The organism is Pseudomonas sp. NY5710 (genome assembly GCF_013305665.1).
Classification (GTDB): domain Bacteria; phylum Pseudomonadota; class Gammaproteobacteria; order Pseudomonadales; family Pseudomonadaceae; genus Aquipseudomonas; species Aquipseudomonas juntendi.
This window is the reverse complement of the sequence record NZ_CP045554.1, coordinates 1-112,596: the sequence shown is the minus strand read 5'-3', so window position 1 is coordinate 112,596 and position 112,596 is coordinate 1. Positions and strand designations below refer to the sequence as shown.

Genomic DNA, 112,596 nt, shown 5'->3' with positions numbered 1-112,596 from the left:
GCAACTGCGACGGGTTTTTTATTTGTGGCATACAGCGCTTAGCGCCGAGCGCTGGACAGGTACAGTTTTTAAATACAAAAAATTAACCAACACAGTTCCGCAGGGCCTTCTTCAGTTAACATCTGGAAACACCCGCGCGTGATACGCTTGGCTTGGCAGTCTGGTAGAAACCACTGTCATACGTACCGCGACCAGCAATGCGAGCGTCCGATAAGCAGAACCACCCGACCCGAGTTCAGGAGTCCACGAAATGTCCCGTAAATATCTGATTGGCGCCGCTCTTATGCTGAGCCTGGCTGGCACCGCAAACGCCACCAGTTTCGTCGTCACCACCGACGCTGTAGTAGGGGCGGTAGCTGCGTCCACCGACGCCACCTCGGATGTTTCTTCGTCGTTCCGTGACGATAAAATCGTCCAGGCCGCCCGTGACGACGCTGCCAGCTTCGTAGGCAGCCAAGGCGATATCCGCGGTGCCAAGCTGGAAAGCGCGTTCCTGCACATCCGCGCACAAATGCCGAGCCTGCAGGCCAGCGACGCCGAACTGGCCCAGGCCATCCTGGCAATCTAAGCGCCGACAAGCGCCCAGGCTGTGCCGGGTGCCCCCGTACAGCCGGGCCAGCCCTCGCCACCGTTCATTCCAGTTGTCGTAGAACCCATGCGTTATCTGTTGCCGCTGCTGTTTTCCCTTGCCGGCATGGCCAGCGCCCATGCCATGGACACCACCACCCAAGGCCTGGTGATCTCGGCCTACGCCACCAGCCAGGTCACCACTGCACCCTTTGACCGCAAATTGGTGCGTGAGGCGCGTGACGATGCCGCGGCATTCGTCGCCACCCATGGCCAGATCCGCGGTGCACGGCTGGAAGCTGCCCTGGAATCATTACGCCATAATTGCGTGCGGCAGGGCGTTGGCGATCTGGAACTGGCGCAAGCAATTCTCGTCCAATGACTACATCTGACTCCCTGTAATTTTTCGGAGATGCTCCATGCGTAAACCGCTGATTGCCGCTACCCTCGGCATGCTCCTGCTGGCTGACCTGGCCCAGGCACAGACCCTGGTGGCCACCAGCAACATCATCGTGCGTGCCTTTGGCCGTTCGATCGACTTCACCTCGGACACCACCACCTCGATCCGCGACTCGAAAGTGGTACGCGAAGCCCACGACGACGCGGCCAGCTTCGTGGCCAGCAACGGAGACATCCGTGGCGCGCAGCTCGAAGCTGCCCTCACCACCCTGCGCGAGCGCGTTCCGGAAGCACGCGGCGCCAGCGACCAGGTATTGGCCGAAGCAATCCTCGCACTGTGAAGCGCGTGCGTGCCTGGCTGCTCGGCTGCGCCCTGACGCTGCTCGGCACGCCCGCCTTGGCCAGCCTGCAGCTCGAGCTGCAGTCGTCCGGCCTCGACCCACAGCAAACCCAAGCCAGCCAGGCCCTGCTTGACGAGGCCATGGCCAAGCTGCCCCCGCGCTTCAAACAGCAACTCGACCGCCGCGTGCAGGTCAGCTGGAGCGACAACATGCCAGCCGACGCCTATGGGCAGGCCACACTGGTGTCTACCCTTCAGCTCAACCGTCGCCTGCTGCCCGGGCTCACCGATGGCAGTGCCGCCACTGAGCGCACCAACCGCCCTCATGGCACCGTGCGACAAGAGCTGCTGGCCACTGTGCTACACGAACTCAGCCATATCTACGACCGTGCGCGCCTATGGCCCAGCCGCGAAAAATCGCTGATTGCCCGCTGTAAACGCCAACAGGGCACCGTTGGCAAAATCGGCCTGCCTGAAGAATGCCGCGGCCAGGCTGAGCGCCGCTTCACCCTCAGCGATGACCCGCGCCTGCTTGACCTGGCCGGCTGGCCACAATACGTGGGCCGCCGGGGTGAGCGTGAGCAGCACAACGGCCAGTTCGTACGCAGCCCCGACAGCTATGAACTCAGCAGCCCCAAGGAATACCTCGCGGTGAACATGGAGTACTTCCTCCTGGACCCGAGCTACGGTTGCCGCCGCCCTGCGCTCAACCAGTACCTGCACGAGCATTTCGGCTGGGCACCGCCACAGCACACTTGTGCCAAGGGCTTGCCATTCATCAATGCTGGCAGCGACTTCGCCCGCCAGCCACTGGGCGAAATCGACCCCGAGCGGGTTTATGAAGTGGACTACCTGTTGGCCGAAGCCAACCAGAACCTGGTCAGCCGCTGGGGCCACAGCATGCTGCGCCTGGTCATCTGCAAACCCGGCCGCCCCCGCGGGCCAGACTGCCGCCTCGACCTGGACCAGAGCCTGGTGCTGTCGTACCGCGCGTTCGTCAACGATGTGCAGCTATCGAGCTGGGACGGCCTGGTCGGCGTCTACCCATCGCGTCTGTTCGTGCTGCCGCTGGGCCAAGTCATCGACGAATACACCAAGACAGAGCTGCGCAGCCTAGCCTCGGTGCCCTTGAAGCTGAACCGCGCAGAAGTTGAAAACCTGGTGCGCCAGGCTGCTGAAATGCACTGGAGCTACGACGGCAACTACTGGTTCCTGTCCAACAACTGTGCCGTAGAGTCATTGAAGTTGCTGCGCAGCGGCACCGCAAACCCGCAATTGAATGACCTGGACAGCATCATGCCCAACGGTTTGCTGGCCGTGCTCAAGGGCAGGGGGCTAGCCGACACGAGCGTGCTCGACAACCCCCGCGAGGCACTGCGCCTGGGCTACCGCTTCGACTCTTATCGCGAGCGGTACCAGGCCATGTTCGAGGTGCTGCGCAAGCAATTGCCGATCAAGCAGCAACTGGTGGAGGACTGGCTGGCGTTGAGCGCCGAACAACGTCGCCCCTGGTTCGCCCAGGCCGACCTGCGCACCAGCGCTGCGCTGTTGCTGCTGGAGCAGGCCAGCCTGCGCCGGCAATTGTTGCTGGCCCAGGACGAGGTCAAGCAGCGCTACCTGAATGCCGCAGCGCTGAAAGATGGCAGCGTCAACAAGGCCGATGCCACGCTCAAGCAAATGCTTGCCAACAGCGGCTTCCTCAGCCGCCCGGCAGAATTGCTCGACAGCAAAGGCTATGGACTGCCGCAGCCCGAAGAACGCGAACACCTGGAGCGGGAGAGCAAGGAACGGCAGGCCCGGTTGCTGCGCCTGAGTACCAACCTGGACAAGCAGGTGAGGGCGCTGCTGGACCCTTCGCGGGCCAGGGAAATTTCTGCGGTAGAGGCCAATGTGAAGCAGATAGGCGAGCATTTGCGGGCACTGCACAAGGCTGCAGGTGGCCTGCAGTTGTAATTGCGCCTATCCGCGGCGAGCCGGCTTCCACCTAGTGGAGTTGGCTTGCCAGCGGCAGGACCCGCAGCACGAGCACAGCATCTTAAAGGCGTTCCCCGTGCTCCCCCGGCAAATCCTCATCAAGGTGCAGCCAAGGCAACCGGCTGCCTACCCAGATATGGCGGTTGGCGCGCACGCCCTCCGGGTGGTCGAGGGTGGCTACGGTCACATCGATGGTCTCGGGACTGTGCGTGGTCACCAGCGCCACATGGGCCCCACACCGCCCACAAAAGTAACGGCTGCAACTGGGCGGGGCCACGTAGCAGTTCGGCTTACCCGTTAACCAATGGAAATCCGAGCGGGGTAGGGTGAGCCAGGTCACGACCAGCCCACCACTTACCCGCCGACAGATCGTGCAGTGGCAGTGGGCGATGTCCGTCAGGTCACCCGCCAGCCGATACCGCAACGCGCCGCAATGGCAGCCACCCTCGGTCACATGCTGCATCATCTACCTCTCGTCGCCTTTGCATCAGCGAAAGCTGGCTGAAAGCTTGTGCTCATAGGATAGCCCCCACCACCGGCACAAGACCGGTCAGCCAGGGCACCCGGTAACAACCGCGCCCGGCCCAATCAACAACAACAATGGTGATCCTGATGTATTCCTGTGCCCGCCTTCGCGCAATCTCCCTCCCCATGTTCCCCGTGCAGCGCCAAACGCGCTGACCCGCCCGAATCGACGTTCCTTTCGTAGCGCCACGCCTGGAGTATTGCCATGCTGACCTTCCTCGGCTTTGCCATGGTCATCACCTTCATGTACCTGATCATGACCAAGCGCCTGTCGGCCTTGATCGCGCTGATCCTGGTACCGATCCTGTTCGCCGTGTTCGGCGGTTTTTCCGCCAAGATCGGCCCGATGATGCTCGAGGGCATCAGCAAGCTCGCGCCTACCGGCGTGATGCTGATGTTCGCAATCCTGTATTTCGCCCTGATGATCGACTCCGGCCTGTTCGACCCGGCCGTGCGCAAGATCCTCAAGCTGGTCAAGGGCGACCCGCTGAAAGTCTCGGTGGGTACCGCCGTACTGGCCCTGGTGGTTTCGCTCGATGGTGATGGCGCCACCACTTACATGATTTGCTGCGCCGCCATGCTGCCGATGTACAGCCGCCTGGGGATGAGCCCGCGAATCATGGCCGGCCTGACCATTCTGGCCGGCGGCGTGATGAACATGACCCCTTGGGGCGGCCCGACCGCACGTGCCGCCAGCGCCCTGCACGTGGACCCGTCGGACATTTTCGTGCCGATGATCCCGGCCATGTTGTTCGGCGTACTGGCCATCCTGGCCATTGCCTACCTGTACGGCAAGCGTGAGCGTGCCCGCCTGGGTGAACTGCACCTGCCAACCGATGACACCGACCATAGCGATATCACCGTTTCGCAATTCCCTGAGGCCCGCCGCCCCAAGCTGCTGTACTTCAATGGCGCGCTGACTGCCGCCCTGATGGTCGCGCTGATCGCCGGTATCCTGCCGCTGCCGGTGCTGTTCATGATCGCCTTCAGCATTGCCATGATCGTCAACTACCCCTGCCTGCAACAGCAGAAAGACCGCATCGCCGCCCACGCCGGCAGCGTGCTGGCAGTCACCGGGCTGATCTTCGCCGCGGGCATCTTCACGGGCATTCTGTCGGGCACCGGCATGGTCGACGCCATGTCCAAGAGCCTGCTGGCAGTCATCCCTGAAGCGATGGGCCCGTACATGGCAGTGATCACCGCAATCGTGAGCATGCCGTTCACCTTCTTCATGTCCAACGACGCGTTCTACTACGGGGTTTTGCCAGTGTTGGCCGAGGCCGCCAGCCACTACGGCATCAGCCCGGTTGAAATGGCCCGCGCATCGATCGTCGGCCAGCCGGTACACCTGCTCAGCCCACTGGTACCCTCGACCTACCTGCTGGTAGCCCTGGCCGGTATCGAGTTTGGCGATCACCAGCGCTTCACGCTCAAGTGGGCAGTGCTGGTGTGCCTGTGCATAATGTTCGCCGCGCTGCTGATGGGCATTTTCCCGCTGTTCAGTAGTCTTTAATAAACGCGTATTACCCCACCGCGACGCGCCCTGCAGGGCGCGTCGCCTTTACCGCTCGAAGGAAACAACATGGAATGGCTGACCAGCCCGGAAATCTGGGTTGCCTTTTTTACCCTCACCGCGCTTGAGATCGTCCTCGGGATCGACAACATCATCATGATCTCGATCCTGGTCAGCCGCATGCCCAAGCACATGCAGCCGCGCACCCGGATCTTCGGCCTGGCCCTGGCCATGGTCACCCGCATCATGCTGCTGTTGTCGATCACCTGGGTCATGCGCCTTACCGCCGACCTGTTCGTGGTGCTCGGCCAGGGCATCTCCGGGCGTGACCTGATCCTGTTCTTCGGCGGCCTGTTCCTGCTGTGGAAAAGCTCGCAAGAGATCTACCACGGCCTGGAAGGTGAGGACGAAAACGATGAAGCGCCCAAAGGCGCAGGTGGCAAGTTCTTCTACACCATCATTCAGATTGCCATCATCGACATCGTGTTCTCGCTGGACTCGGTGATCACCGCAGTAGGCATGGTGTCCCACGTGCCAGTGATGATCGCTGCCATCGTCGTGGCCGTACTGGTGATGATGCTGTGCGCCGGCGCCATCAGCAACTTCATCGACAAGCACCCATCGCTGAAGATGCTCGCACTGTCGTTCCTGATCGTGGTCGGTACCGTACTGATCGCCGAAGCGTTCGACGTGCACGTGCCCAAAGGCTACGTCTACTTCGCCATGGCCTTCTCGCTGGCGGTAGAGGCCATCAACATTCGCATGCGCACTGCCCTGGCCCGCAAGGACGGCAAAGAGCATGACCCAGTGAAACTGCGCAAGGACATTCCGGGTCAGTAAGAGCGGAACGTGCAGGACAGCGGGGGCCCTACGGGGCCCCTTTTTCATTTTTGAATGGCTGCTACGTTGCGCCTGCAAGACCGGCAATGATTCATTCACGGTATGTTTCAAATTGATGACTACCGTGCGAAGCTGGCAAGCACTGCGTAAAACAGCTAAAGCTTTGAGTGAGCAATGAAAACCTATTCGAACGCTCACGTTTCTTCCCTTGGCCCCATGGGCCTGTGCTTCAGGGGGCCTTCGCCATGCTGACCCTGCTCAACCTGCTCTCGGCCGTAACGCTACTGGTCTGGGGCACCCATATCGTGCGCACCGGCATCCTTCGGGTATTCGGCTCGAATCTGCGGCGCATCATTGGCCAGAACATGAACAAGCGCCCGCTGGCATTCATTGCCGGCATTCTGGTCACTGCCATGGTGCAAAGCAGCAACGCCACGGCCATGCTGGTCACCTCGTTCGTCGGTCAGGGCCTGATGGCCATGACCCCGGCCTTGGCAATCATGCTTGGCGCCGATGTCGGCACCGCGCTGATGGCCCGGGTACTCACGTTGGACCTTTCATGGCTGTCGCCGCTGTTGATCTTCCTTGGCGTCATCTTTTTCCTTTCGCGCAAACAGACGCGGGCTGGCCAACTGGGCAGGGTGGGTATCGGGCTGGGCCTGATCATCCTGGCGCTGGAGCTGATCGTACAGGCCGCCGCACCCATCACCCATGCCCAAGGCGTAAAGGTGGTGTTCGCCTCGCTGACGGGCGACATCATGCTCGATGCCCTGGTCGGGGCGATGTTCGCCATGGTCTCTTATTCCAGCCTGGCGGCCGTTCTGCTCACGGCAACCCTGGCCGGTGCCGAGGTCATCAGCCTGCCGGTAGCCATTGGCCTGGTAGTCGGCGCCAACATCGGCAGTGGCCTGCTGGCGTTCATCAGCACCAGCATGCAGAACGCCGCCGGCCGCCGGGTGGCCTTGGGCAGCCTGCTGTACAAGCTGATCGGCCTGGTGCTGATCATTCCCGTCCTGCACCCGCTGGTAGGCTGGATGGACTCGCTGAGCTTCAGCCCGCAAGAGCTGGTCATCGGCTTCCACCTGCTCTACAACACCTCCCGTTGCTTGCTGATGCTACCCACGGTCAACCCCATGGGTCGGCTGTGCAATGTGCTGCTGCCCGAGCGGGAACACAGCAACGGCCAGATCCGTGCGCGCCACCTCGACGCGTCCGCACTGGAGACCCCCAGCCTGGCCCTGGCCAATGCCGCACGGGAAACCCTGCGCCTGGGCGACATCGTCGACAGCCTGCTCGAAGCCATGCTGGGGGCCCTGCGGGGCACCCAGACGGCGCTACCCCAGCAGGTTCGCGCCCTGGGCGAAGATGCCGACGCCCTTTACAGCGCGATCAAGCTGTACCTGGCGCAGATGACACGCGAGGACCTCAGCGAGCAAGACAACCGTCGCTGGGCTGAAATCATCGAAGTGGCTATCAACCTCAAGCTGGCCTGTGACCTCATAGAACGTATGCTGCGCAAGGTCCAGCAGCAGAAGACCACCCAGCGCCGTGAGTTTTCCCAGGTCGGCCTGGAAGAACTGACCGGCCTGCAGGAACAATTGCTGGCCAACCTGCGCCTGGGCTTGTCGGTGTTCCTCAGCGCCGACCCGGAAAGCGCCCGCTTGCTACTGCGCGAAAAACGTCGGTTCCGGGCCCAGGAGCGGCGCCTGGCCCACGCCCACGTCAGCCGCCTGCAACGCAAAGTCATGCAAAGCCTGGAGACCAGTTCGCTACACTTGGAGCTGATCGCCGACATGAAGCGTTTGAACTCTTTGTTCTGTAGCAGTGCCTATGTGGTACTGGGCGGCTCGGACACCGGCGGGTTGATGCTCGACAGTGTGCCGGATGAAGCCAGCCAGCCTTGATTCTGCCTAGCTGAGGACCCTAGCTCGCCCATGCGTTGCCTGATGTTCGTTTGCCTCCTGATCTGCAGCCTGCCCACTTTCGCCCTCGACCGGTCGCGGGTGGAAGGCTACCTGTTGCCCAACGGCCTGCAGGTGATTCTGAAAAATGGCTACGAGCGTGACCATGTGGCGATACGCCTGGTGGTCGGGGTTGGGCTGGATGATTTCGATTGCGAGCAGAAAGAGCTGCCGCACCTGCTTGAACACCTGTTGTTCAGCGGCATCGATGAAACCGGCGAAGGCGGCCTGGAAGAGCGCCTGCAGGCGCTTGGCGGGGAATGGAACGCCTTTACCAGCAGTGCCGATACCACTTTCGTCATCGAAGCCCCGGCGCGCAACCAGCGCAAGGTACTCGACCTGTTGCTGGCGGTCATCCGCGATACCCACATCGATGCCAAGGCCCTGGCCACCGCCAAACGTATCATCGAACGCGAGGATGGCGGCCACTACGGTCACCTGCAGCGCTGGCTCGACCGCCAGGACATCGGCCACCCCGCCAGCGACCAACTGGCCACCGAGCTGGGCCTGAAGTGCCCAGAGCGCTCCAACGTCGACGACATGACCCTGGAACAGGTCCAGGCCCTGCGCGACCGCTGGTACGCCGCCAACAACATGACCCTGATCATGGTCGGTGGCCTGGACCGCCTGTTGCCGGCCTATCTGGAACGCTCGTTTGGCGAGCTGCCGGCCACCGAGCCGGAAGAGCGCCGCAACCTGGAGAGCATCACCCAGCAGGCCGAACAGCGTCGCGATCTGACCCGTGGCTGGCTCGGTGACGGCGTGAAACTGCACTGGCTCTTCATCGAGCCGGTACTGGACAACGACCACCAGGCCACCCTTGACCTGCTGGCACGCTACCTGGACTGGGCCATCTACGACCAGCTGCGCCTGCGCAATGGCTTGTCGTACGGGCCCTCGGTGCAGCGCGAAAGTTTTGGTGACACCGGCCTGCTGAGCGTCAATGCCGACCTGGAGCGCGATGACATCGACAAAGCCGTAGCGGTCATGCAGCGGTTGTTCAAGCACCTGCGCAAAGAGGGGCTGGACCCGGATACGTTCGCCCGCATCAAGGATGCCAGTGTCGCCAAGGAAAGCTGGAGCACCCAAGGCAACAGTGCCTTGGCCGATTACTACTGGGGAGCGCTGAACGACTACATCGACGGCCGCTTCACCAACCCGGTGCGCAAACTGCGCCAGGTCACCCTGGAGCAAGCCAACCAGGCGTTGCGGGAATTGCTCAAGGAAGACGGCTACGTACGCATTGAAAAGCCGCTGCTGGGTTATGACGAATTCTACGGGCTGGGTGCCCTGCTGGTAGGGCTGCTCCTGGCCGCGGGGCTGATGCGCTGGCGGCGGCATGGCCTGCAGCGGCCGAGCGGTGCTACACGCCGGCGGTGAATCGGCGGTATTCTTTTGCCAGTACCGGCCTCTTCGCGGGTAGCCCGCTCCCACAGGGCCCCCACTGTTGCAGAAGCTGTGGTAATCCTGTGGGAGCGGGTTTACCCGCGAAGCGGCCGGCACAGCCACCCGACTTTCTCCTGTTGTAGAGCCAATGCCCCAGATCCCCCGCATCGTCCAGCGCATCATCGAACTGCTAAAACGCTATCCCGGCATCATCGCGCTTGGGGGTTTTCTTTCCGGCATCGGCAGCTTCATCCTGGTCGACCGCCAGGCCGGCCTGGCCAGTTGGGTTGCCGTGCTGATGCTGGTCAGCTGGGTGTGGCTGATGCTGGAAAACACACTCACCGGCCTGTTCGCGCGCACGTTCAACCGCGAAATCCCGCAGCCACTGCTGCGCTACGCCACGCAGATGATCCACCAGGAAACACTGTTCTTCGTATTGCCCTTCTTCTTCATCACCACGACCTGGAACAGCGGCCAGCTGGTGTTCACCGGCTTGCTCGGCGCTGCCGGCCTGGTTTCGATCATCGACCCGCTGTACTACAAATGGCTCGCTCCGCGGCGCTGGCTGTTCCTGGCGCTGCATACCCTGACCCTGTTCGCTGCGTTGCTCACGGCACTGCCGATCATCGTCCACCTGACCACCGCACAAAGCTTCAAGCTGGCGCTGATCATTGCCATGGCGCTGTCGTTTCCCAGCCTGGCCAGCAGTTTTCCCATCAATAACTGGCGCCGGGCTGTGGCCTTGGTGCTGGTCACGTTGTCGGTGGGTGCTGGCGGCTGGTTGTTGCGCTCCTGGGTACCACCGGCAACCCTGTGGATGACCGAGGTGGCGGTGAGCACCGAAGTGCTGAACCGCCAGCCAGGCGAGTCGCTGCACGAAATTGCCGCCAGCAGCATTCGCAGCAGCGGCTTGTACGCCTACACCGCCATCAACGCACCACGCGGCCTGAATGAGCGGATCTACCACGTGTGGCAGAAGGACGGCCAGGAGGTGGACCGCATTGCCCTGGACATCCACGGTGGGCGCAAGGAAGGCTACCGGGCCTGGACCCACAAGCAGAACTTCCCACCCAACCCGGTGGGCAGGTGGCAGGTGCGGGTTCTGACCGAAGATGGCCAAGTGATTGGCGTACTGCGCTTCAAGGTGGTCGACGATGCGCCAGCCGGGTAATCAACACTTGCTGGCACACAGCACATAATCACCAAACAGCCCCGGCCTGCTGCGCTATGATCAGCCCCTGAGCCTTAGCGCCGAGTCAGTTGCATGGAGCCTATGACCACCCCCAGCCTCACTCTGGATACCAGCAGTCAACCGGCCTGCCTGCGCATTGCCGGTGACTGGACCTTGGCGCACTACGCCAGCCTGAAACGCGACAGCGAGCGGCTGCGTGCGCAATACACCCCCGACACCGTCGCCGACCTCAGCCAGCTGGGGCGCTTGGATACGGCCGGTGCGTCGCTGCTGGCTGAACTGCTCGGCACCGAGCGTCTGTCGCGCTGCACCCACGAGCTGCCGGAAGCCAACCGGGCGCTGCTGAAGAATGTCTACCAATCGGTCCAGGACTATTGCATCCCGGCCAAGGAGCCCGAACGCAACGTGCTGCTGTTGCTGCTGGAGCGTATAGGCTGCGCCGTCGGCACCCTGTGGCAAGACAGCATGCAACTGCTCGGCTTCATCGGCGTCATCCTCGAAACGCTGCTACGCCGTGCCCTTCAGCCACACCGCTGGCGCATCACCCCGGTCGTCGCACACATCGAACAGACGGGGCTGGATGCGGCGCCAATCGTGGCCTTGCTGACCTTTCTGGTGGGTGCCGTGGTGGCCTTCCTCGGCGCCACGGTGCTGGCCGACTTCGGCGCAACGGTGTTCACCGTCGACCTGGTGGCGTTCTCGTTCCTGCGCGAGTTCGCCGTGTTGCTCACCGCCATCCTCATGGCCGGCCGCACCGCCAGCGCATTCACCGCGCAGATCGGCTCGATGAAAGCCAATGAGGAAATAGACGCGATCCGCACCCTGGGTCTCAACCCCATGGAACTGCTGGTGGTACCCCGGGTGCTGGCCCTGCTGATTACCCTGCCGCTGCTCACGTTTGTCGCCATGCTTTGCGGTATCGTCGGCGGGGCCGTGGTGTGCGCCCTGTCGCTGGGCATTTCGCCGGCCATGTTCCTGTCATTGCTGCAAAGCGATATTGGCGTGCAGCACTTTCTGGTCGGCCTGGCCAAGGCGCCGTTCTTTGCCTTTCTGATTGCCGCCATTGGCTGCCTGGAAGGCTTCAAGGTCAGCGGCAGTGCCGAGTCGGTCGGGGCACACACGACTTCGGCCGTGGTGCAGTCGATCTTCGTGGTTATCGTGCTCGACGCGGTGGCCGCGCTGTTCTTCATGGAGATGGGCTGGTGAACCGACGTGAGAGCGTGATCGAAGCCCGCGGCATCTGTAACCGCTTTGGCCGGCAAGTGGTGCACGAAAACCTCGACCTGGACCTGTACCGCGGCGAGATCCTTGCCGTGGTGGGCGGGTCTGGTAGCGGCAAGTCGGTGCTGCTGCGCAGTATCATCGGCCTGCGCCGGCCCAACGAAGGGCAGATCAAGGTGTTCGGCCAGGACCTGGCCGGCCTGCGCGAAACGCAGCGCTCATTGGTCGAACGGCGTTTTGGCGTACTGTTCCAGAAGGGCGCGCTGTTCTCTTCCCTGACAGTGACCGAGAACGTTGCCCTGCCACTGATCGAGCATGCCGGGTTATCCCGCGCCGATGCCGAGCACCTGGCCGGGGTAAAGCTGGCATTGGCCGGGCTGCCGATCTCGGCGGCCGACAAGTACCCTGCTTCTTTGTCGGGGGGCATGATCAAGCGCGCAGCGCTGGCCCGGGCCCTGGCCCTGGACCCGGACATACTGTTCCTCGACGAGCCGACCGCAGGCCTGGACCCGATCGGCGCTGCGGCCTTCGACCAGTTGATCCTCACCCTGCGCGATGCGCTCGGCCTGTCGGTGTTCCTGATCACCCACGACCTTGACACCCTCTACACCATCACCGACCGCATCGCCGTACTGTCGCAGAAAAAGGTGCTGGTGGCCGGCCCATTGGCCGAGGTCGAACAGACCAACGACGCCTGGATCCAAGAATACTTTCACGGCCCACGCGGGCGCGCAGCCGAACAGGCCGCCACCCGCACTGGCCAGGAGCGCTGAGCAATGGAAACCCGAGCCCATCACGTTCTTATCGGCCTGATCACCGTCCTGGTGGTAGCCGGTGCCATGCTGTTCGGCCTGTGGCTGACCAAGTCCAGCGTCGACGATGCGTTCAAGGACTACGAAGTCGTGTTCAACGAGGCAGTCTCAGGCCTGTCTCGTGGCAGCCCGGTGCAGTACAACGGGATCAAGGTGGGTGACGTTTCCACCCTGCGCCTGGACCCTAAAGACCCGCGTCGGGTATTGGCACGGGTGCGCCTTAGCGGCGACACCCCAGTCAAAGAAGACACTCAGGCCAAGCTGACCCTGGCCGGGGTGACCGGCAACTCGTTCATCCAGCTCAGCGGCGGTACCCCACAGAGCCCCGAGCTGAAAGGCAAAGACGGCAAGCTGCCGGTGATCATCGCCTCGCCATCGCCCATCTCGCGCCTGCTCAATGACAGCAGCGACCTGGTGACCAACATCAACTTGCTGCTGCACAACGCCAACCAGATGTTCTCCGAGGGCAACATCGACCACCTCAGCAATACCTTGGCCAACCTCGACAAGACCACCGGCGCCTTCGCCGGGGAGCATGGCAGCATCAGCCAGGCTATCGAGCAACTGGTCCAGGTAGGCAAGCAGGCCAGCGCGACCCTGGCCGAAACCCAGGTGCTGATGCGCAATGCCAATGGCTTGCTGGGCACCGAGGGCAAGCAGGCCATCGGCAGCGCCGAGCAAGCCATGCAGTCGTTGGCGCAGAGCACTGCCACAATCAATAGCCTGCTGAAGGACAACAGCGAAGCCATCGGCGACGGCGCCCAGGGCCTGAACCAGCTGACCCCAGCCATTCGCGAATTGCGCGAAACCCTCAACGCACTCAAAGGCATTTCCCGGCAACTGGAAGCCGACCCCAGCGGCTACCTGCTCGGCCGCGACAACAACAAGGAGTTCCAGCCATGAAATCGTCGCTGCGCTTACTGGCCTTGGCGGTCACGATTGGGCTGGCCAGCGCCTGCTCGATCCTGCCCACGAGCGAGCCTGTGGACCTGTATCGCTTGCCCGTCAACCAGGTCAGCCGCAGCGCGCCGCCGCTGGACTGGTCATTGCGCCTGAATAAACCGCTGGCCAGCGAGGTATTGGCCGGGCCACGGATTGCGGTCATCCCGCAGGGCAATGTAGTCAGCAGCTACAAGGGCGCGCGCTGGAGCGATCCGGCCCCGGTGCTGCTGCGCAACCGTCTGCTCGACGGCTTTCAGCGCGACGGCCAGGTGCAGCGCCTGAGCGCCGACGACAGCAATTTGCAGGCTGACTACGAGCTGGCTGGCGAGTTGCAGGCGTTCCAGAGCGAATACCGCGCGGACGGCACCGTGGAGGTGGTGATCCGCTATGACGCACGGCTGGTGCAAGGCCGCACTCAGCGTATTCTCGCCAGCCAGCGCTTCGAGGTCCGCCAGCCGCTGGCAGACAAGCAAGTAGCCGGGGTAGTGGCCGGGTTTGGCCAAGCGTGCGATCTACTCACCGGGCAGGTGGTCGAGTGGGCGATTGCCAGGCTGGCAGCAGCACAATCCGCTAGGGTTAACCCGCTGTTGCCTCCACGCCACAGGGCTGCCGACAGAGCCGCCAATATGTGGCCAGGCACCGTGTAGGAGCGGGTTTACCCGCGAATGCGGTGGCAGATGCGGCGGTAAATGGCCAGGAGACAGCTGCCAGCAGGCCCGGCCTCTTCGCGGGTGAACCCGCTCCTACAACGGGCGGGCCAAGGCGCCGATACGCGTTTACCGCCGGCGCTACTTGCAGCCTGGTGCGGTGTTGGCCCGCAGATCGTTCAGGCAAAGAACCAGTAGCACACGCAGATGGCTGCCACTACACCAGAGAACTCGGCCAGCAGCGCACACCCCACCGCATGCCTCGCCCGCTGGATGCCCACCGCGCCAAAATACACCGCCAGCACATAGAAAGTGGTCTCGGTACTGCCCTGAATGGTTGCCGCCACCAGTGCGGGGAAGCTGTCCACCCCTTGGTTCTGCATGGTCTCGATCAGCATTGCCCGCGCTGCGCTCCCAGAGAACGGCTTGACCAACGCTGTCGGCAGGCCTTCGACAAAACGCGTGTCCAGGCCCAGCCAGTTGACCGCATGGCGAATACCATCCAACGCCAATTCCAGCGCGCCCGAGGCCCTCAGCACGCCCACAGCCACCAGCATGGCCACCAAGTAGGGGAGCAGGCTCTTGGCGACGTCAAAGCCTTCTTTGGCGCCCTCGACAAAGGCTTCGTACACCTTCACCTGCCGCAAGGCACCGATCACCACGAACAGCATGATCACGCCGAACAGCGTCAAGTTGCCCAGGATCGACGACAAGCTGGCCAGTGCCGCCGCCGACAATGTGCCCAGGAAGGCCATGAAGCCACCCAGCAGCAGCGCACCGGGTATGAAGTAGGCAAGTACGACCGGGTCCCACAAACGCAGGCGTTGCATGACGGCCACCGACAACAGCCCTACCAGGGTCGAGACGCTGGTGGCCAGCAGGATCGGCAGGAACACCATGGTCGGGTCGGGCGCGCCTTGCTGGGCGCGGTACATGAAGATGGTCACAGGCAGCAGGGTCAACGAAGAGGCGTTGAGCACAAGGAACAGGATCTGCGCGTTGCTCGCCGTGGTGCTGCTGGGGTTCAGCTCCTGCAACGCGCGCATGGCTTTGAGGCCAATCGGTGTGGCGGCGTTGTCCAGCCCCAGGCCGTTGGCCGCGAAGTTCATGGTGATCAGGCCCAGTGCAGGGTGGCCGGGTGGTACTTCCGGCATCAAGCGCGCAAACAGCGGGCCCAGTACCTTGGCCAGCCACTCTACGATGCCGGCCTTTTCGGCAATTTTAAGAAAGCCCAGCCACAAAGTCAGGGTGCCAAACAGCAGCACCATCACCTCGACCGAGAGCTTGGCCATGGCAAAGATGCTCTCGACCATGGCCGCAAAAATGCCCGCGTTGCCGCCTATCAGCCATTGGGCCAGGGCGGAGACCGCCGCCACTAGGAAAAAGCCGAGCCAAAGGCCGTTGAGCATCCGTGTGTTCCCCCAGAAAAGTGCCCGAATGATAGCGTATCGGGGCGCAAGGCTGCAGACCGCGGCCGCGCAACATCACAGACAACAAAAAGCCCCGACGGGTCGGGGCTTTTTGTACAGCGGGGTATGAACTCAGCGCTTGGCCGCCTCGCCAACCACCGCAGTTTGCTGTTTGTCAGCCATGAGCGAGGCGTAGTACTGCTCGCCCTTGGCCGCATCGTACATGCCTTCCCAGCGCGAGATGACCAGTGCCGCCAGGGCGTTGCCGATCACGTTCAGCGCGGTGCGGGCCATGTCCATGATGCGGTCGACGCCGGCGATGAAGGCCAGGCCTTCCAGCGGAATGCCCACGCTGCCGAGGGTGGCCAGCAGTACCACGAACGAAACGCCCGGCACACCAGCAATACCTTTGGACGTTACCATCAGGGTCAGCACCAGCAGCAGCTGCTGGCTCCACGACAGGTCGATACCGTACAGCTGGGCAATGAAGATCGCCGCAATGCTCTGGTACAGAGTCGAACCGTCGAGGTTGAAGGAGTAGCCGGTCGGTACCACGAACGAGCAGATCGACTTCGGTGCACCGTACTTCTCCATCTTCTCGATCACCCGTGGCAGCACGGTTTCCGAACTGGAAGTGGAGTAGGCCAGGATCAGCTCATCTTTCATGATGCGCATGATCTTGATCACCGAGAAGCCAAACAGGCGAGCCACCAGGCCCAGTACCATGAAGGCGAAGAAGGCAATGGCGAAGTACACCAGCAGCACCAACTTGGCCAGCGGCAGCAGCGAGCTGAAGCCGAAGTTGGCGACAGTCACGGCGATCAGGGCGAACACACCGATCGGCGCGTAGTTCATGATCATGTGGGTGACCTTGAACATGGTTTCCGATACGGCCTGGAAGGTACGTACCAGCGGGTCGCGCAGCTCTGCCTGCAGGCTCGACAGCCCCAGGCCGAACATGACCGAGAAGAAGATGATCGGCAGCATTTCGCCACGCATCAGCGCTGCGAAGATGTTCGACGGGATCAGGTTGAGCAGGGTCTCGATGAAGGCGTGCTCATGCTGCACTTCGGCCGCGGTCGCCTGATACTTGGAAATATCCACGGTACCCAGCGTGCTCATGTCGATACCGGCACCTGGGTGGAACAGGTTCGCCAGCACCAGGCCGACGACGATGGCGATCGTGGTCACCACCTCGAAGTAGATGATGGTCTTCAGGCCAATGCTGCCCAGTTTCTTCGCATCGCCAACCCCGGCGATACCCACGATCAGCGACGAAATCACGATCGGGACGACGATCATCTTGATCAGGCGAATGAAGATGTCACCGGCGGGCTGGAGGACGTTACTGATCCACCAGGCCTTTTCTGCACTGAAGTGGTTCAGCAGCGCGCCGATTGCAACACCCAGCACCAGACCGATGACGATCTGCCAGGCGAGGCTCAGTTTTGCCTTCTTCATGTCTTTACCCTTTGTTCTAGTGGTCATGACACCGGGTGGAAACAGGCGTGGCAGAGCCCTTGGCCAAGTCACACGCAGTAACGGTTTCCGTCCGGCGACGTTATGTAAGGACACCGCAGGCGAGCGACAGGGCGCCCTGGCCAGCGAAAAAGGCGGCAACTATTGCGATGGCAGGGGGGGAAATCTAATGCCGGAAACGCATACCCCATGCAGGCTATGCATACCGTTTTCGACCGACGAGGTAGGTTTGCAAGTCGTTGATTTATAACGTTCGGGATCCCGAACAAGACGAGACAGCCATATTCAGGCGGATCTGGCACTCTCAAAAGAAGTGACAAATATGTCGTGTTCGACAATCCGAATGGCCGAAATGCCACAGGTGGGGGAGTCGATGCGGAGGGAAAAAATTTGATGTACGGTCGAGACAAAATGTGTCTCGGGGAAGAAAAGGCGCAAGGAAAGAGGCGTTTCCTACGTGGCTCCTCGGAAGTCAGGTCGGCTTGGGTATCCCAGCGATACCGCCGACCTGAAGCTTCCGATTCCGCCGTTCCTGACCCGGCCCAACGCTGGAGGCACTCCCTGTACCCCTAGGCCACTCCGATCATGCATCAACCAGAACAGCCCGGCCCCTTGGTCATGTGCAACCCCTCCTCGGGGCGGCGCATCATAGAAGGCTGAACGCTACAAAGGTTCAGCTTCTATTTCATGTCAGTGGGTGACCGTCCACCAGCACTGGCGACAAAGGCTCAGTACCAATTCGGGTCACGCTTGAGCTGCTCCTGCAGCATCGCCTTCATGCCGTCATCCGGCTTGCCCAGCCAACGGTACTGCGCATGCCGGGTTGGCGACTTGTCCTTGGGCAAGCCTTCAGGCACCTCCACGAGCATGCCGTAGGCATCATCCTTATCCCAGCTGAACGCCACGATCAGGCGCTTGTAGGTGCACTTGTCCTGAGCCTCGCAAAGGGGCCCGACCAAGTACTTGTCGCCATCTTCCGTAACAGCAGACATTTGCTGTTCCGAGCTGCCTGTCAGGTTGACCACCCAATCGGGCAGTCGCTCCTCGCCTTCGATCGTGTCCTGCCAGGTTTCCCGGTATTCCGGGTCCGAGCCCAGCAGCTGGTTGGCTCGGACCTGGCCATCATTGGCAGCCAGTGCCGCTGCACTGCTACCCATCAGCAGGGCAGCAGCCAGGGCAGTGTGTAGCATCCTGCTCATTGTCAACCTCGACCACGTCCGAAGAAGAAGGAGGCTACAAACAGGACCAGGAAGACAATGAACAGGATCTTCGCAATACCTGTAGCAGCGCCGGCGATACCACCGAAGCCCAGAACGGCAGCGACAATGGCGATGATGAGGAAAGTGATAGCCCAGCTCAGCATGGTGTTTCTCCTTTCTTTTTCAGAACTTCAAACGGTCCGCCTTAGAACACCCAGCGGTCTTGAGGGACGACGTGTTCCAGCGTGGCTGGCGACGCCGCTTTGCCTTGGGATGGCAACGGGTCCGCCGCCTTGACGAAACTGTTGGCCCGGGTGGACTGGATCTGGCTAAGCAGGGCTGTCTGCGCAGCCACTTGGTCGGCCAGACGCGCTGTTTGCCAGCTGTAGTAGAAGAGGCCAGCAGCCAAGGTCAAAACCAGTGCGATCCCCACCGACACCAGGTGGCGCAGTGACAGTGTGGCGACTTGCGAGTGGTTGACGGACTGGCGGTTCATGCCGGCTCCTCCTGCTGTAATTTTTGTTCAAACCTGAACAGGTAATTGCAGCCTGCATGCCAGCCCGACAAATAAATAAAAACCTTTAAAAAACAACAACTTAAGCATTAGGTCTAGCGCGCTTCAGGACGTATCCTGCACGATGGCCACTCTGGGGTCGTGCGAATTGCACGATCAGCCTTCGACCTTGGTCGCGACCTTCAGCAGATCGGCATCCACCCCCCGCACGCCAGTGATCTGCCGGGCTATGTCCACGGCGATGGTTTTTTGTTCCGCACTCACCACTTCGCCGGACAACCGCACCATGCCCTCCTCACTGGCCACTTTCAGGTTCAGCCCATCAAGGTTGCGGCTGTAGCGGTAGCTGCTCTGGATCTTGTCGATGATCCAGGGGTCACTTGGCTGCGGCCCGCTTGGCGTCCCTACAGGGGTTTCCCGTGCTTTGGCCATGGCGGCGCTGTCGAGGCTGACAAGGTTATTGACCAGGTACACGCCATCGGTAGTGCGCGCTACCACGCCCGCCAGCTCCTTGGCCTCGGCACTGTCGACTTTGCCGCGCAAGGTCACCACGCCCTCACTGCTTTGCACTTCTATGGCAGCCTTCTCGGTGGTACGGCTCCACAACAGCCGTGCACGGATCACGGCTGCCAGGGTGGCGTCCTCCAAGCGCTGGGCATAGGCGCGCAGCTCGAGCGGGCGCTCGACCAGTTCAGCGTTGACCCGCAGCTGGTTATCGACCTGTTCGACGCCGCGGGTGGCCAAGGCAACGTCTTCGGCCAGCCGGCGCTCCACCTCGTTTTCCACCTCGCCGGAAAGCCGCGCCTGTTTGCCGTCTACCTCGACCTTGATACGGAACGGGTTGAGCATGCGGTTCAGTGACAACGCCGTTTGCAACGCTCCTTCAAGCCGGGCGTCGTGCACGGGGTCCGCCAGAGCGGGGGTGAACACGGGGAGCAGAGCGGCTGCTAATACAGCGCTGCGTAGGGCAAAGGTCATGGCGTTACCTCCTTTTGTAGGCAAAAGCTGAAAATCATCGCAACCAATGTGCCACCCTATGCCTCTAAGCAAGGCACCGGGAAATGGGGCCTGAAGGCGTCCTTTAGCCATTGGCTAGCATGCAAAGGACAGAATCCCTCAGAATTGACCATGCAACTTGCCCGATTTTTCCCACACTAAATAAAGATCTACCCTTAAGGAGCGCAGGAAATGGAATCAGCCCAGGACAACCAAGGCCGCATTCTGCTGGTGGATGACGAGTCCGCGATCCTGCGCACTTTCCGCTATTGCCTGGAGGATGAGGGCTACAGCGTGGCCACCGCCAATAGCGCCGCCCAGGCAGAAAGCCTGCTGCAGCGCCAGGTGTTCGACCTGTGCTTCCTGGATTTGCGCCTGGGTGAGGACAACGGGCTTGATGTACTGGCGCAGATGCGCATTCAGGCGCCCTGGATGCGCGTGGTGATCGTTACCGCGCACTCGGCAATCGACACGGCAGTAGACGCCATCCAGGCGGGGGCCGCCGACTATCTGGTCAAGCCGTGCAGCCCCGACCAGCTGCGCCTGGCCACCGCCAAGCAACTTGAAGTGCGCCAACTCTCGGCTCGCCTCGAAGCGCTGGAAGGTGAGGTGCGTAAACCCAAGGACGGCCTCGACTCGCACAGCCCGGCGATGATGGCCGTGCTGGAAACCGCACGCCAAGTCGCTACCACTGACGCCAACATCCTCATCCTCGGCGAGTCCGGCACCGGCAAGGGCGAGCTGGCCCGCGCCATTCATGGCTGGAGCAAGCGTGCACGCAAAGCCTGTGTGACCATCAACTGCCCGTCGCTGAATGCGGAGCTGATGGAGAGCGAGCTGTTCGGCCATACCCGCGGCGCCTTCACCGGCGCCAGTGAAAGTACGCTTGGGCGGGTGAGCCAGGCTGATGGCGGCACGCTGTTCCTCGACGAGATCGGCGACTTCCCACTGACCTTGCAGCCCAAGCTGCTGCGTTTCATTCAGGACAAGGAGTACGAGCGCGTGGGTGACCCGGTTACTCGCCGGGCGGACGTGCGCATCCTGGCAGCCACCAACCTCAACCTCGAGGAGATGGTGCGCGAAAGCCGCTTCCGCGAAGACCTGCTCTACCGCCTGAACGTCATCACTCTGCACCTGCCGCCCCTGCGCGAGCGCAGCGAGGACATTCTGACCCTCGCCGACCGCTTCCTCGCCCGCTTCGTCAAGGAGTACTCGCGGCCGGCACGCGGTTTCAGTGAAGAAGCCCGCGCGGCGCTGCTCAACTACCGCTGGCCCGGCAACATTCGCGAACTGCGCAACGTAGTGGAAAGAGCCAGCATCATATGCCCGCAAGAACGGGTAGAAATCAGCCACCTGGGCATGGGGGAGCAGCCGGCTGGCAATGCCCCACGCGTTGGCGCAGCGCTTAGCCTCGACGAGTTGGAGCGTGCGCACATCGGTGCCGTACTGGCCGCCAGCGACACCCTGGACCAGGCCGCCAAGACCTTGGGCATCGACGCCTCCACCCTGTACCGCAAACGCAAGCAATACAACTTATGAAATGGCCCCCCATGAAGCTGCGCACGCGGCTTTTCCTCAGTATCTCGGCACTGGTCACCGTTGCGCTGCTCGGTCTGCTGCTGGGCCTGGTCAGTGTTCTGCAGATGGCCACGATGCAACAGCAACTGGTGCGCGACACCACCCACTCATTGGAGGTGGGGCTCAAGCTGCGGCAGAACCTTGGCGAGCAGTTGAACCTGATTCTGGATGACGACACCGCCCCGGAAAACCTGCGATCGCTCCAGGACAACTTCCAGTCCCTTCTGGCCAAGGGGCTGGAACAGGGCGGCGAGCGCACCGGTTTCAGCAAAGCCAACAGCAACTATCAAGCCTTCCTCCAGGCTTACCGCGACAGCCCGGCACCTGCCCGCAGCATGGGTGTGGACCAACCGCTGGGCGCCGCCTTCAATCAGGTCCGCACCGACCTGATCGACTCCCACAGGCAGGCCCTGGACCTGATTACCCGCAGCGAGGAACGCAGCCGTGACCGCGCCTTGCTGGTCAGCGGTGTGCTGGGTTTGATGGGCCTGGTGGTGCTGGTACTCGGGTTTATCAGTGCGCACAACATCGCCCGGCGCTTCGGCCAGCCGATCGAGGCGCTGGCAACGGCAGCCGACCAGTTGGGCAAGGGCAATTTCGATGTCACGCTGCCAGTCACCCAGGCGGCCGAACTCAGCCAGCTCACCCGCCGCTTCGGCTTGATGGCCGATGCCTTGCGCAAGCACCAGGCCACCAACGTCGACGAGCTGCTGGCCGGCCAGCAACGCTTGCAGGCGGTGCTGGACAGCATCGACGATGGCCTGTTGATCATCGACCGCCAAGGCCGGCTGGAACACCTCAACCCGGTAGCCCAGCGCCAACTGGGCTGGAATGACAGCCGGGTAGGCAGCAGCCTTGCCGAAGCGTTGCAACGGCCAGAACTGGAACAGCAGCTGCGCCAAGTGCTGCGGGGCGGCAGCCTGGACCGGCCACCAGACGACCTGAACATGGAGGTGGATGAAGAATCGCGCCTGCTCACCTACAGCCTGACCCCGGTCAGCCATCCGCAGGGGCCGATTCTTGGCGCAGTGATGGTGTTGCACGACGTAACCGAGCAGCGTGCCTTCGAGCGTGTGCGCAGTGAATTCGTGCTGCGCGCCTCCCATGAATTGCGCACGCCCGTGACCGGCATGCACATGGCGTTCGGCCTGTTGCGCGAGCGCGTCAAGTTCCCGCCAGAAGCGCGGGAGAATGACCTGCTGGAGACCATCGGCGAAGAAATGCAGCGCCTCACCCAGCTGATCAACGACCTGCTCAACTTCTCGCGTTATCAAAGCGGGCTACAGAAACTAGAGCTGGCCCCTTGTGCCATCGACGAGCTGCTGGAGCGCGCACAATTACGGGTTGCCGACCAGGCTGCGCACAAGCAGATCGAGTTGATCAGTGACCTGGAGCTGCCACTGCCGCGCATCCAGGGCGATGCCGCGCAGCTTGATCGGGTGCTGGACAACCTGCTGCACAACGCCATCCGCCATACGGACAAGGGCGGACGTATCCGCTTGCACGCCCGCCGCCATGCAGAGCGGGTGATCATCAGTGTCGAGGATGACGGCGAAGGCATCGCCTACGGCCAGCAAGGGCGCATTTTCGAGCCCTTCGTGCAGGTTGGCCGCAAAAAAGGTGGGGCGGGGCTGGGCCTGGCGCTGTGCAAGGAAATCGTGCAACTGCATGGCGGGCGCATGGGCGTATTTTCGCGGCCGGGTCAGGGCACGCAGTTCTATATGGCATTGCCTGTCTGACGCTCGCGCGACTACACCCTAGGGGGCCGTCGCGGCAATTGCCCGCGTGTGACCATCTGGGCAAACTGCCTGGCCGTTAACGGCCGGGCAAACAGCCAGCCCTGGCCGTAGTTGACCCCTTCACTGCTCAACAGCACCGCTTGGTCCTCACTCTCGATACCTTCGGCAATCACCCGCAGGTGGAGGTCGTGAGCCATGCGAATGATGTGTGGGGCAACGCCACTGCTGGCGGCATCATGGCCAAGGGCGTCTATGAACGCCTTGTCGATCTTCAGGCAGTCCACCGGCAACGTCTGCAGGTAAGCCAAGCTGCAATAACCAGTACCAAAATCGTCGATCAGCACCTGATGCCCCACGGCGCGCAGTGCCTGCAGATTTTCGCGGGCCACTACTACGTCGATCAAACCCCGCTCGGTCACCTCGAAGGCAATCTGGCTGGGCGCCACCCGGTGCAAGGCCAGCAGGCGCGCCGATACTCGGCCGATGCGCGGCTCCATCACATCGCAGGCCGCCAGGTTGATCGAGATATAAAGGCTGGGGTGCGAACGCAGCAACGGCCCAAGTTGTTCAAGCACACGTTGCAGGACGAAGTCCGTGATCTGGCGGATCTGCCCGGTGTTTTCCGCCAGCGGTATGAACAGGTCGGGGCTGGTCAAGGTACCGTCCGGGCGGCGCCAGCGCACCAGCGCCTCGGCGCCCACGCAGCGCCGGCTGCCAAGTTCGATGATCGGTTGGTAGAGCACCTGCAGCTCGCCGCGGCGCAGTGCACCCTGCAGCTCTGAGCTCATCGAGCGCCGCTGCAGGATCAGCTGCAACACCAGCCAGCCGATAAAGCAGGCGGCCAGCACGCTACCCGGGAACAACAGCCAGAGCATGCCGTTCATGCGCAAGGGCAAGCTGGCACGCGGAGCGATCAGCACCAGTTGGTAATCAGGCGACTTGGTCGGCATGCGGTAGATCAGGCGGTCACTGAGTTCGAGCAGCGACTTGTGGCTATTCGACCAGGCCGAGGGCGGCGGCCATACCGGTGGCGGGCCCAGGACCGGAATGGCGCGGGCACCGTTGTCGAGTACTACCACCAGGCTGCCACCCGGTGGCAGGTCGACCACATCGGTCAAGTGCCCACGTGAGGTCGAGACCAGGAACCTGCCCCGGCCAAGCATCAGCGCGGCGAGGTTCTCGTTCGGCTCCGTGGTGGTGTTGAGCCAGTAGCTGTACACCGGCCCCTTGATGTCCGGTGGCCGCAAGGGCACGAACGCGCGCTCGTCACCACGGTTTGAGCAGGCGACATTGCCGTCCACGTAGGCCGCTTCGTAAATGAAGCGCGAACTCAAGCCCACTTGCTGCAAGGCCGCCAACATGTCCGGGCTGCAACCGCGCAGCGGCTGTGCCTGCAACAGGTCGACACCCTCACGCAGTTGCCCGAATACTTGCTCAAGGCGCTCGAGAAAACGCTCGCCCTGGGCATTCATCTGCTCGCTTTCGCTCTGTTTCATCTGATGAAGGGCGATGCCGATGCTCGCAGAAAGCAATAGGGCGGCGCTGGCCAGTGCTGCCAGCGTGGCGAGCATCCAGGGACGGTAGAAAATTTGACGCAGCAAGCCAATGGCAGACGACATGGACGGCATCCAGTTGATAACTAAGGTATAGCAACTGAATCAATAATCACCTGCGCCGTTTGGCGCTTCGCTTGCCCCATGCCGGGCCCCGGCCAGCACGGGCAACGCCCTGCCACCGCGCGCGGCGTCTGGCAGTCAACGGGTCCGGTTGAGCACCTGCAGCATGGCCGCCGTCTGCGCATCCGGCATGCCGTCGAAACGTTGCGGGCGGAAGCGCATCTGGAAGGCAGCGATGACATGCCGGGTGGCTACATCGAGCACGCCTGTTTGCTCGATCTGATAACCAAACCGCGCCAGCTCCTGCTGATACCAGCCAACGCTGGGCGGGTTGACGTTGAAGTACGCTTGTTGCTGCGCTACGGCGTTGGCATCTGGCCAGACCCCCAGCCCAGCATCGGCCAGGCGTTTCCACGGGAACAAAGGGCCCGGATCAAGCTTGCGCAATGGGGCGATATCGCTGTGGCCAATGATATGCCGGGGCTCGATATTGTTACGTTTGACGATGTCCTTGAGCAACGCGATCAGGGCCTGGATCTGCGCCTCGCTATAGGGGTACCAGACCCGCCCGTTGGGTGTGTCGGCAAAGCCTGGGTTGACGATTTCGATGCCGATGGACGACGAATTCAGCCAGGTGCGCCCCTGCCACTGGCTGTCACCGGCATGCCAGGCGCGACGGCTCTCGTCCACCAACTGGTAAACCGTCGCCGGGCCATCACCAATCAGGTAATGGCTACTGACCTCACCATGGGTGAGCAACGCCAGCGAGCGTTCCAGCGAGGCATTGGTGTAATGCAAAACAACGAACTGGATACGGTTGTCCTGGTTCGCCGAAGGGTGGCTGCGGTCGATGCGCAGGCCCGTGGAGCAACCCGCGACGGTGAACAGCAGAAAGGTGATCAGGGTTTTTTTCAGCGTGGAAAGCACGTCGGTGGCCTCGGCGTATGAGCGCTACAGTATAACGTGCTCGCCAGCAGCAATGTATGCCGCGAGTCAGCGGCTGCCCATCAGTTTTGTTCCACGCGATTGCGCCCGAGTTCCTTGGCCCGGTACAACGCGGTGTCGGCGCGTTTGAGCACTTGGTCCGCGCGCTCGCCAGCGCGGAACGCCGCCAACCCGATGGAGGTGGTGATCACCACCCGTTCACCCTTGAAGTGGAACGGGCAGGCTTCGATGGTGGCCCGCAGCAGTTCAGCGACTTGCGCAGCCGCCAGCGGGGCCGTCTGCGGCAGCAACAGGACAAATTCTTCGCCACCGAACCGGGCTATGAAGTCACGGCCCCGCAAACCCTTGCGCAACTGGTCGGCAACGATCTTCAGCACTTTGTCCCCGGCCAGGTGCCCATAGCTGTCATTGATGCGCTTGAAATGGTCCAGGTCGAGGATCGCCATTGCCAGATGGCCGCCCTGGGCCTGCCATTCGAGCATTTCCCGTTCCACCCGCTCGCTCCAGGCCGCCCGGTTGGGCAAACCGGTGAGCGGGTCGAGCAAGGCCTTTTGCCGCTGCTCTTCCAGGTGTTCACGGTAACCGAGTGCCTCGTGCTCCATGCTTGCGACACGCTCCGACAACCCCAGCAAGCGGCTGGCCAGTTCCTGCTCGCGGCGATCGCGCTCGTGCTTGTGCTCGTCCATGGTCACCAACAAGCCTTCCAGGCGGTTCTCCAGGATGTGCTTGAGGCTGTCGACATCGGCGGCACCTTGCACGCTGCTCTGCAACCCGTCTACGTGCTCGCGCAACTGGGTGTCCAGCGCGCGGGCGGCACTGCTGTTGTCGGCATGGCCGGCGCTGGCTTCATGCAGATGGCTCTGGAACCCTTCCAGGCGCTCGTTGAGCTGCTGCAAGTAGGTTTCAAATTCATGCTGGCCACTGTCGGTGATCGCCAGCATCAGCACTGCAAGGTCATCCAGTACCGGGATCAGCTCATACCAGTTCAGGCCGCGGGCCACCCGCGCACGCATCTCCAGTGCCTGGGCCTTGTGCCGCTCGGGCAGGCTGAGGTCGTCGAGCAGGCCGAGCAAGGTTTGCTCGATGTGTGCAGCGACCTGACTGTACGGCGGCTCCACCGCGTCGGGGAGGGCATAAGGGCCGTCTTCACCGAACGTTGGTTCCGTTTCCGCTAACGGTGCAGGCTCCGGCAGCGGCTGGCTGGCCAAGTGTTCGGCGGCAGGCGCTTCATCTGGCTGCGGCACTGGCGATGCAGGTATTTCGGCCGTGTCGATCAGCGCCGGGCCAGCTGCTTCTGGCGCTGGCTCGGGCGCTGCGGGCAACTCGGCCGCCGGTGCGGCAGGTGCTGGCAACGGTTGCAACGCATCGATATCAACATGTGGGCAGGCGTCGGGGCTGGGTGGCGCCGCCTGCGGTAGGGCTTGGGCACCCGGCACAGCTTCAGGCCCAAGCGCCGGCTCCGCCTGGGCATCGTCATCGCGGCTGCCGAACAACCGCTGCAGAAAACCAGGGCGGGTTTCTTCACCCGGCTTGCCCAGTGCGGCCAGCGCACGCCCCTGCAAACCGCTCAGTTCACCCAGCAACGGCGGCAGGTCGCGTGACTGGGTAACGCCCCCATCAAGCTTCTTCGCCAGCTTTTTCAGCGGCCGGGCAATATCACCAGGCAGCGGCAGGTTCTGTAACTGGCCCACAAGGGCAGCCAGGGCATCGCCAACCTGGTTCATGCGGTTTTCGCGGCGCTGTTCCGAATCCAGCACCGCCTTCTCCAGGCGCGGAATCAGCCCGGCAAGGCCAGCATCCATGTTGTCGCTGCGAATGACCTCGCGCATCTCCTTCATGCACGCGTCGACCACCTTGTCACTGCCTTCGGCAGCCAGGGTACTGCGTACCAGGCCACGGCGCAGCAAGTCGAGACGGGCGTCCCAACGACGTTCGAGCTTTTCTTGCTGCTCGATGGCTTTGAGGTATTTTTCTTTCCAGCGCTCGGCTTCTTCGGTCATGCCTGGATCCGCGACGGGTGATACATCTGGGGCTGTCTGATTACACGCTGTCGGCGCGCACGCCCAACACTTGAGGGCGTGCGACGCCTTGGCTGATTCAGCTCAAGGCCGGCAGCGTATCCACAGTCAATGCATCAGGCAATCGGATCTCTACCGCCACCGGAAGGTGGTCGGAAATTGGCTGGGCCAACACCTCGACACGCTCCAGTGTAAGGCTGGAACTGAGCAGAATGTGGTCCAGGCAACGCTGGGGTCGCCAACTGGGGAAGGTAGCTTCGACCTGCGGAGCCACCAGGCCCAGGTCACGCAGGGGCGAGTGCTCGAGCAGATCGGTAGCATGGGTGTTCATGTCGCCCATCAACACCTGGTGGCGGTAGCCGCCAATCAGCTCGCGGATATAGCCCAACTGCAGGGCGCGGGTCTTGGCGCCGAGGGCCAGGTGCATCATCACCACGATCAGCGCATCCTCGCCTTCGCCGAACCGCACCAGAATTGCCCCACGCCCGGCGGGGCCCGGCAGCGGGTGGTCTTCGAGCAATTGCGGCTTCAGGCGGCTGAGCACGCCGTTGCTGTGCTGGGCAAAACGCCCAAGGTTGCGGTTGAGCTGTTGGTACCAGTAGGGGAAGGCACCCAGCTGGGCCAGATGCTCGACCTGGTTCACGAACCCGGAACGCAGGCTGCCACCATCGGCCTCCTGCAGGGCCACCAGGTCGAAGTCGCTCAACAGCTTGCCGATCTTCTGCAAGTTGCCGGCGCGCCCGTTATGCGGCAGCAGGTGCTGCCAGCTACGGGTCAGGTAATGCCGATAACGCTCGGTGCTGATGCCGACCTGAATGTTGAAGCTGAGCAGCCGCAGGCGACCATCGTCCGGGAGGCCGGGTGCCTGCAGGTGATGCTCGTTGACCTGCGGCTGGTGCAGGCCAATGCCACGCGTAGCTCTGAAGCGGGGCATGGGATACGCCGCTTACTTAGCGGCGCGCTCCTTGGCAATCAGTTGGTCGGCGACATCTAGCACGCCTTCGGGCCCACCTGCGGTACCCAGGTCGAAGCGGTACTTGCCGTCGACGACCATGCTCGGTACGCCAGTGATTTCGTACTTCTTCGCCAGTTCCTTGGCCTGGGCGATCTGGCCCTTGATGGCGAAAGAGTCGAAGGTGGCGAGGAACTTGTCCTTGTCCACGCCCTGGGTGGCGAGGAAATCGGCCATGTCGTTCTTGTCGGTCAGGCGCTTGTGCTGGTTCTGGATAGCGTCGAACACCGCCGCGTGCACCTTTTGCTCAACGCCCATGGCTTCGAGGGTCAGGAACATCTGGCCGTGGGCATCCCATGGGCCACCGAACATGGCCGGTACGCGCTTGAAGTGGACATCCTTGGGCAGTTTTTCGACCCAGGGGTTGAGCGTCGGCTCGAAATGGTAGCAGTGAGGGCAGCCGTACCAGAACAGCTCAACCACTTCGATCTTGCCAGGCACGGAAACCGGAACAGGGTTGCTCAGCTCGATATATTCCTTGCCGGCAGTGGCGGGCTCTGCAGCCTGCACCGCTGTCATACCGAATACGCTGGCGGCGACCAGCGCAGCGCTGAGAATCAGTTTACGCATGCTTTACTCCTGAGCAATCATGGGTCGCCACTACGCGACCTGCCTTGAGACAGGCCGGGAAGGGCTTGAGTTCTGTAGTGTACCGGCTACGCACCGAAAAAAGGGTAGCCCAGCCACCCTTTCATCATTGGCCTGCAACATTAACTGAAAGTTAATGCCAGGCCCCTGAAGGCATGTGCAGCACCTCCAGGACCGCGCCGCCAGTCAGTGCAGACCCTGGATATAGCTGGCCAATGCCTCGATATCGTGGTTGCTCAGCTTGCCGGCAATGGTGCGCATGGTCATGGCATCGCCGTCGTTGGTGCGGTTGCCTTCACGGAAGTCGGTCAACTGTTTGGTCACGTACTGGGCATGCTGCCCACTCAAGTGCGGGAAACCGGCCAGGGCAATACCCGCGCCATTGGGCGAGTGGCAGCCGGTGCAGGCGGGCATGCCTTTTTCCAGGTCACCGCCGTTGAACAGCGCGCGGCCGCGCTCGACCAGTTTGGGGTCGGCAGCCCCCACGCTGCCTTTCTGGCTGGCGAAGTAGGCGGCGATATCGGCCAGGTCCTGATCATTGAACGCAGCCAGCATGCCGGTCATTTCCAGCACGGTACGTTTGCTCGACTTGATGTCGTGCAGTTGTTTTTCCAGGTAGCGCTGGCCCTGGCCAGCCAGTTTCGGGAAGTTGGGTGCCAGGCTGTTGCCGTCGGGGTTGTGGCAGGCGCCACAGACGGCCGTCTTGGCCTGGCCGGCAGCGGCATCGCCTTTGATAGGTTGCGCAGCAGTGGCCGCACCTGCGACACCCAGGGTCAACAGCAGACTCACGACTAGTTTGTTCATCAGCTAATCCAACACGGCTAAGGGTGAAATGTTATGTATCGGGACTGCCACTCATCCAAAGGATGACCAAACGGTAGTCCTCGGCACTGCAGTCCATGCACAATCCACGCGGCGGCATAGCCTTGAAACCCTGGGTCACATGCCGGACGAGTACATCCATACCTTGCGCCAGCCTTGGCTCCCAGGCTGCCCGGTCACCCTGCCTGGGTGCCTGGGGCAATTGCCCGGTGTGGCAAGCCGCACACGTGCGGTTGTACAACACCTCGGCATCCTGTGTAGCCTGTGCGCTGAAATACGGCAGGAACATACCGACAGCTAGCAGCCATTTCGCCAGGCGAAACGACCTGACAGGGTTGGGGGACGCGCTGCGTTCTGATGCGCAAGCTATAGTTCGGCACCCCATGCCCGTTCCCCTTCGCTGGGAGAATGGGCACACAAAAACTGGGGCATTATATACTTCTGTCAGCCAAACGGAAACGACACCGCTTGCCGGCCTAGGCTTTGGCAACACCCACATCGGATATCCCATGCAAGTCAAGAACCCCATCCTCGGCCTCTGCCAGAAAGCCAAATTCGCCCTCAGCGCAGCCAAGGTCGAACAATGCCCGGACGATCAGGGCTACGAGGTGGCCTTTGCGGGCCGTTCCAACGCCGGCAAATCCAGCGCCCTCAACACCCTGACTCATGCCAGCCTGGCGCGCACCTCGAAAACCCCCGGGCGCACCCAGCTGTTGAATTTCTTCAGTCTGGACGATGAACGGCGTTTGGTCGACCTGCCAGGTTACGGTTATGCCAAGGTGCCGATTCCGCTCAAGCAGCACTGGCAGAAGCACCTGGAAGCTTATCTGGGCAGCCGTGAGTGCCTGCGCGGCATCATCCTGATGATGGACGTGCGCCACCCCATGACCGATTTCGACAAGATGATGCTCGACTGGGCCAAGGCCAGCGGCATGCCGATGCACATCCTGCTGACTAAGGCCGACAAGCTGACCCACGGCGCGGGCAAGAACACCTTGTTGAAGGTGCAATCGGAAATTCGCAAGGGCTGGGGCGACGGCGTCACCATCCAGCTGTTCTCGGCGCCCAAGCGCCTGGGCGTGGAAGAGGCCTATCGGGTGCTGGCGGGCTGGATGGAGCTGGAAGACAAGCCAGTAGCCTGAGGCCTGCAGCGCGGGGCATGGCCTGGGCTTCGCCCAGGCTCAGGCCGAATTGCGGGCAAAAAAAACCCCGGACTTCGTATGGGGAGGGGGAAGTTCGGGGTCCAAGTCCGGACCGCTAGGGCGGGGTCCAGATATCTGCCAACACTTAACACAACATAGGAGCATCGAAAGGCTTCACCAGCCATTCAGTTACTCTGAGTTCCGCTTCACTGGTTTAGTTCCGAAGCCCTGAAAACTATTTGCGATAGTTTCATGAAAGCTCAGCACCGCGCGCGCCAGCGCTGCCAGGATCCGCATCACCACATCGCGAATCCTATACAGCTTTTCCCGCTCAATCAGTGAGCTTCGTCCCAGTTCGCGCCAATTCCTGCTTCGACCAGCAGCGGCACATCCAGCTGCGCCGCCTTGCTCATGTGCTGGCGAATTTCATCTTTGACCTGTTCAACCAGGTCCTCGCGCACCTCAAGCACCAGTTCGTCGTGAACCTGCAGGATCACCCGCGCGTCCAGGCCGCTCTCGCTCAGCCAGTTATCCACGTTGACCATGGCGCGCTTGATGATGTCGGCGGCGGTACCCTGCATGGGGGCGTTGATGGCGGTACGCTCCGCCCCTTTGCGCAGGGCCGGGTTCTTGGCGTTGATGTCTGGCAGGTAGAGGCGGCGGCCAAACAGGGTTTCGACAAACCCTTGCTCGGCGGCCTGGGTGCGGGTGCGCTCCATGTAGGCCAGCACGCCGGGGTAGCGGGCGAAATAACGGTCGATATAGTCCTGGGACTGCTTGCGGTCGACGCCGATCTGCTTGGCCAGGCCAAATGCGCTCATGCCGTAGATCAGGCCGAAGTTGATGGCCTTGGCTTTGCGACGCTGATCAACGGTGACGTTTTCCAGGGCTACACCAAAGACCTCCGCCGCCGTGGCACGGTGCACGTCCAGGTCGTTGCGGAAGGCGTGCAGCAGGCCTTCGTCCTTGGCCAGGTGGGCCATGATGCGCAACTCGATCTGCGAGTAGTCGGCGGCCAGCAGCTTGTAGCCTGGGCTTGCGATGAACGCCTGGCGGATTCGGCGGCCCTCGGCGGTACGGATCGGGATGTTCTGCAGGTTCGGGTCGCTGGACGACAGCCGGCCAGTCGCCGCCACCGCTTGCTGGTAAGAGGTGTGAATACGCCCGGTACGCGGGTTGATCTGCCCCGGCAGCTTGTCGGTGTAAGTGCTCTTGAGCTTGCTCAGGCTGCGGTACTGCATCAGTACTTCAGGCAGTGGGTAACCCAGCTCCGCCAGCTCGTCGAGCACCGCTTCGGCCGTAGACGGCTGGCCTTTGGCGGTCTTGCTTAGCACCGGCATGCCCAGCTTGTCGTACAGGATCGCCCCCAGTTGCTTGGGCGAGCCCAGGTTGAACTCCTCGCCTGCCAGCTCGTAGGCCCGCCGTTCCAGTTCGGCCATTTTCTCACCCAGCTCACCGCTCTGGACGTGCAGCAGGGCTGCATCGACCAGTGCGCCCTGGCGTTCGATCTTGGCCAGTACCGGCACCAGCGGCATCTCGATGTCCATCAGCACCGGCTGCAGGCTTGGGGTCTGGGTCAGGCGGGCCTGTAACGCATGGTGCAGGCGCAGGGTGATGTCAGCGTCTTCGGCAGCGTAGGGGCCCGCCTTGTCCAGGTCGATCTGGTTGAACGTAAGCTGCTTGGCGCCCTTGCCGGCGATATCCTCGAAGGCGATGGTAGTGTGGTCCAGATACTTTTGCGCCAGGCTGTCCATGTCATGCCGGGTGGCCGTGGAGTTCAGCACGTAGGACTCGAGCATGGTGTCATAGGCAACACCGCGCATGGCGATGGCGGGCGAGCCGTTGGCAAGGATGTTGATATCGTATTTGGCATTCTGCCCGACCTTGGCCTTGACCGGGTCTTCCAGCAGGGGCTTCAAGGCCAGCAGCACGGCGTCGCGGTCCAGCTGGGACGGCGCGCCCTCGTAGTCGTGGGCCAGCGGAACGTAGGCCGCTTCATGGGGCGCCACCGCGAACGACAGGCCGACCAATTGGGCCTTCTGGGCGTCCAGGCCGGTGGTTTCGGTGTCGAACGCGAACAGCGGCGCCTGGCGCAGCTTCTCCAGCCAGGCATCGAAGCGTGCCTGGTCGAGGATGGTTTCGTACTTCGGCTCGACCTTGGCCACCGGCTCCGCGACCGGCGCAACGTCATCCCCCACCCTGGCAGCCTCCCGCTGCACGTCGGCAACCCAGCTCTTGAACTCCATCTCGGTGTACAGCGCCAGCAGCGCATCGCGGTCAGGCTCGCCGCACACCAGCGCCTCGACCTCGACGTCCAGCGGCACGTCGACCTTGATGGTAGCCAGCTCGTACGACAGGAACGCCGCCTCGCGGTGCTCTTCCAGCTTGGCCGGCAGGGTCTTGGCACCGCGAATGGCCAGTGCCGGCACCTTGTCGAGGTTGGCGTACAGGTCGCTGAGGCCACCACCGATACCGGTCAGCAGGCCCACGGCGGTTTTCTCGCCCACACCGGGCACACCGGGGATGTTGTCGACCTTGTCACCCATCAGCGCCAGGAAGTCGATGATGTGCTCCGGGCCGACGCCAAACTTCTCATGCACGCCCGCCACATCCAGCACGCTACCAGTCATGGTATTGACCAAGGTAATGTGGCCATCCACCAGCTGCGCCATGTCCTTGTCACCGGTCGAGATGATGACCGGGCGGCCCAACGCGGCGCTGCTGCGCGCCAAGGTGCCGATCACGTCGTCGGCCTCGACCCCTTCGACGCACAGCAGCGGGTAGCCAAGGGCCTTGACGCTGGCGTGCAGCGGCTCGATCTGCACCCGCAGGTCGTCGGGCATGCTCGGGCGGTTGGCCTTGTATTCGGCGAACATGGCGTCACGGAACGTGCCGCCCTTGGCGTCGAAAACCACGGCAAAGAGGCTGTCGGGGTATTGCTTGCGCAGGCTCTTGAGCATGTTCAACACACCCTTCACCGCACCGGTCGGCATGCCCTTGGACGTGGTCAGCGGCGGCAGCGCGTGAAAGGCGCGGTACAGGTAGGAGGAACCGTCCACCAGGACGAGGGGCGCTTGGCTCATGAGCAGAATCAACCTTTTCGACGGGTCCGGCGCTAGAATAGCCAGAATCATTGACGACAAAGGGACTAGGTTATCATGCGTACACTCAATCGCCTGTTACTGCTCGGCCTGTTGGCAACCACGCCAGTCGTCACCCTGGCGGCGGAAGACGCCCCCTCGGCCGATCCCGAGGTGACCATTCGCACGGAAGGCGACAAGACCATCCAGGAATACCGGCAGAACGGCTTCCTGTATGCGATCAAGATCACACCGAAAAACGGCAAGCCTTATTTCCTGGTACGCGCCGATGGCACCGATGCCAACTTCATTCGATCCGACCAGCCGGACATGCTGATTCCGTCCTGGAAGATCTTCGAGTGGTAATCTGACGCGCACCGTTCACATCAACCCGGCACTTCCCGGCGGAAGTGCCCGTATGGGCAATTTTTCATCATGTCAGTCTTCACCCCCGTGACCCGGCCTGAGCTGGAAACCTTTCTGGCACCGTACGCGCTGGGCCGCCTGCTCGACTTCCAGGGCATAGCCGCCGGCACCGAGAACAGCAATTTCTTCGTCAGCCTCGAACAGGGGGAGTTCGTGCTGACGTTGATCGAACGCGGGCCCAGCGAGGACATGCCGTTCTTCATCGAGCTGCTCGACACCCTGCACGCAGCCGACATGCCGGTGCCCTATGCCATTCGTGACCGCGACGGCAACGGCCTGCGCGAGCTGTGTGGCAAGCCAGCATTGCTGCAGCCAAGACTCTCAGGCAAGCACATCAAGGCGCCCAACGCGCAACACTGCGCCCAGGTGGGTGAACTGCTGGCGCATATTCACCTGGCCACCCGCGGCCGCATCATCGAGCGCCGCACCGACCGTGGCCTGGACTGGATGCTGGCTTCAGGCGCCGAGCTGCTGCCACGCCTGACTGCCGAGCAAGCCGCGCTGCTGCAACCGGCCCTGAACGAAATCAGCGCACACAAGGCGCAGATCCTGGCGCTGCCGCGGGCCAACCTGCATGCCGACCTGTTCCGCGACAACGTGATGTTCGAAGGCACCCACCTGACTGGCGTGATCGACTTCTACAACGCCTGCTCCGGGCCGATGCTGTATGACATCGCCATCACCGTGAACGATTGGTGCCTGGATGAGCAGGGTGCAATCGACATGCCGCGTGCCCAGGCGCTGCTGGCGGCCTATGCCGCACTGCGGCCGTTCACCGCTGCCGAGGCCGAGCTGTGGCCTGAGATGTTGCGGGTAGGCTGCGTGCGCTTCTGGCTGTCGCGGCTGATTGCGGCAGAATCATTTGCTGGGATGGATGTGATGATCCATGACCCGAGCGAATTCGAAGTGCGTTTGGCACAGCGCCAGCAGGTGGCTTTGCACCTGCCATTTGCCCTCTAGCCCTTCTTCTGCCTCTTCGCGGGTACCTGTGGGAGCGGGCGTGCCCGCGAAGAGGCCGGAACAGGCTTACAACTGCTCCAGGCACCCAGCCAAGTCGCCACCCAGCTTCTCCAGCAAGCGCTCATAACCCTTGCCATCCACCGGGTCAGTACCACCCAGTGCATCCAGCTCGGCCAACCGCACCGGTAGGCCGGCAGTCAGGGTCTCGGCTAGGCGCGGGCGCAGTGGCGGCTCGCTGAACACGCAGGTCTTGCCCACTTCCTGCAGGCGCTTGCGCATGGCAGCGACATGCTGAGCGCCCGGCTGCACCTCGGACGCCACGCTGAAAACGCCGGTATGCTCCAGACCATACTCCGCCTCGAAGTAGTCGAACGCCTCATGGAACACGAAGTACGGCTTGTCAGCGATGCCCGCCACCCGCGCTTTGATTCGCTCATCCAGCGCATCCATACGGTCTGAAAAGACCTTCAGGTTGCTCTGGTAGCGCGCCGCATTGGCGGGATCGGCCTGGGCCAGGTCCGCAGCCATTTTCCCCGCGATTACCCGCGCGTTGACCGACGATAGCCACAGGTGCGCGTCCAGGCTACCTGGGCGGTGGTCATGGTCATGCTCATCGTGGTCCGCTTCCTCATGGGAATGGCTGTCTTCGCCAAAGTGGCGCAGCTTCATGCCTGGCAGCGACTGCACGGCCACGGTTGCCTTGCTGCGACTGCCCAATACGCGTGGCAGGAAGCTCTCCATGTCCGGGCCGATCCAGTACAGCAGGTCGGCATCGCCCACCCGCCGTACGTCGGATGGGCGCAGGGCGTAGTGGTGCGGCGAAGCACCTGGCGGCAGCAATACCTCAGGGCTGCCAACACCCTCCTGCACGGCAGCGGCAATCTGTTGCAGCGGCTTGATGCTGGTCAGCACACGGACATCGGCCTGGGCCGAACAGGCGATGAATGCGACAAAAAGGACTAGAAATCGGGACACGGTGAATACTCGAGTCGTGAGAAACGGGTAACATAATAACGTCTCCATACAGAATCGTCGCTGCCCATGTCCATCACGCCGCTGGCCAACCGTCCCCATGATCACTCCCATTGCGTGCATAGCGCACTGGCTGAAGCTGATGCCTTGTGCACCCGCCAGGGCCTGCGCCTGACCGCGCTACGCCGCCGGGTGCTGGAGCTGGTATGGCAAAGCCATAAGCCGCTGGGTGCCTACGACATCCTTGCCGTGCTCAGCGAGCAGGACGGCCGCCGCGCTGCACCGCCCACGGTGTACCGCGCACTGGACTTCCTGCTGGAAAACGGCCTGGTGCACCGCATTGCCTCGCTCAACGCGTTCATCGGCTGCAGCCACCCTGAGCACGTGCACCAGGGCCAGTTCCTGATTTGCCGTGCATGCCACGTCGCCATCGAGCTGGAGCAACACAGCATCAGCGAGGCCATCATCGACAGCGCCAAGGGCGTGGGCTTCACGGTCGAGACCCAAACCGTGGAAGTGGTCGGCCTGTGCGGCAGTTGCCGGAGCGCGGCATGAGCGATGCTCTGATCCGCCTGGAACAGGTGGGCGTCAGCTATGGCGGCGAGGCGGTGCTCGACAGCATCGACCTGTCGGTGGCGCCCCGCCAGATCGTCACCCTGATAGGCCCCAATGGCGCGGGCAAGACCACCTTGGTGCGCGCCGTGCTCGGGCTGCTCAAGCCGCACCGCGGCACGGTGTGGCGCAAGCCCAAGCTGCGTATCGGCTACATGCCGCAAAAAATCCAGGTCGATGCCACTCTGCCGCTTTCCGTGCTGCGCTTCCTGCGCCTGGTGCCGGGGGTAGACCGGGCAGCAGCCGTATCGGCCCTGCAGGAAGTGGGCGCCGAACAGGTCATCGACAGCCCGATCCAGACCATCTCCGGTGGCGAGATGCAGCGCGTCCTGCTGGCGCGTGCCTTGTTGCGCGCGCCGCAGTTGCTGGTACTCGACGAGCCGGTGCAAGGGGTGGATGTGGTCGGCCAGACCGAGCTGTACAACCTCATCACCCGGCTGCGCGACCGCCATGGTTGCGGCGTGTTGATGGTGTCGCACGACCTGCACCTGGTCATGAGCGCCACCGACCAGGTGGTGTGCCTCAACCGCCATGTCTGCTGCTCGGGTCACCCGGAACAAGTCAGCAACGACCCAGCCTTTGTCGAACTGTTCGGGCAGAACGCACCTAGCCTGGCTGTTTATCACCACCATCACGACCACAGCCACGACCTGCATGGCTCGGTGGTCGCCCCCGGCCCCCACGTTCACGGAGAGCATTGCAAGCATGGCTGATTTTCTTCTTTACGCCTTGCTTGCAGGCCTGTCCCTGGCCGTTGTCGCGGGCCCGCTCGGCTCTTTCGTGGTATGGCGGCGCATGGCGTATTTCGGCGACACCCTGTCCCATGCCGCATTACTGGGCGTGGCCATGGGTTTCGCACTGGATGTAAGCCCGGCCCTGGCGGTCACCGTTGGCTGCCTGTTGCTGGCGGTGCTGCTGGTGACCCTGCAGCAACGCCAGCCGCTGGCCTCCGACACCCTGCTCGGCATACTAGCCCCAAGTACCTTGTCACTGGGCCTGGTGGTGCTCAGCTTCATGCACGATGTGCGTATCGACCTGATGGCCTACCTGTTCGGCGACCTGCTGGCCATCAGTACCACCGACCTGGCCTGGATCCTCGGCGGCAGTGCGCTGGTGCTGCTGTTACTGGGCGTTCTCTGGCGGCCGCTGTTGGCGGTTACCGTGCATGAGGAACTGGCCATGGTCGAAGGCCTACCCGTAGCCGGCCTGCGCCTGGCGCTGATGCTGCTGATTGCAGTGGTGATCGCCGTGGCCATGAAGATCGTCGGCGTGCTGCTGATCACCTCGCTGTTGATCATCCCCGCGGCTGCGGCGCAGCGCCACGCCCGCTCGCCCGAGCAGATGGCGCTGGGTGCCAGCCTGCTGGGCATCACCGCGGTCTGCGGTGGCCTGGCCATGTCCTGGTTCAAGGACACCCCCGCCGGGCCGTCGATCGTGGTCTGCGCAGCGGTGCTATTCTTGCTGAGCCTGGCCCTGCCAAAGCGCTGATTACAGGGCGTGCTCACGCACGCCTTGCAACCTTTTCCCGGGTAAAGGGTCTGTAAGACCTGTTTTCGAGCGTGCGCACCTGGGTGTAGACTTGCTCGCTTTTTGCGCAAATAGAGAATCGCAGGAATGAAGCCGTTCGCCTCCCGTTATCTGCTTGTTGCCGCGTTTTCCCTGTTCCTGGCTGCCTGTTCCAGTGCGCCGGTGGAACAGGCCACCGCACCTGCCCAAGCCGATGCCTGGCAGCAGTTGCAACAAAACATCGCCAGCAACGAGCTGGCCACCGCCGAAGACCAGCTGGCTGCCCTGCAGGCCCAGGCGCCCGACGACGCACGCCTGGAGCAGTACCAGCGCCAACTGGCCGAAGCCTACCTGCAGCGTAGCCAGATCGTGCTGCAAAAAGGCGACGTGAATGCCGCTGCAACGGCCTTGGCCCGTGCCCGGGCGCTGATGCCGCAAGCCCCTGCGGTGACCGGGGGCGACGCCGTGAGCCAGGCGCGCAAGGCCGAGCTGGCCAAAGCCGAAGCGGCGCTGAAGGCCGCCGAGGCCAAGCCCAAGGCGCTGATCATCGACCCCACCGCACCCAGCACCGTGGTGGCCCTGAAAACCACCGACAGCCGCGCCATGCGCCGCCAACTGGATGACATTGCGGCAGACGTGGTGAGCTATGACTGTGAAGTGGTGTTCCAAGTGCCGCGCACCCACGACGCGCCCTGGCTGAAAATCTTGCTGGAGAAGCGCGTGCGCAAGATCGACAGCGGGTTTGAGCTGAAGCAGAAGCATGAAATTCAGCGCTCGCTGCCGGCGCAGGTGGTTCTGGTGCCGCATCAGCGCTGAGAACGCTGGGCGCTTCGCCTAATGCCTGTCAGTTAAGGGTTACTGGGGCTGCTTTGCAGCCCTTCGCGGGCACGCCCGCTCCCTCATGTTTCGGCGCTGAACTCAAGAAATGCGCGATCCCCTGTAGGAGCGGACGTGCCCGCGAAGGGCCGCAAAGCGGCCCCAAATTACTTAACTGACTGGCATTAGGCCGGCACAGCCTCCGCAGCAGCCTCCCGCTCCCAAACCCGATGCCCCTCTACCGCCTTGACGAAGGCATCCATCACTTTCTGGTCATCCCCCACCAGCAGGCCCTTGTCCTCCTTGAGCCCCAGGCCGCTGACCAGGTCTTGGGTCAGCACCATCGCCTTGAGGTGCTTGTAGCCTTCCAGCAGGAAGTGCTTGGCCAGGCCGCTGGCGGCCATTGCATCGGTGGAGGCTTTGCCCGCCGGCACCACAACCCCGTCGAACATGATCGATGGCATCCCCTCCATCGACGCATCCACCGGCAACTGCTTGCCATCCGAAGCCTGCACCGGCGCCGAAGTCGGCCCCAACAGCATCGGCCGCGCGCTGTGCGCCTCCAGCGCCTTGACCAGCCGGTCCACGCTCGCTGCATCCACGCCATTGGCCACCAGCACGGCAATTTTGCGCCCCTTGATTCCCACCGAACCAGGGTGGTTCATTTGGCTCAAAGCAGGCGATTGTGCCAGCTGACTGCCCTTCACCTGTACGGTGCCCGCTTTAGGTGCAGGCAGGCCCAGGTTGGCTGCCACCGCCGCCGCCAGCTTCAAGTCGATATTGGCGAGAATCTCATTCACTTCCCGCACACGTATGTGCTCACGCTCAACTTTGCCAAGTTCAAAGCTGTAGGCCTTGATGATGTGATGCTGCTCGGTAGGGCTCATGCTGTGGAAGAACAGCCGCGCCTGCGAGAAGTGATCACCAAACGACTCGCTGCGCTGGCGGATCTTGTGCGCATCGATTCGCTCCTGATAACTCTCGAAGCCGCCATCCTGGGCCGCAGGCGGGGTTTCCTTGGGCCAGCCGCCGTCGATCGAGTTTGGCTCGTAGGAGGCCCGGCCCTTGTGCACGACATGCTGGTGCAGCGCATCGCGCTGGTTATTGTGGTTCGGGGCTACTGGTCGGTTGATTGGGATCTGGTGGAAGTTCGGTCCACCCAACCGGCTGATCTGTGTGTCGGTGTACGAGAACAACCGGCCCTGCAGCAGCGGGTCGTTGGTAAAGTCGATACCCGGCACGATATGCCCTGGGCAGAACGCTACCTGTTCGACTTCGGCAAAGAAGTTGTCCGGGTTGCGGTTGAGCACCATCTTGCCCAGCGGCGTGACCGGTACCAGCTCCTCGGGGATGATCTTGGTCGGGTCGAGCAGGTCGAAGTCGAATTTGTGCTCATCGGCTTCCGCTACAATTTGCACCCCGAGTTCCCATTCCGGGTAATCGCCAGTTTCGATCGCCTCCCAAAGGTCGCGGCGTTGGAAGTCGGTATCCTTGCCAGCCAGTTTCTGCGCCTCGTCCCACAATAAAGAATGCACACCCTGGCGTGGCTTCCAGTGGAACTTGACGAAGCTGGCAACGCCCTGAGCGTTGATCAGGCGGAAGGTGTGCACGCCAAAACCTTCCATCATCCGCAAGCTACGCGGAATGGCGCGGTCGGACATGGCCCACATCACCATGTGGGCCGATTCCGGAACCAGAGAGACGAAATCCCAGAACGTGTCGTGGGCTGAGCCCCCTGTAGGTATTTCGTTATGAGGCTCAGGTTTGACCGCATGCACGAAATCCGGAAACTTTATTGCATCCTGGATGAAGAAAACCGGCATGTTATTGCCGACCAGGTCGAAGTTACCTTCATCGGTATAAAACTTGACCGCGAACCCGCGCACATCGCGCACGGTGTCACCGGAGCCACGGGGGCCTTGGACAGTGGAAAAACGCACGAATACCGGGGTGAGTTTTTCCGGGTCGCTCAAGAAGCCTGCCTTGGTCAGCTCGGCATGGTTGCCATAGCTCTGGAAGTAGCCATGGGCGCCCGTACCGCGGGCATGCACGATACGCTCAGGGATACGCTCGTGGTCAAAGTGCGTGATCTTCTCGCGCATGATGAAGTCTTCAAGCAGCGAGGGGCCACGATCACCCGCCTTCAAGGTGTTCTGGTTATCGGCGATGCGCACACCCTGATTGGTGCGCAGGGCCTGGCCGGTGGCATCGCTGCGCACATCCTCCAGGCTTTGCAGCTTGGCGTTGGTGTTGGCACGATCAGGCGTGTCGGTACCGGCGAGCTGGCTCTGTTTCGGCGAATCCGGCTTCTTGCTGGGCATCGGGGCTCTCCTCATCAGTCATCAGGCTGCCCTTAGGGCATGTTCAAGTAGTGACCGGAGGGGGCTTGGTTGCGTTCAATCCACTTTACCGGTTGTCGCGATATGCCCGAAGGATTGGTGCCTGACGAAATAAATGCTAAGAACAGCCGGGGGAAAAGGCTAAAATGCGCCACCCCAGCCAACCGCTGACCCAAATTCCATGCGCCCCACAAGGTTCGCTACGTGATCGAGTTCCAACAGGTACACAAGACCTACCGCGTTGCAGGTAGGGAAATCCCCGCATTGAATCCGACCAGCCTGGCCATCGAAGATGGCCAGGTGTTCGGCCTTATCGGCCACTCCGGCGCCGGCAAGAGCACCATGCTGCGTTTGATCAACCGCCTCGAAGAGCCTTCCGGCGGCAAGATCATCGTCGATGGCGAAGACGTTACCGCGTTCAACGCCAGCCAGCTGCGGGGCTTTCGCCAGCAGGTCGGGATGATTTTCCAGCACTTCAACCTGCTGGCCTCCAAAACCGTCGCCGACAACGTGGCACTGCCACTGACCCTGGCCGGCGAGCTGTCGCGCGGCGAAATCGACAAGCGCGTCACCGAACTGCTGGCCCGCGTCGGGCTCTCGGACCACGCCAAAAAGTACCCGGCGCAGTTGTCGGGTGGCCAGAAGCAGCGCGTCGGTATCGCCCGCGCCCTGTCTACCAACCCCAAAATCCTGCTGTGCGACGAGGCCACCAGCGCCCTCGACCCGCAGACCACGGCTTCGGTCCTGCAGCTGCTGGCTGAAATCAACCGTGAGCTGAAGCTGACCATCGTGCTGATCACTCACGAAATGGACGTGATCCGCCGGGTCTGCGACCGCGTGGCGGTGATGGACGCAGGGCAGATCGTCGAGCAGGGCTCGGTGGCCGAGGTATTCCTGCACCCGCAGCACGCCACCACCAAGCGCTTCGTCCAGGAAGACGAGCAGGTCGACGAAGGCGAGCAACGCGACGATTTCGCCCACGTCCCGGGCCGCATCGTGCGCCTGACCTTCCAGGGCGATGCCACCTACGCACCGTTGCTGGGCACCGTGGCCCGTGAAACCGGTGTGGACTACAGCATCCTTGCCGGGCGTATCGACCGCATCAAGGATATCCCCTATGGCCAGCTCACCCTCGCCCTGATCGGCGGTGACATGGAAGCGGCGTTCGCCCACTTCAAGGCAGCTGACGTACATATGGAGGTACTGCGTTGATGGACGCCCTGAATTTCTTTGCCAACGTCGACTGGGCCGAAATCTGGCTGGCCACCGTCGATACCATGATCATGCTGTTCGGCTCGCTGTTCTTCACCGTGCTGCTCGGCTTGCCCTTGGGCGTGCTGCTGTTCCTCTGCGGCCCGAAGCAGATGTTCGAACAGAAGGGCGTGTATGCGCTGCTGTCGCTGGTGGTGAACATTCTGCGCTCGCTGCCGTTCATCATCCTGCTGATCGTGATGATCCCGATCACGGTGCTGATCACCGGCACCTCGCTGGGTGTCGCCGGCGCCATTCCGCCGTTGGTAGTGGGTGCTACGCCGTTCTTCGCACGGCTAGTGGAAACTGCCCTGCGGGAAGTGGACCGCGGCATCATCGAGGCGACGCAGTCGATGGGCGCCACCACCCGCCAGATCATCACCAGCGCGCTGCTGCCTGAGGCCCGTCCGGGTATCTTCGCCGCCATCACCGTCACCGCCATCACCCTGGTTTCGTACACCGCCATGGCCGGTGTGGTCGGTGCCGGCGGCCTCGGCGACCTAGCGATCCGCTTCGGTTACCAGCGTTTCCAGACCGACGTGATGGTGGTCACCGTGGTACTGCTGCTGGTACTGGTGCAAGTGCTGCAAAGCGTGGGCGACAAACTGGTTGTACATTTTTCCCGTAAGTAACCCCAATGGGGTCGGCCAGGCCGACCCGTTCGGGGGCCGTCGCGGCCCTCACAAGGAGTGATCAATGAAGAAGCTGCTTGCTGTTGTCGCCGCTGTCGCGGCCTTCTCGGCCAATGCTGCCGAAACCCTGACCGTCGCCGCTACCCCGGTGCCACACGCCGAGATCCTCAACTTCGTCAAACCGGCGCTGGCCAAAGAGGGCGTGGAACTGAAGGTCAAGGAGTTCACCGACTACATTCAGCCGAACGTGCAGGTGGCGGAAAAGCGCCTGGACGCCAACTTCTTCCAGCACCAGCCGTACCTGGATGAATTCAACAAGGCCAAGGGCACCGACCTGGTGAGCGTGGAAGGCGTGCACATCGAGCCACTGGGCGTTTACTCGACCAAGATCAAGAAACTGGACGAACTGCCTTCCGGGGCTACCGTGGTCATCCCGAATGATGCCACCAACGGCGGCCGCGCCCTGTTGCTGCTGGACAAGGCCGGCGTGATCAAGCTCAAGGACAACAAGAACATCCTGTCGACCGTGAAGGACGTTGCCGATAACCCGAAGAACATCAAGTTCCGTGAACTGGAAGCCGCCACCATCCCGCGTGTGCTGACCCAGGTGGACGCGGCCCTGATCAACACCAACTACGCGCTGGAAGCCAAGCTGAACCCCGAAAAAGATGCCCTGGCCATTGAAGGCAGCGATTCGCCCTATGTGAACATCCTCGTAGCCCGCCCGGACAACAAGGACTCGGACGCGATGAAAAAGCTGGCAACGGCGCTGCACTCGTCTGAAGTGAAGCAGTTCATTACCGAGAAGTACAAGGGCGCTGTGGTTCCGGCGTTTTAAGCCTCGCAATCGCACTGGATTCTTCGCGGGCACGCCCGCTCCCACAGGGACATCGCTAGCCTCAGGCCTTGTGATGTCCCAGTGGGAGCGGGCGTGCCCGCGAAGCTTTCAATGCCCCATCAATCCCGTTTGACCAACTCAGGCAACTGCGCCACCAGCTTCTGGTTGTTGAACGGCGCCCGAATGAACCCACGCTGACGCCCGTCCGGCCCGACGACCGCCAGGTTGCCGCTGTGGTCCACGGTGTAGCCAGGCTTGCTGGTATCTGCCGGAATGAATGGAATGCTCAGGGCATTGGCCAGCTTCTGGGTATCTTCGATCGACCCCGCCACCCCAATGAAGTCCTTGTCGAAATAACCCAGGTACTGCTTCAGCTGGTTCGGCGTGTCGCGGTTCGGGTCGACGCTCACCAACACCACTTGCAAACGGTCGACGGCGTCCTTGGGCAGCTCGCTCTTCACCTGGCGCAATTGGGCCAGGGTGGTCGGGCAGATGTCCGGGCAGTAGGTGTAGCCAAAGAACAGCAGCGACCACTTGCCTTTCAGTTCATTCAGGTGCACCGGCTGGCCATCCTGGTTGGTCATGGTTACATCTGCCACGGCGCGGCTTTGCGGCAACAGGATGATACCGGCATCGATCAGCTCGGCAGGGTTGGGCTGGTCGCGACCATTGAGCACTTTATTGACGGTGAGGCCCATGATCAGCGCGACCAGGGCAACGAGGACAAAGACGGTTTTCTGGGTTCGGGTCATAGGTTCAGCAACAGGTAGTGGTCGAGAAGCAACGCGATGAACAGCGCGAACAGGTACACGATAGAGTACTTGAAGGTGCCGATCGCTGCGTGCGGCCGGCTGCCACGGTACAACACCCAGGCCCATCGCAGGAAGCGCAGGCCCAGGGCCAGGGCACAGGCCAGGTACAGCAGGCCGCTCATGTGGATGGCGTAGGGCAACAGGCTCACCGCCAGCAATATCAGGGTGTACAGCAGGATGTGCAGCTTGGTGTAGCGCTCACCGTGGGTCACCGGCAGCATCGGAATGTCGGCCTTGGCGTATTCCTCCTTGCGGTGGATGGCCAGGGCCCAGAAGTGCGGTGGGGTCCAGGCGAAGATGATCAGCACCAGCAGCAACGGCTCGGCACTGACCTGGCCACTGACCGCGACCCAGCCCAGAAGGGGTGGGGCAGCGCCGGCCAGGCCGCCAATCACGATATTCTGCGGCGTGGCACGCTTTAGAAAACCGGTGTAGAGCACCGCATAGCCAAGCAGCGAGGCCAGGGTCAGCCAGGCAGTGAGGGCATTGGTGAAAATCAGCAACAGGGCCATGCCCAGCAGCGCCAGCGCCAGGGCAAACAGCAAGGCGGGCAAGGGTTCGACACGGCCTTGGGCCAGCGGCCGCTTGCGGGTACGCGCCATCAGCGCATCGATGCGCCGGTCGACCACATGGTTGACCACTGCCGCGCCACCCGCGCACAGGCCGATACCCAGGTTGCCGAACAACAACACACCCCAGCCCACCCCCGCACGGGTAGCGAGGAACATGCCCGCCAACGAGGTGATCAACATCAGCACAACCACCTTGGGCTTGGTCAACTCCAGGTAATCGCGCCAGCTGGCCCGCTGGGTGCTCAGAAGCGTCGCCACGACTCGTTCCTCATATGATGGGAAATGCCGACGCCGGTCACTGGCCGCAAGCGCCAGCCTTGGCCGACACCTACGCGTACCTTGTCGACCACCCGAATGCGGTAGTTCACCAGCACCATGCACAGCAACAGCAAAGCCCCACCGGCGTTGTGCGCCACCGCTATGGCCAGCGGCAGGTGCAGCAGCACATTGCTGATGCCCAGGCCCACCTGCACGGCCAACGCCAGCAACACCAGCCGGGCCAGGCCGCCCAAACCACAGCGCTGCAGCTTCCAGCTGAGCATCAGCAGCACGCAGGTGACCACCAGCGCGCCCAGCCGGTGGCTGACATGGATGGCCGTGCGCGCATCACTGTCCAGCTGCCCCCCCAGGTAGTTGGGGCCAACATGCTGGGTCAGGTGGAAACCATTGCTGAAGTCCGCCGCCGGCCACCACTGGCCATGGCAGGTGGGCAGGTCGATACAGGCAACCGCTGCGTAGTTGGCACTGACCCAGCCACCCAAGGCGATCTGCCCGATCACCACCAGCAAGGCCAGCGCAGCGACCCGCCGCAGGCTGAGCGGTAATTTGGGCAACGGCGCAAAGGCCCGCGAAAGCCGCAGGGTTAACAGGAACAGCAGGCTCAGCGTGGTGAAGCCCCCCAGCAAGTGGGCGGTGACGACCTGCGGCCAAAGCTTCAGGGTGACCGTCCACATGCCGAACGCCGCCTGGGCCAGCACCACACCCAGCAACAGCACAGGCAGGCGATAGGGTTGCCCGTCGCTGTGGTGCCGGCGCACTGCCTGCAAGGCGAGCAAGGCGATGACCACGGCCAGGCTGCCCGCGAAGTAACGATGAACCATTTCGGCCCAACCCTTGGCTGCCTCGACCGGGTGTTCGGGAAAGTGCAGTTCGGCATGGGCCAGCTGCGCTTCGCTTTTCGGCACGCTGATGAAACCGTAGCAACCGGGCCAGTCGGGGCAACCGAGGCCGGCGTGGGTCAGGCGGGTATAGGCACCGAGCAGGACGACCAGCAGTGCCAGCAGGGTGGCGCACACAGCAAGGCGGAATCCGGGTCTGGCCATGGCAGGCTCCTAGCCGATATTAGACAGCTTGAGCAGATGGCGCAGGTCATCCAGCACATGCTTGCCGTTGACCTTGGCGCCGTAGCGCAGCACCAGGTTGCCGTGCGGATCGACGATCCACAGCTGCGGTGCAACCTCGCCAACCTGCTTGAGGTAGCGCGGCGCATCCAGCGGGTAGCGTTGCAATTGCGGGTACTCGCGCCCGAGCAGGGCCTGGTAGTCGGCGCTCAGCGGCTGGGCGGCGGCCAGCGCATGGCTGGCCCGGCTGGCATCACGGCCCAGGCCGACCTGGATCTGCCGGGCCAGGTACACCAGCCGCTGGCATTCGTCGGCACAGGCCTGCGGCGCGCTGACCAGCAACTGCCAGCGCCCGTCTTCGCCGGCCACGCCCAGGTCGGCACGGCTCTCACCGTTGCCGATCATGGCGCCGTGGTAACTGCGGCCCTCCGGCACCCAGAAGTTGAGTTTGTACATGCTGGTGGCCAGGACCATCGGGCCAAGCACCACCAGAAGAATCAGCAACAGCTGCAGACGCCCGCGGGCTTTGGGTTTGCTACGTTCAGGCACGTCCAGTGGAGTGGCGGTGGCCATGGCTTTTCTCCTTGTTTTGGCGCCAGCCGAAATAGAGGTAGAGCAGCACCAGGGTGATCGCCAGGGCAAACCACTGCACGGCGTAACCCATGTGTTTTTCCGGGCCCATGGCCACGATGGGCCAGCCCAGGCGGTAGCTTGCCGGGCCAGGTTCCAGGCGCAGTTCGTGGGCGAACCCCTCACGCCCGAGCTGCGCCCACAGTTGCGCCGCGTCGATGGCGGTCAACAGGTGCGGCCACTGGCCGCCGACGGGGTCCGGGTGCAGCTGGAACGTGTTGCCGGGTGCCACATACACCGAGGCGTCGAGGGCCAAGGCCTGGGCAGGGGTATCGAATTGCACCGGTACGCGGCGGTCCGGCCAGGCAAGCCAGCCGCGATTGACCAGCAGCCACAGGCCGCTGGCCTGGTCGTGGAAGGGTTGCAGCAATTCGACACCGGCCTGACCGTCGCGCACGCGGTTGTCCAGCAGCACGCTGTGCTCGCCGTCGAAGCGGCCGTACAGGTGCACGCGGCGCAAGGCGTTGTCTTCGTTGCCATTCAGCTGGCTGGTCGCCAGCGGCGCTTCGATACGTCGCTCGGCGTAGCTGGCCAGCAATGCGCGCTTTTCCTCGGCCCGGCCGAGTTGCCAGCAGCCAAGCGCGATCAGCCCCGGTAGCAGTGCAAGTACCACCAAGGTGGGTACCCAGCCTGGGCGAAACGGCCTCACGGGCGCCTCGCTATACTTATCCACATCACCGCATCCCCCGGGAGTAGCGCCATGCTCAAGGCCGCGATTGTCCTGATGCTGTTGGCCACGATCGCCAGTCTGTTCAGTGGCCTGGTGTTTCTGGTCAAAGATGATGAAAACTCGACCCGCCTGCTGAAAGCGCTGACGGTGCGGGTGACCCTGGCGGCGCTGACCATAGGGCTGGTCGCCTGGGGTTTCATCAGTGGTCAGCTCGTATCTCACGCCCCTTTCTGACGTTTTCACCTGACCCTGTGGGAGCGGGCATGCCCGCGAATGCGGTGTTGAAAGCACCGACGCATTCGCGGGCGCGCCCGCTCCCACAGGATTTTCCAGTCACAGCACATACACGAAGATGAACAACCCCACCCACACCACATCCACGAAGTGCCAGTACCAGCTGGCCGCTTCGAAGCCGAAGTGCTTCTGCGGGTTGAAGTGGCCACGCAGAATACGCACGAACATCACAATCAGGATGATCGTGCCCAAGGTCACGTGCGCGCCGTGGAAACCCGTGAGCATGAAGAACGTAGCGCCATAGATGCCCGAGCCCAGCGTCAGCCCCAGCTTGGTATAGGCCTCGTGGTACTCGAAGGCCTGCAGCGCGATGAAGCTGATGCCCAACACGATGGTCAGCGCCATCCAGCCTTTCAGCGCCCCGCGGTGGTCGCGGCGCAACGCGTGGTGGGCCAGGGTGATGGTCACGCTGGAGCTGACCAGTAATAGGGTATTGATCAGCGGCAGGTGCCACGGGTCGATCACGTCCTTGGGCGGCGGAAACAGCTTCGGGTCCGGCGTGTGCAGCAGCGGCCAGGTGAACTCGAAGCCGGGCCAGAGCATGTGGGCAACACCCTTGGCCCCTTCGCCACCCAGCCACGGCCCTGCCAGCACGCGCACGTAGAACAGCGCGCCGAAGAAGGCCAGGAAAAACATCACTTCCGAGAAGATGAACCAGCTCATGCCCCAGCGCAAAGAGCGGTCCAGCTGCGCGCTGTATAGCCCGGCACGGCTTTCCTTGACCACCGCACCGAACCAGCCGAACAACATGTAGGCCAGAAACAGAGCACCCACGAAGAAAATCAACGGCCCGTGCGATTCCGCGTGCCCGGCCTTCATGTCGTTGAACCAGGTACCCAGGCCGAACACGCTGATGAACATGCCGAGGGTAGCGACGATCGGCCACTTGCTCTGCGCCGGAACATAGTAATGCTCATGACTTGCCATTGCTGTTCTCCTTCCCTTAACGGGCGCCCTGGACGGCCTGGGCCGCAACTTGAGCGACCGGCGGGTGGCGAGCGGTGATGTCGAACAAGGTGTAGGCCAGCGTCAGGTGCTTCACGTTGGCCGGCAGGTCGCGGTCGACGATGAAGCGTACCGGCATTTCAATGCGTTGGCCGGGTTGCAGCACCTGCTGCGTAAAGCAGAAACACTCGGTCTTGTGGAAGTACGCCGCGGCTTCGGCGGGGGTGATGCTGGGTATCGCCTGGGCACTCATCGGCCGGTCGGTCGGGTTATGGGCAATGAAGATCATCTGGTTGACCGCACCGGGGTGAACCTCCAGCTGATCGGCGCTGGAGTAGAAGTCCCAGACCATGTCGCTGGCGTTGGTCGACATGAACTGCACCCGGACCGACCGCGAGGTGTCACTGACCTGGCTGCCCTCGTACTGCCCGCCGGTCTTGCCATTGATGCCGAAGGCCTTGCACATCACGTCGTAGATCGGCACCAGGGCGAAGCCGAAGGCGAACATCACCACCGTCAGCATCAGCAGGCGCGCTACCAGGCGCTTCACCGAGAGGCCTGTCATGGCGGCGCTCCTACTTCACTTCCGGCGGTGTCTGGAAGGTGTGGTAGGGCGCAGGCGAGGGGATGGACCACTCCAGGCCTTCGGCGCCGTCCCAGGGTTTGGCCGGCGCAGGCGCGCCGCCACGGATGCACTTGATGACGATGAACAGGAAGAAGATCTGCGTGGCACCAAACATGAACGCGCCGATCGAAGACACCATGTTGAAATCTGCGAACTGCAGGTTGTAATCAGGTATGCGCCGCGGCATACCGGCCAACCCTACGAAATGCATGGGGAAGAAGGCCAGGTTCATGCCGACGAACGACAGCCAGAAATGTAGCCTGCCGAGGGTTTCGTCATACATGTGGCCGGTCCATTTTGGCAGCCAGTAGTAGGCCGAGGCGAAGATGCCAAAGATGGCCCCGGGCACCAGCACATAGTGGAAGTGCGCCACCACGAAGTAGGTGTCGTGGTACTGGAAGTCGGCCGGTGCGATCGCCAGCATCAGCCCACTGAAGCCGCCGATGGTAAACAGGATGACGAAGGCGATGGCGAACAGCATCGGGGTTTCGAAGGTCAACGAGCCTTCCCACATGGTGCTGACCCAGTTGAACACTTTCACGCCGGTGGGCACCGCAATCAGCATGGTGGCGTACATGAAGAACAGCTCGCCGACCACCGGAATACCGACCACGAACATGTGGTGCGCCCACACGATGAACGACAGGAAGGCGATGGCCCCGGTGGCGTACACCATCGAGGTGTAGCCAAACAGGGGCTTGCGCGAGAATGCCGGGATGATCGAGCTGACCGCGCCAAAGGCCGGCAGGATCATGATGTACACCTCGGGGTGGCCGAAGAACCAGAACACATGCTGGAACAGCACCGGGTCACCACCGCCAGCCGCACTGAAGAAACTGGTGCCGAAGTGGATGTCCATCAACATCATGGTCACCACCCCTGCCAGCACCGGCATCACTGCAATCAGCAGGAACGCAGTGATCAACCAGGTCCAGACGAACAGTGGCATTTTCATCAAGGTCATGCCGGGGGCACGCAGGTTCAGGATGGTCGCGATCACGTTGATCGCCCCCATGATCGAGCTGACACCCATCAGGTGGATGGCGAAGATGAAGAAGGTGACGCTGGCCGGGGCATAGGTCGTCGACAGCGGGGCGTAGAAGGTCCAGCCGAAATTCGGCCCGCCACCGGGGCTGAACAAGGTTGAAACCAGCAGCAGGAACGCCGCCGGCAACAACCAGAAGCTGAAGTTGTTCATGCGTGGCAGGGCCATGTCCGGCGCGCCGATCATCAGCGGGATCATCCAGTTGGCCAAGCCGACGAAGGCCGGCATCACGGCGCCGAAGACCATGATCAACCCGTGCATGGTGGTCATCTGATTGAAAAACGCCGGTTCGACGATCTGCAACCCCGGCTGGAACAGCTCGGCGCGGATCACCATGGCGAACGAGCCACCCAACAGGAACATGAGGAAGGCGAACCACAGGTACAGGGTGCCGATATCCTTATGGTTGGTGGTCAGCACCCAGCGCATCAGGCCCTTGGCCGGGCCGTGCGCATGGTCATGGCCGTGGGCGTGGTCGTCGATCACTGCACTCATGTCCTGTCTCCTGCAATCCACTGATTGCCGCGAGTAACCCGGTTCACTTGGCTTCTGCCTGCTTCAGCGCCAGCACGTCCTTCGGCGTGACCATGTCGCCCTTGTTGTTGCCCCAGGCGTTGCGTTCGTAGGTCACCACGGCAGCGATATCGACCTCCGACAGTTGCTTGCCGAAGGCGGCCATGGCGGTACCGGGTTTGCCGTGGAAAACGATGCTCAAGTGACCTTCCTTCGGCCCGGTAGCGATCTTCGAGCCTTTCAGCGCCGGGAACATCGGCGGCAGGCCCTGGCCATCGGCCTGGTGACAGGCCACGCAGGTGGTGTGGTAGACCTTGTCGCCGCGCGCCACCAGCTCGTCCAGGGTCCATTCCTTGCTGGTCAGCTCCTTGAGCTTGGCCGCCTCTGCCTTGCGCTCGCCAAGCCAGGTGTCGTAGTCGGCCTGGGACTTGACCTCGACTACAACGGGCATGAAACCGTGGTCCTTGCCGCACAACTCGGTACACTGGCCGCGGTAGATGCCTGGCTTCTCGATGCGCGTCCAGGCTTCGTTGACGAAGCCGGGAATGGCGTCGCGCTTGACCGCGAAGGCGGGCACCCACCATGAGTGAATTACATCGGCCGCCGTCACCAGGAAGCGCACCTTGGCACCCACCGGCAACACCAGCGGTTGGTCGACTTCCAGCAGGTAGTGCTCGTCTTTGGGCGCCTGGTTGTGAATCTGCTCGGCGGGTGTGGCCAGGTTGCTGAAGAACTCCACGTCCTGGCCCAGGTACTTGTAATGCCACTTCCACTGGTAGCCGGTGACCTGGATGTCGATATCCGACTCGCTGGCGTCATAGATGTCGATCAGGGTCTTGGTGGCCGGTATGGCCATGGCCACAAGGATCAGGAACGGGACCACGGTCCAGAGGATTTCCACCCAGGTATGCTCGTGGAAATGCGCGGCCTGCTGGCCGGTGGAGCGGCGGTGGATGACCATGGACCAGAACATCGCGCCGAACACCACGATGCCGATGACCACGCAGATCCAGAAGATGGTCATGTGCAGATCGAAGACGGCGTTGGAGACTTCCGTCGCCCCCGGGTGCATGTTCACGGTCCAGGCAGCGTTGGCCTGACCCAGAACCGACCACAACAGCAGGCCCATCCAGACAGGTGGATGTCGCATCATTGCGGGTTCCCCTTCTCGTTCTTGTTTTCCCGGAGGCGTGGCCTGCGGCAAGAGGGAACGGCGGTCAAGACTGCCTGGCTTCAACGACCGAGCCCCTGCTAAAAGCAGTCGGGCCTCATCAACGAATCACGTTCAACGGGAGTATAGACAGCGACCAAAGCCGCGCAACGAAGGCAATGAAATGAACTTCACGAAACCGCTATAGCCCCTGAAAACCGCAGGCTTGAGCGCGTATGGCCAAGTAGTGGCCATGCTATATTCCAGGCAAAGCAAAAGTTAAACTCATCTATAACAAATTCGTCTTAGGTATGCCGTATACCGAGCTAATTTAGTGTCTTCCGTTTGAAACGTAATGTCCCTGGAGTTGTCATGAACATCGCTGCTGTACGCGAGCAGGTAAGCCAAGCCCATCAACATGAAAGCCAGACTGGCCAATTGAAACAGCGTCTCGAGCTGCAACTGCCCCACCTGCACCCCTCGATCCAACTGCCTGAGCAGGACGCACAGGGTACTTTGGCGCGCTTCGTCAGCGCCTATATCGAACAGGTTCCTGAACTGCTGGAGGCGGCCCATGAAGTCGCCCTTGAGGCCGGCATCGAGTCGCAGATCAAGCCTGTGTTGAAAATCGCCGAGGCTTACTTCCTGCAACCACCCCAGGTCATGAACGGGCATGTGGGGCTGGACTGCCTGCTAGATGAGGCGTACCTGGCGCACCGCCTGGTGGAGGAGGTGAATGACTTGTACATCCGTCACTTCCAGCAGCCGCTGATCCCGGTCGACACCACCGTCGCCAACCTGATTGCCCACCAGTTGATCGGCGAAGCATTTGCCAACCAGCTGGATGAAGTGGTGCACCACTCGGTGGATGAGATGCTCAATGACGCAAGCTTTGCGGCTGAGTCGGTGGAAGCCTACCGCGAGACGCTGACTAGCCCGGCAACCGGTGAGGCGTGGAAGCGCTGGCCGTGCCTGTCGCGTCAGCTGGGTGTCGAGCTGGGCCAGCCGACCTGATACTCCTGTGCCGGCCTCTTCGCGGGTTCACCTGCGAAAAGGCCAGTTCAGGCACTACAGAACTTCAACCTCAGGCCCCCACACCCGCCGTAGTCCGTAACCGCCCCTCGATTCGCCGCTTCAACCGCCGCTGCTCGATCAGCAACCGCGAGCCATTGGCAGCATTGCTGCGCCCCCAGTCCTCCAGCAATTCAAGGCACGAGTGGTCGATATAGCTCAGGTTACCCAGTGGCACATGCAACGTGGTGCCCGCCGGCACGCCATCGAGCACCTGGGTCAATGCTGGTACCTTGAGGAAGGTCGCGGCGCCACTTAGCCGCAATTCCATGTGCCCAGGCTTTGCCAGGTCGACCAGGTTGATCTTCAACCGTGCAGCCTTGAATGCCAGCTTCAGCAAGGTCAGGGCAAAGCCGAGCAGCACCCCGGTCAAGAGGTCGGTAAAGATGATCGCCAGCGCCGTCGCCGCATAGGTGAACATCGGCATGCGGCCATAACGGCCCAACCCACGGAATGCCTTCAAGTCGACCAACTTGATCCCCGTGAACACCAGCACACCTGCCAGGCTGGCTACTGGTATCTGCTGCAGCACACTGCTCAACGCCACCACGAAAGCCAGCAGCCACAAGCCATGGAAAATGGCCGAAGCGCGCGTTTGTGCACCTGCCTGCACGTTGGCCGAGCTACGTACGATCACCCCGGTCATCGGCAGTGCACCCAGCACCCCGCAAAGCATGTTGCCAATGCCCTGTGCAGACAGTTCACGGTCGAAGTCCGACCGCTGGCCACTGTGCATGCGGTCGACCGCAGCTGCTGACAGCAAGGTTTCGGCACTGGCAATGAATGCCAGGGCAAAGGCGGCGACGAGCAGAGCAGGGTCGGCCAGTTGCATCAAGTCACCGGGGCGGAGCCAGTCGATGGCTTCGGACAAGTCAGCCGGTACTTCCACGCGGTTCACGGGCAAGGCCAACCACATGCTGATCATGGTCATGCTCGCCACACCCAGCAGGGCGCCTGGCACAAAACGCAGGCGCTGCGGCCGCAAACGTTCCCAGCCCCACATGATGGCGATGGTGCCCAGGCCCAGCGCACCGGCTATCCAGCCAGCGCCGGCGCTTTCATGCGGCAAGGCCGCAGCGAGGGTCGCCGGGAACTGCACAAGGTTCTGCATACCCGATGGCTGCGGTACGGTGTCGAACATCACATGCACCTGCGACAGCACGATCAACACGCCAATGCCTGCGAGCATGCCGTAGACCACCGCCGGTGCGGTGACGCGGAACCAGCAGCCCAGGCGCAGGCGCCCGGCCAGCAATTGCAGCAAACCGGCCAATAACAGGATCGGCCCGAGCATGGCCATGCCGTGCTGGCGTACCAACTCGAAGACCAACACCGCAAGGCCCGCCGCCGGACCACTGACTTGCAACGGCGAACCGGCGAGGAAGCCGACCACGACCCCGCCGATAATGCCGGTAATCAGGCCTTTGGCCGGCGGCATGCCCGAGGCGATGGCAATGCCCATGCACAAGGGCAGGGCCACCAGAAAGACCACGACCGAAGCCAGCAACTCACGCGGCAGGGCCGCTTTCAGCTGTGTAATGTTCACCATGTTTCTCCTTTCTCTAGTCGCACGGCCATTCCCCTGGCCATGGGCACGTTGGGTCCCCGACAAACGCGCAGGCGCGGGCCGCCAGCGGGCTCGCCGGCAGGGCAGTCAGGGTATTCAGGGCAGCCGAAGGCCGCGCCACACCCTTACAGGGTGCAGCCGGCTATCAAGGTTCTAACGGCGGACGGGTCGCTTAGTAGCGGCCTCTCGGAGTGGCGCATGGCACCGGTTGGCCTGCGGCCAGGGGCATGAAGCTGTCGCTGGCGGCGTCGTAGGCTTCGATCCTGCTGGTCTCGATGTCGTAGATCCAGCCATGGATGTACAGCTGACCCGCTGCAAGCCCCGAAGCCACCGAAGGGTGGGTGCGCAAGTGGTGCAGCTGGGCGATGACGTTCTCTTTGGTCAGCACTTGCATGCTTTCATGCTCGCTGCCGCACGAGCAGTTGTTCTCGACCACGGTGCGGGCCACTTCGGCGTGGCGCAGCCAGGCGCCAACCGTTGGCATCTTGGTCAGCGATTGCGGGTTGAGTACCGCACGCATCGCGCCACAGTCGGAGTGGCCGCAGATGATGATGTGGTGCACTTTAAGTGCCATCACCGCGTACTCGATAGCGCTGGAAACGCCACCGTTCATCTGGCCGTAAGGCGGTACTACGTTACCTACGTTACGGGTCACGAACAGGTCGCCTGGCGAACTTTGCGTGATCAGTTCGGGCACGATGCGCGAGTCTGCGCAGGTAATGAACATGGCGCGCGGTGTTTGCGCAGTGGCGAGCTTCTTGAACAGCTCTTGCTGTTCAGGGAAGACGTCATGGTGAAAGCGCAGGAAACCGTCGACGATGTGCTTCAGGGCAGCATCGGCGCTTTCAGCGGGGACCTGCGGTACGACCTTGGATGGGTCCTTGACGGGCATGATTCATCCTCTTGACGGTGTGTAGGTAAATCCATTTTACCGGTTAAAGATTCTGGCTATGCAGGGTTTTAGATGACACGCACAGCCCATAGATCACAGTCGGTGTGGATTGGTTGCCTACGCTAACCGGGAAAACTTAACTGAAACTTAATTCGAGGGCTCTAGAACGGGCGTTCCAGATATAAAAGGCGGGATCTGAATAATAGCAAAAAAACATCAACTGCCAATATGCATTAGCGTAATTATTGGCTGCCATTAGTCAGGCTTTCTGTAGGGGGTGTTTACCCTGGCTATCAGAACAGTGCCATCTGCTCGCCCGGCCGGCTAAAGGCCGAGCAATCCAGCACCTGCGACTCGCGCCCTTCGAACGCCAGGCGTTTCATCGCCTTGGCGAAGCGCTGCGCCAGCAACTCGGCAAATACCCCCTCACCCCGCATGCGCGTGCCAAAGCGGCTGTCGTACAGCTCGCCATCGCGGCTCTGGCGGATCAGGCTCAGCACATGCGCAGCGCGCTGTGGGTAATGGTCGTGCAACCACTGCTCGAACAGCGGCGCCACCTCCAGCGGCAGGCGCAGCAGCATGTACGCCGCGCTCTGCGCCCCGGCCGCCTTGGCCGCTTCCAACAGGCGCTCCAGTTCGCTGTCGTTGATCATCGGTATCATCGGCGAGCACAACACGCCGACCGGCACGCCTGCTTCGCGCAGCACACGAATGGCCCGCAACCTCGCCCCTGGCGCTGCCGCCCGGGGCTCGAGCACCCGCTTGAGGTCATCGTCCAGCGTAGTCAGGCTGATCATCACCCGCACCAGGCGCTGGCGAGCCATGTCGGCGAGCAGGTCGAGGTCGCGCAGCACCAGGGCCCCTTTGGTGACGATGGTCACCGGGTGGCGAAAGCGCAGCAGTACCTCAAGCAGGCGCCGAGTCAGCAGTTGCTCGCGCTCGATCGGCTGGTACGGGTCAGTGTTGGAGCCCAGGTTGATCGGTGCACACACATACCCAGGTTTGCTCAACTGCTGCACCAGTACCTCGGCGGCGTTGGTCTTGGCGATCAGCTTGGTTTCGAAGTCCAGGCCTGGGGACAGATCCCAGTAGGCATGGGACGGGCGGGCATAGCAGTAGATACAGCCATGCTCGCAACCGCGGTAGGGGTTGATCGAGCGGTCGAAGGGCAGGTCAGGGGAAGTATTGCGTGCGATGATGGTCTTGGCGGTTTCGGCCCTGACTTCGGTGCCCTGGGTAACGGGCACCTCCTGATACCAGCCATCGTCTTCGAGCACCGACTGGCGTGATGCGAAACGATTGTGTGGGTTATGGCTGGTACCACGACCGCGAACAGGATACATGCTGTTTGCCCCTACTGGTTATGCATACAGTATATTACCAGCACCGCCTCCAGCATTGTTATCAGGGAGACAAGTGGCGCCTTGCATACGGCTCCAGCGACATGGGCCTGCCGGCGAATGCGTTGAACGACGCCGTCATCCGGCGCATCCCGCCCTTGGCCAGGATTTCGTCGCGCAGGCGGCGGCCCAGCGCCCGATGATCGGCGTCGGCCCCCTCGAATGCGCTGAACGCGTCAATGGCATGGACCTGCGCCCACTTGTAGCAGTAATAACCCGCTTCGTAACCCGTGACCATGTAATCAAACCCTTCGGCAAACCTGTCCTGGGCGAAGGCTTGCGGCAAGCCGACCTGCAGGGTTGCCGCAACTGCCAGCTGGCGAAGGTCGTGGCGGGCGCGATCGTCGCAATGCGCGACGAGATCGAACCAGCACAGCCGCAGTTGCTCGGCTTCCGCCACCGCCTGGAAACGACGTTTGCCGGCGAGCCACTGCTGCATCTGTGGCAATGACACTGGCGGCGCACTCGTTTCCGGCTGCGGCAACGCCAATAGTGTCGGGGCGGACCAGCACCACTGTTCGAGCAAGGTGCCGACGAATTCGCAGGCATCGGCGCCCAAGGCGGAAGTGGCGGTGCGATTGAGGCGCCGGTGCTGGTTGGTGACCAGCAACTGATGCAGGGCATGGCCCGCCTCGTGAAACAGCTTGCAGAGGTCTGCGTGAGTCAAGTTGGGCGTGACATGCCCAGGCTGCAGCTCGAAACAGCAGGACAGCAGAGCGGCGGGCAACGTCACCACACCGTTGGCATCCACATGGCGCTGGCGCATGGGATAACTGTATGGCCAGGGCAGCTTGCCTGGGCGCTGATAGGCATCCAGGTAGATATGCCCCAGGCTGGTATGCCCGTCCATTACCTCCAGCACCTGCACGTCGGGGTGCCAACCTTCCACGTCGCACGCCACGATACGCACGCCAAGCACCTGTTCATGCAGTTGCCACAGCCCCTGCAGGACGCTGTCCAGGGGGAAACACTCGCGCAGGCGGGCATCGATCGCCTCATTGCCTTGCAGCCGCAGCTTCCGGCCAAGGTATGCGACGTCCCACGGGGCAAGCGCCTCGATACCCAATTCGCTACCCAGCACCTGCATCGCGTTCAGCTCCTCCTGCAAGCGCGCGCTGTTCTGCTGGATCAATGCGTTGATGAAGTGCTCGACCTGCGAGGTGTCACGCGAATCCTTGGCTTCGAGGCTCAACTGCGCCGCGTTGGCCAGGCCCAACAGGCGCGCACGCTCATGGCGCAGGCGCAACAGCGCCTGCAGCACCGGGCCATTGTCCAGGGCGTGGTTGCCACCCAGGTCGCAAGCCAGCTGCCGTGAGGCCTGATAAACCTCTTTACGCAACTCACGCGCGTCGGCCCACTCGAGGACCACTTGCACCGTGCGCTCGTCAAGGTCGAGCAGCCAACCCGCCTGGCCCTGCGCCGCAGCCTTGGCTGCCAGCCGATCACGCTCAGGGCCTGGCAGGCCGGCCAGGCGCGCCTCGCCCGGCAACAGGCAAGTCCAGGCCTCACGTGCCTGGATCAGGTTACTCATGAATTGCTGCTCAAGCCCGACGATCGCCTGCTCGGTGGTGTGCAGTTGCTTGCGCGCGCTAGCGCCCAAACCATGGCCTGCGTGGCGGAACGCCCTGAGGATCAGTTTGAGCACAGCCTGACGCTCGTCATCCAGCTGCGCGGGATCGAGGCGCTGGTAAGCTTCATACAGCCTTAAGTGCTCGTGCTTGTATCGTACCCAGTCGAGCAGCAACTGGTTACAGGCATCGACTTCCACAGCCCATGCCTGGCTTTCGTACACCAACGGCACGAGCATGTGCAGCAGGTCTTCCAGCCGCTGATCAAGCTGCTCGACGGCCAGCACCAAGCTATCCCAACCTGGCGCCGGGCCGCTGTGTTCGATGATCTGTTCGAGCGCCGCGACATTGGCGTCGCGAATGGACAAGAAAGCGGGTTGCAGTTGCTCGGGCCGTAGCGACGGGTAGTCGAGCAAGCCATGGGCAATTCGAGCAAGGCCGTGATTCACGAAGCACCTCAGGGGCAAGTCAGGGGCCGACACTGTAGCCAGCCCCCTGTTGCCCCGCAGAAGCTCTATGTAACGCCCTGTACCCTTACTCTGTGGGTTTCTTCAACTTCGGATTAGGGAAGAACTGCACCGTCTGTACCTTGGCCGCAGGGGTTTTCGGTTCGAGGTGATTGACCCGTGTCCCCAGCTCCTTGGGCACCGACAAGCCCTGTTCGTTGAGCGTATCGGTAAAGCCGCAGGCGACGCACTCACGGTGCGGTACGTCGTCTTCGCTCCACATCATCAGTTTGTCGGGCTGACTGCATGCCGGGCATACAGCCCCGGCAATAAAGCGCTTCTTGGTCTTGTTCACGGCTACCTCACTCATGCCGCAGCGGCCTCGGCCAAGCCACTGTGGCGCAGCAATGCATCAATGGAAGGCTCACGGCCACGGAAGTCGACGAACAGTTCCATAGGCTCGCGCGAGCCGCCACGGGCCAGGATCGCTTCGCGGAAAGCACGGCCGGTTTCGGCATTCAGCACGCCTTCTTCCTCGAAGCGCGAGAAAGCGTCGGCCGACAGCACTTCAGCCCATTTGTAGCTGTAGTAACCCGCTGCGTAACCGCCGGCAAAGATGTGCGCAAAGCTGTTGGGGAAACGGTTGTACGCCGGCGGGCGCATGACCGAAACCTCATCGCGTACGCCTTCGAGCACCTGCAGCACGCTGCGGCCGTCGCCATGGCTGGCATGCAGTTCGAAGTCGAACAGCGAGAACTCCAGTTGGCGCACCATCATCATGCCCGACTGGAAGTTCTTCGCCGCCAGCATCTTGTCCAGCAGGTCCTGTGGCAGGGCCGCACCGGTTTCATAATGCCCCGAAATCAGCGCCAGGCCTTCCGGTTCCCAGCACCAGTTTTCCATGAACTGGCTAGGCAGCTCGACCGCATCCCAGGCCACGCCATTGATGCCGGAAACCCCGGCATGCTCGATGCGCGTCAGCATGTGGTGCAGGCCGTGGCCAAATTCGTGGAACAGCGTGGTGACCTCATCATGGGTCAGCAGCGCCGGCTTGCCAGGCGCAGCCGGGGTGAAGTTGCACACCAGGTTGGCCACCGGGCTTTGCAACTGGCCGCTGGCGGTGCGGCGCCGGTCACGGGCGCCGTCCATCCAGGCACCCCCCCGCTTGTTGGCGCGGGCATACAGGTCGAAGAAGAAGCGCCCGACGTGCTGGCCGTTTTCCTTGATTTCGAACAGGCGGACATCCGGGTGCCAGCTGTCGAAGCCCTTCAGCTCGGCGATTTCGATGCCATACAGGCGCTGCACGATGCTGAACAGGCCGCTGAGCACCTTGTCGATCGGGAAGTAGGCGCGCAGGGCCTCTTGCGACACGCTGTAGCGCTGTTCGCGCAGCTTCTCGCCATAGTACCCGGCGTCCCAGCTGGCCAGCTCTGGGCAGCCTTGCTCGGCGGCATAGGCCTTGAGCTGCTGCAGGTCCTGGGCGGCGAACGGCTTGGAGCGTTGGGCCAGATCGCGCAGGAAGCTCAGTACCTGGTCGCTGGACTCGGCCATCTTGGTCGCCAGGCTCAGCTCGGCGTAGTTCTTGTAGCCCAGCAGCTCGGCCAGTTCCTGACGCAGGTCGAGGATTTGCGCCATCACCGGCCCGTTGTCGTTCTGGCCAGCGTTCGGGCCTTGGTCCGAGGCGCGAGTGCAGTAGGCCGCATACACCTCTTCGCGCAGAGCGCGGTCGCTGGCGTAGGTCATCACCGCGTAGTAGCTGGGGAATTCCAGGGTGATCAGCCAGCCGTCGAGGCCTTTAGCCTGCGCTGCGGCGGCCATTTGCGCCTTGGCCGAATCGGTCAGGCCGGCCAGTGCGGCCTCGTCGGTCACATGCTTGGCCCAGGCTTGGGTGGCGTCCAGCAACTGGTTGGAGAAGCGGCTGCCCAGCTCACTGAGCTTGCTTTGCACATCGGCATAGCGCTGCTGCTTGTCCGCTGGCAGGTCGATACCCGACAGACGGAAGTCACGCAGGGCATGTTCGAGTATGGTTTTTTGCGCCACATCGAACCCGGCGGCCTCCGGGCTGCTGATCAGCGCCTGGTAGGCTTCGAACAACGCACGGTTCTGGCCCAGTTCGGTAGAGTAGGCGCTAAGCGCTGGCAGGCACGACTCGTAAGCCTCGCGCAATTCAGCGCTGTTGCACACCGCGTTGAGGTGGCTGACCGGGCTCCAGGCAGCGCCCAGGCGGTCGTTCAGTTCGTCCATGGCCAGCACCAGGCCTGCCCAGGTGGGGTTGCTGCCTTGCTTTTCGAGGATCTCGGCAATGGCTTTACGGTTGTCGGCCAGGATCGCTTCGATCGCCGGCAACACGTGTTCGGCACGGATTTGCGAGAAGGGCGGCAGATCGTAGGACTGCAGAAGCGGGTTGTTCGCACTCACGGTTCGGATACCTTGGCAGAAGAAACACTGCCCCATCTTAATTACAATCGACGCCGACCGCAGCAGGCAGCCTGCCTATCGACACAGATGAGAGACGCTATCATGGCCATTCGCAGCTTCCAGCAACACACTCCGAAAGTGGGGCCCAGGGCATTCGTCGACCGTTCGGCGGTGGTGCTGGGCGACGTTGAAATCGGCGAAGACAGCTCGGTCTGGCCACTGACCGTGGTGCGCGGCGACATGCACCGCATACGGATTGGTGCGCGCACCAGCGTGCAGGACGGCAGCGTGCTGCATATCACCCACGCCGGCCCGTTCAACCCGGACGGCTTCGCGCTGATCATCGGCGACGAAGTGACCATCGGTCACAAGGTGATGCTGCATGGCTGCACGTTGGGTAACCGCATTCTGGTCGGCATGGGCAGCACGGTCATGGACGGTGCAATCGTCGAGGATGAAGTCATCATTGGCGCCGGCAGCCTGGTGCCGCCAGGCAAGCGCCTGGTCAGCGGCTACCTGTACATGGGCAGCCCGGTGAAACAGGCGCGACTGCTCAATGACCAGGAGCGGGCGTTTTTTGCCTACAGCGCCAGCAACTATGTGAAGCTCAAGGACCAGCACCTGGCCGAAGGCTTCGATCAACCTGAATGAGCGCATTTGCGTGGAACCTTGTACATGCACCAGCAAAACATCCTGTTCGACCTCGACGGCACCCTGACCGACCCACGCCTGGGCATCACCCGCTCTATCCAATATGCCTTGGCAAAGCTGGGCATCGATGAGCCAGACCTGGCCCGCCTCGAGCACTTCATCGGCCCACCTTTGTTGCAGGCGTTCATGCAGTTCTATGGTTTCGACGAAGCCAAGGCGTGGGAGGCGGTCAACTTCTACCGCGAGCGCTTCCGCGTGACCGGGCTGTACGAAAACCTGGTGTTCGCCGGCGTACCGGAGCTGCTCCAAGCCCTGAACAGCCAGGGCCGCACGCTGTATATCGCCACCTCCAAACCGTGGGAGTTTGCCCGCGAAATTGCCCGGCACTTCGCCTTCGACCACCACTTCAAGGTGATCTACGGCAGCGAACTGGACGGCACGCGCACCAACAAGGTTGAGCTGATTCGCCATTTGCTGGACGAAGAAGGGCTGGACCCGGCGCAGACGCTGATGATCGGTGACCGCAAGCATGACCTGATCGGCGCGCGCAGCAATGGTTTGCAGGCCGTGGCGGTGGGCTATGGGTTTGGTAGCCGGGAGGAGTTGATGGCCGAAGCACCGGCTTTCCACTTCGCCACGCTGGCCGAGATGCATCAGGCATTTATCAAGGCCTAAGGGCCTTCAGGGCTGCTTTGCAGCCCTTGCGGTCGCTGTGGGAGTTGGCTTGCCGACGATGGGCCGCAAGGCGGCCCCAAAGTCTCACCGGCCAGCCATCAACTTCTGCAGCGCCGCCTTCCTTTCGGCGATGGGCAACCTCCCCAACTGCTCAACCCGTTCATAGAACCGCCCCCAATCCCCGCCAACCTCGCGAAACAGCGCCGCGAACGCCGGCACCCATTGGTCATACAGCCCGAACGGCAACAGCTTGGCATTGTTCATGGGCCCGTACACCCAGGCGTCAAAGCGCTTGTCGCCGCCCCACTGGCTGTCCCGCACCTGCTGGTAGTCACGCCTGAGCCGCGCGAACTCCGCCCGCTTGGCCTGGCGCTTGTGCGCATCATCCAGCGGCCCGGCGTAAATCGCCTGCAACCGCTCGCGGCTGGCCAGCACCAGTTGGATAAACTGCTCACGCTGCTGCCCCTGATCGCCACCCACCGCAGCCAGGCCGCGCGCCGCGCGCCATTGCCGGGTGCCTTCCTGTTCGACGAACGAGGCAAAGGACTCATTGAACTCGGTGTCGTCCTGCACATAAAAGCGCTGGTGCGCCAGCTCGTGAAAGATCAAGGTGGCCAGGCGTTCGTCACCCCAGCCCACCATCGACGAAAGAATAGGGTCGTCGAACCAGCCTAAGGTGGAATAGGCCTCCACCCCGCCCACGTACACATCCAGCCCTTCCTCGCGCATCAACGCTGCCGAGCCACGCGCCGCACCTTGCCGGTAATAGCCGCGGTACGCCACGCAACCCGCTATCGGAAAACAGTGGGTCACCGGTTGCAGTGAGAGCTCAGGCGTGGCGAAAACATTCCAAACCACATAGGGGCGCCCAAGGTCGGCGTATACGCGGTAGCTGCGGTTATCCGGCAACTTCAGCTGCTGGCTGGCAAACGCGCGCGCCTGTTCCGCCCGCTGCAGCCGCGCCCGTAACAGGGGAGAGGTAGCAGGGTCGGCGACCACTTGTTCCACCGGTTGCCGCGCGCGCAGCAGTTGCCACTGGCCTTGTGCAAGCTGGCCGTAATAGGCCGCACTGCTGCAACCACTCAGCAGAAGCACCGCCAGCAGCGGAACCAAACGGGTGAAAACGCGGTCGAGTGGCCCAGGGCCTGAGCGCTGCAAAAGAAAAAGTCGAAGCATCGGGACTGTCTGACTCGCTCAAGGCCGATTCGCTCCAAGACTATCTCGCCACGGGGGAGTTTCGCCATGCGTGCATTGTGGGTCGCCGGTTCACTGTTGCTGTTATCTGCCTGTTCAACGCTGCCAGACCCAGACCCGAACCAGGCCTGGATCGACCTCACGCCCTACGACAACACCTCGTTGCACGCGGTGCAGGTCGATGAGCGCGATTGGGCCGACAACCGGTACTTCGAAGTGCAACCTGGCAGCCATGAGTTGACGGTGCGCTACCAGTTTCCGGTTACCCCCAGCAACATCGGCCCGGTCGACCAACCCCTGTGGCGAGATTGCCAGGTAAAGCTGGCGTTCAAAGACTTCAACGCCGGGCAACGCTATCAGCTGCAGGCCGGGAGCATCGGCTTCCGCCCGTGGGTGAAGTTGTATGACCAGCAACAAAAACTGCTGGGCCAGGGCCTGCCAGCGGGCTGCCAGCACACCTAACTACCCAAACGGCGCTATGCTGTTAACGTGCCAATCGCAAGTGGGAGCTTTGCCATGCGCCAGCCCATGATGCTGATCGCCCTCAGTGCACTGGGGGCTTGCGCCAGCCCCTTGCCGCCGGTCGACCCCAAGCAAGCCTGGGTCGACTTGTACACCATGACCCCCGGCCGGGTGATCATGGCCGACCGCCTTGACGGGAAGCGCCTGGAAGACGGCCGATACTTTCAGGTAACCCCCGGCAAGCATGAGCTGGTCGTGCGCTTCGATTACGAGATCTACTCTGGCGGGATGCTGACCGACCCCAGGGACCGTACCTGTTACCTGACTGTGCGCTTCGATGACTTCAAGGCTGGGGAACGTTATCGCCTGGAAGCACGGGCGCCGGTAATGGAGCCGCAGGTATTGCTGTATGACGCCAGCCGCACGGTGCTGGTGAATGAGCCTAGCGATGTGTTCTGTATTCCGTAGGCGGGGGTGCGGCGGGTAGGGGGTGCTGCCGGTGGGGGAGCTGCTGCGAGTCAGGGGCTGCTGCGCAGCCCATCGCGACGCAAGGCCGCTCCTACAGGGGCCTGTGGAAGCGGGCTTTTGTCGCAATGGGCCGCGAAGCGGCCACTCATGCTCGAGCGTTAGCGATCATTCTTCTGGTAAATGATCTTCTTGGTCCCGCCGTCGCACGTCCCGACCACCATATTCGGGTCCTGGACCTCACTGTTAGGCACGATCTCCAGGGTGTACGAAGCCACCCCTTGGGCCTGGATCTTGGCCTCGATCTCGGCTTTCAGTTCCTCGCACGGCTTGACCGCCGCCAGCGCAGACGTGGCGACCAGCGAAGCGAACACGGCGATTGCTACGCGAATCATGGAACGGCTCCTGAAAAGGCAGTATTGCTGCCGACATTGATTAGACTACAGCAAACTGCCATCGTTGCGCCGCTTCAGCCCACCAACGCCGCATCCAGGCTGATCTTGGCGTTGAGCACCTTCGACACCGGGCAGCCTGCTTTGGCCTTGTTGGCTATTTCCATGAACTGCGCCTCGCTGGCGCCTGGCACCTTGGCTCGCAACACCAGGTGTACAGCGGTAATGGCAAAACCATCAGGCTGCTTGTCGAGGGTGACTTCCGCCGCCGTGTCGATCCGGTCCGGGGTGAGCCCGGCCTCGCCGAGCATCATCGACAGCGCCATCGAGAAGCAGCCCGCATGCGCCGCACCGATCAGTTCCTCTGGGTTGGTACCCGGCGTGTCCTCGAAACGGGTGTTGAAGCCATAAGGGTTCTGCTTGAGGGCGCCGCTTTCGGTTGAAAGCAGGCCTTTGCCGTCCTTCAAACCACCTTGCCAGATCGCCGATGCTGTCTTCTTCATGATGCCTCCTTGTCACTCGGTTAGGTGCCTATGGGTTCAGAGGTCAGGTACGTCCGGCAAGTTCAGAGCAATTGCGCCCCCCATTGAATCCAACGAATACGCCCATACAGAGTCATAAAGGCCTCTGGCCAATCATTCTTGCGGAGGCCCCATGACGCAGCTACGTGACCTGAAGATTTCCACCCTCGACCTTGTGCCCGTTCGCGCCGACGCCGGCCCGGCGCAGTCGCTGCGCAACTCGCTGGACTTGGCGCAGCACGTCGAACGCTTTGGCTACAACCGCTTCTGGGTGGCCGAACACCACAACATGGACGGCATCGCCAGCTCGGCGACCTCGGTGCTGATCGGCTACCTCGCCGGGGGCACTTCGAGCATTCGCGTAGGCTCCGGCGGGGTCATGCTGCCCAACCATGCGCCGTTGGTGATCGCCGAGCAGTTCGGCACCCTCGCCAGCCTGTACCCGGGGCGCATCGACCTCGGCCTTGGCCGTGCGCCAGGCTCCGACCAGATGACTGCATACGCCTTGCGCCGAGACCGCGCCGGTGGCCCGGACGATTTCCCGGACGACGTCGAAGAGCTGTCACGCTACCTTGGCCCCCGAACCGATGATCAAAAAGTGATCGCTGTGCCTGGGCATGACACCGATGTGCCCATGTGGCTGCTGGGCTCCAGCCTGTTCAGCGCACAACTGGCCGGTATGCGCGGCATGCCTTATGCGTTCGCTTCGCACTTCGCGCCGCGTTACATGCACGAGGCAATCCGCGTGTATCGCAACCACTTCAAACCTTCCACCACGCTGGACAAACCCTATGTGATGCTGGGCATTCCCATGGTAGTTGCCGAAACCGATGAGCAGGCCGAATACCTGGCCACTTCGGTGTACCAGCGCATTCTGGCGCTGATTCGCGGGCAGAGCCTGATGCAGAAACCCCCGGTACCCAGCATGGACGGCTTATGGCTGCCCCATGAACGCGATGCGGTAGGCAGCTTCCTGGGTTTGGCGATGATCGGCAGCCCGCAGAAAGTGCGCGCCAAAGTGGAGGTATTGCTGGAGCAAACCGGGGCGGATGAGCTGATGTTTACCTGTGACCTGTACGAGCATGCAGACCGTATCCGCGCTTATGAGCTGCTGGCGCAGGCTTTGAAGAGCGAGTGAACCCCTTCGCGAGTGCCCCCGCGAAGGGGCCACCGCGTCAGCCGCGGCGGTAGACGATTTCCTTGGTGCCGCCTTCGCAGCTGCCGATCACCTTGCCCGCCGGCTCGCCCTTTTCGACGATCTCCAGCTTGTAGCCAACAACCCCCTTGGCATCGAGTTTGGCGGCAATTTCCGCCTTCAGCTCCTCGCAGGGTTTGCCCGCCGCCATCGCGCCACCGGCCAGCGTCATCAGGCCCAGCGCCAGTATCAGTTTGTTCATCACTTGCATTCCTTGTGCAGATGAAACCAGAAAGGGGCGCCCACCAGGGCGCCCTGTTCCTAATACCCCATCAGTCCAGCGTGTTCCAGCCTGGCTGTGTTTCAGCTATTGGCGATACGGAAGCCCACCTTCAACGTCACCTGGAAGTGCGCGACCTTGTTGTCGCGAATGTGGCCACGGGTCTCGGCCACCTCGAACCACTCCATGTGCTTGATGCTCTGGCCAGCTTCGGCCAGGGCATTGTTGATCGCTTCTTCGATGCTGGTAGGCGAAGACCCCACCAGTTCGACCTTTTTGTAGGTGTGATGATCGGTCATGAGCGCTCTCCTTGGGTAATAGTGATATTCAGCCTGGCAGTGCGAGCCTGGTTTACCTGCGAGCTGTCATCAGGGGCGAAAGTTCGATCGCACTTTCGTGCAGCCCAAGGGTCGCACTTCATAGAGTCCATACTGCAAAGGAGAGTCAACATGCCCCGCAATTCGCTGCGTAAAACATCCCTGGAAAGCATGGAAGCAGAGATCGAAAGCCTGCTGAAAAGCCTGGAAAGCCTGAAGCACGATGCCTCCGAAGAAACCCAGAAATCAGTCAAGGCCATGCGCAGCAACGCCGAGAGTGCCCTGCGCCATTCGCGCAGCCTGCTGAGCGATGCCTATGAGGAAGTCAAGGAGCGTACCCGCCAGACCGGCATCGCCACCCGCGACTATGCCCAGGAGCACCCGTATACCACTGCCGGTGTAGCCATAGGCGCCCTGGGCCTGCTGGCAGCTTACTTGCTGTGCAAGCGCAACTAAGCGCTCTGCCCTAGCAGTTCTGCCCGCAACCATTGCGCCAGTTGCTCGGCGCGCCCGTCAGCGGCGCGCCGAGGTACCCACAGCGCCAGCGCCGCCGGGGTCGGTGAAAAGTCCCACGGTGCACTCAGGCGACCCGCCCGCAGGTCATCGGCGACCAGTGGTTGCGGCGCGATCGCCACGCCCAATCCCGCCACCGCAGCTTCCAATAGGTAATACAAGTGCTCGAAAGCCTGCCCGTAGTGCATGGCGGTCGGCTCGAGGCCCTGCTGCGCCGCCCAGGTCGGCCAAGCCTGTGGGCGCGAGGTGGTGTGCAATACGGCTTCTTCGAGCAAAGCTTTGGCTGGCGCCCCCTGCAAGCGCTGGTAACCGGCGAAGTGCGGGCTCAGCACCGGGCCGATACGCTCCTCGGCCAACACATGCACCTGCATGTCTGCCGGCCACGGGGGCTCGGCATACACCAATAGCGCATCCAGCCCTGGCCGCCTTGGATCAAGGTCACCCTCACCGGCTGAAAGGTGCAGGCGCAGCTCTGGCAGGTCTGCCTGCAAACGCCCCAACCGCGGGATGAACCAGCGCGCCAGCAGGCTGCCTGAGCAACCCAGTACGAAAGGGGCCTCGCGGGTGTCGCGGCTCAGTTCGGCACATGCGCTGCGCAAGCGGTCGAACGCCTCGCCACTGGCATCGCGCAGGCGCAGCCCGGCATCTGTGAGTTTGATGCCACGCCCGTCCTTGACGAACAACGCCACCCCCAGATGCTCCTCAAGCACCTTGATCTGCCGGCTCACGGCGCCATGGGTAACGTGCAACGCCTCGGCCGCCTGGCTGACGCTGTTAAGCCGGGCAGTGGCCTCGAAAGCACGCAGGGCATTGAGGGGAGGGAGGTCGTGGGCCATGTTACCTGTGAGTTTTTCTGACAAATTTGCGCAATCTTATCGGTTTTCAGCCGGGCCTGTCGTGGTTAGAGTAAAGCCCATCACTCATTGCTTACGCCCTGGAGCGCCCCATGACCCAGTCCCAATACCGCCCCGGCCCCGACGCCAATGGCCTGTTCGGCTCGTTTGGCGGCCGCTATGTGGCCGAAACCCTCATGCCACTGGTGCTGGACCTGGCCCGGGAATACGAAGCGGCCAAGGCCGACCCGCAATTCCTCGAAGAGCTGGCCTATTTCCAGCGCGACTACATCGGCCGCCCCAACCCGCTGTACTTCGCCGAGCGCCTGACCGAACACTGCGGCGGCGCCAAGATCTTCTTCAAGCGTGAAGAGCTCAACCACACCGGTGCGCACAAGGTGAACAACTGCATCGGCCAGGTGCTGCTGGCCAAGCGCATGGGCAAGAAACGCCTGATCGCCGAAACCGGCGCCGGCATGCACGGCGTGGCGACCGCCACCGTCGCTGCGCGCTTCGGCCTGCCTTGCGTGATCTACATGGGCGCCACCGATATCGAACGCCAACAGGCCAACGTGTTCCGCATGAAGCTGCTGGGCGCCGAGATCGTTCCGGTTACCGCGGGCACCGGCACCCTCAAGGACGCCATGAACGAAGCGCTGCGCGACTGGGTGACCAACGTCGACGACACGTTCTACCTGATCGGCACCGTGGCGGGCCCGCACCCATACCCGGCAATGGTCCGCGACTTCCAGTCGATCATCGGCAAGGAAACCCGTGCCCAGTTGCAGGAAAAGGAAGGCCGCCTGCCGGACAGCCTGATCGCCTGCGTGGGGGGTGGCTCCAACGCCATGGGCTTGTTCCATGAGTTCCTCGAAGAGCCAAGCGTACAGATCATCGGCGTTGAAGCCGGCGGCCACGGTGTGCACACCGACAAGCATGCTGCCAGCCTGAACGGCGGTGTGCCCGGTGTACTGCACGGCAACCGCACCTATCTGTTGCAGGACGATGATGGCCAGATTACCGACGCTCACTCGATTTCCGCCGGCCTCGACTACCCGGGCATCGGCCCCGAACATGCCTACCTGCATGAGGTGAAGCGCGTTGAATACGTCAGCATCACCGATGACGAAGCGCTGGATGCGTTCCACGCCACGTGCCGCCTGGAAGGCATCATCCCGGCCCTGGAAAGCGCCCACGCCCTGGCCGAGGCAATCAAGCGCGCCCCGCAGCTGCCCAAGGACCACCTGATGGTGATCTGCCTGTCGGGCCGCGGCGACAAAGACATGCAAACCGTCATGAGCCACATGGCCGCCCAGGAGAAACAGGCATGAGCCGTCTAGAACAACGCTTCGCCGAGTTGAAAGCCGAAGGCCGCTCGGCACTGGTCACCTTCGTTACCGCAGGCGACCCGGGCTATGACGCCTCGCTGCAGATCCTCAAGGGCCTGCCCGCTGCGGGCGCCGATGTAATCGAACTGGGCATGCCATTCACCGACCCGATGGCCGATGGCGTAGCCATCCAGCTCGCTACCCTGCGCGCTTTGGAAGCGGGCCAGAACCTGGCCAAGACCCTGCAGATGGTTCGTGAATTCCGTGTGGACAACCACACCACGCCGATCGTGCTGATGGGCTACTACAACCCGATCCACCGTTTTGGCGTGGAAGCGTTCGTGAATGAAGCCAAGCAGGCTGGCGTCGATGGCCTGATCATCGTCGACCTGCCGCCGGAGCACGATGCAGAACTGGCGACCCCGGCCCAGGCTGCAGGTATCGACTTCATTCGCCTGACCACCCCGACCACCGACGACGCGCGCCTGCCGCGTGTGCTGGCGCGCAGCTCCGGGTTCGTCTACTACGTGTCCGTGGCCGGTGTGACCGGGGCCGGCTCGGCGACCACCGAGCACGTGACCGAAGCCATTGCCCGCCTGCGTCGGCATACCGACCTGCCGATCAGCGTTGGCTTCGGCATTCGCACCCCAGAGCAGGCGGCGAACATCGCCCGGCTGGCCGATGGCGTGGTAGTGGGCTCGGCGCTGGTCGACAAGATTGCCCAGGCCAACACGGCCGAACAGGCGGTGAGCGATGTGTTGAGCCTGTGCTCGGCACTGGCGGAAGGGGTGCGCGGCGCCCGTCGCTGACCGGCGTCGCCTTCATCGCCGGCAAGCCAGCTCCCACAAGGATTTCACAGCGCCTGAGGGTGGCGCTGTACCTGTGGGAGCTGGCTTGCCAGCGATGAGCACAACACGAGCACTGAAGGTTCAGCCCCCAAAAACCGACAGGTTCAACGGCCTCACAGCCCCCATCCAGATCGCATGGTCCCGATGGTCCGCCAGTTCATCACCGGTCAGCGGGTGCATGAACACCACCAAACCCTGGCGATGCAGTGCCAACCAAGGCAACACCACCCCTACCACTTCCGGACCGAAACCCAGCTGGCAGCTCCAGTCCGGGTGCGGGCCCACCGGCTTCTGGTGCATGCGCCCCATGCTCACGGGAAACAGCCGCGCCGCTTCCTCACACAGCGCCCGAGCCTGCTCCAGGGTCGCTGCGTCATAGTAAATGTGGGCGTGGTAACCCTTGATCCTCTGCACGATACCTCCTGGGCCCAAAGCCCGCGTGACTCTGCGCCGAACTCCCCCTTACCGGCTTCGCTCGTGCTCCAACCAACCTACGAACCGTTCGATCAACGCGCCCCGGCGTTTGCGCGGCGGCAACACCGCATAATAACCGCGTTCCGAGCGCAGGCTGCCCTCCAGTGGCCGGCAGAGCAAACCCTGCTCGACCAGCCCATCCACCAGGTGCCCCCAGCCAATCGCCACCCCTTGCCCGGCAATCGCCGCCTGTATCAGCAGCGTGTAGTTATCGAACCGCAGTTGCCCGGCTGGCGGTGGGCTGGCCACGCCAAACCCGCGAAACACACCCGCCCAGTCAAACCAGCGGCTGGCCTGCTCACCTTTGAGGTGCAACAACGGCAAGCGCTGCAAAGCCACGGCTGACATGGGTTTGCCATGAATCAGGCGGGGGCTGCACACCGGGAAAACCTCTTCATCGAACAACCAGCGGCTTTCGCCCTGATGAAAGCGCCCATCACCAAACAGCACGGCCACATCGATGTCCGGGCGCAACATGCCCTGGCTGCGCTCACCGGTCACCAGGCTGACATCCACGTGTGGATAAGCCTCGTGAAAGCGCTGCAGGCGCGGCATCAGCCAGAACGCCGCGAACGCGAAGTCGGTGGCCACCTGCAGCACTTCACGCTGGCCGCGCCCACTGACCTGGGCAATACCTTCGTCCATGGCCTGCAACCCTTGGTGCACATGCTCGAACAACAGCTGGCCGGCCTCGGTGAGTTCGATCCCGCGGTACACCCGATCGAACAGGCGTGTGCCCAACTGCGCCTCCAGCCGTTTTACCTGCTGGCTTACCGCAGGCTGGGTGGTGCCCAGCGCCAGGGCCGCCGCAGTGAAGCCACGCAAACGGGCCGCGGCCTCGAACACCCGCAACGTATCCAACGACAGTTCGGCAAAGCGCTCAAACATAAGCTTGGCTAATCCCAGTCATTGCCCGCCATGGGCTTTACCCATGTTATCCACAGTCGCATCTTGATAGGCAAGCGGTTCGCATAACCTTCAACGATGGAAGCCAGCATGACACGCCCGAATATCCTGTTCATCATGGCCGACCAAATGGCCGCACCCCTGCTGCCCATTTATGGGCCTTCACCCATTCAGATGCCGCACCTCAGCCGCCTGGCCGAGCAGGCCGTGGTGTTCGATTCAGCCTACTGCAACAGCCCGCTGTGTGCGCCGTCGCGCTTCACCCTGGTCAGCGGCCAGCTCCCAAGCCGCATCGGTGCCTACGACAATGCTGCCGATTTCCCCGCCGACGTGCCGACCTACGCCCACTACCTGCGCCGCCTGGGCTACCGCACGGCGCTGTCGGGCAAGATGCATTTCTGCGGCCCGGACCAGTTGCATGGTTACGAGGAACGCCTGACCAGCGACATCTACCCGGCCGATTATGGCTGGGCAGTGAACTGGGATGAGCCGGATGTGCGGCCAAGCTGGTACCACAACATGTCCTCGGTACTGCAGGCAGGCCCCTGCGTGCGTACCAACCAGCTGGATTTCGACGAGGAGGTGGTGTTCAAGGCGCGCCAGTACCTCTACGACCACGTGCGCGAGAACGACGGCCGGCCGTTTTGCCTGACCGTGTCGATGACCCACCCCCACGATCCGTACACCATTCCCAAGCACTACTGGGATCGCTATGAGGGTGTGGATATCCCCATGCCTGGTACCGAATTCAGCCAGGCAGAACTGGACCCGCATTCGCAGCGCCTGCTCAAGGTCTATGACCTGTGGAACAAACCGCTGCCCGTGGACAAGATCCGCGATGCACGCCGGGCCTATTTCGGCGCCTGCAGCTACATCGACGACAACATCGGCAAGCTGTTGCAGACCTTGCAAGAGTGCGACCTGGCCGACGACACCCTGATCGTGTTCTCCGGCGACCACGGCGACATGCTCGGCGAGCGTGGCCTTTGGTACAAGATGCACTGGTTCGAGATGTCGGCGCGGGTGCCACTGTTGGTTCATGCACCGCAGCGCTTTGCCGCCAGCCGTGTCAGCGCCTCGGTATCGACCTGCGACCTGTTACCGACCCTGGTCGAATTGGCGGGCGGGGCTGTGGATAACACCCTGCATCTGGATGGCCGCTCACTGCTTGGCCACCTGCAAGGGCAGGGCGGCCACGACGAAGTGATCGGCGAATACATGGCCGAAGGCACTGTCGGGCCGCTGATGATGATCCGCCGCGGGCCTTACAAATTCGTGTACGGCGAAGACGACCCTTGCCTACTCTATGATCTTGGCCGCGACCCGCACGAGCGGGAGAACCTCGCCAGCAGCCCGGACCACCAGGCGCTGCTGCAGGCGTTCGTCGAGGAAGCCCGACAGCGTTGGGACATGCCCAGCTTGCGCCAGCAGGTACTGGCCAGCCAGCGCCGTCGCCGCCTGGTGGCCCAAGCGCTGGCTACCGGCAAGCTGCACAGCTGGGACCATCAACCATGGGTAGATGCCAGCCAACAGTACATGCGTAACCACATTGATCTCGACGACCTCGAGCGCAAGGCACGTTACCCACAGCCCGCCCCCCTGGATTGAGAAGAGGCCGCCATGCACACGTTTTCCGCCGCCGTACTCACCCTGGCCTTGGGCCTGGGTACCACCCCGGCCCACGCCGCCGACGACGATGCACAATGCAGCACGGTAAAAATGGCCGACCCTGGCTGGAGCGACATAGCCACGACCAACGCCGTGGCCCGGCTGCTACTGGAAAGTCTGGGCTACCAGGTGAAGATCGACAGCCTGGCCGTGCCGATCATCTACGGTGGCCTGAAGGACGGCCGTGTGGATGCCTTCCTTGGCAATTGGATGCCGGCGCACCAGGGCTTTCATGACAAGTTCGTCGCCAATGGGGATGTGCAGCAGTTGTCGCGCAACCTGGAAGGCACCGAGTTCACCTTGGCCGTGCCGGACTACGTCTGGAATGCCGGGGTCAAGGATTTCGCCGACCTGCACAAGCACGCCGACCAGTTCGACAAGAAACTGTACGGCATCGGTTCCGGCGCACCGGCCAACCTGTCGCTCAAACAAATCATCGACAACAATGAGTTCGACCTTGGCCAGTGGAAACTGGTCGAATCCAGCGAGCAGGCGATGCTGACGCAGGTCGACCGCGCCGTGAAGAAGCAGCAATTCATCACCTTCCTCGGCTGGACGCCACACCCGATGAATGTGAAGCTGAGGATGCACTACCTCACGGGCGGGGAAAAATGGTTCGGTAGCAAAGGCCAGGTGTACACCCTGACGCGCAAGGGTTATCCACAAGCCTGCCCGAATGCGGCGAAGCTGCTGGGCAACCTGAAGTTCACACTGGACATGGAAAACAGCATCATGGCCCAAGTTGTGGACAAGAAGATCAGCTTCGACGACGCGGCCAGGGCTTGGGTCAAGACGCACCCCGAGTTACTGGAAGGGTGGTTGGCCGGGGTCACCACCAAAGCCGATGGCGATGCCCTGGAGGCCGTCAAAGCCAAACTATGAACTCACCAGCAATACACCTAACCTGTGGGAGCGGGCATGCCCGCGAACACCGGCAAAGCCGGTGCCATCTATAGCGGTGGCGTCTTCGCGGGCATGCCCGCTCCCACAGGTCTGGTGCATTAAATCAAGGATTGTGGATAACCCATGCCTCGTATCATCCACCTGCTGCCCTTCCTCGCCTGGCTCCCGCGCCAATCGGTCCGCAGCCTGCGCCAGGACCTGCTGGTGGGCCTGGGCGGTGCCATCCTCGCGCTGCCGCAGTCCATCGCCTATGCCCTGATCGCCGGCCTGCCTGCCGAATACGGCCTGTACGCCGCCATCGTGCCGGTATTGATCGCCTGCCTGTGGGGTTCGTCCTGGCACCTGATCTGCGGCCCGACCGCGGCCATCTCCATCGTGCTCTACGCCAGCATCAGCCCATTGACCGTGGCTGGGAGTTCGGACTACATCACGCTGGTGCTGCTGCTCACCTTCCTCGGCGGGGTCTTTCAACTGCTGCTGGGGCTGCTGCGCTTCGGTGCGCTGGTCAATTTCGTCTCGCATTCCGTAGTGCTCGGCTTCACCCTTGGCGCCGCGGTCGTCATTGCCCTGGGGCAATTGCCCAACCTGCTGGGCATGGACCTGCCCAGCCAGGCCACGGCGCTGAAAACCGTACAGGACCTGGCCAGCCATGCCGGCGAAATCAATGTGCCATCCTTGCTGTTGGGCCTGGCCACCGTGGTTATCGGTGTGGCGCTCAAACTCTGGCGCCCGCGCTGGCCCAGCCTGTTGATAAGCCTGATCGCAGTGAGCCTGATGGCCTGGCTGCTGCCGGGCTGGTTTGGCCATGTGCCGAGGGTCGCGGCATTCACCGGCCAGCTTCCACCCTTGAGCCCGCTGCCCTTGCTGGACGTGGAGCTGATTCTGCGCCTGCTGCCCAGTGCCGTGGCGGTAGGTATGCTGGGGTTGGTCACCAGCCTGTCGATTGCCCGGTCGTTATCGGCACGCTCGGAACAGCTGATCGACCCTGATCAGGAAATTCGCGCCCAGGGCGTGTCGAACATCGTTGGCGCGTTCTTCTCGGGTTACCTGTCTGCTGGCTCCTTCACCCGTTCGGGCCTGAGCTACGAAGCAGGTGCCCGCTCCCCCATGGCCGGGGTGTTTTCGGCGCTATGGGTGGCGCTGTTCGCCATCACCGGTGCTGGCTTGATCGCACAGTTGCCGATCCCCGCCATGGCCGGCAGCATTCTGTTGATCTGCTGGGGGCTGGTGGACCGCCAAGCCATCCGCGCGCTGTTCCGGGTCAGCCGTTCGGAATTCCTGGTAATGGCGCTGACGGCGGCGGCAACCTTGCTGCTGGAGTTGCAGACGGCGATCTATGCCGGGGTGCTGGCGTCGCTGTTCTTCTACCTCAAACGCACATCACGGCCACGGGTGCAGCAAAGCCGCGAAGGTGAAGCGGATGTGCTGCGGGTAGGTGGCTCGATCTTCTTTGGCGCGGCGCACTACCTGCAAGTACGTTTGCAGCTGTGCCAAGGCCCGCATGTGGTGATCGATGCGCGGCAGGTGAATTTCATCGACTACTCGGGTGTAGACATGCTGCACCGCGAGGCACGGCGCTTGCGGCGCCTGGGCGGGAGCCTGACCTTGCACCGGGCCAGGCCGCAGGTGATCGAGGAACTGCAGAAGCTGGAAGGGGCGCAGTTGTGCCCTATCCGGTTTGAGGAATGAGGTTGGGTTGAGATTAGGGGCTGCTTTGCAGCCCATCGCGACGCAAGGCCGCTCCCACAAGGGAAGGGTGTACGCCGACCCAACGCGGCCCCGGCAATTTCAGCCCCGAGCCAATTGCCGGCGCAACTCAGCCAACACCGGAGCGGTATCCGGCCGTACCCCACGCCAGATAAAGAACGCCTCCGCCGCCTGCTCAGCCAGCATCCCCAAACCATCCAGCACCTTGGCCGCGCCCAGCTTTTGCGCCCACTGGCAAAACGGCGTAGGTTCCTTGCCATACATCATGTCGTAGCAAACCGTGTGCCCTGCCTCGACCAAACTGTCGGCAATCGGCGGCAATTCCCCGGCCAAACTGGCTGAAGTGGCGTTGATGATCACATCCACCGGCTCCTGCAACCAGGCAAACCCGCTGGCCACCACCGGCCCCAGTTCATCGAACTCACGCGCCAGCTGCTCGGCCTTTTCCACGGTTCGGTTGGCGATCACCAGCGATTGCGGCTTGTGCGCCAGGATCGGCTCCAGCACGCCACGCACTGCACCACCGGCACCGAGAATCAAAATGCGCTTGCCCGTCAGCTCGACTCCGGCATTCACCGTCAGGTCACGCACCAGGCCGGCGCCATCGGTGTTGTCACCTTGCAAAGTGCCGTCAGCCAGCTTGCTCAGTGTGTTCACCGCGCCAGCGCGCTGGGCACGCGGGGTCAGGCTGTCGCACAGGCGGTAGGCCTCTTCCTTGAACGGCACGGTGACATTGCCGCCGCTGCCTTGCTTGAAGAAGCCGCGTGCGCAGTCGCTGAACTCATCCAGCGGCGCCAGCAGGGTGGCGTATTCCAGGTTTTCGCCGGTCTGCTCGGCGAACAGGCGGTGGATCAGCGGCGACTTGCTGTGGCCGATGGGGTTACCAAAAACGACGTACTGGTCCATGGCGGCTCCTTGGTTATCCACAGGCTTACTGGCCAAGCCAGTCGCGGTCTTGCAGGAAGTAGTCGGTCAGGCGCGCTTCTTCGCTGCCCGGTGCCGGCTTCCAGTCATAGCCCCAGCGCACCTGTGGCGGCAGCGACATGAGAATGGACTCGGTGCGCCCGCCCGACTGCAGGCCGAACAGGGTGCCGCGGTCGTAGACCAGGTTGAACTCCACGTAGCGGCCGCGGCGGTATTCCTGGAACTCACGCTGCTGCGGGGTATAGGGGGTGTGCTTGCGGCGCTGGACGATCGGCAGGTAGGCGTCGACATAGGCATCGCCAATGGCACGGATGAAGGCGAAGCAGGTGTCGAAGTCCCACTCGTTCAGGTCGTCGAAGAACAGCCCGCCAATGCCACGTGGCTCGCCACGGTGCTTGAGGTGGAAGTAGCGGTCGCACCAGGCCTTGTAGCGCGGGTACACATCGGCACCGAAGGGTGCACATGCCTGCTCGGCCACGCGGTGCCAGTGAATGCAGTCTTCCTCGACGCCGTAGTATGGGGTCAGGTCGAAACCGCCACCGAACCACCACACCGCCTCTTCGCCTTCCTTCTCGGCAATGAAGAACCGCACATTGGCGTGCGAGGTGGGCACATGCGGGTTGTACGGGTGAATCACCAGCGACACGCCCAAGGCCTCGAAGCCCCGGCCCGCCAGCTCCGGGCGATGGGCGCTGGCCGACGGCGGCAGGCCGGCGCCGAACACGTGGGAGAAGTTGACCCCGCCTTTCTCGATCAGCTTGCCCTCGCCGATCACCCGCGTACGCCCCCCGCCACCGGCTTCGCGCACCCAGGCATCCTCGACGAAGCGGGCACCGCCGTCTTCGTTTTCGAGGGCAGAGCAGATGCGGTCTTGCAGGTCGAGCAGGTAGGCTTTCACGGCCTCGGTGCGGCTAGTCATCGGGTCACCAGGAACGGGCAGGGAAGAATTCGCCGCGTAGCATAACACCGCCAGCGCGCGCGCCGCAGTTGACGGCGATCAAGCAAAGGCGTCCGATAGAAGGCCTTTCCCGATCCCGACTACAGGAGTACGAGATGGCCAAGCGTATCCAGTTCAGCCAGCATGGCGGCCCCGAAGTGCTGCAGTTTGTGGAATTCGAACCCGCCCCGCCGGGGCCCCAGCAGGTGCGCGTGCGCAACCATGCGATCGGCCTGAACTTCATCGACACCTATTTCCGCAGCGGGCTGTATGCACCGCCATCACTGCCTTCGGGGCTGGGCACCGAAGCGGCCGGTGTGGTCGAGGCCGTGGGCGAAGGCGTGACCCGGCTGAAGGTGGGTGACCGCGTGGCCCATGCCGGCGGCCCGCTGGGCGCATACAGCGAGGTTCACACGCTGCCGGAGGCCAACCTGGTCAAGCTGCCCGACACCATCAGCTTCGAGCAGGCAGCGGCGGTGATGCTCAAGGGTTTGACCGTGCAGTACCTGCTGAAGCAAACCTACCAGGTGAAGGCGGGTGACGTGGTCCTGTTCCATGCGGCCGCCGGTGGCGTGGGTTCGCTGGCGTGCCAATGGGCGAAAGCGTTGGGTGCCAAGCTGATCGGCACTGTGAGTTCTGCCGAGAAGGCCGAGCGGGCCAAAGCGCTGGGCGCATGGGCGACCATCGACTACAGCCATGAAGACGTGGCCAAGCGGGTGCTGGAGCTGACCGACGGCAAGAAATGCCCGGTGGTTTACGACGGCGTTGGCGCCGATACCTGGCTGACCTCGCTGGACTGCCTGCAACCGCGCGGGCTGATGGTGAGCTTCGGTAATGCCTCGGGTGCGGTCAGTGGGGTGAACCTGGGGATTCTGGCGCAGAAGGGCTCGCTGTATGTGACCCGGCCGACCTTGGCGACCTATGCCAACAATGCCGAAAACACCCAAGCCATGGCCGATGACCTGTTTGCGATGATTGGCAGTGGCAAGCTGGTTGTGGATATCCAGCAGCGGTACCCGCTGAGCGAGGCGGCCAAAGCGCAGGCAGAGCTGTCGGCGCGGCGGACTGTAGGGTCGACAGTACTCATTCCCTGAGCCACACACGTTCCCTGTGGGAGCGGGCATGCCCGCGAAGAAGCCACCGCGGTGGATGGCACCGGCTTTGCCGGTGTTCGCGGGCGCGCCCGCTCCCACAGGTGCTGCGTCGGCTCTGAAAGCTGCGCTATGGCTGTGAGGGTCGGTTCGTCGGTGGCGGGGTCGACTCGATCCCATCGAGGATTGCCTCGACCACCCCCTCTGCCATTTCAATCGCATGCAGGTTCGACCAGAACATGCCACGGCCCTCTTCGCGCATGTAGTCCAGAGCTTTGTAGCCGGTTTCGTAGGCGCTGCGCAGGTACAGGGCTACGTGGACCAGAGCGTCCTCGGCGGAAATGTTCGGGTTGACGGTGAAGAGTGGGTCATGGCCGGCGTCGCAGCGGCCGAACGGGCGGGTGGAGGTGCAGGGTAGGGGTGGATCGGGCACTATTTTTTTCATGGCTTGCTCCAGGCATGAGCTGGCGCCAAGCCGTTACCACACGGTTTAGGCGGCAGCTGTACGCGAGGTGGTAAACCGGGCTGGAGGCGCTCCCGGCAGGCACGAAGCCTCCCGCGCACAGCTGCCATAGCTGTGACGCCCCAAGCACATCCGGGTTACCACACCCGATCGCCAAGTTATTCGGCGACGGTTGAAGCCTAAGGGCAGAGGTTCCCACTGAGAAGGTGATGGCAGAGGACGCGGGTCGTAGGATATTTCCCAAGCCGCGAGCTGGACAGCCATTTTGGCAACAATCAGAAAACCCTGACTGCAATGGCGCACCAGCATCAAGCGCTGCGCCGCGGGGAGGGTGAGGGGCGCCGCTTGACCATGAATGCTCGGAGGCGTAGCCTTTGCTCCTGAGGTTGTGCTGGTGCGCCGGTTGAGTTTCAAGTTATCCGGGCGAGTACATCCTTACCATTCAGGCCGCTCAAGCGGCCTTTATTTTTTGGGCTTGTTTCTATCCCCTTTAGGGATAATCGAATACAGCTCTGCCTTGGGCTTGCGAGCCGTCAGTTCAAAAATCGCCTCATCAAAAACTTCATTGCCATAGCCATCGTCACGACCAATCGTGCTGCGAAGAGCGGTCATGCGCGTGGCGTTTTTCCAGATTGATGTCGCCGCCAGTGCTGCCTCGATTTGCAAAACCATGTCATCAATGGTGTAGCCATCTCGAATCACCCGGCTTCTGTAGGCATGGCTACCGATGAATACGATGCCCGGATCCTCAAGCAGCGGTAGTTCCTGCGCTTCTTTCTGCCTGTTTATCGCTTCAAATTGATCTGCGGTAAACCTGCCTATTTCCACCGATCTAACCCGGTTGTTGGACGCAAGCTGCTGCAGATTCGCCCTTATCAGATATTCGGCATTTTTGAATAGCGGCATTGCTTCGGATGCTCCCGCCGAATTGCGACGTGAGCAGGCTAGAGGCAGGGATTCCAGCATGGAAGGTGATGACTTAGGACAGAGACAGTAGGAAGCTTCCCAATTGGCAAGATCGGGCAAATCAGAAATAGGTCTGACGATTAGTGTGGCCGCTTTGCGGCCCTTTCGCGACACAAGGCCGCTCCTACAGGCATAGCGCCAGGGCTGAAAGCTGCGCTGTACTTGTAGGAGCGGCCTTGTGTCGCGAAACGAGGGCGAAGCCCTCGCCAGCGGTATCAACCCGGCCGAACAACCTCACCGGTAGCCAGGTTGCGAATCACACTCGGATTCTTCCGCCCACCCAGCGCCCCACCCAGCACCAGGTCCAGCTGGCCATGGAAGTACTGCTCCACCCGCAACCGGGTCTTCGCCGCCGGCCGCCCGCCGGGGTTGCACGAGGTGGAAATCAACGGCCCCACCAGCGCGCACAGTTCGCGCACCACCGGGTGGTCACTGACCCGCAGCGCTACGGTGTCATGCTGCCCGGTCACCCACTCGGGCAACAGGTCCTGGTGCGGCACCAGCCAGGTATTGGGCCCCGGCCAGGTACTGCCCATACGGTCGATCCAGTCCTCGGGGAAATCTTCGAACAAAAAGTCGAACTGGCGGATATTGTCGGCGACCAGGATCAGGCCTTTATCCACAGGCCGCGACTTCAGCGCCAGCAGGCGGTACACCGCGTCCTCGTTCCAGGGGTCGCAGCCCAGGCCCCAGACCGCTTCCGTTGGGTAGGCGATTACTGCGCCCGCCCGGATCTCACGTGCGGCTTGTTGCACACGAAAACTGCTTACCATTGCTGTTACTCCGCCTATGAACTTGCCTGTGCGCAGTGTACTTAGCCCGCGCGGGCAAACCAACGCCCGGCTTCATTGCTGACCCGCCCCTCCAGTTCCAGCTCGGTCAATTGCGCAAGCACTTCGGCCAGCGGCAACTCGCTGCAATGGGCCAGGCTTTCGCTGGTCTGTGGCGCCGCGTGCAGCAAGGCCAGCAGTGGGTGGTCGAACTTGTCCACAACCGCAGGTGGCAGGTTCTGCCAGCCCTGCAGGCTTTCCATGATCTGCTCCACGGTTTCCACCAGCAGCGCGCCGTCGCGAATCAGCTGGTGGCAGCCCTTGGCCCCAGGGTGGTGAATGGAGCCCGGAATGGCATACACCTCGCGGCCTTGTTCTGCCGCCAGCCGCGCCGTGATCAGCGAACCACTGGCCAGGCTGGCCTCGACCACCAGCACGCCCAGCGACAAGCCACTGATGATGCGGTTACGCCGGGGGAAGTTGCTGGGCTGCGGCCCGGCATCCAGCGGGTACTCGGAAACCAGCGCGCCGCCGCTGTCGATAATCGCCTGCGCAAGCGCGGTGTGCCGCTGTGGATAAAGTTTTTGCAGCCCTGTGCCGAGCACCGCGATCGTACCCCCGCCGGCCTGTATTGCGGCCCGATGAGCGGCGCCGTCGATGCCCACCGCCAGCCCGCTGGTAATTGTGAAGCCGGCCTGTGCCAGGTAACGGGAAAACGCCGCGGCGGTATCCAGGGCTGGCGGTGAAGCGCGCCTGCTTCCCACAATTGCCAGCTGCGGGCGTTCGAGCAGGGCAGGGTCGCCGGCGACAAACAGCAACGGCGGGGCATCATCGATTTCCCCCAGCAGCGGTGGGTAACCAGGCCCGTCAAACATCAGTAAATGCTGGCCCGGCTGCTCTAGCCAGGCCATCGCCGCCAGCGCTCCGTCGCGCACTTCGGCACTGCGCCGCGCGTCGATTGCTGCCTGGGAAATGCCCAACTCGCGCCAGGCGCCGGCGGGTGCGCACAGGGCAGAAGATGCGCTGCCAAACGCCTCGAGCAACGTGCAGAAACGCCGCAGGCCGGTGTCCGGCAAGCGGTGCAGACGCAGCCGCGCCTCCAGTTCAGCCGGCGCAACAGGCGACGAATGGTGATTCGACATGGGGATCATCCTTGATCTGAAAAGGGCCATCGGCGTGGCACAACCTGTGGATAACTGTGTTGATAACGCTTTGACAACCTGTCTATCGAATAGTCGACAAGCAGGCCCTGAAAACCCTAGACGAGCTTTCACAGGTGCTGAAATCCACGTTTGCCTTTATTATGTGTGCTCAGTTTTCAACCAAACGCACAGTGACTGCCTGACCTTATGGCCATCTTGAACATTCTCGAATTCCCCGACCCGCGCCTGCGCACCATCGCCAAGCCGGTGACGGTGTTCGACGACGCCCTGCGTCAGCTGATCGACGACATGTTTGAAACCATGTACGAAGCCCCCGGCATCGGCCTGGCCGCGACCCAGGTCAACGTGCACCAGCAGGTCGTGGTGATGGACCTCAGCGAAGACCGCAGTGAACCGCGGGTCTTCATCAACCCTACGGTCGAAGAGCTGACCGACGACATGGGCCAGTACCAGGAAGGTTGCCTGTCGGTGCCGGGCTTCTACGAGAACGTCGACCGCCCGCTGCGGGTACGTGTAAAAGCCCAGGACCGCGACGGCAAGCCGTTCGAGCTGGAGTGCGAAGGCTTGCTGGCGGTCTGCGTGCAGCACGAATTCGATCACCTCAACGGCAAGCTGTTCGTCGACTATCTGTCGCAGCTCAAACGCGACCGGATCAAGAAGAAACTGGAAAAGCAGCACCGCCAGCAAGCCTGATCCCCACCTTCCAGAAGGCTTGCTCCGGCAAGCCTTTTTCTTTTTTGAAGCGAGAACTCCATGCGCATCGTCTTTGCAGGCACCCCAGAGTTTGCTGCCGAACACCTCAAGGCCCTGCTCGACAGCCCTTACGAGATCGTGGCCGTCTACACCCAGCCTGACCGCCCTGCCGGCCGTGGCCAGAAGCTGATGCCCAGTGCGGTCAAGGCGCTGGCCGTGGCCCATGGCATCCCGGTACTGCAGCCGCAAACCCTGCGCAACGCCGAGGCGCAAGCGGAACTTGCCGCACTGCAGCCAAACTTGATGGTCGTGGTTGCCTACGGCCTGATTCTGCCGCAGGCGGTGCTGGATATCCCCCGCCTGGGCTGCATAAACAGCCACGCCTCCTTGCTGCCGCGCTGGCGCGGTGCAGCGCCGATCCAGCGTGCCGTGGAAGCCGGCGATACCGAAAGCGGTGTCACCGTGATGCGCATGGAAGCCGGCCTGGATACCGGCCCGATGCTGCTCAAGGTAACCACCCCGATCAGCGCCGAGGACACCGGCGGTAGCCTGCATGACCGCCTTGCGCAAATGGGCCCGCCCGCCGTCGTGCAAGCCATCGCCGGCCTGGCCGACGGGTCGCTGCAAGGCGAGATGCAAAACGATGCCCTGGCCACTTATGCACACAAGCTGAACAAGGACGAAGCGCGCCTCGACTGGCGCCGCCCGGCCGTCGAACTGGAGCGCCTGATCCGTGCCTTCAACCCTTGGCCGGTGTGCCACAGCACCCTCGATGGCGAGAGCGTGAAGGTGCTGGCAGCCAACTTGGCGGCAGGCAAAGGTGAGCCGGGCGAGATCCTGTCTGCCAGTAAAGATGGCCTGGTGGTTGCCTGTGGTGACCAGGCACTGAGCCTGACCCGCCTGCAACTGCCCGGTGGCAAGGCGCTGAGCTTCAGCGACCTGTTCAACAGCCGCCGCGAGAAGTTCGCCGCCGGCAAGGTACTTGGCCAATGAACCCACGCCTCGCCGCCGCCCGTGCCCTTGCCGCAGTACTCAGCGGCAAGGCTTCATTGAACAGCTCGCTGCCGGCACAACTGGACAAGGTCGATGAGCGCGACCGCGGCCTGACCCAGGACCTGGCGTTCGGCACTGCACGCTGGCAGCCCCGGCTCGACCTGCTGGCCGCCCAACTGCTGCAGAAGCCGTTCAAAGCGGCAGACGCCGATGTGCAGGCGCTGCTGCTGGTCGGCCTGTACCAGCTGTTCTACACCCGTATTCCGGCCCACGCCGCAATTGGCGAGACCGTGGGCTGCGCCGACAAGCTGAAGAAGCCCTGGGCCAAGGGCCTGCTCAATGCCGTGCTGCGCCGCGCCCAGCGCGAAGGCGAAGCGCTGCTGGCCGGCATGGAGCGCGACCCCGTGGTACGCACCGCCCACCCGCGCTGGCTGCAAAAGGCGCTGAAGGCTTTCTGGCCAGAGCAGTGGGAGGCCATTTGCGCCGCCAACAATGCGCACCCGCCGATGATCTTGCGGGTCAACCGCCGTCATCACAGCCGTGATGCCTACCTGGGCTTGCTGGCCGACGCGGGCGTTGCCGCCAGCCCCTGCCACTACAGCCGCGATGGCATCGTTCTGGCCGAAGCCTGCGACGTACGCGGCCTGCCAGGCTTCGCCGAGGGCTGGGTGAGTGTGCAGGACGAAGCCGCGCAGCTGTCCGCTGACTTGCTGGAGCTGGCCGCCGGCCAACGCGTGCTCGACGCCTGTTGCGCGCCTGGCGGCAAAACCTGCCACCTGCTGGAAGCCGAACCGGGCCTGGCTCACCTGACAGCCATCGACCTTGAGGCCAAGCGCCTGACCCGCGTGCGCGAGAACCTCGACCGCCTGCAGCTCGATGCCGAGCTGATCGCCTGCGACGCCCGCGACACTGCCAGCTGGTGGGACGGCAAGCCGTTCCAGCGCATCCTGCTGGACGCCCCCTGCTCGGCCACTGGCGTGATCCGTCGCCACCCGGACATCAAGCTGACCCGCCAGGCCGACGACATTCCGGCCCTGGCCGCGCTGCAAGGTGAATTGCTCGATGCCCTGTGGCCCACACTGGAAGTGGGCGGCATGCTGCTGTATGCCACGTGCTCCAGCTTGCCGACCGAGAACACGCAAGTGATCGAGGCCTTCCTCGCCCGCACTCCCGGCGCGCGGGAGCTGGACTTGGCCACCGAGGCCGGCCTGCGCCAACCGCACGGCCGCCAGTTGCTGGCCCAGGAAGGCGGCCACGACGGGTTCTACTATGCCAAGCTGATCAAGATCGCCGCCTCGCGCGGGTAAGCACAAAAGGGTAGGGAGTAGCGGATGAAAATCATCATCCTCGGCGCAGGGCAAGTGGGCGGTACGCTGGCAGAGCACTTGGCCAGCGAGGCCAACGACATTACCGTGGTCGACACCGACGGCGACCGTCTGCGCGACCTGGGCGACCGCCTGGACATCCGCACCGTGCAAGGCCGCGGCTCGCTGCCGACGGTGCTGCGCCAGGCCGGTGCCGACGACGCCGACATGCTGGTGGCGGTAACCAACAGTGACGAAACCAATATGGTTGCCTGCCAGGTGGCCTATTCGCTGTTCCACACCCCGACCAAGATTGCCCGGGTACGCGAGTCGGCCTACCTGACCCGTGAAGAGCTGTTCGACAATGACCACATCCCGGTCGACGTGCTGATCAGCCCCGAGCAGGTGGTGACCAACTACATCAGGCGCCTGATCGAACACCCAGGGTCGCTGCAGGTGATCGACTTCGCCGAAGGCAAGGCGCAGCTGGTGGCCGTGAAGGCGTACTACGGCGGGCCGCTGGTGGGCCAGCAACTACGCCAGATCCGCGCGCACATGCCTAACGTGGATACCCGTGTGGCCGCCATTTTCCGCCGCGACCGGCCAATCACCCCGCGTGGCGACACGGTGATCGAAGCCGATGACGAGGTGTTCTTCATTGCCGCGAAAAAAGACATCCGGGCAGTGATGGGCGAGTTGCGTCGCATCGACCAGACCAACAAGCGCATCGTCATTGCCGGTGGTGGCCAAATTGGCGAGCGCCTGGCCGAAGCCATCGAAAGCCGCTATCAGGTGAAGATCATCGAGATGAGCCCGGCCCGCTGCCGGCACCTGTCCGATACGCTAGACAGCACCGTGGTGTTGCAGGGCAGCGCCTCGGACAGGGACCTGATGCTGGAAGAAAACATCGCCGACGCCGATATCTTCCTGGCCCTGACCAACGACGACGAAGCCAACATCATGTCGTCGCTGCTGGCCAAGCGCCTGGGTGCAGGCAAGGTGATGACCATCATCAACAACCCAGCCTACGTCGACCTGGTGCAGGGGGGTGAGATCGACATTGCCATCAGCCCCCAGCTGGCGACCATCGGCACCCTGTTGGCCCACGTGCGCCGGGGCGACATTGTCAGCGTGCACTCGCTGCGCCGTGGCGCGGCCGAAGCGATCGAGGCGGTGGCCCATGGCGATGCCAAGTCGAGCAAGGTCGTTGGCAAGGCGATAGCGGACATCAACCTGCCACCGGGTACCACGATCGGCGCGATCATCCGTGCCGAAGAGGTCATGATTGCCCACGACAACACGCTGATCGAATCGGGTGACCATGTGATCCTGTTCGTTGTGGATAAAAAGCATATTCGCGATGTGGAGAAGCTGTTCCACGTCGGCTTGAGTTTCTTCTAGGAGCAAAAAGGCATGCGCGAGTCGCTGGAGAAGATGCTGGCCAAGGGTGTGGATAACCCGTTGCTGCGTTTCGGGCTGGGCAAGGCCTGGCTGGATGAAGGTAACGGGGCAGAAGCTGCGGTGCACCTGGCGCGCTGTGTAGAGCAGGACCCGAAGTACTCGGCAGCCTGGAAGCTGCTGGGCAAGGCCTGTCAGTTGCAGGGTGACCTACCGGCGGCGCGCAAGGCCTGGGAGGATGGGATCGTGGCGGCACAGGCCCACGGGGACAAGCAAGCCGAGAAAGAGATGACCGTTTTTCTCAAGAAGCTGAACAAGGCTTGAGATAGCCGGGGCAGCTTTGCAGCCCATCGCAGGCAAGCCAGCTCCCACAGGGACCGCAGCAGGGCTGACAGGTGTTTGCCGCAAGATGTGCAGCGCCTGTGAGCCCTGATGCGATCCCTGTGGGAGCTGGCGTGCCAGCGAATGGGGCGCAGAGCGCCCCCAGAGATCTCAGTACCAGCGCGGCTCGCCAGCCGGGCGCTTCTTGAAGCGCTTCATGCTCCACATGTACTGGCTCGGGTACTCGCGCACATAACGCTCGACCACCTTGCTCATCGCCGCCGCCGACTCATTCACGTCGGTGCTGTACATCGCTTGCGGCGCGGCTTCGAGAAACACCTTGAAACCCGAGCCATCCGGCAGGCGCAAGGCATGCAGGAACACCCCCACTGCCTTGCCGCCCGCCAGCATGTTCGGCACGAACTTGCTGGTCAGTGCCTGGGTACCGAGAAATGGCACGAACACGCCCGCCGATTCGGCCGGCTCCGGGTCAGCGGGGATGCCCACCTGGCCGCCCCGGCGCACCTCCTTGATCACGCTGAGAATGCCTTCCTTGGTCGAAGGCGCAACGCGGTTGCCCATCTGTACGCGCTGCTCACGCAGCAGGTCATCCACAGCCTTGAGCTTGGGCGGGCGGTAGAAGATGATCGGCTTGCACTGGTTGCAATAGAAGTGGTTGAGCACCTCCCAGTTACCCAGGTGGCTGGTGATACCGACAACACCCTTGCCAGACGCCAGGGCTTGCTCCAGCACTTCCAGACCGTGCACTTCCTTGACCAGTTCCAGCGAGCGCTGTGGCGGCCAGATCCAGGCACAGGCGCTTTCGACAAACGACTTGCCAATGTCCCGCAAGGCTTGGCCGACCAGTTGCTCACGGGCAACCGGGTCCATCTCTGGGAAACACTTGGCCAGGTTGATGCGCACCACGTTGCGTGAACCGTTGGGGATCTTCCACATCAGCCAGCCGATACCGGCGCCCACGCGCTGTACAGCGCCCCAGGGCAGCTTGGCAAACAGGCGCAGCACCCCGACCATCAGGGCGCCCTTGAACTTTTCCACAGGCGAATTCCTTATTTCAGCAAGGCGCGCATTGTAACCCTTCAACGAACCAGGGCGGCGTAACGATCGCAATCGATGGTGTGGTCCATGACCATGCCGGTGGCTTGCATGAAGGCATAGCAGATGGTCGGGCCGACAAAGGTGAAGCCGGCTTTCTGCAGGGCCTTGCTCATGGCCTTGGCTTCGTCGGTGACCGCCGGCACGTCAGCGCGGCCCTGGAAGTGATTGATCTTCGGCGCACCGCCCACGAACGACCACAGCCATTCGGCGGGGTTATCCACAGCCAGCCAGGCCTGCGCATTGCGCCGCGCAGCCTTGAGTTTGAGGCGGTTGCGGATGATCCCGGGGTCCTGCATCAGCGCTTCGATGCGTTCGTCGCTGAGGGTGGCCAGTTTGACCGGGTCGAACCCGTGCATCACCTCGCGGTAACGCTCGCGTTTGCGCAAAACGGTGATCCATGAAAGCCCGGCCTGGAACCCTTCGAGCAAAAGCATCTCGAACAGCAACGCCGGATCGCGCTGCGGCGTTCCCCATTCCTGGTCATGGTAGGCCTGGTACAACGGATCGTCGGTACACCAAAAGCAGCGTGGCATAAGGCTCCAATGAGTAGAGGGCGAGGCGAATCAGGTTATACTCCCGCTCTTTACATCCGCATCCCCAGATACAGGTGAATTTCGTGAGCCAGCCTACGCCAGCCGTGCGTACCTTCCAAGACCTGATCCTCGCCCTGCAAAACTACTGGGCAGCTCAAGGTTGTGTGGTGCTTCAGCCCTACGATATGGAAGTAGGCGCCGGCACTTTCCACACCGCAACGTTCCTGCGCGCCGTGGGTCCAGAAACCTGGAACGCCGCCTACGTGCAGCCTAGCCGTCGCCCCGCCGACGGGCGGTATGGCGAAAACCCCAACCGCCTGCAGCACTACTACCAGTTCCAAGTGGTGCTCAAGCCGAACCCGGCCAACTTCCAGGAGCTGTACCTGGGCTCGCTGAAAGCCATTGGCCTGGACCCGCTGGTGCACGACATTCGCTTTGTCGAAGACAACTGGGAATCGCCGACCCTCGGCGCCTGGGGCCTGGGCTGGGAAATCTGGCTGAACGGCATGGAAGTCACCCAGTTCACCTACTTCCAGCAGGTAGGTGGCATCGAGTGCTACCCGGTCACCGGTGAAATCACCTACGGCCTCGAACGCCTGGCCATGTACATCCAGGGCGTCGATTCGGTCTATGACCTGGTATGGGCCGACGGCCCGTTCGGCAAGGTCACCTACGGTGACGTGTTCCACCAGAACGAGGTGGAGCAGTCGACCTACAACTTCGAACATGCCAACGTCGACAAGCTGTTCGAACTGTTCGACTTCTACGAAAGCGAAGCCAACCGCCTGATCAAGCTGGAGCTGCCGCTGCCGACCTATGAAATGGTGTTGAAGGCCTCGCATACCTTCAACCTGCTGGACGCCCGCCGCGCCATCTCGGTGACCGAGCGCCAGCGCTACATCCTGCGTGTGCGTACCCTGGCCCGGGACGTGGCGCAAAGCTATCTGCAAGCCCGCGCACGCCTGGGCTTCCCGATGGCCACCCCCGAACTGCGTGACGAAGTGTTGGCTAAGCTGGAGGCTGCACAATGAGTGCTCAAGATTTCCTGGTAGAACTGGGCACCGAAGAGCTGCCTCCCAAGGCCCTCGCCAGCCTCGGCGACGCCTTCCTGGCCGGCATCGAAAAGGGCCTGCAGGCCGCTGGCCTGAACTACACCGGCAAGCAGGTCTATGCTGCGCCGCGTCGCCTGGCCGTGCTGATTCGCCAGCTGGACGTGCAGCAGCCTGACCGCAGCATCAACATCGACGGGCCACCCCTGCAGGCTGCTTTCAAAGACGGCGAGCCGACCCAGGCTGCCCTAGGCTTTGCCAAGAAGTGCGGTGTAGAGCTGGCCGAAATCGACCAGAGCGGCCCCAAGCTGCGCTTCTCCCAGCACATCCCAGGCAAAGCGACCGTCGGCTTGCTGCCGACCATCGTCGAGGACTCGCTGAACGATCTGCCCATTCCCAAGCGCATGCGCTGGGCCGCCAGCCGTGAAGAGTTCGTGCGCCCGGCCCAATGGCTGGTCATGCTGCTGGGCGACCAGGTGATCGACTGCACCATCCTGTCGCAGAAGGCCGGCCGTGAATCCCGTGGCCACCGCTTCCACCACCCGGAAAACGTGCTCATCACTGCCCCGGCCAACTACGTCGAAGACCTGCGCAAAGCCTACGTGCTGGCCGACTTCGCCGAGCGCCGCGAGCTGATCAGCAAGCGTACCGCAGAGCTGGCCATGCAGCAGGAAGGCACGGCCATCGTGCCACCGGCGCTGCTGGACGAAGTGACCGCGCTGGTCGAGTGGCCGGTGCCGCTGGTGTGCTCGTTCGAGGAGCGTTTCCTCGAAGTGCCGCAGGAAGCCCTGATCACCACCATGCAGGACAACCAGAAGTACTTCTGCCTGCTGGACAGCGAAGGCAAGCTGCTGCCGCGCTTCATCACCGTGGCCAACGTTGAAAGCCGCGACCCGAAGCAGATCGTGCAAGGCAACGAGAAAGTCGTGCGCCCACGCCTGACCGACGCTGAATTCTTCTTCAAGCAGGACAAGAAGCAGCCGCTGGAAACCTTCAACGAGCGCCTCAAGAACGTGGTCTTCCAGGCTCAGCTGGGCACTGTGTACGACAAGGCCGAGCGCGTTTCCAAACTGGCTGCCTTCATCGCCCCGCTGATCGGCGGCGACGCCCAGCGCGCCGGCCGGGCTGGCCTGCTGTCGAAATGCGACCTGGCCACTGAAATGGTCGGCGAATTCCCCGAGATGCAGGGTGTGGCCGGTTACTACTACGCGCTCAACGACGGTGAGCCGCAAGACGTTGCCCTGGCGCTGAACGAGCAGTACATGCCACGCGGTGCTGGTGCCGAGCTGCCGCAAACCCTCACCGGTGCCGCCGTGGCCATCGCCGACAAGCTCGACACCCTGGTGGGCATCTTCGGCATCGGCATGCTGCCAACCGGCAGCAAAGACCCGTACGCCCTGCGCCGTGCAGCGCTGGGTGTGCTGCGTATCCTGATCGAGAAGCAGCTAGACCTGAACCTGACCGGTGCCGTGGAATTCGCGGTCAAGCAGTTCGGTGCCAAGGTCAAGGCTGCCGGCCTGGCCGAGCAGGTGCTGGAGTTCATCTTCGACCGCCTGCGTGCGCGCTACGAAGACGAAGGCATCGACGTGGCCACCTACCTGTCGGTACGTGCCCTGCAGCCAGGCTCGGCGCTGGACTTCGACCAGCGTGTACAGGCGGTGCAAGCGTTCCGCAAGCTGCCCGAAGCCGAGGCCCTGGCCGCGGTCAACAAGCGTGTGTCGAACCTGCTGAGCAAGGCCGAAGGCGCCATCGCCGAGCAGGTCGAGCCGAAGTACTTCGACAATGCCAACGAGTTCTCGCTGTACTCGGCCATCCAGCAGGCCGACCAGGCCGTGCAACCGATGGCTGCTGCACGGCAGTACAGCGAATCGCTGGCCCGCCTGGCAGCCCTGCGCGACCCGGTTGATGCCTTCTTCGAGGCGGTCATGGTCAACGCCGAAGACGCCAAGGTACGTGCCAACCGCTACGCCCTGCTCAGCCGCCTGCGCGGCCTGTTCCTGGGTGTGGCCGACATCTCGTTGCTGGGGTAAGCCTTGAAACTGCTGATTCTCGACCGTGACGGGGTGATCAACTACGACTCCGACGCCTACATCAAGACGCTGGAAGAGTGGGTCCCGATCCCAGGCTCGGTCGCAGCGATCGCGCAGTTGAGCAAGGCGGGCTGGACAGTGGCCGTGGCCACCAACCAGTCCGGCATCGCCCGTGGCTATTACCCGCTGGCAACCCTCGAGGCCATGCATGCACGCCTGCGCGCGCTGGTGGCCGAGCAGGGGGGCGAGGTTGGCCACATCGTGTATTGCCCGCACGGCCCGGATGAAGGCTGCGATTGCCGCAAGCCCAAGCCCGGCATGCTGCGGGCGATAGCCGAGCATTACCAGGTCGGCCTTGAAGGCGTCTGGTTCGTTGGCGACAGCAAAGGCGACCTGGAGGCCGCCCTGGCCGTCGGTGCACAACCTGTGTTGGTGAAAACCGGCAAGGGTGAGCGGACCCTGGCAAAAGGTGTTCCGCAAACTACACTGATTTTCGACGATCTGGCAGCTATCGCCAGAGAACTAATTTAAACAGTGCGCCTGCGGGCGCATTTTTCTCAGGCGGGCATGCCCCGCAATGGTACAAGCCACTATGTCGATCCTGCAGGCGATCAGAATCTTTCTTTTTTACCTGCTGCTGGGCACCAGTTCGTTGCTGTGGTGCTCGCTGAGCTTCTTCGTCGCGCCGTTTCTGTCGTTCCCCAAGCGCTACAAGTTCATCAATGTGTACTGGTGCCGCTGCGCCTTGTTCCTCGTGCGGACGATTCTGGGCATCGACTACAAGATCACCGGTGCCGAGAACGTGCCGGCCGAGCCTTGCGTGATCCTGTCGAACCACCAAAGCACCTGGGAAACATTCTTCCTTTCGCAGTACTTCTCGCCGCTTAGCCAAGTGCTCAAACGCGAACTGCTGTACGTGCCGTTCTTCGGCTGGGCCATGGCCATGCTGCGGCCGATAGCGATCAACCGCGATAACCCGAAGGAGGCACTGCGCCAAGTTGCGAGCAAGGGCGATGAGCTGCTCAAGCAGAAGATCTGGGTGCTGATCTTCCCGGAGGGCACCCGTGTGCCGTTCGGCACGGTCGGCAAGTTCTCGCGCGGGGGTACCGCGCTGGCAGTGAATGCCGGGCTGCCGGTACTGCCGATTGCCCACAACGCCGGCAAGTTCTGGCCGAAAACCGGTTGGGGCAAGCGCTCGGGCACCATCGAGGTGGTGATTGGCGAGCCGATGTACGCCAACGGCACCGGGCCACGGGCCATTGCCGAGCTCAACGACCGCGCTCAGGCGTGGAACGAAGCAACCCAGCGGGCCATGGGCTCGCTGCCGCCAGCAGCAGAACAACCACAGGAGCAGATGGCGTGATTTCTGTGGATAACTTGTGAGCACTTTTTCGTTGAAATGCTTGAAGTAAGCGCTAACTTGTTGAATTGGTTGTTTATTTTTGCTTATGACATTTTTCTGAAAAGCGTGCATAAGTTTTTTCGGGGCATAAGAAAACCGGCTTTTACAGCCGGTTTTTTTATGGGCTCCATTTCAAGTACGCATCGCTTTGGGTAGGAGCGGCCTTGTGTCGCGATGGGCCGTAAAGCGGCCCCGGCAATGTGTGCATCAAGGCAGAAATCCTGGGGCCGCTGCGCGGCCAATCGCGACACAAGGCCGCTCCTACAAGGATCCGCGCCAGCTTTCAGATCTTGTCGATATCCACATCCTTGGTTTCTTTCAGGCAGAAAATCCCCACCACAAGGCTGATGCCGGTCACCAGGATCGGGTACCAAAGCCCGTAGAAGATGTCCCCGGTGTACACCACCAGTGCAAACGACACGGTGGGCAGGAAGCCACCGAACCAGCCGTTGCCAATGTGGTAGGGCAGCGACATCGAGGTGTAGCGAATGCGGGTCGGGAACAGCTCGACCATCACTGCGGCCAATGGGCCGTAGGTCATGGTCGCGATCAGGATCATCGCCACGATCAGCACCACGACCATCACCTGGTTGACCTGTGCGGGGTCAGCCTTGGCCGGATAGCCTGCCTGCTCCACCGCCGCACGCATCGCGGCTTCGTCGAAGCCGTTGATGGTCTTGTCGCCCACATTCACCACTACCTCGCTGCCGGCTACGCTGACCGAGCTGTAAGGCAGGCCCTGTTTGACCAGGAAGGTCTTGACCTTGTCGCACGGGCTGTCGAAACGGGCCTTGCCGACCGGGTCGAACTGGAACGTGCAGCCTTGCGGATCAGCAGTGACCACGATCGGCGCCTGGCGGCTGGCGGCGTCAATTTGTGGGTTGGCATAGTGGCTCAAAGCCTTGAACAGCGGGAAGTACAGCACCGTGGCCAGCAGCAAGCCCAGCATCAGGATCGGTTTGCGCCCGATACGGTCCGACAGCCAGCCAAAAAACACGAAGAACGGCGCACCGATCACCACGCTGATGATCAGCAGGGTATTGGCCTGGGCCGGGTCTACCTTCAGCATCTGGGTCATGAAGAACAGCACGTAGAACTGCGCGGTGTAGAACGTCACCGCTTGCCCGGCATTGATGCTGAACAGTGCGGTCAGTACAACTTTGAGGTTCGGCCACGAGGTGAACGACTCCCGGATCGGCGACTTGCTGACCTTGCCCTGGGCCTTCATTTTCACGAAGGCTGGCGACTCATGCATGCTCATGCGGATCCAGGTGGAAATACCCAGCAGCACGATCGACAGCAGGAACGGCAGGCGCCAGCCCCAGGTTTCGAACTGATCGCCACTGACATAGCGGCTGCCCAGTACCACCAGCAACGACAACAACAGGCCCAGGGTAGCGGTGGACTGGATGAAGCCGGTGTGGAAACCGCGCTTGCCAGGGGGTGCATGTTCGGCCACATAGGTGGCCGCACCACCGTATTCACCGCCCAGCGCCAGGCCCTGCAGCATGCGCAGCATCACCAGAATGATCGGTGCGGCGATGCCGATGCTGGCATACGTAGGCAGCAAGCCCACGGCGAAAGTGGACAGCCCCATCAGCACGATGGTGACCAGGAAGGTGTATTTGCGCCCGATCATGTCACCCAGGCGGCCGAACACCAATGCACCGAACGGCCGCACAAGGAAGCCGGCAGCGAAGGCCATGAGGGCGAAGATGAAAGCGGTGGTGTCGTTAACACCCGCAAAGAACTGCTTGCTGATGACCGCTGCCAACGCGCCATAGAGAAAAAAGTCATACCACTCGAACACCGTCCCGAGGGATGACGCGAAAATGATCTTGCGTTCTTCACGACGGTTGGAACCGCTGGCCGCCGCAGCCTGCTCTTGAATGTAATCCGACATCGTTGCTGTCCTCGGCCCGCAGGCCACAGTGATTATTCTTGTTGTTCCACTGTCGGCAGCCTTCGACCGCAGCTGCCGCTACTGCACGCACCCGGGTCAGGGCGTCGGTAACGCGTCTTCGTTCAGGTAGGTCTGGGTAGCAGCTCCTTTGAGAATCAGTTGTGCCGCCTTTTCGGCGATCATCAGGGTGGGGGAACAGGTATTGCCAGAGGTGATCTGCGGCATGATCGAGGCATCGGCCACGCGCAGGCCGGGGATGCCATGCACGCGCAGCTGGTTATCCACAACGTCCATCGCGCCATTGCCCATGCGGCAGGTGCCCACCGGGTGGAAAATGGTAGTACCAATCTTGCCGGCTGCCTCGATCAGGTCCTGTTCGCTTTGCAGGGCCGCGCCAGGCAGATATTCCTCGGGCTCGAATACGGCCAGGGCAGGGGCCTGCACGATGCGCCGGGTAAGGCGGATGGCATCGGCGGCCACCTGCAAGTCCTGGGGGTCGCTCAGGTAGTTGGGGTCGATCAGCGGCGTGCTGTGCATGTCGGTGCTGCGAATATCGATACGCCCACGGCTGGCCGGGCGCAGGTTGCAGACCGAGGCGGTAAAGGCCGGGAAGCGGTGCAACGGCTCGCCGAAGCGCTCCAGCGACAGCGGCTGCACGTGGTACTGCAGGTTGGCGCTGGCCTGGTCCGGGCTGGAGCGTACGAACGCGCCCAACTGGCTCGGGGCCATGGCCAGCGGGCCGCTGCGGTCGTAGAGGTAGCGCAGGCCCATGCCCATCTTGCCCCACAGGCTGTTGGCCATCTGATTCAAGGTGCGGGTATTGCGGATCTGGTAGATCAGCCGCAGTTGCAGGTGGTCTTGCAGGTTGCCACCCACCCCTGGCATGTCGTGGCGCACGCCAATACCCAGGCTTTCCAGCAATTGCCGTGGGCCGATGCCGGAGCGTTGCAGAATGCCCGGGGAACCGACCGCGCCAGCACACAGCACAATCTCGCGGCGAGCCGCAAACTCGTGCCAGGCGCCTTGCCAGAATGCCTTCACCGCCCGTGCCCGAGTATTGTTGAGCAGCACCTGGTCAACCTGCACACCCGTAAGCACGGTGAGGTTGGCGCGGTGCTGAACCGGCCGCAGAAACGCCTTGGAGGCATTCCAGCGCACGCCACTGCGTTGGTTGACCTGGAAATAACCACACCCCTGGTTATCGCCCGTATTGAAATCATCCACCTTGGCGATGCCGCTTTGCTCGGCGGCGTCGCGGAAGGCATCCAGTATCGGCCAGCTGTAGCGCTGGCGTTCGACCCGCCACTCGCCACCGCCGCCATGGTGCTCGCTGGCGCCAGCAAAGTGGTTTTCACTGGCCTTGAACAGCGGCAGCACGTCCTTCCAAGCCCAGCCGGGGTTGCCCTGTTCGGCCCAGTGGTCATAGTCGGCAGCCTGGCCGCGCATATAGATCATGCCATTGATGGAAGAGCAGCCACCCAGCACCTTGCCACGTGGGTAGCCCAACGCGCGCCCACCCAGGCCGGGTTGGGCTTGGGTCTTGAAACACCAGTCGGTGCGCGGGTTGCCAATGCAGTAGAGGTAACCGACGGGAATGTGAATCCAGGGATAGTTGTCCCGCCCGCCCGCTTCCAGCAGCAGCACCCGGCAACCAGGGTCGGCGGACAAGCGGTTGGCCAGTAGGCACCCGGCGGGGCCGGCGCCTACCACCACGTAATCGAAGACAGAATCGGCTGATGGCATGTGCAACCTCGGGCCTGATAATTATTCTTGTCCCGATCCATCTTAGTGCGTAATTTCGTGGGTGAAACACGCGATTTCGCGCAGCGGTTGTGCGTTTTAGCACAGCGGCAAGTCTGCACTGGCCCTTTCGCGGGTTCACCCGTGAAAGGGCGAGACGAACAGCCACAAGGATCAGCATGTTCGACTGGAACGATCTGCGGTTTTTCCTCGAGTTGCAGCGCAGCGGCCGCCTGCTTACCGCCGCCAAGCGCCTCAATACCACCCACAGCACCGTGGCCCGGCACATCGAGCGCATCGAGGAAAGCCTGGGCACGGCGTTGTTCGTGCAACACGCCCAAGGCTATGAGCTGACCCCTTCGGGCCAGGCCCTGCTCAAGCACGCCGAAGCCATGGAGAACGTCGCCCTGCTGGCCCAGGAAGAAATCACCCAGGCCATCACCCCGCTGGGCAAGATCCGCCTGGGGGTCACCGAAGGCATTGGCATCATGTTCTTCACCCCGCGCATGAACGCGCTGTTCGAGCGCTACCCCGGGCTGGAAGTGGAGCTGGTGGCAGTGCCGAGGTTCGTCAGCATCCTCAACCGCGAAGCCGAAATCAGTATCCACCTGGAGCGGCCCAACGCCGACCTGCTGATCACCCGTAAACTCACCGACTACCGCCTGGCCCTGTATGCCAGCCAGGGCTACCTCGACCGCGCACCACCCCTGCGCAACCGTGAGGATCTGGCCCGCCACAGCTGGATCGGCTACGTCGACGACCTGCTGTTCAGCCAGGAGCTGCTGTTTCTCAACAGCTTCTGCCGGGCGCCCAATGTGGTCTTCCGCAGCACCAGTGTGATTGCCCAGCAGGTGGCCGCACGTGCTGGGCTGGGCATTGCAGTGCTGCCCAACTACATGGCCCGGCACGACCCGACCCTGGTCCGCGTACTGCCTGGCGAAACCATCCAGCGCAGTTACTGGATCTGTACCCGCCGCGAGCTGCACAAGTCGGTGCGCCTGCGGGTCGTATGGGATTACCTGCTGGCGCTGTGCGCAGAACAACAGGGCGAGCTGTTAGCTCAGTAACGCCTTGCTGGCCAGCAGCAGGGCAGCGGCGCAACCTGCCACGGCAAACATCTGCTGCAGGCGTGGGCCGGCCAACCTGGCCGCCAGGGGGCGCGCCAGCAGCAAACCAAGCACGGCGCCGACAGCGAACGGGCCACCCACTTGCCAATGCAGAACACCTGCAAGGCTGGCACTGATCACACTGCCGGTAGACACCAAGGCAATCACCGCCAGCGACGTGGAGACGATCGTGGCCATGCGCAGGTTGGTATAGCGGTTGAGCGCCGGAATGATCACGAACCCGCCCCCCACACCGAGCAGGCCAGACAGCAAGCCGGACAGCACCCCGGTGAATGCCAGGGCGCGAGCGCAGGGCAGAGTCCAGCGCAAGCGGCCCTGCAGCGGGTTCAGCACACAAGGCTCGATAAAGCGATGCGCATCGTTGGCTTCGCCACGCAGCTCCCTGGCGGCCTTGCGCCAGATACGCAAGCAGGCGTAGGTGAGCACCCCGGCAAACACCAGTTGCAACGGCGTATTGGGCAAACGGTGCGCCAGCATCAACCCCAGTGGCGCTGCCGCCACCCCGATCAAGGCGATGAACAGTGCCGCCCGATAGCGCACCAGGCCGCGACGCAAACCCAGGACCGCGCCCACGGCTGCCGCCAGGCCTACCGCCAACAAGCCGACCGGTGCCGCTTCGACCATCGAAAGGCCAAGGCCGAACACCAACAGGGGCACGGCAAGAATGCCTCCACCGGCGCCCGTCAATGCCAGCACGGCGCCGATGATGGCCCCCAGGGCTGCGCCAAGCAGTTGCGTTTCGATCACTGCCCGGCCTCTGCTACCAACGGTTGTGGCCGCGCCAGCCATTCCCGACCCTTGAGCATGGCTTGCCAGTACAGCGGCGGCAGGGCCTGCGCCTTGAGCAGCCAAGCCAGGCGGGTCGGCTTGCGACCGTCCAGCAACCAGTTGGGGAAGCTGGGCGCCAGCTTGCCGCCATAGGTGAACTCGGCCAGCACGATCTTGCCGCGCTCGACCGTGAGCGGGCATGAGCCGTAACCGTCGTACTGGGCCAGTGTCTGCAACCGCCCCAGCGCTACCAGCACATTATTGGCCACTACCGGAGCCTGCTTGCGGGCCGCTGCAGCTGTCTTGGCGTTGCTGGTGTTGGCCACATCGCCCAAGGCGTGAACAGTGCTGTACTTGCGATGGCGCAGGGTGTGCGGGTCTACATCGACCCAGCCGGCACTGTCGGCCAATGGGCTTTCACGGATGAAGTCCGGCGCGACTTGCGGCGGAACCACATGCAGCAGGTCGAAGGCCTCGACGCGGGTTTCGCTGCTGCCATCGGGCAGGCTACGCACAAAGGTGGCACGTTTTTTAGGGCCGTCCACGGCGACCAGCCGATGGCTGAAATTCAGGTCCACGGCATATTTTTCGATGTACTGCATCAAGGCAGGCACGTAGTCGGCCACACCGAACAAGACTGCGCCGGCATTGAAGAAGCTGGCTTTGATCGCGCCCAGGTGACCGTGGCGTAGCCAATGGTCGCACGACAGGTACAGCGCCTTCTGTGGCGCGCCGGCGCATTTGATCGGCATGGGCGGCTGGCTGAACAGGGCACGGCCGTGCTTGAGCTTCTGCACCAGCTCCCAGGTATAGGGCGCTAGGTCGTAGCGGTAATTGGAGGTGACCCCGTTACGGCCCAAGGTCTCGCTGAGCCCATCAATGGCCGCCCAATCGAGCTTCAGGCCAGGGCAAACCACCAGTTGTTCATAGCCGATGGCCCGGCCATCCTCGAGCATGACCAACTGGCGCACCGGGTCGAAACCCTGGACGCGCGCCTTTACCCAGCGCACCCCGCGCGGAATCGTCGAAGCCATGGTGCGGGCAGTGCTAGCCGCGTTGAAAACACCAGCGCCGACCATGGTCCAGCCAGGTTGGTAGTAGTGCACCTCGGCTGGGTCGATCAAGGCCACATCCAAGGACGCGTCACGGCTGATAAGGCTGGATGCAGTGGCGATACCGGCGGCACCGGCACCGACGATGACCACTGTGTGGTGGTCGGTATGGGTAGTGGACGACAAGGCAGGCATGGCAATAAATCCTGGAAATCTGGTTATAGGGCAGGGCGCTTACAGCTTGTTCAGCGGGATCTTCAAATACCTGACGCCGTTGGCTTCCGGCTCCGGAAAGTGGCCACTGCGCATGTTCACCTGCACCGACGGCAGGATCAGCACCGGCATGTCGAGGGTTTTGTCGCGGGCCTCACGCATGGCGACGAAACTGTCCTCGTCGATACCCTGGTGGATGTGGATATTGCTGGCGCGCTGCTCGGCAACGGTGGTGACGTACTGCATTTCGCGACCACCTGGCAGGTAGTCGTGGCACATGAACAGGCGGGTCTGGTCGGGGAACGCCAGCAAGCGCCGGATCGAGCGGTACAGCGTACGGGCGTCGGCGCCGGGGAAATCGCAACGGGCAGTACCGTAGTCAGGCATGAACAAGGTGTCGCCGACGAACACCGCGGTCTCACCCGCATCCTCGATCATGAAGCTCATACATGCAGGCGTGTGCCCAGGGGTGTGCAATGCCCGCGCATGCAGGTTGCCGATGCGGAAACCTTCCTCGTCTTCGAACAGCACATCGAACTGGCTGCCATCACGGGCAAAGCCAGGCTCGGCGTTGAACAAGCTGCCAAAAACCTTCTGCACCTGGGTGATGTGCGCACCAATGGCGGTATGGCCGCCAAGCCTCTCCTTCAGGTAGGCCGCTGCCGATAGGTGGTCGGCATGCACATGTGTTTCAAGTATCCAGCGCACGCTGGCGTGCAATTCAGCCACGCGCTCGACCAGCCGATCTGCTGAGGCAGTACAGGTGCGCCCGGCCTTGGGGTCGTAATCCAGTACGCTGTCGATCAACGCGCACTGCCGGGTTTCACGGTCCATGACCAGGTAGCTGATGGTCGAGGTCGCCTCATCGTAAAAGGCGTCCACGTGAAGGTTGTTGCCGATGATCATCACGTTCTCCAGTTATCCGCCGCGTCTATTCAAGGCGTAGGCAGTATCAGGAGGTTTATCAAGATGCATGCCAGGCTCTTTATCGTGCCGGGCCCAACGAAACCGGAGCAGTACTGACAACACCTGGCTGAATTGGCAGCACCTTTGGCAGTCGACTGTCAGCCAATGGCAGTGTTTGGCAGTCCTTGTTACCCTGCATCGATCATCCGAACGGTGCTGTCATGCCTGAAACCCATCCGTTTATCCTGGCGCTGGTTTCCTACCTTGAGCACGATGCCCTGCCGACCATCGTGCTGGACACCGACTACAACATCCTGGCGGCCAATGCTGCGTATCGCCGCCAGTTCGGCCAGCACGAACAAGCACCCCTAGGGGAAAAGTGCCACAGGGTGTCGCACCACTATGCCGTGCCATGCGACCAGGCTGGCGAACATTGCCCCATGCGCAAAGCCTGGGACAGCAAGGTCGCGGAGCGCGTGTTGCACATTCACCACACGCCACGCGGGCCCGAGCACGTGGATGTAGAGCTGCGGCCAATCTTGGACGAACAGGGTACGGTCGTAGCCTTTGTCGAACGCTTGACCACCATCACGCTGGCCTCGGCCCAGCCGCAAGAGCAAGGGCTGGTCGGCCGTGCGCCGGCCTTCAAGGCAGCCCTGGCCAGCCTGCAACGCGCGGCGCCAGCGCAGATCCCTGTCTTGCTGCAAGGTGAGTCAGGCACCGGCAAGGAGCTGTTCGCCCGTGCGCTGCACATGGGTAGCGCCAGGACAAACGGCCCACTGGTGGTGGTGGACTGCACCGGCTTGACCGAGTCATTGTTCGAGAGCGAACTGTTCGGGTACGAAAAAGGCGCGTTCACCGGCGCCAACCAGCGCAAGATCGGCCTGGCCGAAGCCGCCCATGGCGGCACGCTGTTCCTTGATGAAATTGGTGAAGTGCCGCTGGCGATGCAGGTGAAGCTGTTGCGCCTGATCGAGTCTGGCAGCTTCCGCCCGGTAGGCAGCCTGCGCACAGTGCATTCGGATTTCCGCCTGGTGTCGGCCACGCACAAACCCCTCAGGCAAATGGTTGCCGATGGCAGCTTCCGTGAGGACCTGTACTACCGCATCAGCGGCTTCCCGATTCGCCTGCCGGCACTGCGTGAGCGGGTAGAGGATCTTCCCTTGCTGGCGCAGAGCCTGCTGCAACGCATGGCGGGCACATCGGTCCCCAGCTTGAGTGACGATGCCTTGCAGCGCCTTGCCTTGCATCCGTTCCCGGGCAACATCCGCGAGCTGCGCAATGTTCTGGAACGGGCGCGGTTATTCGCCGATGATGGGGTGATCAGGCCGGAGCACCTGCCTGAGGACATCGGCGCGCAAACGCCGGTGAGCCGTGGCGTAAAGCGCCGTGACCTCGGTGAACTGGCCCAGGCTCTGGAACAGTTCAAAGGTTCGCGCAGTGAGCTGGCGCTTCATTTGGGCATGAGCGAACGCACGCTGTACCGTCGCTTGAAAGCGCTTGGGCTACGCTAGCTTCGTGTTTTTGCCAGGCCACCTTTACCGGACCTTTACCTCTGTCCTGACATTAAACGACCTGATTCATGGTCTGATTGGTTAACCGTACCCGGTCATTGAAAGATCCAGCCGGGCGTTAATACACAGAGGACCGCAACGATGAAAAAGACCCTGACCATGATTTGCGCGGCGCTGATGCTCAGCGCACCTCTGGCAAGTTTCGCGCAGCCTGGCCCGCCTGACCGTCATGATGGCGGCCCAGGGCACGCAGGCAACCCGCCCCACGCTAAGCCGCAGGGCCGCCACGACAATGGCCGGGGGCCTGCTTATCGCGACCCGAACTTCCACCCGCAAAAAGGCATGCCGGTGCCCCACCAGCAGTGGCGCCGCGGCCATGTGGTCGACCCGCATTACCGTGGTGACCGTTACTGGGTGACCGACTGGAAGGCGCGGCACCTGTATGCACCTCCGCGCGATCACCGCTGGTTGTACGTGAACGGCGACTACGTGCTGGTCGCCATCGCCAGCGGAGTGATCGTCAACATTCTCAGCGGCTACTGATGTGTAGGAACACGCTGTTCAGTTAGCAATCGGGGCTGAACTACGCGCCCGCATATGTTCGGGCGTTTTCGATCACTATGACAGCGGTGATGTCAGCCTCGAACGCTTCGAACACATGAAGAAGCTGGACCTTCAAGCGATAGATATCACGCTGCATGCCTACGCTTGGTGGCAGCTCCAGGTCGAAAGCCAGTGTGATTAGAGAGGAGGTCGCTCCAACTGCAACCACTCCTGCACGGTTGGGCGTTGCCATTGCCGCTGAGCATAATCCTCCAGTTGAGCGGGAAGGCGGTCGCCATTGAGTATCAGTCGATTCAACATCAAAGCGAGATCGACATCGGCGGTAGACCACTGGCCAAAAAGGTAGTCCGGGCTATCGCGTAGCAGCAGTTGCGCAGCCTCCACCAACTTTCGCGTCGAGGCCTCAGCCGAGGCAGACAAAGCCCCGTATTTAACGCCGTAGAACACAACAAGCGTGGAGCGTTCATTTCGGATAGGGAGCAAATCACTGCGCAGCCAGGCTTGAACTTGCCGCGCCTTGGCGCGTTGCTGCGGGCTGGTCGGGTAAATCGGCGTCTGAGGGAAAAGATCTTCCAGATACTCAGTGATTGCGGATGATTCAGCCAAAGAAAATTCGCCATGCACCAGAGTGGGCACTCTCTGAGTCAGCGAAATACGGGAATAGTCCTGTGTCTGATGCTCTAGCGTGTCGAGGTCAAGAGTCTTCATTTGGAATTCGATGCCCTTCTCACGCAGCGCCACAAAACATGCCATGGCGTAAGGGCTGGTGAATTGAGCGTCTACGTACAAGCACAGCTTTGAAGCGTTCATACCGTCATCTCCATACGCAAGAGAAACTACGGTAGGGGTTCAGGATCTATAAATAAAATACATGTTTTTCATAGGGGCATTCCAGTCAGGAATGCACTCACCCTGAATCCTTCGCGCACTTGCCAAACGCTACGAGCCGTTGGAGGAGGAGAGGAATTCGAGACAAAAAAAAGCCCGCTAGTGCGGGCTTGATAGTGACCGGCGCAGACCAGGTTTATGGCCGGGCCGGGCATCTTTTGGAAAACGTGCAGCGTTACTGTGAACCTACACCTGATTAGAAGTCCAGGTTAGAAACCGACAGGGCATTGCTCTCGATAAAGTCCCGGCGCGGTTCGACCGCATCACCCATCAGGGTGTTGAAGATCTGGTCGGCAGCGATTGCATCTTCGATGGTGACCTTGAGCATGCGGCGCACGGTTGGGTCCATAGTGGTTTCCCACAGCTGCTCAGGGTTCATCTCACCCAGCCCTTTGTACCGCTGGATAGTATGCCGCTTGGTGCTTTCGTTCATCAGCCAGTCCAGCGCTTCTTTGAACTCGCTGACCGCCTTGCGGCGCTCACCGCGCTGCACATAAGCGCCTTCGCCCAGCAGGGTAGAAAGGTTGGCGCCCAGGTTCACCACCGTACGGTAGTCATTGCTGCCAAAGAAGTCGCGGTTGAACGTAACGTAGCTGGCCAGGCCGTGGGAGGTCACTTCCACTTCCGGCAGCCACACGTTGCGCTCTTTGTCTTCGCGCAGGCTGGCCTGATAAGCAAGGCCGGACTTCTGGCTGTTGCTCAGGCGCGCCTGGAACTTCACCAGCCAGGCTTGCATCGCAGCATGATCGCCCAGTTGCTCGACGGTCACTTCCGGCAGGTAGATGAAATGCTCGGTGATTTCTTCTGGGTACAGGCGCGACAGACGCTTGAGCGTTTTCATCACGCCGCGGAATTCGTTGACCAGGTTTTCCAGTTGTACACCGGCAACTGCTGGCGCCGACTCGTCCAAGTGCAGGCTGGCATCTTCCAGGGCCGACTGGGTCATGTACTCTTCCATGGCCTCGTCGTCTTTGATGTACTGCTCCTGCTTACCTCGCTTGACCTTGTACAGCGGCGGCTGAGCAATGTAGATGTAGCCGCGCTCGACAAGCTCCGGCAACTGGCGGAAGAAGAAAGTCAGCAACAAGGTACGGATGTGCGAACCGTCAACGTCAGCATCGGTCATGATGATGATGTTGTGATAACGCAGTTTATCGATGTTGTACTCTTCGCGGCCAATGCCACAACCCAGCGCCGTGATCAGCGTGCCCACTTCCTGGGACGAGATCATCTTGTCGAAGCGCGCCTTCTCGACGTTGAGGATCTTACCCTTCAGCGGCAGGATCGCCTGGGTACGGCGGTTACGGCCCTGTTTGGCGGAGCCACCTGCGGAGTCACCCTCCACCAGGTACAGTTCAGAAAGGGCAGGGTCCTTTTCCTGGCAGTCCGCCAATTTGCCCGGCAGGCCGGCAATGTCCAACGCGCCCTTGCGACGGGTCATCTCACGGGCTTTGCGGGCCGCTTCCCGAGCACGCGCAGCGTCGATCATCTTGCCAACGACGGCCTTGGCCTCGTTAGGGTTCTCCAGCAGGAAGTCGGCAAAGTACTTGTTCATTTCCTGCTCAACGGCGGTTTTCACCTCCGAGGAAACCAACTTGTCTTTGGTCTGCGAGCTGAACTTGGGGTCCGGGACCTTGACCGAAATGATCGCGGTCAAGCCTTCACGGGCATCGTCGCCAGTGGTAGCTACCTTGTTCTTCTTCGCCAGGCCTTCCTGCTCGATGTAGTTGTTCAGGCTACGGGTCAGCGAGGAACGGAAGCCTACCAGGTGGGTACCACCATCACGCTGCGGAATGTTGTTGGTGAAGCACAGCAAGTTTTCGTTGAAGCTGTCGTTCCATTGCAGGGCAACTTCAACGCCGACGCCATCCTCGCGCTGCACATTGAAGTGGAACACCTGGTTGTTGACCGGCGTCTTATTGGTGTTCAGGTACTCTACAAACGCTCGCAGGCCGCCTTCATATTTGAAGAACTCTTCCTTACCACTGCGTTCGTCCTTCAGCAGAATGCCGACGCCGGAGTTGAGGAACGACAGCTCGCGAATCCGCTTGGCCAGGATGTCCCAGCTGAAATGGATGTTCTTGAAGGTCTCAGCCGAAGGCTTGAAATGGATATGGGTGCCCGTGATTTCGCTGTCACCCACAACCGCCATCGGCGCTTGTGGAACACCGTGCACGTAGGTCTGTTCCCAGATCTTGCCGCTGCGGCGAACGGTCAATACCAGTTTCTCGGAGAGGGCGTTCACGACCGAAACCCCAACACCGTGCAAACCGCCGGAGACTTTGTAGGAGTTATCGTCAAACTTACCGCCGGCGTGCAGCACGGTCATGATGACCTCAGCGGCGGAAACACCTTCTTCTTTATGCACGTCGACCGGAATGCCCCGACCGTTGTCGCGGACACTGATGGATTCGTCCGGGTGAATAATGACAGTGATGTCATCGCAGTGACCGGCGAGGGCTTCGTCGATCGAGTTGTCGACCACTTCGAATACCATGTGGTGCAGGCCGCTACCATCATCGGTGTCGCCAATGTACATGCCGGGACGCTTGCGTACGGCATCCAAACCTTTCAGCACCTTGATGCTGGAGGAGTCGTACGTTTGATTTTCGCTCATGCCTTCACTCCCGATGGTCGTGGGTCTGGGTGATACGGCCTTGTTCCACGTGGAACAAAGCAACTGGCGTTTCCGTCTGCCAGCCTTCCCTCAGTAATTCGTGATCTACACAGGTGATGAACACCTGGCAGCGTAATTCTTCAAGCAAGCGGCACAGAGCGCGGCGGTGCTGGTCGTCGAGTTCGGACGGCAAGTCATCCACGAGATAAATACAGTGACCGCGGCGAGCCTGGCTGACGAGGTGGCCTTGGGCAATGCGCAGTGCGCACACCACCAACTTTTGCTGACCACGCGACAAAATGTCGGCTGCATTATTGGCAGCCAGACGAAGACGCAGATCAGCACGCTGCGGACCGGCTTGGGTATGGCCCATTTGCTGATCGCGAAGGAGAGAGGAGGCGAGTACTTCTTGCAGTTCCCGGTCCTTGTCCCAGCCTCGGTAATAGCTCAGGGTCAACCCGTCCAGTTCGACCAGTTCGCTCAGGGTTCGCTCGAAGACGGGCTTCAAGGCCTTGATATAGTTGCGACGGTATTCATCTATTTCCGCACTGGCCAGGCACAGTTCCCGGTCCCAGGCGGCTTGCGAAGCTGGGTCAAGTGTACCATGCCGCAACCATGAGTTCCGCTGCCGCAGCGCCTTCTGCAGCCGTTGCCAAGCGGGTAGGAAGCGAGGTTCCACGTGGAACACTCCCCAATCCAGGAACTGGCGGCGAATTTTTGGTGCGCCCTCCAGCAGCCGAAAGCTGTCCGGGTTGATGAGCTGCAACGGCAGCAGCTCTGCCAACTGCGCAGCGCTACGGGCGTTCTGCCCATCGATGCGAATGGTAAAGTCCCCCTGGCGCTCGCGGGACACACCGAGGTTACTGGTGCCGCCCTCCGTCAATTGCACCTCACCAAACACGGTACAGGCAGCCTTTTCGTACTGTATGACCGGGTTCAAGCGGGTGCTGCGGAATGAGCGCGCTAATCCAAGCAAATGCACGGCTTCCAGCACACTGGTCTTGCCACTGCCATTGGCGCCGTAAAGGATATTGATGCGGGGGGAGGGTGAGAGCGTCACCGGGTGCAGGTTGCGCACCGCGGTGACCATGATACGTCGAAGGGACATGTCGCCTGCTACAGGTTACAGGCGCATCGGCATGACAACGTAGGAAGAATCATCATTCCCGGCTTCCTGCAGCAGCGCACTGCTGTTGGAGTCAGACAGGATCAGACGAACTTGCTCAGTGGTCATCACGCCCAGCACATCCAGCAGGTAGCTGACGTTGAAGCCGATTTCCAGCGAGCTACCCTCGTAGTCCACACTGATTTCTTCTTCCGCCTCTTCCTGCTCGGGGTTATTGGCCTGAATCTTCAATTGGCCAGCAGCCAGCTGCAGGCGAATGCCACGGTACTTCTCGTTGGAAAGAATCGCGGTACGGCTGAACGCCTCACGCAGCGCCTGACGATCGCCGACCACCACTTTGTCGCCGCCTTTAGGCAGTACGCGCTCATAGTCAGGGAATTTACCGTCTACCAGCTTGGAGGTAAAAGTGAACTCGCCAGTGGTCGCGCGAATATGGTGCTGGCCGAGCACGATGCTGACCATGCCTTCAGGGTCAGTCAGCAAGCGCGCCAACTCCAAGATACCTTTGCGGGGCACGATGACCTGGTGGCGATCGTCTTGCTCGATGGGCGCCGTCATGGAGCACAAGGCCAAGCGGTGACCGTCGGTAGACACTGCACGCAGGGTGTTGCGGGAAACCTCGAGCAGCATACCGTTGAGGTAGTAGCGGACATCCTGCTGAGCCATGGCGAAGCTGGTACGCTCGATCAAGCGGCGCAGCTTGCTCTGTTCCAAGTTGCAGGTCAGCGAACCCGGGCCTTCTTCCACTGTAGGGAAGTCGTTGGCAGGCAGGGTGGACAAGGTGAAACGGCTACGGCCGGCCTTGAGCAACAGTTTCTGCTCGTCGACCTTGATATCGATCAGGGCGTCATTGGGCAGGCTTTTGCAGATGTCCATCAGCTTGCGCGCTGGGACAGTGATCTCGCCAGGCTCAGCCGGCTCTTCCAATTGCACGCGGCCTACCAGTTCGACTTCCAGGTCGGTACCGGTCAACGACAGTTGCTGGCCTTGCACGACCAGCAAAACGTTGGACAGGACCGGCAAGGTCTGACGGCGCTCGACGACACCGGCGACCAGTTGCAGGGGTTTCAACAGGGCTTCGCGTTGAATGGTGAAATGCATGGTCTAGTCCCTTGCCTTCAATTAGCTGCGCACACGGCCATCAGGTCGTCAGCGTTCGCAGCAGGTTCTTGTAGTCCTCGCGGATATCCGCGTCGGATTCCTTCAATTCGTTAATCTTGCGACAGGCGTGCAGCACGGTCGTATGATCGCGCCCGCCAAACATGTCGCCGATTTCCGGCAAGCTGTGGTTGGTCAGCTCTTTGGACAGCGCCATGGCCACCTGGCGAGGGCGCGCCACGGAACGCGACCGTCGCTTGGACAGCAAATCGGAGATCTTGATCTTGTAGTATTCGGCGACGGTACGCTGAATGTTATCCACACTGACCAGTTTGTCCTGCAGGGCCAGAAGGTCCTTCAGCGATTCGCGGATCAGCTCGATGGTGATATCGCGCCCCATGAAATGCGAGTGAGCGATCACCCGCTTCAGCGCACCTTCCAGTTCGCGAACGTTGGAACGGATGCGCTGGGCGATGAAGAACGCTGCATCATGCGGCAGTTCGACCTTGGCCTGGTCAGCCTTCTTCATCAGGATGGCTACACGCGTCTCCAACTCTGGCGGCTCTACGGCAACCGTGAGACCCCAGCCAAAGCGCGACTTCAAGCGCTCTTCCAGGCCTTCGATCTCTTTGGGGTAGCGGTCGGAGGTCAGAATGACCTGCTGGCCCCCCTCAAGCAGCGCATTGAAAGTGTGGAAAAATTCTTCCTGGGAGCGCTCCTTGCGGGCAAAGAACTGGATATCGTCAATCAGCAGCGCATCTACCGAACGGTAGAAACGCTTGAATTCGTTGATGGCATTGAGCTGCAGTGCCTTGACCATGTCTGCGACGAAGCGCTCCGAATGCAGGTACACGACCTTGGCGTTCGGGTTCTTCTTCAGCAAGTGGTTACCCACAGCATGCATAAGGTGGGTTTTACCCAAGCCCACACCACCATAAAGGAACAGCGGGTTGTAGCCATGCTTGGGGTTGTCTGCGACCTGCCAGGCCGCTGCGCGCGCCAGCTGGTTCGACTTACCCTCGACAAAGGTGTCGAAGGTGAAGGTTCGGTTCAGGTAGCTGGTGTGCTTGAGTGCACCTTCAACCTGTACGGTGCGCTGTTCGGCCCTGCCACTGGTGGCTGGCGCAGCGGCCGGTTCAGCCATGGCATCGAAGCTGTCGCGCGAAGACGGCTCAGCCATTTCATCCATCGGTACAGATTCGGCAACCGCTACCGCCGCAGGTTCGATTGTAGCCGCAGCAGGCGCAGCCTTAAGGCTCTGGCTTTTGGCCTGGGTCTGCGCCTGTGACGCGGCGACCGCAGCACTGACCGGCGCGTTGGGCGCGGCGCGTGGGGCAGAGCTGCGGCGGCTGCCTATTAATAAGGAAAGGGCAGGTGCTATGCCGCTGCCGTTCTCGCCTAACAACTCGAGCAAGCGGCCCAGGTACTTTTCATTGACCCAATCGAGAACGAAACGGTTAGGCGCATAGACGCGCAACTCGTCGCCTTCGGCTTCGACCTGTAGCGGACGGATCCAGGTGTTGAATTGCTGGGCAGGCAGTTCATCGCGCAGAAGCTCCACGCACTGCTGCCAAAGTTCCACTGACACGGATATCCCCTGAGTTTGAAAGCCGGATGAGGCAAAAACAAACCGCCATTGTACCGGTCAAGCGTCCAGTTATCCACATGTGGACACATGAGTAACCATGACAAATCAGCCATTTATCGACCAGATTGGCATGATGGCGGTGTTGATAAGCCCTGTGGATAACCGACCATGAGGGCTATGCACAACCCTGGGTTCAGCCCTGTGGATAATTCACCTGTGCATAACAGGCCATTTAATCCACAGGTTGCGACCATCTACGAAACAAGCGCAGCACGGGTTCAGAACATACTTATGAAAT

At 62.2% G+C, this 112,596-nt stretch carries 109 protein-coding genes; 51 read left to right on the top strand and 58 right to left on the bottom strand.

Features of this window, described 5'->3' with window-relative positions:
- Positions 1–250: 250 nt before the first annotated feature.
- The 4 genes from GEV39_RS00545 to GEV39_RS00530 all read left to right on the top strand — a co-directional run bounded on the left by GEV39_RS00545 (position 251) and on the right by GEV39_RS00530 (position 3,259).
- On the top strand, positions 251–568 hold the full coding sequence (locus GEV39_RS00545) for a DUF2388 domain-containing protein (RefSeq protein WP_054913238.1): 318 nt from the start codon (positions 251–253) through the stop codon (positions 566–568).
- Positions 569–655: 87 nt separating this feature from the next.
- Positions 656–949: a DUF2388 domain-containing protein gene (locus tag GEV39_RS00540; RefSeq protein WP_173887132.1), complete on the top strand. Its 294-nt coding sequence runs from the start codon at positions 656–658 to the stop codon at positions 947–949.
- 37 nt (positions 950–986) lie between these two features.
- On the top strand, positions 987–1,307 hold the full coding sequence (locus GEV39_RS00535; protein ID WP_009683561.1) for a DUF2388 domain-containing protein: 321 nt from the start codon (positions 987–989) through the stop codon (positions 1,305–1,307).
- The gene (locus GEV39_RS00530; protein ID WP_173887130.1) at positions 1,304–3,259 is read left to right on the top strand and encodes a DUF7844 domain-containing protein; all 1,956 of its coding nucleotides are present in this window, start codon (positions 1,304–1,306) and stop codon (positions 3,257–3,259) included. Before GEV39_RS00535 ends, GEV39_RS00530 begins: the two co-directional genes overlap by 4 nt.
- An 82-nt stretch (positions 3,260–3,341) precedes the next feature.
- On the opposite strand, the gene GEV39_RS00525 is transcribed toward GEV39_RS00530, so the two are convergent.
- Positions 3,342–3,743 (bottom strand): GFA family protein, encoded by a 402-nt coding sequence (locus tag GEV39_RS00525; RefSeq protein ID WP_029885362.1) that lies wholly within the window; start codon positions 3,741–3,743, stop codon positions 3,342–3,344.
- A 267-nt stretch (positions 3,744–4,010) separates the two neighbouring features.
- Between GEV39_RS00525 and GEV39_RS00520 the strand changes: the two genes are divergently transcribed.
- From GEV39_RS00520 to GEV39_RS00480, 9 genes are all read left to right on the top strand, one after another.
- Positions 4,011–5,318 carry a CitMHS family transporter gene (locus GEV39_RS00520; protein ID WP_009683564.1) on the top strand — a complete coding sequence of 436 codons (1,308 nt, stop codon included), beginning with the start codon at positions 4,011–4,013 and terminating at the stop codon, positions 5,316–5,318.
- Positions 5,319–5,387: 69 nt separating this feature from the next.
- Positions 5,388–6,158, top strand: a complete 771-nt coding sequence (locus tag GEV39_RS00515; RefSeq protein WP_029885361.1) for a TerC family protein — start codon at positions 5,388–5,390, stop codon at positions 6,156–6,158.
- A gap of 245 nt (positions 6,159–6,403) precedes the next feature.
- Positions 6,404–8,062 (top strand): Na/Pi cotransporter family protein, encoded by a 1,659-nt coding sequence (locus tag GEV39_RS00510; protein ID WP_173887128.1) that lies wholly within the window; start codon positions 6,404–6,406, stop codon positions 8,060–8,062.
- Positions 8,063–8,092: 30 nt separating this feature from the next.
- Entirely contained in the window at positions 8,093–9,499 is a 1,407-nt protein-coding gene (locus GEV39_RS00505; protein ID WP_173887126.1) for a M16 family metallopeptidase, read from the top strand.
- A gap of 154 nt (positions 9,500–9,653) precedes the next feature.
- Complete coding sequence (locus GEV39_RS00500; protein WP_173887124.1) at positions 9,654–10,676, top strand: DUF5924 family protein; 1,023 nt, start codon at positions 9,654–9,656, stop codon at positions 10,674–10,676.
- Between the two features lie 93 nt (positions 10,677–10,769).
- Positions 10,770–11,903, top strand: a complete 1,134-nt coding sequence (locus GEV39_RS00495; RefSeq protein WP_173887123.1) for an ABC transporter permease — start codon at positions 10,770–10,772, stop codon at positions 11,901–11,903.
- Complete coding sequence (locus GEV39_RS00490; RefSeq protein ID WP_009683570.1) at positions 11,900–12,691, top strand: ABC transporter ATP-binding protein; 792 nt, start codon at positions 11,900–11,902, stop codon at positions 12,689–12,691. Before GEV39_RS00495 ends, GEV39_RS00490 begins: the two co-directional genes overlap by 4 nt.
- A gap of 3 nt (positions 12,692–12,694) precedes the next feature.
- Positions 12,695–13,633 (top strand): MlaD family protein, encoded by a 939-nt coding sequence (locus tag GEV39_RS00485; protein WP_173887122.1) that lies wholly within the window; start codon positions 12,695–12,697, stop codon positions 13,631–13,633.
- A complete protein-coding gene (locus GEV39_RS00480) occupies positions 13,630–14,319 on the top strand; it encodes an ABC-type transport auxiliary lipoprotein family protein (RefSeq protein ID WP_249414313.1) in 690 nt (229 codons plus the stop codon). The genes GEV39_RS00485 and GEV39_RS00480 overlap by 4 nt, the downstream gene beginning before the upstream one ends.
- A 179-nt stretch (positions 14,320–14,498) precedes the next feature.
- On the opposite strand, the gene GEV39_RS00475 is transcribed toward GEV39_RS00480, so the two are convergent.
- The 6 genes from GEV39_RS00475 to GEV39_RS00450 all read right to left on the bottom strand — a co-directional run bounded on the left by GEV39_RS00475 (position 14,499) and on the right by GEV39_RS00450 (position 19,898).
- Positions 14,499–15,728 carry a spore maturation protein gene (locus tag GEV39_RS00475; RefSeq protein ID WP_173887121.1) on the bottom strand — a complete coding sequence of 410 codons (1,230 nt, stop codon included), beginning with the start codon at positions 15,726–15,728 and terminating at the stop codon, positions 14,499–14,501.
- 132 nt (positions 15,729–15,860) lie between these two features.
- Complete coding sequence (gltP, locus tag GEV39_RS00470) at positions 15,861–17,189, bottom strand: glutamate/aspartate:proton symporter GltP (protein WP_009683574.1); 1,329 nt, start codon at positions 17,187–17,189, stop codon at positions 15,861–15,863.
- Between the two features lie 746 nt (positions 17,190–17,935).
- The gene (locus tag GEV39_RS00465) at positions 17,936–18,406 is read right to left on the bottom strand and encodes an inhibitor of vertebrate lysozyme family protein (RefSeq protein WP_173887120.1); all 471 of its coding nucleotides are present in this window, start codon (positions 18,404–18,406) and stop codon (positions 17,936–17,938) included.
- A 2-nt stretch (positions 18,407–18,408) separates the two neighbouring features.
- Positions 18,409–18,570, bottom strand: a complete 162-nt coding sequence (locus GEV39_RS00460; RefSeq protein ID WP_003252966.1) for a DUF1328 domain-containing protein — start codon at positions 18,568–18,570, stop codon at positions 18,409–18,411.
- 41 nt (positions 18,571–18,611) lie between these two features.
- Positions 18,612–18,902, bottom strand: a complete 291-nt coding sequence (locus tag GEV39_RS00455; RefSeq protein WP_029885352.1) for a hypothetical protein — start codon at positions 18,900–18,902, stop codon at positions 18,612–18,614.
- Between the two features lie 174 nt (positions 18,903–19,076).
- Positions 19,077–19,898: a BON domain-containing protein gene (locus tag GEV39_RS00450; RefSeq protein ID WP_173887119.1), complete on the bottom strand. Its 822-nt coding sequence runs from the start codon at positions 19,896–19,898 to the stop codon at positions 19,077–19,079.
- A gap of 210 nt (positions 19,899–20,108) precedes the next feature.
- Here GEV39_RS00450 and algB point away from each other — a divergent pair, with 210 nt between their 5' ends.
- Positions 20,109–21,455 (top strand): sigma-54-dependent response regulator transcription factor AlgB, encoded by a 1,347-nt coding sequence (gene algB / locus GEV39_RS00445; RefSeq protein WP_029885350.1) that lies wholly within the window; start codon positions 20,109–20,111, stop codon positions 21,453–21,455.
- Positions 21,452–23,233: a KinB sensor domain-containing domain gene (locus GEV39_RS00440; protein WP_173887118.1), complete on the top strand. Its 1,782-nt coding sequence runs from the start codon at positions 21,452–21,454 to the stop codon at positions 23,231–23,233. The genes algB and GEV39_RS00440 overlap by 4 nt, the downstream gene beginning before the upstream one ends.
- Positions 23,234–23,244: 11 nt before the next feature.
- On the opposite strand, the gene GEV39_RS00435 is transcribed toward GEV39_RS00440, so the two are convergent.
- From GEV39_RS00435 to GEV39_RS00405, 7 genes are all read right to left on the bottom strand, one after another.
- Positions 23,245–24,852, bottom strand: coding sequence for an EAL domain-containing protein (locus GEV39_RS00435; RefSeq protein ID WP_173887117.1), 1,608 nt, complete (start codon positions 24,850–24,852; stop codon positions 23,245–23,247).
- 135 nt (positions 24,853–24,987) lie between these two features.
- Positions 24,988–25,776, bottom strand: a complete 789-nt coding sequence (locus GEV39_RS00430) for an N-acetylmuramoyl-L-alanine amidase (protein WP_029886308.1) — start codon at positions 25,774–25,776, stop codon at positions 24,988–24,990.
- 80 nt (positions 25,777–25,856) lie between these two features.
- Positions 25,857–27,794 (bottom strand): GGDEF domain-containing protein, encoded by a 1,938-nt coding sequence (locus tag GEV39_RS00425; RefSeq protein WP_173887116.1) that lies wholly within the window; start codon positions 27,792–27,794, stop codon positions 25,857–25,859.
- Positions 27,795–27,891: 97 nt separating this feature from the next.
- Positions 27,892–28,746, bottom strand: coding sequence for an endonuclease/exonuclease/phosphatase family protein (locus tag GEV39_RS00420; RefSeq protein WP_054904504.1), 855 nt, complete (start codon positions 28,744–28,746; stop codon positions 27,892–27,894).
- Positions 28,747–28,758: 12 nt separating this feature from the next.
- Positions 28,759–29,394: a thiol:disulfide interchange protein DsbA gene (gene dsbA / locus GEV39_RS00415; RefSeq protein WP_173887115.1), complete on the bottom strand. Its 636-nt coding sequence runs from the start codon at positions 29,392–29,394 to the stop codon at positions 28,759–28,761.
- Positions 29,395–29,598: 204 nt separating this feature from the next.
- The gene (locus GEV39_RS00410) at positions 29,599–30,216 is read right to left on the bottom strand and encodes a c-type cytochrome (RefSeq protein WP_173887114.1); all 618 of its coding nucleotides are present in this window, start codon (positions 30,214–30,216) and stop codon (positions 29,599–29,601) included.
- A gap of 31 nt (positions 30,217–30,247) precedes the next feature.
- Positions 30,248–30,550, bottom strand: a complete 303-nt coding sequence (locus tag GEV39_RS00405; protein WP_029886304.1) for a c-type cytochrome — start codon at positions 30,548–30,550, stop codon at positions 30,248–30,250.
- 193 nt (positions 30,551–30,743) lie between these two features.
- On the opposite strand from GEV39_RS00405, the gene yihA reads away from it, so the two are divergent.
- Positions 30,744–31,376: a ribosome biogenesis GTP-binding protein YihA/YsxC gene (yihA, locus tag GEV39_RS00400; protein ID WP_009683587.1), complete on the top strand. Its 633-nt coding sequence runs from the start codon at positions 30,744–30,746 to the stop codon at positions 31,374–31,376.
- Between the two features lie 335 nt (positions 31,377–31,711).
- On the opposite strand, the gene polA is transcribed toward yihA, so the two are convergent.
- The gene (polA, locus tag GEV39_RS00395; RefSeq protein ID WP_173887113.1) at positions 31,712–34,459 is read right to left on the bottom strand and encodes a DNA polymerase I; all 2,748 of its coding nucleotides are present in this window, start codon (positions 34,457–34,459) and stop codon (positions 31,712–31,714) included.
- A 75-nt stretch (positions 34,460–34,534) separates the two neighbouring features.
- On the opposite strand from polA, the gene GEV39_RS00390 reads away from it, so the two are divergent.
- On the top strand, positions 34,535–34,822 hold the full coding sequence (locus GEV39_RS00390) for a DUF2782 domain-containing protein (RefSeq protein ID WP_009683589.1): 288 nt from the start codon (positions 34,535–34,537) through the stop codon (positions 34,820–34,822).
- Positions 34,823–34,891: 69 nt separating this feature from the next.
- Positions 34,892–35,842: a homoserine kinase gene (locus GEV39_RS00385; protein WP_173887112.1), complete on the top strand. Its 951-nt coding sequence runs from the start codon at positions 34,892–34,894 to the stop codon at positions 35,840–35,842.
- 66 nt (positions 35,843–35,908) lie between these two features.
- Here the strand turns inward: GEV39_RS00385 and GEV39_RS00380 are convergent, their stop codons facing one another.
- Positions 35,909–36,865, bottom strand: a complete 957-nt coding sequence (locus tag GEV39_RS00380) for a zinc ABC transporter substrate-binding protein (protein WP_173887111.1) — start codon at positions 36,863–36,865, stop codon at positions 35,909–35,911.
- An 18-nt stretch (positions 36,866–36,883) separates the two neighbouring features.
- Between GEV39_RS00380 and zur the strand changes: the two genes are divergently transcribed.
- The 4 genes from zur (at position 36,884) to GEV39_RS00360 (ending at position 39,748) form a co-directional block, all read left to right on the top strand.
- Positions 36,884–37,369: a zinc uptake transcriptional repressor Zur gene (gene zur, locus GEV39_RS00375; protein ID WP_173887110.1), complete on the top strand. Its 486-nt coding sequence runs from the start codon at positions 36,884–36,886 to the stop codon at positions 37,367–37,369.
- The gene (znuC, locus tag GEV39_RS00370; protein WP_173887109.1) at positions 37,366–38,139 is read left to right on the top strand and encodes a zinc ABC transporter ATP-binding protein ZnuC; all 774 of its coding nucleotides are present in this window, start codon (positions 37,366–37,368) and stop codon (positions 38,137–38,139) included. Before zur ends, znuC begins: the two co-directional genes overlap by 4 nt.
- Positions 38,132–38,914: a zinc ABC transporter permease subunit ZnuB gene (gene znuB, locus GEV39_RS00365; protein ID WP_009683594.1), complete on the top strand. Its 783-nt coding sequence runs from the start codon at positions 38,132–38,134 to the stop codon at positions 38,912–38,914. Before znuC ends, znuB begins: the two co-directional genes overlap by 8 nt.
- Positions 38,915–39,040: 126 nt before the next feature.
- A complete protein-coding gene (locus tag GEV39_RS00360) occupies positions 39,041–39,748 on the top strand; it encodes a PA5502 family lipoprotein (protein ID WP_173887108.1) in 708 nt (235 codons plus the stop codon).
- 185 nt (positions 39,749–39,933) lie between these two features.
- Here GEV39_RS00360 and katE read toward each other — a convergent pair whose 3' ends face one another.
- A complete protein-coding gene (gene katE / locus GEV39_RS00355; protein WP_173887107.1) occupies positions 39,934–42,069 on the bottom strand; it encodes a catalase HPII in 2,136 nt (711 codons plus the stop codon).
- A gap of 222 nt (positions 42,070–42,291) precedes the next feature.
- On the opposite strand from katE, the gene GEV39_RS00350 reads away from it, so the two are divergent.
- From GEV39_RS00350 to GEV39_RS00340, 3 genes are all read left to right on the top strand, one after another.
- Entirely contained in the window at positions 42,292–43,299 is a 1,008-nt protein-coding gene (locus GEV39_RS00350; RefSeq protein WP_173887106.1) for a methionine ABC transporter ATP-binding protein, read from the top strand.
- A complete protein-coding gene (locus GEV39_RS00345; protein ID WP_009683598.1) occupies positions 43,299–43,970 on the top strand; it encodes a methionine ABC transporter permease in 672 nt (223 codons plus the stop codon). Before GEV39_RS00350 ends, GEV39_RS00345 begins: the two co-directional genes overlap by 1 nt.
- 64 nt (positions 43,971–44,034) lie before the next feature.
- Positions 44,035–44,808, top strand: a complete 774-nt coding sequence (locus tag GEV39_RS00340) for a MetQ/NlpA family ABC transporter substrate-binding protein (RefSeq protein ID WP_173887105.1) — start codon at positions 44,035–44,037, stop codon at positions 44,806–44,808.
- A 119-nt stretch (positions 44,809–44,927) separates the two neighbouring features.
- On the opposite strand, the gene GEV39_RS00335 is transcribed toward GEV39_RS00340, so the two are convergent.
- From GEV39_RS00335 to GEV39_RS00315, 5 genes are read right to left on the bottom strand one after another with little or no spacing between them, the layout of a single operon-like run.
- Positions 44,928–45,560 (bottom strand): SCO family protein, encoded by a 633-nt coding sequence (locus GEV39_RS00335; RefSeq protein WP_173887104.1) that lies wholly within the window; start codon positions 45,558–45,560, stop codon positions 44,928–44,930.
- On the bottom strand, positions 45,557–46,450 hold the full coding sequence (gene cyoE / locus GEV39_RS00330; protein ID WP_173887103.1) for a heme o synthase: 894 nt from the start codon (positions 46,448–46,450) through the stop codon (positions 45,557–45,559). Before cyoE ends, GEV39_RS00335 begins: the two co-directional genes overlap by 4 nt.
- Positions 46,435–47,514, bottom strand: coding sequence for a COX15/CtaA family protein (locus tag GEV39_RS00325; protein ID WP_009683602.1), 1,080 nt, complete (start codon positions 47,512–47,514; stop codon positions 46,435–46,437). The genes cyoE and GEV39_RS00325 overlap by 16 nt, the downstream gene beginning before the upstream one ends.
- 9 nt (positions 47,515–47,523) lie before the next feature.
- The gene (locus GEV39_RS00320) at positions 47,524–48,105 is read right to left on the bottom strand and encodes a PA_0111/PP_0108 family redox-active disulfide protein (RefSeq protein WP_173887102.1); all 582 of its coding nucleotides are present in this window, start codon (positions 48,103–48,105) and stop codon (positions 47,524–47,526) included.
- Entirely contained in the window at positions 48,074–48,811 is a 738-nt protein-coding gene (locus GEV39_RS00315) for an SURF1 family protein (RefSeq protein WP_173887101.1), read from the bottom strand. The genes GEV39_RS00320 and GEV39_RS00315 overlap by 32 nt, the downstream gene beginning before the upstream one ends.
- Before the next feature lie 51 nt (positions 48,812–48,862).
- Here GEV39_RS00315 and GEV39_RS00310 point away from each other — a divergent pair, with 51 nt between their 5' ends.
- Positions 48,863–49,066, top strand: a complete 204-nt coding sequence (locus tag GEV39_RS00310) for a twin transmembrane helix small protein (RefSeq protein ID WP_003258925.1) — start codon at positions 48,863–48,865, stop codon at positions 49,064–49,066.
- A 99-nt stretch (positions 49,067–49,165) separates the two neighbouring features.
- Here the strand turns inward: GEV39_RS00310 and GEV39_RS00305 are convergent, their stop codons facing one another.
- Genes GEV39_RS00305 through coxB form a run of 4 tightly spaced genes read right to left on the bottom strand, consistent with a single transcriptional unit; the run spans position 49,166 to position 53,407 of the window.
- Entirely contained in the window at positions 49,166–50,053 is an 888-nt protein-coding gene (locus tag GEV39_RS00305; RefSeq protein WP_173887100.1) for a cytochrome c oxidase subunit 3, read from the bottom strand.
- A gap of 16 nt (positions 50,054–50,069) precedes the next feature.
- Positions 50,070–50,636, bottom strand: a complete 567-nt coding sequence (locus GEV39_RS00300) for a cytochrome c oxidase assembly protein (protein ID WP_173887099.1) — start codon at positions 50,634–50,636, stop codon at positions 50,070–50,072.
- Between the two features lie 10 nt (positions 50,637–50,646).
- Positions 50,647–52,236: a cytochrome c oxidase subunit I gene (gene ctaD, locus GEV39_RS00295; protein WP_054911456.1), complete on the bottom strand. Its 1,590-nt coding sequence runs from the start codon at positions 52,234–52,236 to the stop codon at positions 50,647–50,649.
- Between the two features lie 43 nt (positions 52,237–52,279).
- Entirely contained in the window at positions 52,280–53,407 is a 1,128-nt protein-coding gene (gene coxB / locus GEV39_RS00290) for a cytochrome c oxidase subunit II (protein WP_173887098.1), read from the bottom strand.
- 369 nt (positions 53,408–53,776) lie between these two features.
- Between coxB and GEV39_RS00285 the strand changes: the two genes are divergently transcribed.
- Positions 53,777–54,418, top strand: a complete 642-nt coding sequence (locus GEV39_RS00285; protein WP_173887097.1) for a hypothetical protein — start codon at positions 53,777–53,779, stop codon at positions 54,416–54,418.
- Between the two features lie 70 nt (positions 54,419–54,488).
- Here GEV39_RS00285 and GEV39_RS00280 read toward each other — a convergent pair whose 3' ends face one another.
- From GEV39_RS00280 to prlC, 6 genes are all read right to left on the bottom strand, one after another.
- The gene (locus GEV39_RS00280; protein ID WP_457253869.1) at positions 54,489–56,024 is read right to left on the bottom strand and encodes a SulP family inorganic anion transporter; all 1,536 of its coding nucleotides are present in this window, start codon (positions 56,022–56,024) and stop codon (positions 54,489–54,491) included.
- Positions 56,025–56,214: 190 nt separating this feature from the next.
- Positions 56,215–56,934: a carbonic anhydrase gene (locus GEV39_RS00275; protein ID WP_009683612.1), complete on the bottom strand. Its 720-nt coding sequence runs from the start codon at positions 56,932–56,934 to the stop codon at positions 56,215–56,217.
- A 293-nt stretch (positions 56,935–57,227) separates the two neighbouring features.
- Positions 57,228–58,277: a PA0069 family radical SAM protein gene (locus GEV39_RS00270; RefSeq protein ID WP_173887095.1), complete on the bottom strand. Its 1,050-nt coding sequence runs from the start codon at positions 58,275–58,277 to the stop codon at positions 57,228–57,230.
- Positions 58,278–58,338: 61 nt separating this feature from the next.
- Entirely contained in the window at positions 58,339–60,351 is a 2,013-nt protein-coding gene (locus GEV39_RS00265) for a M3 family metallopeptidase (RefSeq protein WP_249414312.1), read from the bottom strand.
- 85 nt (positions 60,352–60,436) lie between these two features.
- Positions 60,437–60,718: a YheV family putative zinc ribbon protein gene (locus GEV39_RS00260; RefSeq protein ID WP_161892348.1), complete on the bottom strand. Its 282-nt coding sequence runs from the start codon at positions 60,716–60,718 to the stop codon at positions 60,437–60,439.
- On the bottom strand, positions 60,715–62,802 hold the full coding sequence (gene prlC, locus GEV39_RS00255) for an oligopeptidase A (protein ID WP_173887094.1): 2,088 nt from the start codon (positions 62,800–62,802) through the stop codon (positions 60,715–60,717). Before prlC ends, GEV39_RS00260 begins: the two co-directional genes overlap by 4 nt.
- A gap of 66 nt (positions 62,803–62,868) precedes the next feature.
- Between prlC and GEV39_RS00250 the strand changes: the two genes are divergently transcribed.
- Both GEV39_RS00250 and GEV39_RS00245 read left to right on the top strand, forming a co-directional pair.
- Positions 62,869–63,417 carry a gamma carbonic anhydrase family protein gene (locus GEV39_RS00250; protein WP_029886284.1) on the top strand — a complete coding sequence of 183 codons (549 nt, stop codon included), beginning with the start codon at positions 62,869–62,871 and terminating at the stop codon, positions 63,415–63,417.
- 24 nt (positions 63,418–63,441) lie between these two features.
- On the top strand, positions 63,442–64,092 hold the full coding sequence (locus GEV39_RS00245; protein WP_173887093.1) for an HAD family hydrolase: 651 nt from the start codon (positions 63,442–63,444) through the stop codon (positions 64,090–64,092).
- Between the two features lie 84 nt (positions 64,093–64,176).
- Here GEV39_RS00245 and GEV39_RS00240 read toward each other — a convergent pair whose 3' ends face one another.
- The gene (locus tag GEV39_RS00240; protein WP_173891630.1) at positions 64,177–65,250 is read right to left on the bottom strand and encodes an aminopeptidase; all 1,074 of its coding nucleotides are present in this window, start codon (positions 65,248–65,250) and stop codon (positions 64,177–64,179) included.
- A gap of 84 nt (positions 65,251–65,334) precedes the next feature.
- Here GEV39_RS00240 and GEV39_RS00235 point away from each other — a divergent pair, with 84 nt between their 5' ends.
- Positions 65,335–65,748 carry a PA0061/PA0062 family lipoprotein gene (locus GEV39_RS00235; RefSeq protein WP_173887092.1) on the top strand — a complete coding sequence of 138 codons (414 nt, stop codon included), beginning with the start codon at positions 65,335–65,337 and terminating at the stop codon, positions 65,746–65,748.
- 54 nt (positions 65,749–65,802) lie between these two features.
- Entirely contained in the window at positions 65,803–66,216 is a 414-nt protein-coding gene (locus tag GEV39_RS00230) for a PA0061/PA0062 family lipoprotein (RefSeq protein WP_054906239.1), read from the top strand.
- A 158-nt stretch (positions 66,217–66,374) separates the two neighbouring features.
- Here the strand turns inward: GEV39_RS00230 and GEV39_RS00225 are convergent, their stop codons facing one another.
- Together GEV39_RS00225 and GEV39_RS00220 are read right to left on the bottom strand one after the other, a co-directional pair.
- On the bottom strand, positions 66,375–66,608 hold the full coding sequence (locus GEV39_RS00225; RefSeq protein ID WP_009682184.1) for a DUF1161 domain-containing protein: 234 nt from the start codon (positions 66,606–66,608) through the stop codon (positions 66,375–66,377).
- 74 nt (positions 66,609–66,682) lie between these two features.
- Complete coding sequence (locus GEV39_RS00220; protein ID WP_009682183.1) at positions 66,683–67,108, bottom strand: OsmC family protein; 426 nt, start codon at positions 67,106–67,108, stop codon at positions 66,683–66,685.
- A 151-nt stretch (positions 67,109–67,259) separates the two neighbouring features.
- Here GEV39_RS00220 and GEV39_RS00215 point away from each other — a divergent pair, with 151 nt between their 5' ends.
- Entirely contained in the window at positions 67,260–68,264 is a 1,005-nt protein-coding gene (locus GEV39_RS00215; protein ID WP_144187319.1) for an LLM class flavin-dependent oxidoreductase, read from the top strand.
- A gap of 37 nt (positions 68,265–68,301) precedes the next feature.
- Here the strand turns inward: GEV39_RS00215 and GEV39_RS00210 are convergent, their stop codons facing one another.
- Together GEV39_RS00210 and GEV39_RS00205 are read right to left on the bottom strand one after the other, a co-directional pair.
- Positions 68,302–68,523, bottom strand: a complete 222-nt coding sequence (locus GEV39_RS00210) for a DUF1161 domain-containing protein (RefSeq protein ID WP_173887091.1) — start codon at positions 68,521–68,523, stop codon at positions 68,302–68,304.
- A 101-nt stretch (positions 68,524–68,624) separates the two neighbouring features.
- Positions 68,625–68,840 (bottom strand): dodecin, encoded by a 216-nt coding sequence (locus GEV39_RS00205; RefSeq protein ID WP_029887971.1) that lies wholly within the window; start codon positions 68,838–68,840, stop codon positions 68,625–68,627.
- Between the two features lie 150 nt (positions 68,841–68,990).
- On the opposite strand from GEV39_RS00205, the gene GEV39_RS00200 reads away from it, so the two are divergent.
- Positions 68,991–69,314 (top strand): ElaB/YgaM/YqjD family protein, encoded by a 324-nt coding sequence (locus GEV39_RS00200; protein WP_009682179.1) that lies wholly within the window; start codon positions 68,991–68,993, stop codon positions 69,312–69,314.
- Here the strand turns inward: GEV39_RS00200 and GEV39_RS00195 are convergent.
- A complete protein-coding gene (locus GEV39_RS00195; RefSeq protein ID WP_173887090.1) occupies positions 69,311–70,207 on the bottom strand; it encodes a LysR family transcriptional regulator in 897 nt (298 codons plus the stop codon). The genes GEV39_RS00200 and GEV39_RS00195 overlap by 4 nt on opposite strands.
- Before the next feature lie 110 nt (positions 70,208–70,317).
- On the opposite strand from GEV39_RS00195, the gene trpB reads away from it, so the two are divergent.
- Both trpB and trpA read left to right on the top strand, forming a co-directional pair.
- Positions 70,318–71,535: a tryptophan synthase subunit beta gene (gene trpB, locus GEV39_RS00190; RefSeq protein ID WP_173887089.1), complete on the top strand. Its 1,218-nt coding sequence runs from the start codon at positions 70,318–70,320 to the stop codon at positions 71,533–71,535.
- Complete coding sequence (gene trpA, locus GEV39_RS00185; RefSeq protein WP_009682176.1) at positions 71,532–72,341, top strand: tryptophan synthase subunit alpha; 810 nt, start codon at positions 71,532–71,534, stop codon at positions 72,339–72,341. Before trpB ends, trpA begins: the two co-directional genes overlap by 4 nt.
- A 120-nt stretch (positions 72,342–72,461) precedes the next feature.
- Here trpA and GEV39_RS00180 read toward each other — a convergent pair whose 3' ends face one another.
- Together GEV39_RS00180 and GEV39_RS00175 are read right to left on the bottom strand one after the other, a co-directional pair.
- Positions 72,462–72,794: a DOPA 4,5-dioxygenase family protein gene (locus tag GEV39_RS00180; RefSeq protein ID WP_173887088.1), complete on the bottom strand. Its 333-nt coding sequence runs from the start codon at positions 72,792–72,794 to the stop codon at positions 72,462–72,464.
- A gap of 48 nt (positions 72,795–72,842) precedes the next feature.
- Positions 72,843–73,742, bottom strand: coding sequence for a choline sulfate utilization transcriptional regulator (locus GEV39_RS00175; RefSeq protein WP_009682331.1), 900 nt, complete (start codon positions 73,740–73,742; stop codon positions 72,843–72,845).
- 108 nt (positions 73,743–73,850) lie between these two features.
- Here GEV39_RS00175 and betC point away from each other — a divergent pair, with 108 nt between their 5' ends.
- From betC to GEV39_RS00160, 3 genes are all read left to right on the top strand, one after another.
- The gene (gene betC / locus GEV39_RS00170) at positions 73,851–75,368 is read left to right on the top strand and encodes a choline-sulfatase (protein WP_173887087.1); all 1,518 of its coding nucleotides are present in this window, start codon (positions 73,851–73,853) and stop codon (positions 75,366–75,368) included.
- 12 nt (positions 75,369–75,380) lie between these two features.
- Positions 75,381–76,310 carry a choline ABC transporter substrate-binding protein gene (choX, locus tag GEV39_RS00165; protein WP_173887086.1) on the top strand — a complete coding sequence of 310 codons (930 nt, stop codon included), beginning with the start codon at positions 75,381–75,383 and terminating at the stop codon, positions 76,308–76,310.
- A gap of 144 nt (positions 76,311–76,454) precedes the next feature.
- Positions 76,455–78,020 (top strand): SulP family inorganic anion transporter, encoded by a 1,566-nt coding sequence (locus tag GEV39_RS00160; protein WP_173887085.1) that lies wholly within the window; start codon positions 76,455–76,457, stop codon positions 78,018–78,020.
- A 99-nt stretch (positions 78,021–78,119) separates the two neighbouring features.
- Here the strand turns inward: GEV39_RS00160 and aroE are convergent, their stop codons facing one another.
- Both aroE and hemF read right to left on the bottom strand, forming a co-directional pair.
- Positions 78,120–78,944, bottom strand: a complete 825-nt coding sequence (gene aroE / locus GEV39_RS00155; RefSeq protein ID WP_173887084.1) for a shikimate dehydrogenase — start codon at positions 78,942–78,944, stop codon at positions 78,120–78,122.
- Positions 78,945–78,969: 25 nt separating this feature from the next.
- Entirely contained in the window at positions 78,970–79,881 is a 912-nt protein-coding gene (hemF, locus tag GEV39_RS00150; RefSeq protein ID WP_173887083.1) for an oxygen-dependent coproporphyrinogen oxidase, read from the bottom strand.
- 134 nt (positions 79,882–80,015) lie between these two features.
- Between hemF and GEV39_RS00145 the strand changes: the two genes are divergently transcribed.
- Complete coding sequence (locus GEV39_RS00145) at positions 80,016–80,993, top strand: NADPH:quinone reductase (RefSeq protein WP_173887082.1); 978 nt, start codon at positions 80,016–80,018, stop codon at positions 80,991–80,993.
- Between the two features lie 127 nt (positions 80,994–81,120).
- Here the strand turns inward: GEV39_RS00145 and GEV39_RS00140 are convergent, their stop codons facing one another.
- The 4 genes from GEV39_RS00140 to dprA all read right to left on the bottom strand — a co-directional run bounded on the left by GEV39_RS00140 (position 81,121) and on the right by dprA (position 84,331).
- Positions 81,121–81,435 carry a hypothetical protein gene (locus GEV39_RS00140; protein ID WP_054906115.1) on the bottom strand — a complete coding sequence of 105 codons (315 nt, stop codon included), beginning with the start codon at positions 81,433–81,435 and terminating at the stop codon, positions 81,121–81,123.
- Between the two features lie 480 nt (positions 81,436–81,915).
- Positions 81,916–82,359 (bottom strand): hypothetical protein, encoded by a 444-nt coding sequence (locus GEV39_RS00135; protein ID WP_009682339.1) that lies wholly within the window; start codon positions 82,357–82,359, stop codon positions 81,916–81,918.
- Positions 82,360–82,634: 275 nt separating this feature from the next.
- Positions 82,635–83,192, bottom strand: a complete 558-nt coding sequence (gene tsaC / locus GEV39_RS00130) for an L-threonylcarbamoyladenylate synthase type 1 TsaC (RefSeq protein ID WP_015268440.1) — start codon at positions 83,190–83,192, stop codon at positions 82,635–82,637.
- A gap of 41 nt (positions 83,193–83,233) precedes the next feature.
- Complete coding sequence (gene dprA / locus GEV39_RS00125) at positions 83,234–84,331, bottom strand: DNA-processing protein DprA (protein WP_173887081.1); 1,098 nt, start codon at positions 84,329–84,331, stop codon at positions 83,234–83,236.
- Positions 84,332–84,538: 207 nt separating this feature from the next.
- On the opposite strand from dprA, the gene def reads away from it, so the two are divergent.
- From def to GEV39_RS00100, 5 genes are read left to right on the top strand one after another with little or no spacing between them, the layout of a single operon-like run.
- The gene (gene def / locus GEV39_RS00120) at positions 84,539–85,045 is read left to right on the top strand and encodes a peptide deformylase (protein WP_009682343.1); all 507 of its coding nucleotides are present in this window, start codon (positions 84,539–84,541) and stop codon (positions 85,043–85,045) included.
- 60 nt (positions 85,046–85,105) lie between these two features.
- On the top strand, positions 85,106–86,038 hold the full coding sequence (gene fmt / locus GEV39_RS00115) for a methionyl-tRNA formyltransferase (RefSeq protein WP_173887080.1): 933 nt from the start codon (positions 85,106–85,108) through the stop codon (positions 86,036–86,038).
- The gene (gene rsmB, locus GEV39_RS00110) at positions 86,035–87,345 is read left to right on the top strand and encodes a 16S rRNA (cytosine(967)-C(5))-methyltransferase RsmB (RefSeq protein WP_173887079.1); all 1,311 of its coding nucleotides are present in this window, start codon (positions 86,035–86,037) and stop codon (positions 87,343–87,345) included. The genes fmt and rsmB overlap by 4 nt, the downstream gene beginning before the upstream one ends.
- A gap of 24 nt (positions 87,346–87,369) precedes the next feature.
- Entirely contained in the window at positions 87,370–88,743 is a 1,374-nt protein-coding gene (gene trkA / locus GEV39_RS00105) for a Trk system potassium transporter TrkA (protein WP_009682347.1), read from the top strand.
- 12 nt (positions 88,744–88,755) lie between these two features.
- Positions 88,756–89,064, top strand: a complete 309-nt coding sequence (locus GEV39_RS00100; RefSeq protein WP_029888062.1) for a tetratricopeptide repeat protein — start codon at positions 88,756–88,758, stop codon at positions 89,062–89,064.
- Positions 89,065–89,232: 168 nt separating this feature from the next.
- Here the strand turns inward: GEV39_RS00100 and GEV39_RS00095 are convergent, their stop codons facing one another.
- Both GEV39_RS00095 and GEV39_RS00090 read right to left on the bottom strand, forming a co-directional pair.
- Entirely contained in the window at positions 89,233–90,120 is an 888-nt protein-coding gene (locus GEV39_RS00095) for a lysophospholipid acyltransferase (RefSeq protein WP_009684691.1), read from the bottom strand.
- A 41-nt stretch (positions 90,121–90,161) separates the two neighbouring features.
- The gene (locus GEV39_RS00090) at positions 90,162–90,713 is read right to left on the bottom strand and encodes a DNA-3-methyladenine glycosylase I (protein ID WP_009684690.1); all 552 of its coding nucleotides are present in this window, start codon (positions 90,711–90,713) and stop codon (positions 90,162–90,164) included.
- An 83-nt stretch (positions 90,714–90,796) separates the two neighbouring features.
- On the opposite strand from GEV39_RS00090, the gene glyQ reads away from it, so the two are divergent.
- Genes glyQ through GEV39_RS00070 form a run of 4 tightly spaced genes read left to right on the top strand, consistent with a single transcriptional unit; the run spans position 90,797 to position 95,155 of the window.
- Positions 90,797–91,744, top strand: coding sequence for a glycine--tRNA ligase subunit alpha (gene glyQ, locus GEV39_RS00085; protein WP_003253126.1), 948 nt, complete (start codon positions 90,797–90,799; stop codon positions 91,742–91,744).
- A complete protein-coding gene (glyS, locus tag GEV39_RS00080) occupies positions 91,741–93,792 on the top strand; it encodes a glycine--tRNA ligase subunit beta (protein WP_173887078.1) in 2,052 nt (683 codons plus the stop codon). Before glyQ ends, glyS begins: the two co-directional genes overlap by 4 nt.
- A gap of 3 nt (positions 93,793–93,795) precedes the next feature.
- On the top strand, positions 93,796–94,323 hold the full coding sequence (gene gmhB / locus GEV39_RS00075) for a D-glycero-beta-D-manno-heptose 1,7-bisphosphate 7-phosphatase (RefSeq protein WP_173887077.1): 528 nt from the start codon (positions 93,796–93,798) through the stop codon (positions 94,321–94,323).
- A gap of 46 nt (positions 94,324–94,369) precedes the next feature.
- Positions 94,370–95,155, top strand: a complete 786-nt coding sequence (locus GEV39_RS00070; protein WP_173887076.1) for a lysophospholipid acyltransferase family protein — start codon at positions 94,370–94,372, stop codon at positions 95,153–95,155.
- Positions 95,156–95,477: 322 nt separating this feature from the next.
- Here the strand turns inward: GEV39_RS00070 and GEV39_RS00065 are convergent, their stop codons facing one another.
- Together GEV39_RS00065 and GEV39_RS00060 are read right to left on the bottom strand one after the other, a co-directional pair.
- The gene (locus GEV39_RS00065) at positions 95,478–97,097 is read right to left on the bottom strand and encodes an MFS transporter (protein ID WP_173887075.1); all 1,620 of its coding nucleotides are present in this window, start codon (positions 97,095–97,097) and stop codon (positions 95,478–95,480) included.
- 96 nt (positions 97,098–97,193) lie between these two features.
- Positions 97,194–98,840 carry a GMC family oxidoreductase gene (locus tag GEV39_RS00060; RefSeq protein WP_173887074.1) on the bottom strand — a complete coding sequence of 549 codons (1,647 nt, stop codon included), beginning with the start codon at positions 98,838–98,840 and terminating at the stop codon, positions 97,194–97,196.
- Positions 98,841–99,016: 176 nt separating this feature from the next.
- Between GEV39_RS00060 and GEV39_RS00055 the strand changes: the two genes are divergently transcribed.
- Entirely contained in the window at positions 99,017–99,904 is an 888-nt protein-coding gene (locus tag GEV39_RS00055) for a LysR family transcriptional regulator (protein WP_029886432.1), read from the top strand.
- Here the strand turns inward: GEV39_RS00055 and GEV39_RS00050 are convergent.
- The 3 genes from GEV39_RS00050 to GEV39_RS00040 are packed head-to-tail and all read right to left on the bottom strand — an operon-like array spanning position 99,893 to position 102,903.
- A complete protein-coding gene (locus GEV39_RS00050; RefSeq protein ID WP_173887073.1) occupies positions 99,893–100,711 on the bottom strand; it encodes a sulfite exporter TauE/SafE family protein in 819 nt (272 codons plus the stop codon). The genes GEV39_RS00055 and GEV39_RS00050 overlap by 12 nt on opposite strands.
- Positions 100,708–101,979, bottom strand: a complete 1,272-nt coding sequence (locus GEV39_RS00045) for an NAD(P)/FAD-dependent oxidoreductase (protein WP_173887072.1) — start codon at positions 101,977–101,979, stop codon at positions 100,708–100,710. Before GEV39_RS00045 ends, GEV39_RS00050 begins: the two co-directional genes overlap by 4 nt.
- Before the next feature lie 39 nt (positions 101,980–102,018).
- Positions 102,019–102,903: an MBL fold metallo-hydrolase gene (locus GEV39_RS00040; RefSeq protein WP_173887071.1), complete on the bottom strand. Its 885-nt coding sequence runs from the start codon at positions 102,901–102,903 to the stop codon at positions 102,019–102,021.
- A 221-nt stretch (positions 102,904–103,124) separates the two neighbouring features.
- On the opposite strand from GEV39_RS00040, the gene GEV39_RS00035 reads away from it, so the two are divergent.
- The gene (locus GEV39_RS00035) at positions 103,125–104,417 is read left to right on the top strand and encodes a sigma-54 interaction domain-containing protein (RefSeq protein ID WP_173887070.1); all 1,293 of its coding nucleotides are present in this window, start codon (positions 103,125–103,127) and stop codon (positions 104,415–104,417) included.
- A gap of 141 nt (positions 104,418–104,558) precedes the next feature.
- Positions 104,559–104,960: an RcnB family protein gene (locus tag GEV39_RS00030; RefSeq protein ID WP_173887069.1), complete on the top strand. Its 402-nt coding sequence runs from the start codon at positions 104,559–104,561 to the stop codon at positions 104,958–104,960.
- Positions 104,961–105,158: 198 nt separating this feature from the next.
- On the opposite strand, the gene yfcF is transcribed toward GEV39_RS00030, so the two are convergent.
- The 5 genes from yfcF to dnaA form a co-directional block, all read right to left on the bottom strand.
- Positions 105,159–105,791 carry a glutathione transferase gene (gene yfcF, locus GEV39_RS00025; RefSeq protein ID WP_173887068.1) on the bottom strand — a complete coding sequence of 211 codons (633 nt, stop codon included), beginning with the start codon at positions 105,789–105,791 and terminating at the stop codon, positions 105,159–105,161.
- A gap of 274 nt (positions 105,792–106,065) precedes the next feature.
- Positions 106,066–108,486, bottom strand: coding sequence for a DNA topoisomerase (ATP-hydrolyzing) subunit B (gene gyrB, locus GEV39_RS00020; RefSeq protein WP_173887067.1), 2,421 nt, complete (start codon positions 108,484–108,486; stop codon positions 106,066–106,068).
- A gap of 4 nt (positions 108,487–108,490) precedes the next feature.
- Positions 108,491–109,594 carry a DNA replication/repair protein RecF gene (recF, locus tag GEV39_RS00015; RefSeq protein WP_173887066.1) on the bottom strand — a complete coding sequence of 368 codons (1,104 nt, stop codon included), beginning with the start codon at positions 109,592–109,594 and terminating at the stop codon, positions 108,491–108,493.
- Positions 109,595–109,609: 15 nt separating this feature from the next.
- Positions 109,610–110,713: a DNA polymerase III subunit beta gene (gene dnaN / locus GEV39_RS00010; RefSeq protein WP_173887065.1), complete on the bottom strand. Its 1,104-nt coding sequence runs from the start codon at positions 110,711–110,713 to the stop codon at positions 109,610–109,612.
- A 40-nt stretch (positions 110,714–110,753) separates the two neighbouring features.
- Complete coding sequence (gene dnaA, locus GEV39_RS00005; protein WP_173887064.1) at positions 110,754–112,298, bottom strand: chromosomal replication initiator protein DnaA; 1,545 nt, start codon at positions 112,296–112,298, stop codon at positions 110,754–110,756.
- Between the last annotated feature and the right edge of the window lie 298 nt (positions 112,299–112,596).

Excerpts from the sequence above, each read along its gene's own strand:
- GEV39_RS00545 (WP_054913238.1), top strand. The coding sequence starts at position 251 with ATGTCCCGTAAATATCTGATTGGCGCCGCTCTTATGCTGAGCCTGGCT.
- GEV39_RS00540 (WP_173887132.1), top strand. The coding sequence starts at position 656 with ATGCGTTATCTGTTGCCGCTGCTGTTTTCCCTTGCCGGCATGGCCAGC.
- GEV39_RS00535 (WP_009683561.1), top strand. The coding sequence starts at position 987 with ATGCGTAAACCGCTGATTGCCGCTACCCTCGGCATGCTCCTGCTGGCT.
- GEV39_RS00525 (WP_029885362.1), bottom strand. The coding sequence starts at position 3,743 with ATGCAGCATGTGACCGAGGGTGGCTGCCATTGCGGCGCGTTGCGGTAT.
- GEV39_RS00520 (WP_009683564.1), top strand. The coding sequence starts at position 4,011 with ATGCTGACCTTCCTCGGCTTTGCCATGGTCATCACCTTCATGTACCTG.
- GEV39_RS00515 (WP_029885361.1), top strand. The coding sequence starts at position 5,388 with ATGGAATGGCTGACCAGCCCGGAAATCTGGGTTGCCTTTTTTACCCTC.
- GEV39_RS00510 (WP_173887128.1), top strand. The coding sequence starts at position 6,404 with ATGCTGACCCTGCTCAACCTGCTCTCGGCCGTAACGCTACTGGTCTGG.
- GEV39_RS00505 (WP_173887126.1), top strand. The coding sequence starts at position 8,093 with ATGCGTTGCCTGATGTTCGTTTGCCTCCTGATCTGCAGCCTGCCCACT.
- GEV39_RS00500 (WP_173887124.1), top strand. The coding sequence starts at position 9,654 with ATGCCCCAGATCCCCCGCATCGTCCAGCGCATCATCGAACTGCTAAAA.
- GEV39_RS00495 (WP_173887123.1), top strand. The coding sequence starts at position 10,770 with ATGGAGCCTATGACCACCCCCAGCCTCACTCTGGATACCAGCAGTCAA.
- GEV39_RS00485 (WP_173887122.1), top strand. The coding sequence starts at position 12,695 with ATGGAAACCCGAGCCCATCACGTTCTTATCGGCCTGATCACCGTCCTG.
- GEV39_RS00480 (WP_249414313.1), top strand. The coding sequence starts at position 13,630 with ATGAAATCGTCGCTGCGCTTACTGGCCTTGGCGGTCACGATTGGGCTG.
- GEV39_RS00475 (WP_173887121.1), bottom strand. The coding sequence starts at position 15,728 with ATGCTCAACGGCCTTTGGCTCGGCTTTTTCCTAGTGGCGGCGGTCTCC.
- gltP (WP_009683574.1), bottom strand. The coding sequence starts at position 17,189 with ATGAAGAAGGCAAAACTGAGCCTCGCCTGGCAGATCGTCATCGGTCTG.
- GEV39_RS00465 (WP_173887120.1), bottom strand. The coding sequence starts at position 18,406 with ATGAGCAGGATGCTACACACTGCCCTGGCTGCTGCCCTGCTGATGGGT.
- GEV39_RS00460 (WP_003252966.1), bottom strand. The coding sequence starts at position 18,570 with ATGCTGAGCTGGGCTATCACTTTCCTCATCATCGCCATTGTCGCTGCC.
- GEV39_RS00455 (WP_029885352.1), bottom strand. The coding sequence starts at position 18,902 with ATGAACCGCCAGTCCGTCAACCACTCGCAAGTCGCCACACTGTCACTG.
- GEV39_RS00450 (WP_173887119.1), bottom strand. The coding sequence starts at position 19,898 with ATGACCTTTGCCCTACGCAGCGCTGTATTAGCAGCCGCTCTGCTCCCC.
- algB (WP_029885350.1), top strand. The coding sequence starts at position 20,109 with ATGGAATCAGCCCAGGACAACCAAGGCCGCATTCTGCTGGTGGATGAC.
- GEV39_RS00440 (WP_173887118.1), top strand. The coding sequence starts at position 21,452 with ATGAAATGGCCCCCCATGAAGCTGCGCACGCGGCTTTTCCTCAGTATC.
- GEV39_RS00435 (WP_173887117.1), bottom strand. The coding sequence starts at position 24,852 with ATGTCGTCTGCCATTGGCTTGCTGCGTCAAATTTTCTACCGTCCCTGG.
- GEV39_RS00425 (WP_173887116.1), bottom strand. The coding sequence starts at position 27,794 with ATGACCGAAGAAGCCGAGCGCTGGAAAGAAAAATACCTCAAAGCCATC.
- GEV39_RS00420 (WP_054904504.1), bottom strand. The coding sequence starts at position 28,746 with ATGCCCCGCTTCAGAGCTACGCGTGGCATTGGCCTGCACCAGCCGCAG.
- dsbA (WP_173887115.1), bottom strand. The coding sequence starts at position 29,394 with ATGCGTAAACTGATTCTCAGCGCTGCGCTGGTCGCCGCCAGCGTATTC.
- GEV39_RS00410 (WP_173887114.1), bottom strand. The coding sequence starts at position 30,216 with ATGAACAAACTAGTCGTGAGTCTGCTGTTGACCCTGGGTGTCGCAGGT.
- yihA (WP_009683587.1), top strand. The coding sequence starts at position 30,744 with ATGCAAGTCAAGAACCCCATCCTCGGCCTCTGCCAGAAAGCCAAATTC.
- polA (WP_173887113.1), bottom strand. The coding sequence starts at position 34,459 with ATGAGCCAAGCGCCCCTCGTCCTGGTGGACGGTTCCTCCTACCTGTAC.
- GEV39_RS00390 (WP_009683589.1), top strand. The coding sequence starts at position 34,535 with ATGCGTACACTCAATCGCCTGTTACTGCTCGGCCTGTTGGCAACCACG.
- GEV39_RS00385 (WP_173887112.1), top strand. The coding sequence starts at position 34,892 with ATGTCAGTCTTCACCCCCGTGACCCGGCCTGAGCTGGAAACCTTTCTG.
- GEV39_RS00380 (WP_173887111.1), bottom strand. The coding sequence starts at position 36,865 with ATGGAGACGTTATTATGTTACCCGTTTCTCACGACTCGAGTATTCACC.
- zur (WP_173887110.1), top strand. The coding sequence starts at position 36,884 with ATGTCCATCACGCCGCTGGCCAACCGTCCCCATGATCACTCCCATTGC.
- znuC (WP_173887109.1), top strand. The coding sequence starts at position 37,366 with ATGAGCGATGCTCTGATCCGCCTGGAACAGGTGGGCGTCAGCTATGGC.
- znuB (WP_009683594.1), top strand. The coding sequence starts at position 38,132 with ATGGCTGATTTTCTTCTTTACGCCTTGCTTGCAGGCCTGTCCCTGGCC.
- GEV39_RS00360 (WP_173887108.1), top strand. The coding sequence starts at position 39,041 with ATGAAGCCGTTCGCCTCCCGTTATCTGCTTGTTGCCGCGTTTTCCCTG.
- katE (WP_173887107.1), bottom strand. The coding sequence starts at position 42,069 with ATGCCCAGCAAGAAGCCGGATTCGCCGAAACAGAGCCAGCTCGCCGGT.
- GEV39_RS00345 (WP_009683598.1), top strand. The coding sequence starts at position 43,299 with ATGGACGCCCTGAATTTCTTTGCCAACGTCGACTGGGCCGAAATCTGG.
- GEV39_RS00340 (WP_173887105.1), top strand. The coding sequence starts at position 44,035 with ATGAAGAAGCTGCTTGCTGTTGTCGCCGCTGTCGCGGCCTTCTCGGCC.
- GEV39_RS00335 (WP_173887104.1), bottom strand. The coding sequence starts at position 45,560 with ATGACCCGAACCCAGAAAACCGTCTTTGTCCTCGTTGCCCTGGTCGCG.
- GEV39_RS00325 (WP_009683602.1), bottom strand. The coding sequence starts at position 47,514 with ATGGCCAGACCCGGATTCCGCCTTGCTGTGTGCGCCACCCTGCTGGCA.
- GEV39_RS00320 (WP_173887102.1), bottom strand. The coding sequence starts at position 48,105 with ATGGCCACCGCCACTCCACTGGACGTGCCTGAACGTAGCAAACCCAAA.
- GEV39_RS00310 (WP_003258925.1), top strand. The coding sequence starts at position 48,863 with ATGCTCAAGGCCGCGATTGTCCTGATGCTGTTGGCCACGATCGCCAGT.
- GEV39_RS00305 (WP_173887100.1), bottom strand. The coding sequence starts at position 50,053 with ATGGCAAGTCATGAGCATTACTATGTTCCGGCGCAGAGCAAGTGGCCG.
- GEV39_RS00300 (WP_173887099.1), bottom strand. The coding sequence starts at position 50,636 with ATGACAGGCCTCTCGGTGAAGCGCCTGGTAGCGCGCCTGCTGATGCTG.
- ctaD (WP_054911456.1), bottom strand. The coding sequence starts at position 52,236 with ATGAGTGCAGTGATCGACGACCACGCCCACGGCCATGACCATGCGCAC.
- coxB (WP_173887098.1), bottom strand. The coding sequence starts at position 53,407 with ATGATGCGACATCCACCTGTCTGGATGGGCCTGCTGTTGTGGTCGGTT.
- GEV39_RS00285 (WP_173887097.1), top strand. The coding sequence starts at position 53,777 with ATGAACATCGCTGCTGTACGCGAGCAGGTAAGCCAAGCCCATCAACAT.
- GEV39_RS00280 (WP_457253869.1), bottom strand. The coding sequence starts at position 56,024 with ATGGTGAACATTACACAGCTGAAAGCGGCCCTGCCGCGTGAGTTGCTG.
- GEV39_RS00275 (WP_009683612.1), bottom strand. The coding sequence starts at position 56,934 with ATGCCCGTCAAGGACCCATCCAAGGTCGTACCGCAGGTCCCCGCTGAA.
- GEV39_RS00270 (WP_173887095.1), bottom strand. The coding sequence starts at position 58,277 with ATGTATCCTGTTCGCGGTCGTGGTACCAGCCATAACCCACACAATCGT.
- GEV39_RS00260 (WP_161892348.1), bottom strand. The coding sequence starts at position 60,718 with ATGAGTGAGGTAGCCGTGAACAAGACCAAGAAGCGCTTTATTGCCGGG.
- prlC (WP_173887094.1), bottom strand. The coding sequence starts at position 62,802 with ATGGGGCAGTGTTTCTTCTGCCAAGGTATCCGAACCGTGAGTGCGAAC.
- GEV39_RS00250 (WP_029886284.1), top strand. The coding sequence starts at position 62,869 with ATGGCCATTCGCAGCTTCCAGCAACACACTCCGAAAGTGGGGCCCAGG.
- GEV39_RS00245 (WP_173887093.1), top strand. The coding sequence starts at position 63,442 with ATGCACCAGCAAAACATCCTGTTCGACCTCGACGGCACCCTGACCGAC.
- GEV39_RS00235 (WP_173887092.1), top strand. The coding sequence starts at position 65,335 with ATGCGTGCATTGTGGGTCGCCGGTTCACTGTTGCTGTTATCTGCCTGT.
- GEV39_RS00230 (WP_054906239.1), top strand. The coding sequence starts at position 65,803 with ATGCGCCAGCCCATGATGCTGATCGCCCTCAGTGCACTGGGGGCTTGC.
- GEV39_RS00225 (WP_009682184.1), bottom strand. The coding sequence starts at position 66,608 with ATGATTCGCGTAGCAATCGCCGTGTTCGCTTCGCTGGTCGCCACGTCT.
- GEV39_RS00220 (WP_009682183.1), bottom strand. The coding sequence starts at position 67,108 with ATGAAGAAGACAGCATCGGCGATCTGGCAAGGTGGTTTGAAGGACGGC.
- GEV39_RS00215 (WP_144187319.1), top strand. The coding sequence starts at position 67,260 with ATGACGCAGCTACGTGACCTGAAGATTTCCACCCTCGACCTTGTGCCC.
- GEV39_RS00210 (WP_173887091.1), bottom strand. The coding sequence starts at position 68,523 with ATGAACAAACTGATACTGGCGCTGGGCCTGATGACGCTGGCCGGTGGC.
- GEV39_RS00205 (WP_029887971.1), bottom strand. The coding sequence starts at position 68,840 with ATGACCGATCATCACACCTACAAAAAGGTCGAACTGGTGGGGTCTTCG.
- GEV39_RS00200 (WP_009682179.1), top strand. The coding sequence starts at position 68,991 with ATGCCCCGCAATTCGCTGCGTAAAACATCCCTGGAAAGCATGGAAGCA.
- GEV39_RS00195 (WP_173887090.1), bottom strand. The coding sequence starts at position 70,207 with ATGGCCCACGACCTCCCTCCCCTCAATGCCCTGCGTGCTTTCGAGGCC.
- trpB (WP_173887089.1), top strand. The coding sequence starts at position 70,318 with ATGACCCAGTCCCAATACCGCCCCGGCCCCGACGCCAATGGCCTGTTC.
- trpA (WP_009682176.1), top strand. The coding sequence starts at position 71,532 with ATGAGCCGTCTAGAACAACGCTTCGCCGAGTTGAAAGCCGAAGGCCGC.
- GEV39_RS00175 (WP_009682331.1), bottom strand. The coding sequence starts at position 73,742 with ATGTTTGAGCGCTTTGCCGAACTGTCGTTGGATACGTTGCGGGTGTTC.
- betC (WP_173887087.1), top strand. The coding sequence starts at position 73,851 with ATGACACGCCCGAATATCCTGTTCATCATGGCCGACCAAATGGCCGCA.
- choX (WP_173887086.1), top strand. The coding sequence starts at position 75,381 with ATGCACACGTTTTCCGCCGCCGTACTCACCCTGGCCTTGGGCCTGGGT.
- GEV39_RS00160 (WP_173887085.1), top strand. The coding sequence starts at position 76,455 with ATGCCTCGTATCATCCACCTGCTGCCCTTCCTCGCCTGGCTCCCGCGC.
- aroE (WP_173887084.1), bottom strand. The coding sequence starts at position 78,944 with ATGGACCAGTACGTCGTTTTTGGTAACCCCATCGGCCACAGCAAGTCG.
- hemF (WP_173887083.1), bottom strand. The coding sequence starts at position 79,881 with ATGACTAGCCGCACCGAGGCCGTGAAAGCCTACCTGCTCGACCTGCAA.
- GEV39_RS00145 (WP_173887082.1), top strand. The coding sequence starts at position 80,016 with ATGGCCAAGCGTATCCAGTTCAGCCAGCATGGCGGCCCCGAAGTGCTG.
- GEV39_RS00140 (WP_054906115.1), bottom strand. The coding sequence starts at position 81,435 with ATGAAAAAAATAGTGCCCGATCCACCCCTACCCTGCACCTCCACCCGC.
- GEV39_RS00135 (WP_009682339.1), bottom strand. The coding sequence starts at position 82,359 with ATGCCGCTATTCAAAAATGCCGAATATCTGATAAGGGCGAATCTGCAG.
- tsaC (WP_015268440.1), bottom strand. The coding sequence starts at position 83,192 with ATGGTAAGCAGTTTTCGTGTGCAACAAGCCGCACGTGAGATCCGGGCG.
- dprA (WP_173887081.1), bottom strand. The coding sequence starts at position 84,331 with ATGTCGAATCACCATTCGTCGCCTGTTGCGCCGGCTGAACTGGAGGCG.
- def (WP_009682343.1), top strand. The coding sequence starts at position 84,539 with ATGGCCATCTTGAACATTCTCGAATTCCCCGACCCGCGCCTGCGCACC.
- fmt (WP_173887080.1), top strand. The coding sequence starts at position 85,106 with ATGCGCATCGTCTTTGCAGGCACCCCAGAGTTTGCTGCCGAACACCTC.
- rsmB (WP_173887079.1), top strand. The coding sequence starts at position 86,035 with ATGAACCCACGCCTCGCCGCCGCCCGTGCCCTTGCCGCAGTACTCAGC.
- trkA (WP_009682347.1), top strand. The coding sequence starts at position 87,370 with ATGAAAATCATCATCCTCGGCGCAGGGCAAGTGGGCGGTACGCTGGCA.
- GEV39_RS00100 (WP_029888062.1), top strand. The coding sequence starts at position 88,756 with ATGCGCGAGTCGCTGGAGAAGATGCTGGCCAAGGGTGTGGATAACCCG.
- GEV39_RS00090 (WP_009684690.1), bottom strand. The coding sequence starts at position 90,713 with ATGCCACGCTGCTTTTGGTGTACCGACGATCCGTTGTACCAGGCCTAC.
- glyS (WP_173887078.1), top strand. The coding sequence starts at position 91,741 with ATGAGTGCTCAAGATTTCCTGGTAGAACTGGGCACCGAAGAGCTGCCT.
- GEV39_RS00070 (WP_173887076.1), top strand. The coding sequence starts at position 94,370 with ATGGTACAAGCCACTATGTCGATCCTGCAGGCGATCAGAATCTTTCTT.
- GEV39_RS00065 (WP_173887075.1), bottom strand. The coding sequence starts at position 97,097 with ATGTCGGATTACATTCAAGAGCAGGCTGCGGCGGCCAGCGGTTCCAAC.
- GEV39_RS00060 (WP_173887074.1), bottom strand. The coding sequence starts at position 98,840 with ATGCCATCAGCCGATTCTGTCTTCGATTACGTGGTGGTAGGCGCCGGC.
- GEV39_RS00055 (WP_029886432.1), top strand. The coding sequence starts at position 99,017 with ATGTTCGACTGGAACGATCTGCGGTTTTTCCTCGAGTTGCAGCGCAGC.
- GEV39_RS00045 (WP_173887072.1), bottom strand. The coding sequence starts at position 101,979 with ATGCCTGCCTTGTCGTCCACTACCCATACCGACCACCACACAGTGGTC.
- GEV39_RS00040 (WP_173887071.1), bottom strand. The coding sequence starts at position 102,903 with ATGATCATCGGCAACAACCTTCACGTGGACGCCTTTTACGATGAGGCG.
- GEV39_RS00035 (WP_173887070.1), top strand. The coding sequence starts at position 103,125 with ATGCCTGAAACCCATCCGTTTATCCTGGCGCTGGTTTCCTACCTTGAG.
- GEV39_RS00030 (WP_173887069.1), top strand. The coding sequence starts at position 104,559 with ATGAAAAAGACCCTGACCATGATTTGCGCGGCGCTGATGCTCAGCGCA.
- yfcF (WP_173887068.1), bottom strand. The coding sequence starts at position 105,791 with ATGAACGCTTCAAAGCTGTGCTTGTACGTAGACGCTCAATTCACCAGC.
- gyrB (WP_173887067.1), bottom strand. The coding sequence starts at position 108,486 with ATGAGCGAAAATCAAACGTACGACTCCTCCAGCATCAAGGTGCTGAAA.
- recF (WP_173887066.1), bottom strand. The coding sequence starts at position 109,594 with ATGTCCCTTCGACGTATCATGGTCACCGCGGTGCGCAACCTGCACCCG.
- dnaN (WP_173887065.1), bottom strand. The coding sequence starts at position 110,713 with ATGCATTTCACCATTCAACGCGAAGCCCTGTTGAAACCCCTGCAACTG.